This window comes from Haloarchaeobius iranensis (assembly GCF_900103505.1).
In the GTDB taxonomy this organism is placed as follows: Archaea; Halobacteriota; Halobacteria; order Halobacteriales; family Natrialbaceae; genus Haloarchaeobius; species Haloarchaeobius iranensis.
Genome location: NZ_FNIA01000014.1, coordinates 1 through 92,687, shown reverse-complemented (window position 1 = coordinate 92,687; position 92,687 = coordinate 1). Strand labels below are relative to the sequence as shown.

Genomic DNA, 92,687 nt, shown 5'->3' with positions numbered 1-92,687 from the left:
GACGGGCGTGTCCCGCCGCCCATCCCACCGGGTGACCCGGACGCCTGGTACGCACCCGACGTGCGGGACCACTACACCGTCCACGGCGACGTGGTCGCGACCGTCGCCGAGACGGGCGAGGGGTTCACGTACGACGTGCGCGAGCCGTCATTGACGCCCGACGAGGAGGCGACACTCGAGGAGATCCGCGAGCACTTCTCGGCGGCGAACCTGCGCCGGCCGCGGACCCGCGAGGGAACCGTCTCGCGGATGGAGACGGGGCTACGGCCGAAGTATCGCGCGGCTCTCGACCAGCTCCTCGAGGGGAGTCCGGAGTCGCGACGGCGACTCCGGTACTACGCGCGGCGGGACGTTGGCTGTCTCGGCGCGGTGACGCCGCTCGCACTCGACGAGCGCGTCGAGGTCGCCGACCCAGCCGAGGACCGGCTCTCTGTCCACACCACGGACTTCGCGCCGGCTGAGACCGAGTTCCCGGCGGACGTGCGCTTCCTGGACCGCGTGGCGAGCGAGCGACTGACGACGTACCGGGTGCCGTTCCGCGGCTTCTCGATTCCGGTCGTACTCTACCGGGAACGACTGCTCGGTCACGACGCGTTCGCGACGAAGTACGCGGTTCGGGAGCCCGGGCTGCTGCCGGGGGACGAGGAGTTGCTCGCGGAGGCGAAAGAGCGCATCTGGGAGACGAACGTCGAGCAGGTCGTCGAGGACAGCACCGAGTTCGTCCGCGAGCGGGCGGAGCAGCTGCTCGCCCGCAGACTCACCGCCCGGAACGCGAGCGCGTGGTTCGACGCGACCCGCCACCGCGTGCGCAGCGTGCTCGCGGACACCGGGCTCGGCGTACCGCCGGTCGACGGCCGCTACGAGGACGGCCGGCTCGCCGACCTCGTCTACTACGTCCTCCGGGACTACGTGGGCGAGGGCCAGCTCACCGTCCCCATCCGCGACCCGAACCTGGAGGACATCGAGGCGAACCGCGTCGGCGAGCGCGTGAAGGTCGTCCCCCGGACCGACGTGGGCCACGACGGGCGCATCCCGACGAACCTCACCTTCGAGCGGGAGTCGGCGTTCGTCAACGTCGTCACCCAGCTCGCGGCGGCCGACGGCGCGGAGCTCAACGCCTCGAACCCCTCGGCGAAGGTCAACCTCAGCCCGGGCGAGGTCGACGACGGCGTGACCATCCGGTGTGCGGTCGCGCTCCCGGTCATCTCCGAGGACGGCCCGCACATCTCCATCCGGAAGCAGGCACCCGATGCCCTCACGCCCGTGGACCTCGTGGACGGCGGCAGCCTCACGGCGGACCTCGTCACGGTGCTGTGGATGCTGTACGAGCACCACGGCGTCGTGCTGTTCTCCGGGCCCACCGGCGTCGGGAAGACGACGCTGATGAACGCGCACATGCCGTTCGTCCCGTTCGACGACCGCCCCATCTCCATTGACGAGGGTAGCCGGGAGGTCAGGCTCCCCCACGAGACAGGCATCTCGCTGACGACCCGCGACCACGAGGACGAGTTCAAGGCGGTGACGATGGCCGACCTGATGACGGAAGCGAACTACCTCAACCCCGACGTGGAGGTCATCGCGGAGATCAACACGCCCGCGTCGTTCTCTACGTTCGCCGAGAGCCTCAACACTGGACATGGGTTGTTGGGTACAACCCACGCCGAGAACGTCGAGAAGCTCGTCAACCGCGTCGTCGAGCAGGGGCTCCCGCCGTACCTGCTCCGCGAGCTCGACCTCGTCGTCTTCCCGAAGCGCGTCGACGGGGAGCGCTACGTCGGCAGCGCAGTGGAGTTCGTCGACGAGGAGCGCTACCGTGCCTGCAGCGGGCGCTGTGGCGTCGTCGAGAAGCACGGCACGACGGTGTACTGGAACGCCATCTTCGAGCGCACCGTCGAGGGCGAGTTCAGGTTCGACTACGCACACCCGGCGGTCCACGACGTGGAGAACCGTCGCTGCGGCGTCGACCTGTTCGAACGCCTCGCCGACCGGACGGACCGGCCCACCGAGGCGGTCGAGCGGGAGTTCCACCGCAAACACCGCTACGTGGAGTACCTGGTCCGCGAGGGGGTCGACGACTTCGAGGAGCTGTTCTCGTTCCTCTCTGACCTGCGGACCGACGAGCAGGCGACCGTCGAGCGAATCGGTGCGGGGAGGGGAGCGTGAGCCTCTCCGACGACGACCGCCCGACGCTCGGCGCGAACCGCGACGCGCTCCTCGACCGGGTCTGCTACGCGCTGTTCTCGCGACACGCCGACCGGTCGCGCCACGACGGCGACCGGGACCGCTACCGGGCGACGGACCTGCACGTACCGTTCGACCTGTACGTCTCTCGTCTCTACGCGCTGTCGTGGCTCGCGGCGGCGCTCGGGTTCCTCGTCGGGGCCGCGCTGACCCTGTCGCTGCGGGCGACGACGCTTCGCGGGATCGCGGACTTCGTCCAGACCGGGCTTCCCCTGCTCGCCCCCGGGACGGTCCCGGTGGTCTCCGAGACGGCGGTCGCGGCCGCCGTCGGCCTGCTCGTCGCCGCGGCGGCGAAACTCGGCAGCCGGCTGCTCGGTGGGCGGTACCTCGCGTGGCTCGCTGCGGCCCGACGGTCAGCCATCGAGGCGACCCTGCCCGGGGCAGTCCGGTACCTCCGTGCACTCTCGACGGGGAGCGACGACCAACGCGAGATGCTCCGGAAGGTCGCGGCCAACCGCGAGGCGTACGGCGAGACGGCCGTCGCCTGCCGCACGGTGCTGAACAAGGCCGAACTGACCGGCAGCCTCGACGACGGGCTCAGAATCGTCGCCCGCGACACGCCGTCGCGGGACGCGCTCGCCCCGTTCCTCCTGAAGTTCCGCGAGCACGCCGACCAGGGCTCGGCCGAACTGACGAGCTACCTGCGCATGGAGGCGCGGATGCTCGGCCACCGCCAGTCCCGCGACCGGAACCGCGCCGAGGGGTTCCTCGAACTGCTCGCCGAGCTGTTCATCGTCCTGCTGGTGCTCCCGGCGCTGCTCGTCATCGTCCTCACGGTGATGAGCGTGCTCACGCCGGGGCTGAACCAGCCGGCGAGCACGCCGCTCGGGCCGGTCACGCCGCGCGCGCTGCTCGTCTACGGCTCCGGCGGCTTCGTCCTGGCCGTCGGGGCCTGTGCGGCCGCACTCGTCGCGAGCCTGCGACCGCCGACCGGGCGTCCCTCCTACCGGCGGCCGGCAGGCCTCCTCGACGTGCTGGGGACCGCCACGACGAACCCGTCGAGCGCCGCGGTCGTCTGGGCACTTCCGGCCGTGCTGTTCGCGCTCATCGTGTTCACGGCGGGCGAGCGCGTCGTCGCCGCGGTGCTGCTCGGCTACGTCGCCTACGCCGTGCCCGTCGGGCTGGTCGCCACACGGCGTGCCCGTCTCGACGACGCGAAGGACCGCGAGATTAAGGACTTCGTCCACGCCGTCTCGGGGCACGTCGCGCTCGGCCGACCGTTCGCGGCGGCCGTCGACCTGGTCGCTCGCGACGTGGACCTCGGGCCGCTCGACGAGGACGTCGCGGACCTCGCGTTCAACGCGACACTGACGACCCGCGACGGCGACCTTCGGGCGGCCGCACTCCAGCGGTTCGTCGACCGTGTCGGGACGCCGCTGGCCGAGCAGACGATGGGCCTGGTGACGGGCGCGCTCGACGCCGGCAGCGACGTGGAGACGGTGTTCGACACGCTCCAGACCGAGGTCGGGCGGCTCTACCACGAGAAGAAGTCGCTCCGGAACGCGATGCTCGTCTACGTCGCCGTCGGCTGGACCGTCGCGCTGCTCGTCGTCGGCATCATGGTCGCGGTCAACGGCTACGTGCTCGACAGCTTCGCCCAGCTGTCGGCCGTCTCGACGCCCGGCACCGGCTTCGTCCTCGACTCGGACGCGGTCGACGTTGGACGGGAGCACTACCGCTTCTACGTCGTCACCCAGTGTACGATGCTGGCCAGCGGCTGGTTCGCCGGGGTCGCCAACCGTGACCGGTACGACGCGCTGCTGCAGTCCGGGCTGCTGGTGCTCGTGGCACACGTCGTGTTCAGGGGGGCGGGCATGATATGACGGGTCAGCCGCCGTCGCACGCTGGCTCCGGCCGCGCCCAGTCGAACGTCGTCGGCGTCGCGCTCCTGCTCGGCATCACGGTCGTCTCTCTCGGTGTCCTCACCGCGAGCATCGGGCTCGCGGTCGACGCCGGGACGGGTGCGGCCGACGCCGCCAGGGTCGGGGACGACGTCGACGACGCACTCCGCCCCGTCGAGGTGACGGGCGAACACGTCGGGACGGTACGGGCGACCGACGGCCAGCTCCGGACCGTCGCCCGGGACCTGCGAGTGCTCAACGAGTCCGGCACCGTCGCCCGCCTCGAGGCGGACGCGCTGGTCTACGAGACCGACGGGCACCGGGTGGCGTTCCTCGCGGGCGGCGTCGTCAGGGGCGAGGGGAGTGGTGCACGGCTCGTCACCGAGCCGCCGGTCGTCGCGAGCCCGGACGGCGAGGTGCTCGTCGTGGGCGTCGCGACGCTCGGCGCGGACCGGCGAACCGTCAGCTTCGCCGGCGAGCCCGTCCGGCTCCGAACGAACGTCACGCACGACCGCCGGACGCTCGGGGCCGGTACGTATCGGGTGGCCATCGAGACCGAGACCCCCGCGGCGTGGCGCTCGTACTTCCGCGACCTCGGGGCGACCGTCACCGACCGCGATCTCGACGGCGACGGCGTCGACAGCGTGGTCGCGACGTTCCCGAACGAGCGCACGGCGTATCTGGTGGTCCACGCGCTCCACCTGGAGGTGGGCAATGGGTAACGTGCACCCGGACCGGCGCGGCGTCTCGCCCGTCGTCGGGAAGGCCCTCGAGATCAGCGTCGTCGTCCTCTACATCGGACTGCTGTCGACGACGCTGTACGGGGGTGTCGTCCCCGACTTCAGGTCGGCTGCGGGCGACGAGCTGGCGGACCGCACCCTCGCCGGTGCGACACAGGAGGTCGAGGACGCGGTACCGCCGGGAACGGCGACGGCGGTCGACGTGCGCCGACGGGTCGAGCTGCCCCGGACCATCCGCGGCGAGCCCTACCACGTCCGGACGGACGGCCGGACCCTCGTGCTCGACCACCCGGATCCGAACGTCGCGGGCGAGACGACGCTCGCGGTCCCCGCCGCTGTCGCTCAGGTCGAGGGGTCGTGGTCGAGCACGGCCGAGGCGTTCGTCGTCGTCGAGGGGACGGACGCGGGGCTGGTGGTCCGACTGGAGCGGGGTGACGCGTCGTGACCGGGTCCGCCACCCCGTCGACCGACCGCGGGCAGGCGAACCTCGTCGCCCTCGCCGTGGCGCTGCTCGCACTGACGGCCGTCCTCGGCGTCGCGCTCGTCGTCGCAGACGGTGCGTTCGCCGGCGCGGACCGCGACCCGGGCGAACGTCGGCTCGCGAGTTCGCTGTCGGACCGGCTGGTCGCCAGCCATGGACCGTTGACCACCCGCGCCAACGTGCTGAACGAGAGCGCGGTGGACGACCTCGACGGCACCGCGCTCGCCGCCTCGTTCCCGGTGGTCGAGGGACGGGACGTGCGCGTCAGGCTCGACGGCGAGACGGTCGCACGGACCGGCGACGTGACCGGCGGGAGCACGGTCCGTCGTCTCGTCCTCGTCGAACGCGAGGAGTCGGCGACGACCACGCCGAACCTCGACCGGGACTCGGTCACGCTCCCGCGACGGACCGACCGCGTCACCCTGGCCATCGACCCGCCGACGGGAACGCGGCTCACGACGGTTCGAGCGAACGGTCGCGTCGTCGCCTACGACCCCGCTGGCCTGACGGGGAACGTCACGGTCTCGGTCTCGCGCTTCGAGACGACCACGCTCGCGTTCGACGCGAACGGCACGCTCCCCACCGGCAGCGTGGCGCTCACCTACTACCCGACGCGGACGATCAAGGCGCTGCTCGTGGTGACCGTCGATGACTGACCGCGCGCAGCTGTCGCTGCCGGCCGTGGAGGCGGGGGTGGGCGTGCTCCTGGTGCTCGCGGTGGTCGCCACGTTCGCCCTGCCGGTCGCCGACGGCGACACGACGGAGGCACAGCTCGACACCTACGCGAGCGACGCGGCGACGGTGCTCGCCGGAGAGCCGCCGCGCCACGGGGGCGCGACCCGGCTCTCCGAGGTCGCTCGGTCGGAGGCCTCCTTCGAACGGGAACGGGCCGCGCTGGAGCGCCGCGTCGAACGCATCCTCCCGGACAACCTGCTCTACCGCGTCGAGACGCCCCACGGCTCCGTCGGCTACCGCGTCCCAGCCGGAGTCTCGGTGGGTGTCGCGACGGTGCCCACGGGCCACGGCGAGGTGACGATACGGGTGTGGTACGTGTGATCCGGTGCTCGCGACGCGCACAGCTCGTGCTCGCCGCGGCGGGTGTCGTCGCCGTCGCGCTGCTGCCGCTGACGTTCGCGTACCTCCAGCTGGGGTCCCATCCGGACGTCGATGCGAGCGAGGACTCGGCGAGCCCGGTCCGCGACGGCGTCCGCGTGCTCGAACGCGCCGTCCACGAGGCCGGCAGCGACGCGACCGGCCGGCCGTGGCGCGAGCGCGGGGCGGTCGCCGACGGCGTTCGGGAGACGCTCGACCCACGCTTCCGGACGTTGGACGGCTCGCGGGTCGCCGAGGGCATCGCCTACGAGGTGCGGGTGAACGACTCGGCGGCGGCCACGTGGGCGGCCGAGCGCTGTCCGTCGGGACCGGACCGGCAGTTCGGCGACTGCGAGGCCATCGACGGCACCGTCGTCCAGGAGCGCGCCGGGGAGACGACGGTGCTCGCGGTCGCTGTCGACCTGACGGTGACGACGCGGGAGGGCGTGTCGGCGGTGACGGTAGTCGTACCAGTCGTGGGGTGACGGCCGGGTCTACTCCGCGAACCGGAACTCGAAGCGTGCGCCGCCGTCGTCCCCCTCGGTCACGGCGACGGTCCAGCCGTGGGCTCCGGCGATATCCTCGACGATGGCGAGGCCGAACCCGGTCCCCCCCTCGTTGGTGGTGACCCCGTGTTCGAACACGGTGTCGCGCCGCTCGGGCGGGATGCCCTCGCCGTCGTCGGTGACGGCGAAGCCGTCGGCGTCCGCGAGCGGCGTGACGGTGATGGCGACGTCCTCGCCGCCGTGCTCGACGGCGTTCCGGAAGAGGTTCTCGAACAGCTGCGTCAGCCGGCCGGCGTCGCCGGTCACGACGGGGACGTCGGCGGCGATACCGACGGTCGCCTCGTCGGTGTCGACGTAGCCCCAGGCCTCGGTCGCCACCGCCGCGATGTCGACCTGTTCGCTCGCCTCGACCGTCGTCTCGCCGCGGGCCAGCGTGAGGAGGTCCTCGATGAGACGCTCCATCCGGTCGTGGGCGAGTTCTATCTCCTCGAAGTGCTCCGGGTCGCCGGTCTCGGCGGCGACGTCGAGGTAGCCCATCGCGACGGTCAGGGGGTTCCGGAGGTCGTGGGCGACGACGCTGGCGAACTGGTCGAGGCGCTCGTTCTGTCGCTGGAGCGTCGCCTCGCGCGTGGCCCGGTCAAGGGCCGTCTCGACGGTCGCACCGAGGATGCGGAACAGGTCCGCGTCCGTGTCCGAGAACGCGGCCGGTTCGGTGACACCCGTGACGAGGACGCCGTGCTCGCCGAGGGGGACCAGCATCTCGCTCTGGATGTCGGTGTCCGGGTTGTACACCGCGGATTCGCCGCTGACGTCCTCGTAGCGATGCAGTTCGTCGGCCTCGAACGCCTGCCAGGTCAGCCCCTCGCCCCGGGCGAGTCGCGGGAGGGTCGTGAACGCCTGCTCCGCGGCGTCGCTCACGGCCAGCGGGACGAGGACGTCGTCCCCCTCGTCGTGCCGCCAGATGCCCGTGTTATGGAAGCCGAGCACCTCGACGGCTGCCTCGACGGCGATCTCCCCGATGGACTCGACCGACTGGGCGCTGCTGAGACGCTGGCCGGTCTCCTGCAGCGCCCTGAGGCTGTGCTCCAGCCGTTTCTGTTCGGTGATATCCTCGAGCACGGCCAGCACGCTCGTGACCTCGCCGTCGGCGTCCGTGATCGGCGTGACCGACAGCAGCAGGTCCAGCACGTCGCCGTCTTTCGTCTCGCGGCGGACCTCCTTGCCCCGGATGGCGTTTCCGTCGAACGCGCGGTGGCGGTGGTCGGTGTACTCGGCCTGCTTGCCCTCGGGGATCATCGGGTTGGGTTCGCCCAGCACCTCCTCGCTCGTCCAGCCGAACATCTCCTCGGCGCCGTCGTTCCAGAGGACGACCTCGCCGTCCTCGTCGAGCTCCATGATGGTGAGGGGGGTGGCCTCGATGAGCGATTCGAGCCGCTCGTTCGTCGCCTCGAGTTCGCGCTCGCGCTCGACCTGCTCGGTGACGTTCCGCGCGATACCGACGAGGCGGACCACCTCGTCGTCGACGACGACCGGTGCGAGGGTCGTCTCCCAGAACCGGGCGTCGGGCGCGAGCGACAGCTCCTCGCGGTAGGAGACGGGTTCGCGCTGCTCGACGCAACGGCGGTAGTTCGACTCGAGCTCGGGCCCCTGCTCGGGCCCGAAGGCCTTGCGCGGGGTCTGGCCACGGACGTCCGCGGTCGTGATACCTGTCTGTGACTCGTAGCCGTCGCTGAGTCGCCTGAACCGGAACGTCGGGTCCGTCTCCGACTGGTCGACGTCGAGGAGGAAGATGGCGTCGCCGGAGGTGTCGAGCAGCGCCTCGTACTCCTCCGCGAGTGCCCGGTGCTCCTGCTCCCGTCGCTCGCGGTCGGTGATGTCCTGGAACACGCCCCGGAGGATGGGCCGGTCGTGCTGGGGCGTCTCGACGGGCTCCCCCCACGCTCGGACGGTCCGTTCCTCGCCGTCGGCCTGGACGATGCGGAGGTCGAGGTCGTACGACTCGCCGGCCTCGATGGCCCGGTCGACCGCCGCCGAGATACGCTCGCGCTCGTCGGGGTGGTAGAAGCCGATGGCGTCCTCGAGCGTGGGCTCGAAGCCGTCGTCGACGCCGTGGATGCGCCTGACACCGGCCGACCAGTTGAGGTCCTCGGTCGCGGGGTCGTACTCCCAGATGCCGATGTCGGCGATCTGCTGGACCCGTTCGAAGAGGAACTGCTGGCGTTCGAGGTCCTGGCGGTCGCGTTCGCGAGCGAGCGCGGCGCTCACGAGCTCGGCGAGCAGCTCGACGAACGCGTGTTCGAACTGTCCGAAGGGGCTGTCCCGGGGCGCGGCGGCCGAGAAGTTGAGCGTCCCGTACCGCTCGCCGTCGACGACGAGCGGGGACCCGATGTAGGACTCGAGTTCGAACTCGCGGTAGGCAGGGTGTGACGCCCGCCCGACGCGTTCCGCGTCGGCGAAGGAGACGACGTCCTCGGCCGCGACGACCGCCTCGCAGTAGGTGGACGCGAGCGGGAACGTCGCCCCGGACTCGATCTCGTCGTCCGGGGCGCGGACGGCACGGACGGTGTAGCTCTCGTCCTCGATACGGGAGACGATCCCGAAGTCGAGCCCGAGCCGCTGTCGGCCGATGTCCAGCAGCGCCCGGAGCTGTTCGTCGACCGAGCCCGTGCCGTCGGCGACGACCCGCTGGAGCGCCTGCAGGGCGTCGCGTTCCCGCTCCAGCTGCCGTCTGGCCGCGCTGCGGTCGGTGACGTCCCGCGCCACGATGAGCACCTGTCGGCCCGCCGTCCCTTCGAACGGCGTGAACCGCACGTCGTAGGTTCGCGTGCCGGTGCTGTTCTCGATGTCGATCTGGAGGTCCGTCTCGGAGAGTCTCGACCCGTCCCTGTCGGCCTCCTCGCCCCGGAGGACCTCGTCGATGGCGTCGGTGAACCGGTCCGCTTCGGCCGCGTCGACCCGGTCCTCGACGACCTGCCTGACCGGCGTCCCCTCGAGCTGTTCCGCCAGAGACGTTTCCACGTCCCGCCTGACCGCGGCGTTCGCGTACTGCACAACCCCGTCGGCGTCGACGACGAGGACGGCATCGTTGATGTTCTCGAGGACGGTCGCGTTTCGCTCCAGCTCCCGTTCGCGTTCGCGTTCCTCGGTCACCTCCCGGGAGAACACCGTGAGACCGTCCTCGTCCGGGAACACGCGCACCTCGACCCAGTAGTCGTACGGCTCGGGGACGTGCTGCTCGAACGACGCCGACTCTCCGGTCTCCATTGCGGTGCGGTAGCGCTCCGCGAGTTCCGTCCCGGCGACGGTGGGGAACTCCGCCCAGAACTCCTTGCCGACCACCGTTTCCGGGTCCCGGTCGATCCGGTCGGCCATCCGCTCGTTCATGTACTCGATGCGCCACTCCGTATCGACCGCGTAGACAGCGTCGGTCGTCCGTTCGAGTGCCCGCTCGAAGCGTCCCTGGGCGCGTTCTGCGGCCGCGCGCTCCCGTGCGGCTTCGACGAGGGTCCGGACGCGGCGGGCGAGCAGGTCGAAGTCGTCCCGGTCTGCGCGGAGGGGGATGTAGTCGGAGACGCCCGCCCGTGTCGACTCGCTCGCGAGCGTCTCGTCGCCCGAGCCGGTGAACAGGACCACGGGGCAGTCGTCGCCCGCCTCGCGGATGGACCTGGTGAGCTCGATGCCGTCCCCGTCGTCGAGCGTGTAGGCGGTCACGACACAGTCGACGTCGTCCGCGCGCAGCCGCTCGGTCGTCGCCTCGATACTGGACTCGGTGAGACAGTCGATGTCGGGGTCGGCCCGCGAGAGCTTCGTCTCCACCAATCCCCTGAATCCATCGTCGGCGCTGGCGTACAGCACCCGGATGCCTTTCACTTCGTTCGATGACCGCGCTGTCACGATTACCACTCGCTACGGGCGGGCGGGGCTAATGGATTCCGGCCACCCGGTGAGGTCCTCCGGGGTCGAGCCGGTCAGTCCTCGCCGTCGTCGACGGCAGCGAGCAACGCCCGCGCCTCGTCGACCTTCCTGTCGATGCGGTAGGCGTGGGTCTTGACCGTCCCGACGTCGAGACCGAGCGCGTCGGCGATGGCCCGCTGGGAGCGCCCCTCGTTCCGGAGCACCTGCACCTGTGCCTGGCGGAGCGAGAGGCCGGCGCGGACGAGCGAGGCGACCCGACTGCTCGGCAGGACCAGTGGCTCGCTGCCGGGGACGGACTCGTCCATCACGTCCCGTGCGAACGCGGCGTGGACGGCCATCGCGGCGTCGCGCAGCTCGGCGGGCAGGTCGAGCCGCTCCCCCAGCTGGGTCCACACGTCCGTGCCGATGAAGAGCACCGTGGCCAGTCCGTCCTCGGTGGCGTGCCAGGGCTGGTCGTACTCGTCGTCGTAGTGTCGCTTGACGGCATCGCCGCCCTCGGCGAGGTCGGCGTGGATGGTCGCGAGCGCGTCGGCGAGGCGGTCGGAGTCGACGCCACGGTCGCACGCCACGTCAGCGACGCGCGAGGCAGAGAACGGGGTGGTCGCGGGCATGGACCGGGCTACGGCGTCGTGGGGCTTCAGGTTTACTCATACTGTAAACTACCGGCCGCTCGCGGTGGGTCACGACCGCTGGTCGTCGGTCCCGGCCGTCCTCGCCCGCTGTGAGCGGAAGACCGTGTACCCGGCACCGAGCGAGACGGCACCGACGAGCGCGAGCACGACGGGGTGGGACAGCGACCGGCGGTCGCGGCGCGCTGTGGTCGCGGCCGAACCACCGGGCGGTCCACACAGTGCTTGCCGTCGCGTTCGGCGTGTTCCGGGGGCCGCGTACGGAGCGACGGTCAGGTCGGATGTGCGAAGCGCTCTGACGCGGCGGGGCTCCCCGTCATGCCCGTCAGTCCTGGAGCGCGTCGACGAGCGCCTCGTAGTCCGGCTCCGTCGTCGGGTCCTCCGCGACCCAGGCGTACCGGACAGTGCCCGCGTCGTCGAGCACGAAAACGGCACGGTTCGCGACACCGTACAGCCCGAGGTCGGGGATTTCCATCGCCAGACCGTACGCATCGATGGCCTCGCCTGCCATGTCGCTCACGAGGTCGAACTCGATGCCGTGCTCTTCGCGGAACGCGCCCTGCGAGAACGGCGAGTCGGCGCTGATGCCGAACACCGTTGCGCCGGCCGCAGCGAACTCGTCGTGGTGCTCCTGCAGCGCGACCATCTCGTTCGTACACGGGGGCGTGAACGCGCCGGGGAAGAACGCGAGTACGACCGGGCCGTCGCCGAGCTGGTCGGCGAGGTCGAACGGCTCGTGGTCGCTCGTCCCGTATGTCGCGGTGAACGTCGGTACGGTGTCGCCTGTAGCTACCATGCCGACGGCTACGGGCGCCGGCGACAAGGCTGGCCGCCCAGACATGTTCGGTACCGGCGGCCGAACTGGGGCTCCGGTCGACGCGGACCGGGGCCGACCTCACGACACCGGCGTTTCGGCCGCGCGACCGACACCGGTGAAGACGAACCGGGTCCCGTCGTCCGTGGGCTGCACCGCACCACGCCAGCCGTGTCCGGAGACGACTCGTTCGATTATGAGAAGACCGAGCCCTCGTCGGTCCCGCTTCGAAACGACGGCCGAATCGTGAGCGGGTCCTGGAGCACGGGCCACCATCTGTCGGACGCTGGTCCCACGGCGGTCAGCGCGTCGCGAACGCACCAGCGAGTAGATACGCGTAGCCGAGACCCCCGACGAGCGCGAGCACGACGCCACTCGCCTCGGCTGCCGGCGCGTCGAGCCCGAGCCCGGCCGCCTGCACCGCGACACCGACCGCGAGGAGCGCCATCGACGCGAGCGCGGTCCGGTCGTCACAGCCCGGCCAGCGTCCGACGTTCGGCGGGTAGAACTGCAGGGAGACGCCGACCACGGTGAGCCGACGGTGGGCCGGAATCAGCGCGCCGTCGAGGCCGACGAACGCGAACCACGCGCCGAGCGCGACGGCGGCGACGCCCCCGACCGCGCCGAGGAGCACGCCGTAGAGCGCGGTCCGGCGGTTGTCCGAGCGGACGAACAGCGTGCCGACGACGCCGGCGTAGCCGACGACGGCGACCGTCTCGACGACTGCGGCGAGGTGGAACCAGGGACCCGCGGGCAGGGTCGCCGCGAGCAGCGCCGGACCGACCGCGCCCGCGGGGAGGACGACCCACACCAGGGCGTTCGGCGGGTCGGCGACGAGGAACCGCGGGAGGAGCCGCACGCCGAGGCCGAAGACGAGCAGGGTCGCCGTCCCGGTCCCGAGCAGGTGGGTGGTCCGCGGCGGGTAGCCGTCGAAGACGGGCGGGACGACCCCCGCGAGTCCGAGCGTCGCGTAGCTCCCGACGAGCAGGTACGCGAGCGCGACGGGGACGACGGCGTTCGCGGCGCGGTCGACGCGCTCGCGGTGGACGTTCGGGCCGCCGGTGCCGGTCTCCGCCCCGGTGAGGTTGTCCCGCACCGTCCACGCGAGCGCGCCGACGAAGCCGACGACCCCGGCGGCCCACAGCGCGGCGCCGACCGGTTCGAGGACGTCGGGCGTCCCGGCCAGCGGTGCGAGCGCGAGGCAGACCACCCCGACGGCGGTGAGTGGCAGCTGGACGGCCGCGGCGCGGGGCTCGACGAGCTCGCGGTCGAAGTACGACGGCACCAGCGAGTACGCCTTCCCGAAGACGACGTGGAGCACGAAGCCGTACAGCCCCAGCGCGACCTCGGTCCCGCGAGGGACGCCGACGAGCAGGCCGACCTGCCACGCGAGCAGGGAGCCGACGGCGACACCGACGTACCGGCGCGCCCAGCGGGAGACGGTTGCGGCCATGGACGGAGGGTTCGACCGGCCTCGGCAAAGTCGTGGTGCCGGGCCGGTTCGCCAGCCAGCGGATTAGGCCTCCCTAAAATTCGAAAGCGATTTAAATTGTTAGGCTAGCCTAAACCACATGAGCCACGATTCGCACGACGGTTCGACGCGGCGGCGCTTCCTGGGCACCGGTGCTGGACTCGCAGCGACGATGGGGCTGGCCGGCTGTCTCGACGGCGCCGGGACCGACGGCGGCACACCGACCGAGGAGCCCACGTCGACCGCACCCCCGGAGACGACGGCAGGCACGACCGAGGAGCCGTCTGGGACGACCGGCTCTTACAGCGTCACCATGGAGCCGGTCGGGTCGGTCGAGTTCGAGAGTCCCCCCGAGACGTGGGTCGCGAACAACGGGAGCTGGGCCGACATGGGCGTCGCCCTCGGCCTGGAGCCGCCGAAGGCAGTCTGGCTGACCGGTCGCTACCACACCCAGTACTACGACCGCATCGACGGCGTCTCCGTCGACAAGAGCGACATGGTGTCCCTCTACCAGGACGGCGTCAGCAAGGAGCTGCTCTACAGCCTGGACGCCGACGTGCACGTCATGGACCCCAACTTCCTCATGAACCGCTACAGCGGCTGGGACGAGAGCGACGTGGCTGAGATCGAATCGCAGATCGCCCCCCTGTTCGGCAACTGCATCTACGCCCAGCACTACCCGTGGCACTCGGACTACCGGTACTACAGTCTCTACGAGGCGTTCGAGAAGCTCGCGCAGGTGTTCCAGCGCACCGACCGCTACGAGGCGTTCGAGGCCGTCCACGACGAGTTCCGGTCGAACCTCGCACCACACGTGCCGACACAGGGCGAGCGGCCCGAGGTCGCCGTGCTGTGGGGTGTGGGCGAGGCACCCGAGGAGTTCTACCCGTACATCATCGGCGAGGGGTCCGGCTTCAAGCACCTTCGCGACCTGCGAGTCCGGGACGCCCTCGCGAGCACCGGCATCCGGGACTTCCACGGGAGCCGGGCCGGCATCGACATCGAGACGCTGTTCCAGGTCGACCCCGAGGTGCTCATGCTCCGTGGCTACGAGGCGAAGACAGAGAGCGAGTTCCGGAGTAGCGTCGTCGCCAGCCTCCAGGACCACCCGACGGCGAGCCAGCTCACCGCGGTCCAGAACGGCGACGTCTACCGCGCCGGCGGGCTCTATCAGGGGCCCATCACGAACATGGTGCTGACCGAGCGGACCGCGCGCCAGCTCTACGGCGTCGAGGAAGCGCTGTTCGACCGGGAGCGCGTCGCCGAGATCGTCGCGGGGGAGCTCTGAGGATGGCCGACCGGGCCGAGGCTGGTACGGTAGCCGCCGACCACCCCGAATCCGACGAGACACCCGAGCGGACGCTCCGCCACGAGCGCGACAACGTCGACCGCCTCGCCAGCGAGGGCGGCGCGTTCGCGGTCGCCTGTCGCGAGACCGGGACCAGCCCGGAGCCCGTCGACGGTGCGACGTTCGAGACGTTCGAGCAGGCCGAGCGCGCCCGCGACGCCGCGCGGCGCTACCGGGCGGTCCTCCGGCGGCTCGACCCCGGCCTCGAACGCTACGAGCTCGCGGTCTGCAGCGTCGACGCACCGGGCGGGAGCCTGACCCGCGTCCGCCAGCGCACCGCCCGTCGGCGCGAGAACGGCCTCCCCGAGTCGCGCCAGACCGTGACGCTCACCGGCGAGGGCTGCGACGAGTGGCTCCGGGTGGAGAACGGGCCGGTCGTCCACCTCGCCGGCCCCGAGGCCCTGCTCGACGACGAACTGGTGACGCGACAGCTCGAATCGGGGCTCGACCCACGATGACGGGGGACGAATCGAACGACGGCGGCGAACCCCTCCCGCGACACGACGTCGTGGTCGTCGGCGGCGGGCCCGCCGGCGCGTCCGCAGCCGTCTTCACCGCCCGGTACGGGCTCGACACGGTCGTCTTCGACCGGGGTGCCGCGGCGCTCGACCGCTGTGCGTTCCTCTCGAACTACCCCGGCTTCCCCGCCGGTATCGACGTGGGGACGTTCCAGGCGCTGCTCGCCGACCACGTCGAGACCGCGGGTGCGCGCCGGGTCGAGGACTCGGTGGTGGCGGTCGACCGACCGGCCGACGGCGAACGCGACGCCGCCGCGGTCGCTGCGGCCGCCGACGAGGCCCGCTTCGTCGTCGAGACGGCCGACGACCGGCGCGTCCTGACCGACTACGTCCTCGCCGCGGCCTGGTACGACGGCTCCTACCTCGAACCGCTGGACGACGGGAAGATGTTCGAACTGCACGAGCACCACGGCGAGGAACGGGAGCGGTTCGACCCCGACTACCCCGACCACGACGGCCGGACGCCGGTCGACGGGCTGTACGTCGCCTCGCCCGCCGACGCGCGCAGCGCACAGGCCGTCGTCGCCGCCGGCAACGGCGCCCACGTCGCCCGGGCGCTGCTCGCGGACCACCGCAGTGCGGCGGGCTATCCGGAGGGCGTCACCGCGCGCTACGACTGGCTCCGGCAGGCGAGCGAGTTCACCGGCGAGTGGGCAGACCGGGACCGCTGGCGCGAGTGGTTCGAGACCGAGGCCGGCGACCACGACCTCGACGACGAGCGGTTCGCCGACCTCCGCGAGTCCTACCTCGACCGTGCCTTCGGGACGAAGACCGACGAGGACGAGGTCGAGCGCCGGACCGAAGCGGCCCAGCACCGGCTCCTGGAGCACCTCGACGACGAGCACATCCGGTCGTACCTCGCGGCACAGGACGCGAGCGCAGCCGACGACTGACCGGCTCTCACCGACGGCCCGCGACGCCGTCGGCAGTCAGGGCTCGGCGGCGGAGTCGGTCCGAGGGAGGCCGTTCGTTCGGGTTCCGCACGGGCCGTTCGTCTCCGGATGGGTTTCGACGACGGCAGTGCCACGGGTTGACCGCGCGACAGGAGTGAGGCGTTTTTTGTACGTCACCGAACTACTCACGGCCGAACACGGGATATGGACGGGACCGGACCGACGGTGGACGACGTCGCCGCCAGCCTCGAAGCGGGGGACGTGGACGCCGCGACCGCCAGAGTCGAGCGGGCACTGTACGCACCGACCGAGCGACGGCAGGCGTTCTGTCGGTCGCTGAAGGGGGTCGCGGACGACCGCCCCGCGCTGGTGGCACCGGTCGCTCCACCCCTCGCGGCCGCCCTCACCGACGAGGACCGAGCGGTCCGGCTGACGACCGCGAAGCTGTTCGTCGCCGTCGCACGGGCGGCACCCGACGCGGTGGTCCCGGTGGTCGACCCGCTCGCGGCACGCCTCGCGGACGAGGCGGAGTTCTACTACGTCAGGGCACGGTCGGCGGAGGCGCTCGGGCTCGTCGCGCTGGCGCACCCCGACGCGGTCGGCTCCCCCGCGGTCCTCGCCGACCTCCGCGTCGGCCTCGCGTTCGACGAACCCGCGGTGCGGGAGAAGCTGGCGAAGGCGCTGGAGTGCGTCGCGCGGGGGAACCCCGACCGGCTCCGCCACCAGGCGTCGTCGCTCGCCGAGCATCTCGACGACGACCGCGAACTCGTGCGCTACCACCTCGCGACGGCACTCCTGGCGGTCGGCTGTGCCTCCCCCGAACGGCTCGCCGCCGTCAGGGACGCACTCGTCGCGCGGCTCGACGACGAGTGTCCGCAGGTCCGCGGCCGCGCGGCCGAGGCGCTCGGCGTACTCGCCCGGGGGCACGACCGGGACGCGCTGCCGACGGCGACGCTCGACGACCTCGCCGACGACGGGGAGCCGTTCGTCGCCGACCGGGCGCGGTTCGCGCTCGATGCGGACTCGGGGACGGCGGCGGACCCGTCGGCCCGGGTAGGGACGCTCGACGGCGTCCGCGAGACGACCACCGACGCGGTCGACGCCATCACGAGCCCGGCCGGCGAGGACGAGTGCCCGCACTGCGGCCTCGTGCTCCCCGACGCCGGGCCGCCGATGTGTCCGGGCTGTGGCGCACCGCGGTGAGCGGCGACCGACCGGGGGCGGGGACGGTCTTCCACGGCCGATTCCCCGACCCCGACGAGCAGCTCGCGACGTTCGAGGTCGGGTCGCGCCGTCTCCCTCGTGTCGTGGCCGGACAGCAGCACACTACGGGCTCGACCGGATGGCTGCGTTGACGAGCCCGTTCGGTCGTTCGTCCTGGTCCAGTACGACCCTGAGCCACCAGCCGTCGCCGCCGTCGGTCACGTCGAGCGAGGCGGGCACTCGCTCGGGGTCGCGTCGCGCGAGCTCGACGACGACGGGCAGTACCGGGAGGCGGCCGTCGCGCGCCCGAAGCGCGTACTCCGAGAGGCGGACGACGACGGAGCGCGTCTCGGTGCCGGGAACGGCCGCAGGCGGGCTCCACGTACGGCCGCCGAGCAGGTCGCGCCGTTCGAGCGACGCCAGCGTCGTCGGCACGGGATGCCCGGTCGACGCCGGGGTCGGGAGCCGCTCCGCGGCGGCGGTGACGACCGCGGCCTGCTCGGCGGGCGAGAGCCGGCGCTCGACCTCGCTCGCCATGCTCTCGAGGAGGCAGAGGCAGAGCTCGTCCGGGTCCGTGACCGTCTCCGCGAGGTCGAGGTACGCGTCCATCACCGCGGTCTCGACCGGGTCGTGGCCGGCCTCCGACAGCGTCTCGAACACGGCCGCCGCGATGCGGTGGCAGAAGTCGACGCGCGCCGAACTGCCCCGTCCCGACGACCCGAAGACAGCGTCGGACCGCGGCGTCGGTCCACCCTCGTCGACCCGGGCGACGGCGGCGTCCGCCGCCGGAGCGGCATCGGTGTCGGTCGGGTCGCGCCGGACGATGATGTCGTAGTAGGGGAGCCGTGGGTCGTACCGCCGGAGCGCGGCCCGGTACTGCTCGGTGGCGCGGGCGGCGGTCCGTGCGACGGCACGGCTCTCGAACCGGAGGCCGGCCGCGGGCACCGGTCGGTCGCCGTACCGGGCACAGGCGAGGTAGTACGCGCCGTCGTCGCTCGCGAGGGCCTCGATCTGCGAGCGGATGTCCCCGAGCGTGGTCCCGATCACGGACGTGTCACCTCCGGCCGCGGCGTCGTCGGCCCGGTCGGCGGTCGGCCGTCGGATTCGTGGCCATCGGTGGTCAGTCCTCCCGGAGACTCGGGTGCGTCACCTGGTCGTCGGGGTGTGCGTCGTCGAAGCGCTCCCGCATCGTCTCGAGCGACGCCCGCTCGCGCTCCCGGCGCTCCGGTTCGTCGACCTCCTCGCAGCCCGGCGGCAGGTCCCGGCCGCGGTCGGTGAAGTAGCCCTCGGTGGCCACCCAGTCGTGGTAGAACGGCCGGTCGTCGTCCTCGAGGAGCGTCACCGCGACCTCGGCCCCGTGGCCGGCACAGACGACCGCCTGGTGGGGCTTCTCGGCGAGCCGCCCGGCCGCGTACAGCCCGTCGACGCCGGTCCGGCCGCGGTCGTCGGTGTCGACGAACGTCTTGCCGCGGTCGACGACGCCGACGCCGTCGACGCCGTCGAGGTAGCCGACCTCGTTCTTCGTCGCGGCGACGACGTAGGTGGTGTGGAACCGGTCGTCGTCGTCGGTCTCGACGTGGAAGCCGTCCTCGGTGGTCTCGACGGCGGTGACGGTCGCCGTGAGGCGCTCGGCACCCGCGCCGTCGGCCTGCTCGCCCAGCAGGTCGAGCAGCTGTCGCGGGTTGATGCCCGCGGGGAAGCCCGGGAAGTTCTCGAGGTGGGCGTTCCGCCGGAGGATTGACTCGCCGCTGTCGACGACGAGCGTGTCGAGCCCGTGCCGTGCGGTGAACGTCGCCGCGGTGAGGCCCGCGACGCCGCCCCCGACGACGACCACGTCGGATGGAACGGTGCTGCTCATGGCTCCCCCGCGATGACGTCGGCGACCCGCTGGCGGTCGAACAGCTGCTCCTCGGCGGGGATCTCCGGGTAGGGCTCGCCGTCGACGTAGCCGGGCCACTCGCCGAACTGCTCGGGGTAGAGCTGCTTGGCGGCCATCTCCGTCTGGAACAGGTTGAGGATGGGGCCCTGCCGCCGGGCACCCTGCGTGTACACCCTTCCCTCCTGGACGGCGGTGAGCTGGGAGGCGACCGCGTGGCTCTCCAGCCGGCTCCGTATCTCCGCGATGTCGTGGTAGGCGGACATCGGGCCGAGCACGAGCAGCACGTCGGGGTCGGCCTCCAGCAGCAGTTCGTAGTCGAGCGTGATGTTGCGACCGTCGTCGCCGTAGCCCTCGCCGACGGCGTCGGCCAGGGCATCCTCGGCACCGAGGGGCCGGGTGTGGGCGGCGTAGTAGCCCGGGTGGTTCAGCTTGTACCCCCACATGCCGTCGTCGGAGGTCGAGAAGAGCACCTGCGCCGCGCTCGGGCGCTCGCTCTCCGGCGGGCGGTTCGACTCGACGGTCGCCAGCATCGACTGCCGGACCGCGGCGAGTGCCTCGTACCGTTCGGTCTCCTGGAACACCTCGGCGACCCGGGCGAAGATCTCCCAGAGGTCGTAGTACTCGTATTCGTCGGCCCAGTCCCCGGGCGGTTCCTGGTGGCTCCCGCTGAGGGTGTTGCCGAACCACGGACCGACGTTCTCGGCGACCTCCGCGATGTCGTCGGCGTCCCAGCCCTCGGCGGTCGCGACCTTGGCGGGGTCGGCGAGGTGGACATCGCTGTCCAGCTCGTACAGCCGTTCCTTCGTGGGCGGCCACGAGGAGTAGAGCCCCGTCCAGTCGATGGAGACGCCGTCGAGCCGGGCCAGGAACTTGCTGTACAGCGACTCGATGTAGCCCGGCGCGTGCATCGCGTTGACCGCGTCACCGCGGCCCAGCGCGAGGACCATGTCGGTGTGGTGGTTCAGTATCGTGAACACGTCCTCGGGCACGGCGTCGAACTCGACCCCGCCCGCAGGGGCCATGCGGGCCGTGTAAGAGTCGTCCTCGGCTGTGGTACCCGTGGTCGTCGCGAGGGCCGTCCCCGTCGTCCCGGACGCGGGTGCGTCACCGTCCTCGAGGCAGCCGGCGAGGAGCCCCCCGCCGAGCACCGCGCTGCCGTACTTGACACAGTCGCGTCGCGTCGGGCCGTCGTGACTGCAGTCGCTCGTCATACTGTTTAGGCCAACCTAAAAAGTTATAACGCCTTCGGTTTTTGGCATGCCTAAACCGGGCGGCTCCCCGTCCGTCCACTCACGGTCGAGTCGAGGACCACCCCAGCACGAAGGACGAGTACGGGAACCACTCCGTCGTCGTGGTCGGCTACGGCTGGGCCGGCGGCGGTGGCGGCTGGTGGCCGCCGTGGTGACGACGGGGGACACCGACGACCGTCGGCGAGTTCGTGACCCCCCGGGCTCCGAAGCGTCGCGTCGTTCGAGTGAACTTTCGGCCCGCCTAAAATCCGAAAGCCATTTATTTTTTTAGGTAGGCCTAATCCCTATGGTCAACGACCCGGCGGACTCGCGTGTGCACGCTGCGCGGCGATGGGACCGTAGATGGGACGCACGACGCAGCGGAGGTCACCGTGAACAGGAGGGATGGACGACACGATGAGCAACGAGCAACGGAGCGTCGGACCAGACAGGACTGCGACTCCGGGTGGGACTCGCCTCGGCTGGCTGTTCGACCGGAACCTCGTCAGTCTCGCGGTTCTGAGCACGCTCCTCGTCGTCGTCAGTGGTATCGTGCAGGTAAGTCACGGGCCGTTCCGGATGAGCTACGCCGAAGTGGGGCGATCGCTGACCGACCAGAGGGTCCTCTTCGACGTCGAGGTGTGGAAGGCGTTCCTGCTCGGGCACGAACTCCCCGAGATGAGCAACAGCAACCTCGTCGTCTGGTACATGCGTCTGCCCCGCGTGCTCGTCGGCGTCTTCGTGGGTGCGAACCTCGCCGTCTCGGGCGCTATCTTCCAGGCGGTGACGCGGAACGAGCTCGCCAGCCCGTTCATCCTCGGCGTCTCCTCGGGGGCCGGGGCTGCCATCCTGCTGACGTTCGTCTTCCTCGGGGGGCTGGTGCTCTACCTGCCACTCATCGCAGCGGCCGGCGGGGCGCTCGCATTCCTCGTCGTCTACACCATCGCGTGGAAGAACGGCACCTCTCCGGTCAGACTCGTCCTCGCGGGCGTCATCGTCGGGACCATCTTCACCTCCCTCCAGCAGGGGATGTTCTTCTTCCTGCAGGACATCTCGGTCGCGAAGTCCGCCCGTGCGTGGACCGTCGGCTCGCTCATCGGCACCGACTGGGAACAGATACGGATGGTGCTCCCGTGGTCCGTCCTCGCGGTCGTGCTCGCCCTCGCGGGGGCGCGGCAGCTGAACGTCCTCCTGCTCGGCAAGAACACCGCGAAGTCCCTCGGCATGAACGTCGAGCGGGTCCGGTTCGGGCTCTCGAGCGTGGGCGTGCTGGCGGCCGCCGCGACCATCGCCGTCGCGGGTATCGTCAGCTTCGTCGGCCTCATCGTCCCGCACATGGTCCGGAACATCGTCGGCAGCGACTACAAGAAGCTCGTCGTCGGCTGCCTCTTCGCCGGGCCGGCGCTCGTCGTCTCGGCCGACGTGGGTGCCCGGCTGTTCTTCCAGATGCTCGGCAGCCGCGGTCAGATCCCTGTTGGTATCGTCACCGGCCTGGTCGGCGGCCCGTACTTCCTCTACCTGATGCGTAAACAGGAGGCGCTGGGGAACATATGAAGCGGAACACCGGTACCGACGACGAGACCGTGCGGGCCGACGGCGCGACCGCAACCGACTGGACCGACGAGGCGAGAGCCCCGGACACCAGCGAACTCGCCGGCGAGGGCCTGGTGCTCGGCTACCCGGCGACCGACGAGCCCGTCCTCGACGGCGAGACGGTGACGGCCACCCCGGGCGCGGTGACCGCACTGGTCGGCCCGAACGGCTCCGGCAAGAGCACGCTGCTGAAGGGGCTGGCCAACCAGCTGGAGCCGACCGACGGCTCGGTGCTGCTCGACGGGCAGGACATCCGGTCGTTCGGCACGAAGGAGATGGCGAAGAAGCTGGGGCTGCTCTCACAGGAGAGCACCTCGCCGGGCAGCATCAGCGTCGAGGACCTCGTCTTCCACGGGCGCTACCCGCACCGTGGCTTCTTCGAGACGGTCACGGCCGAGGACGAGCGCGCGGTCGACCGCGCCATCGAGCTCGCGGGCGTCGACCACCTCCGCGAGCGCGAGGTCGCGAGCCTCAGCGGCGGCCAGAAGCAGCTGGTCTGGATCGCGATGGTCCTGGCACAGGAGACCGACGTGCTCCTGCTGGACGAGCCGACGACGTTCCTCGACCTCCACCACCAGCTCGAGGTGATGGAGATCATCGAGACGCTCCGCGACGAGAGCGACATCACCGTCGTGGTCGTGCTCCACGACATCGAGCAGGCGGCCCGCCTCGCCGACCGGATGGTCGCGCTAAAGGACGGCGAGATTCACGCCCGGGGCACCCCCGAGGAGGTCGTGACCGAGGGGCTGCTCGCCGAGGTGTTCGAGATCGACGCCGCGGTCGAACGGACCGAACGCGGGCCGCGAATCGAGCCGATTCGCGCCCGGCACGACGACGACGAGCCGGACGCGGTGCACGAGCGTCCGCCACGGATGGAGGCCGACGAGTGACCGGCGAGGTGGTCGAACGCGTCAGCCACGAGGAGTTCCTGTCCCGGTCCGTCGCGGACCGTGATTTAGGTCTACCTAAAACCGGAACGGTTTTGTGTTTTTAGGCGGGCCTAAAAGACATGGTGGACGCTCCCGACAGGCGCGGTGAATCGACGCGGAGAGAGTACCTGACCTACGGCGGCACGGCAATCGGCGGCGCGCTGCTGGCCGGCTGTCTGGGTGACGGCGACGACGGTGAACGGTCGGGCGATTCGACCACGGCCACGCCCGACCCGGGCGAGACGACCGACCCGGCAGTGACCGAGACGGAGGGGGACGACGTGGAGTCCGGCCCGTACACGGTCTCCCTGTCGCCGACGGGTGCGGTGACGTTCGACTCGCCGCCCGAGTCGGTTTTCACGCGCTTGACCCATCACGCCGGGATGGCGTTCGCACTCGGGCGGGGTGACGACGTGAACGCGATGCACGCCCCGGACTACTACCACGCGCTCTGGAACCAGTTCACCCCACGGCTCCCCGGTGTCTCGGTCGACTGGCAGGGCCTGTACTCCTCCTGGCAGCCGGACAAGGAGACGCTGTTCGAACTCGACAGCGACGTCCACCTCGCGGACCCGGCGTGGCTCGTACAGCTGGGGAACTGGGGCCGGGACGACCTCGACGAGATCGCCGAGAACGTCGGCCCCTGGTTCGGCAACTCCCTCAGCGACCGCCACCAGTCGCCGCCGGCGGGCTGGGAGTACGAGTACTACTCGCTGTGGGAGCAGTTCGGAATCGTGGCGGACGCGTTCCGGGAACGGGAACGGTACGAGGCGCTCGCCACGGTCCACGACGAGTTGCTCGCACGGATCGAACGTGGAGTCCAGTCCGTCGACGAGCAGCCGACAGCGGCGATGGCGCTCCCGCAGGACGTCGACCAGATATACGTCTACAAGGTCAACGACCCCGGCTTTCTCACCGCACACACGCGACCGTTCGAGGTGGGTGACGCGTTCGGTGACGAGTTCGCATCCGGTGACGCCGTCGACATCGAGGGACTCCTCGCGGCCGACCCGGACGTCCTCTTCGGCGTAGGTGGGATGCATCCGGACACGGACATGGCGGCAGTTCGGGAGAACCTGCTGGACCACCCCGTCGGACGGGAGCTCACCGCCGTGCAGGACGACCGTGTCCACGCACAGGGCGCACGGTACCAGGGGCCGGTGCTCAACCTGTTCCAGCTGGAGATGACCGCCAAGCAGCTCTACCCCGACGAGTTCGGGGAGTGGCCGCGCTACGCGTCCGGCCCCTACCCGGAACTTCCCGCCGAAGCGCAGCTGTTCGACCGCGAGCGCGTCGCGAGCATCGTCCGGGGTGAGTTCGAGGGATGACCGACGACACGGACGCCCGGACGCGACGGGAGTACCTGACCTACGGCGGTACCGTGGCTGGCGGCGCGCTGCTCGCGGGCTGTCTCGGTGGCGACGGCGGTGGTGACCCGACCGAGACGCCGCCGGACGACCCGACGGTCACCGACGCGGCGACCACAACGGCAGCCGACGAGGGCACGACGACGAGCGACGACGCCGAGCCGTACGCGGTCTCGATGGCACCCGTCGGCGAGGTCGAGTTCGAGTCCGTCCCCGAGAGGTGGGTCGCCTACGACGGCGGCTACGCCGACATGGCCGTCGCGCTCGGGCACGCGGACGGGCTGGCCGGCATCGGGAACGCTGGCCGGTACTACACGTACGTCTACGACGAACTACCCGGCGTCGAGGTCCCGCGCGACGCCCTCGAGGCGGACCCGGAGGTCCAGACGAAGGAGCAGTTCTACGGCATCGACGCCGACGTCCACCTCTACGACCCGCAGATGCTCGTCAACTGGTTCGAGTGGGACCAGGCCGATGTCGAGGAGGTCCGGTCGAACGTCGGCCCCTTCCTCGCGAACCTCATCTTCCGGCGCTCGGACGACTGGCACGACTACCGCTACTACACGCTGTACGAGGCGTTCGAGAAGATGGCGGGGCTGTTCCAGGAGCGCGAGCGCTACGCGGCGTTCGCCGAGCTCCACGACGAGTTCGTCGCGGGGCTGCAGACGCGACTCCCGCCCGCCGAGGAGCGCCCGAGCGTCTTCCTCACCTACGAAGGGACGACCGAGCCGGAGACGTTCTCGCCGTACCGGCTCGTCGACAACGGCACGAGCAAGAAGCAGTGGCGGGACCTCGGCGTGACCGACGCCCTCGCCGGCACCGACATCGAGAACCTCAGCACCTCGAACCGCAACGAGCTCGACTACGAGAACCTGCTGGAGATAGACCCCGACGTCATGCTCGTCCGGGGACACGAGCGCAAGTCGCCGTCGGAGTTCCGTGACACCGTCCTCGCGTATATGGAGGACCACCCGGTCGGCCGGGAGCTCACGGCCGTCCAGAACGGCCGCGTCTACCGCGGCGGCTACCTCTACCAGGGACCGATCCACAACCTGTTCCTCACCGAACGGGCCGCGAAGCAGATGTACCCCGACGAGTTCGGCGAGGTGACCGGCGATGCGGAGCTGTTCGACCGCCAGCGCGTCGCGGACATCGTCAACGGGGAGTTCTGAGACGGCACGACGACACGGACGCGACTGACGCACCGACGCGGAGAGCGTACCCCCGGTCCGGCGGCGCGGTCCGCGGCGGCGCGACCCTCGGCGGCTGTCCGGGCATCGGCGGCGAGGGTGGCGGGACGACCAGCCGACGGCGAGCCGTAGCGGCACTTCCGTCGCGTGGCACCCGGCCCGATTTCCGCTTCCCCGAGTTTGTTGAGTCGGGCGCGACCCCTTCGGGGTATGTCAACAGACGACGCGAGCGACCCGCCAGCCGCCTACGACGACCTCCTCGACCGCTACCGACGCGTCTCGAACCTCCGCCAGGCGTCGATGTTCCTCAACTGGGACCAGCAGGTGACGATGCCGGAGGGCGGCGCGCCCGGCCGCGCCAGGCAGCTCTCGTCCATCTCGGCGACCAGCCACGAGCTCCTCGTCGACGACGAGGTGGGCGGGTGGCTCGCCGACTGCGAGGACGCGGCGCTCGACGACGAGCAGGCGGCTTCAGTCCGAGAGATCCGCCGGGAGTACGAGCGCAACCGCTCGGTGCCGGACGAGCTCGTCGAGCAGCTGGCCGAGGTCGGCTCCGAGAACCAGCAGATCTGGCAGGACGCGAAGGCCGAGGACGACTTCGAGTCGTTCGCGCCGCGCCTGGAGAAACTGCGTGACCTGAGCGTCGAGCGCGCCGGCCACATCGACCCCGAGAAGCCCGCCTACGAGGTGCTGTACGAGGACGGCCAGCCGACCCTCCCCATCGAGCGCATGGAGGAGCTGTTCGAGACGCTCCGCGCCGAGATTCCGCCGCTGGTCGACGAGATCCGCGAGTCGGGCACCGACCTCGCAGCCCCCTTCGAGGGCGAGTACCCCGAGGCCGACCAGCGGGCGCTCTGTGCGGCCGCGCTCGACTTCCTCGGCTACGACCGCGACCGGGGACGCCTCGACAGCGCGCCGCACCCGTTCATGGCCGGCAACCAGTTCGACGCCCGCGTCACCACGCGGTACAAGCCCGACGACCCGATGGACGCGCTCACCGCGACCGTCCACGAGTTCGGGCACGCGAGCTACCAGCTCGGCCTGCGGCAGGACCGCTACGCCGAGCCGATGGGCCAGCCCCGCTACAGCATCCACGAGTCCCAGTCCCGCTTCTGGGAGAACCACGTCGGCCGCACGAAGCCGTTCTGGGAGGCGTTCCTGCCCACGCTGCAGGAGCACCTCGACGGCCACGACGACCTCACCCCACAGGAAGCCTACGAGGCGGCGAACCGCATCTACCCGGAGAACCTCATTCGAGTGGAGGCTGACGAGCTCACCTACCACATGCACGTCATCCTCCGATGCGAGATCGACCGCGCGTTCGTGCAGGGCGAGATAGGCGTCGACGAGATTCCCCGACTCTGGAACGAGAAGATGGACGACTACCTCGGCGTCGTCCCCGACACCGACAGCGAGGGCTGCCTGCAGGACATCCACTGGGCCTCCGGCTTCGCGGGGTTCCAGGGCTACACCCTCGGAAGCGTCGTCGCCGCCCAGCTCGACGCGGCCATCCGCGAGGACCTGGACGTCGACGGCCTCGTCCGCGAGGGCGAGTTCGAACCCATCCACGAGTGGATGACGGAGCACGTCCACCGGCACGGCCGGCGCTACGAGACCGAGGAGCTGGTCGAGGTCGCGACGGGCGAGCCGCTGACCGCGGCGTACTTCGTCGAGTACGCGCGGGAGAAGTTCGAGGAACTGTACGGGCTGTAGTCGCCGGCCGCTACTTCTCCAGCCGAACCACCACGTGCTCGTCGCCGGTCGCAAGCCGCTCGACCGACGAAAACCGCCCGAAGTGCCGCGAGAGGTCCAGGCTCCGGTGGTGGACGACGGTCGCGCGGCCAGCGGATGCCACCACGCTCGCCATCCCGGAGAACAGGGCCGACAGCACGCCGTCGCCGGCGTGGGTGGGCGGGTTCGAGAGGATGTGGTCGAAGCGCCGGTCCGCGACTCCGGACACGGCGTCGGCGGTGACGACCGTCCCGTCGACGCCCGATGCAGCGAGCGTCCGTTCCGCACAGGCCGTCGCCACGGCGTCGTCGTCGGTGAGCCACAGGTCGCAGTCGGCGGCGGACCCGGCGTACGCGCCGACCGGGCCGTACCCGCAACAGAGGTCGAGGACGCGCTCGCCGTCCTCGACGGTGGCGGTCTCCAGCAGCAGCCTGGTACCGTGGTCGAGGTGCCCGGCGGAGAACGTGCCGGGCATGGAGACGAGCGAGAGGGCGACGCCGTCGACCGTCGCGGAGAACTCGCGTGGCTCGACGAACGCGGGCGGGTCGACGGTTCCTGGTCGGGTCGCGGTGACGACCCGTGCATCGCCGTCGTGGACCGTCTCGACGCGGCCCGCGAGGTCGGCGAGGCAGTCCTCGTAACGACCGAGGCCGGTGTCCGTCGTGCCGGCGACGAACAGCGTGCCGCCGGGGGCGAGCGTCGCCAGCGCGTTCGCGACGCGCTGCTTGCCGACTGCAATCGGGGTGTACGGCTTCGGGGCGTAGGCGACGGTGTCGAACTCCTCGTCGCGGTCGGCGGGCTGGGCGCAGGTCGACACCGTCGCGTCGACGCCGTTCGCCGCGACGTTGCGCTCGCAGCAGGCGGCGGCGCGGGCGCTCGTCTCGGTCATCGCGACCGCGTCGGCGACGCCGGCGAGGACGCAGCCGACGACACCGTAGTTCGCCGCCGGGACCAACAGGCGGCCGATTCGCTCGTCCCAGCACGCCCCCAGCAGGGCGAGGGTCGCGGGGCGGAACCCGTCGGGAGAACAGCAGCCGTCGGCGGTGTGGAACTCGTAGCGCGACGGGCCGCGGTCGACGCGGGAGCCGAGAGCGAGGGCCGGCTCGTGGCGGCTCAGCGGCATCGGCCACCTCCGGCCCGTGCCTCGGGGCCAGCGGCGAGCGCGACGGCTGTCGTGAGAAGCTGCGGGCGGTGCGACTGGCGGAACTGCGGACGAATCGTGGGTGTAGCGTGCATCGACGTGGATGGTGACCGGCGGTGGTCGGCGGGCGGAACGTCCCACGCGCTCCGCTAGCGAGTTCGAGACCGGGAGAACAGTCCACGCAACGCTGGCGGGGCGCGCGAACCTGAGTGCCGATCAGCGTGACCCCGTGCGGGACGGCGACCCTTCCGGTCGGCCCGTCACGGTGCCCACAGCCGGCGAGCCGGCCGACCCTCGCGTCAGACCGCGACGCGAGCCCGAGTCGACCGCGAGCACGTGTTCAATGCGGCCCGTAATCGAGCCGCCGACGGCAAAAGCGTTACTCCCGTCTGTCGACCAGATACGCCTCGACGCGGTCGGCCATCGCGCTCCCGACCGCGGACTCGTCGGTGTCGGCGGAGCCGTCGCGGAACGCCCGGACCTGTTCGCGAGCCAGCGCCTCGACGGCCCGCTCGAACAGCAGGTCGAAGCCGAGTTCGTCGTCCGCCACGCCGAGGCCGCCGACCACGCCGTCGAGCCAGCGGTCGGTGGCGTGGCGCTCGACCAGCGCCGCCGGGGTCGCGGCCTCCGTTCCGGGTCCGTCCCCACCACCGACGGCCGTGTTCCGAAGGACGGCGCGGTGGCCCGTCTTGTCCGCGAGCAGGACGCCGGCGACCGGTCCGTCGCGCCAGTCCGATTCGGGGAAGGCGTACCCGTCCGCGTCGAAGTCGACCGCGCGAACCTCCTTCTCGAGCGCGTTCGCCGCTGCCAGCCCGAGCCCGTCGTAGATCGCCTGGACCGAGTCCGGCGGCAGGGCGGCCCCGTGGTCGCCGTCGTACACCTCGGTGCCGAGGAACGACGGGGTTCGCGACCAGTCGTAGGCGACGCCGCTGCCGTCGACCGCGACGCCGACGAAGGTCACCGACGCCACGTCGTCGACCGAGCCCCGGAACGCTGCGCGGTCGAAGTGCTCGCGGACGTGCCGGACCGCGTGGGCGTACGGGAGTGGCACGTCGTCGGCGTCGAACTCGCGCTCGCCGTCGCCGAAGGCGAGTACGCCCGACGGCTGGAGCTGGAACCGGAACGGGCTCCCGGTGACGTGCTCGCGGAGCCAGAGGTGGCCGCCATCGAGCAGGGCGGCGGCTGCGTCGGACAGCGCCGGCGTCGGTGGGGGGTCGTGCATCGAGTGCTGGTCCGTCGTTGCGCCGGCGGGGACAAAACGGTACCCCACGACCCGGGACCCTGATTAACAATTCTAACAGAGGAAAACACAATTCTTATTAAATACTACTTTGTTCTTAGCAATATGCGGGAACTCACCCGACGGCGAGTGCTGGCAGGAACCGGTCTGGCGGGGCTCAGCACCGTCGCTGGCTGTCTCGACGGACTGAACACCGGCGGCGACACCGAGAACCAGGGTGTCCAGTCGTCCTTCTTCGTCTTCGGCGCGGTCGCGGCCGCCGTCGCCGGCGACGCGACGGACGCCGACGTGCTCGTGCCGGTCGGCCAGCACGGCCACGGCTGGGAGCCCGGGCCGCGCGTCCGGGAGTCCATCCGCGACGCGTCGCTGCTGGTCCACGGCATGCGGGGGTTCCAGCCCTGGGTCGACGACATCAGGACCGACCTGCGCGCCGACGGCGCCACGGTGGCGACCGTCGACGCGAGCGCGGACGTCGACCTGCTCCCGCTCGGCGAGGGTCACGACCACGGTGACGGGGAGGAGCACACGGAGACCGAACACCACGACGACGAGGAACACCACGACGGCCACGGCGGCGAGTTCGACCCGCACTTCTGGCTCGACCCGCTCCGGGTCCGGACGGCCGTCGACACGGTCCGCGAGGCGCTGGTCGAGGTCGACCCGGGGAACACCGACACCTACGACGCGAACGCGACGGCGTATCGGGAGCGGCTCGACGAACTCCACGCCGACCTCGAGGCGACTGTCGCCGACAGCTCGAAGGGGATGCTCCTCGTCGCCGGCCACGACGCGTTCCAGTATCTCGGCGACCGGTACGGCCTCCAGATCGAGGCGCTCACCGGCATCTCCCCCGACTCCCGGCCGACGGCACGGGACATCCAGCGGGCACAGGAGGTCATCGAGACGCACGACCTGCGGTACATCTGTGCGGACCCGCTCGAGTCCCAGCGCGCCGCCGAACAGCTCGTCCAGGAGACCGACGCGACCGAGGTCCTGCCGCTGACCGCGCTCCCCGGCCTCCACGACGACTGGGCCGACCGGGACTGGAGCTACCTCGACGTCGTCGAGAACGTGAACCGCCCGACGCTCGAACGGGCGTTGGAGGGCTGATGGCGGTCGTCGAGGCCGACGGCGTGACGTTCGCCTACGGCGACACGCCCGTCGTCGAGGACGTCTCGCTCGCCGTCGAACCCGGGGCGTTCCTCGGGCTGGTCGGCCCCAACGGCTCCGGGAAGACGACGCTGCTGGAGCTGCTGGTCGGGCTGCACCGCCCCGACGCCGGCAGCGTCTCCCTGTTCGGGGAGCCGGCGCACGCGTTCGCCGACGGCGAGCGCGTCGGCTACGTCGCACAGGACGCGACCCACGCGGGCGGACGGATGCCGGTGACGGTGCGAGAAGCCGTCCGCATGGGTCGGTACCCGCACCGCCCGTTCGGCCGGTTCTCCGCGGACGACCGGCGGGCCGTCGAGTCGGCGCTCGACCGCGTCGGGGTCCGCGACCTGGCCGACCGTCGCGTCGACCGGCTCTCCGGAGGGCAGCAACAGCGGGTCGCCATCGCGCGAACGCTCGCGGCCGAAGCCGACCTCCTCGCGCTCGACGAGCCGACGGTCGGCGTCGACGCCGAGTCCCGGGAGGCGTTCTACGAGCTGCTGGCCGAGCTGAACGCGTCCGGGCTCACTGTCATCCTCGTCGAGCACGACATCGGCGTCGTGACGACCCACGCCACCGAGATCGCCTGCCTGAACCGCCGGCTGTTCTTCCACGGCGACCCCGACACGTTCGTCGAGACCGACGCGCTCGCCGACGCCTACGGCGGCGACCAGCACGTGCTCGCGCACGACCACCCATGACTGGGGTGCCGATGCTCGCGGCCATGCCGCCGCTCCTGCTGAGCGGACTGCTCGACTGGGTCCTCGACGACGTGTGGGGGACCGCCCTCGACGTGCTCGCGGCCCTCACCGGCGTCGAGATGCTCGGCTACCCGTTCATGCAGCGCGCGTACCTCGCGGCGGTCTGTCTCGCCGTCATCGCCCCGCTCGTCGGGAGCTTCCTGGTCCACCGGGAGATGGCGATGATCGGCGACACGCTCGCGCACTCGGCGTTCGCCGGCGTCGCCGTCGGCCTGTTCGTCAACGCGACGTACGCGCTGTCGGTGCCGCCGCTGCTGACCGCGCTGCTCGTCGCCGCCGTCGCGGCGGTGCTCGTCCAGCTGCTCGTCGACCGCATCGGCACGTACTCGGACACCTCGATGGCGGTCGTGCTGACCGGCTCGTTCGCGGTCGGGAGCGTGCTGGTGACGGCGACCGACGGCGGCATCGCCGTCGGCATCAACAGCTACCTGTTCGGTTCGCTGGCGACGGTCACCCGCCGCAGCCTCGGTGTCCTGCTGGCGATGACGTTACTGGTGACGGTGGTCGTGACGGTCGCCTACCGACCGCTGCTCTACGCGACGTTCGACGAGGTCGGGGCCCGGGCGGCGGGGCTGAACGTCGGCCGGTACAACCTGCTGCTCGTCGTCCTGACGGCGGTCGTCGTCGTCGCTGCGATGCAGATACTGGGCGTGATACTCGTCGCCGGTATGCTCGTGATTCCGGTCGCGACGGCCGGCTGGATGCGGGGGTTCCGGCGGGCCGTCGTCGCGGCCGTCGCCGCCGGACTGGTCGCCACCGTCACCGGGGCGACGCTCTCGTACGTCTACGACGTGGCGGCCGGAGGTGCCATCATCCTCGTCGCCATCGCCGTCTACGCGGCGGTGGGCACCGCGCGGACGCTCCGGTCGACGGTCACCGTGCTGCCGACGCGGACGGGCGGCGACCGGCCGGTCGAGGCCGACGGCGGCGACGGGCGGGACTGACCCCCGGCTCGCCAGACGGCCGTTCGAAAAGCGAAGCGACGACTGTGAGCTACTGCTCCGGCCCGACTTCCTCGTAGGGCTGGACGATGACCCAGCCGCCGGGCTGGGTGAAGTCGAGCTGGAACGTCTCGCCGGAGGACTTCCCGATGAACGACTTGAGGTTCACGTCGCGGTGCGAGCCGGGCGAGACGTTGCCGCTCCAGGCGACCGTCGCAGCCGGATCGGTCCGGACGGGCGTCTCCAGCAGGAGCGGGTCGCCGTGGGTCGTGATCGCCACGAAGCCCGGGCCCTCGAGGAAGAGGTTGAACATCCCGCCGGCGCTCGCGCCGCTGATGCTGCTGATGGTCTTGATGTCCCAGCCGACGCGCTCCTCGAACGCGAGCACGTCGTTGCCGTTGACGCTGATCTCCTCGCCGGGGTCGAGTTCGATTATCTGGACGTTCTTGCCGTCGTCCGCGAGGTAGAGCTGGCCGTTGCCGCTGGCCTTCATCATCGTCGAGCCCTCGCCCGTCGCCTTCTTCTTTATCATGCCGGTCAGGCCGCCGCTGGACTTCTGCTCGAAGGAGATGTCGCCCTCGTAGGCGACCATCGCCCCCGCCTTCGCCATGACGGTGCCGTCGACGTTCACGTCGAGCAGCTTCGAGTTCTCCAGCTGGAAGACGTCCCCGCCCTCTTTCGGTGCGTTCCGTGTCTTGAATTCGTCGAGGTCCATTGAGAGTCACCGAGACGCGACCGACGCATCTCTCGAGTACATACATCGTTCATGTTATATGAGTCTCCTGTTTGTGTGATTCAGACCGGTCTCGGTTGGTGTGTACGGCCTGAAACCCGAGAGCGAATCTCGGGAGAAAAATCAGGAAAGTTATCTTTCGGGACTATCGCCGGCTACGGCGTCGGGAACGAGATGTCGTACAGCGTCCCCTCGTACTCGATGTAGAAGCGGTGGCTGTCGATGGATTCGAGCTCGACCGGTTTCGGCAACGCGAGGGCCCGGTCGGAGGCGTTCAGCACGCGCCGGAACTCGCGCTGCTGTTCGGCCGAGAGGGTCTCGAACTGGAGGACGCTGCGGTTCTCGGGCGACTCCACCTCGTTGACCAGGACGTGCTGTACGCCCGGGTCGTCGGCCGGCGACGGGCCGGGGTCGACCGTCGCGAAGACGAACAGTCCGCCGACGAGCGCGGCGGCCGAGAGGAGGACCACTGCGAGCACCGTCAGGACGGCGTCTATGTCGACCATGACGAATCTGTATCTGATATCTGATACAGTCGCCAGGCAAGTACTTTCTCCTCGGCTATCGCTCGACGGCAGTGATTTATACGGGTCAGCGACGATACACGAGGTATGACGGGCTCCGAAGCTGGAACGAGTGGAGGACGCCGCCATCGAGTTCGGGTCGCCCTCCAGTTCGGGCTGGGAGTCGGGTTGCTCGTTCTCGGGGTCGGCAACCTGACGGACACCATCGCGTGGACGCTGCCGCCGCTGGTCTACCTGGGTGGCGGCGTCGCCCTGCTCGCGTACGCCCTCGTCCTGGTCCGCCGGAACTGACCGCGAGTCCCCACTACTCGTACGTCAGCGTCATCCCGCCGTCGAACAGCAGGTCACCGCCGTTGAGGTGGTGGGCGTGCTTCGAGAAGCCGAACGCGAACAGGTTGCCGACGTCGACGGGTTCCATCATCTCCTTCGTCCGCGACTGGCCGAGCATCACGTCCTCGACGACCTCCTGCACTGAGATGCCGCGCTGCTCCGCCGTATCCGGAATCTGGTCGGTGACGAGCGGCGTCTTCACGTAGCCGGTGCTGACCGAGAACGACCGGACCGTCCCCGCGCCCTCGGCGGCGATGGACTGCGTGAGCCCCCGGAGCCCGAACTTGGCGACGTTGTAGGCGACCTTGTCGGCGGTGACGTAGTGCCCGTGGACCGACGCCATGTTGCCGACGCAGCCGCCGCTCTCGCGGAGGTGTGGGAGGACGAGTTTCGAGAGGTAGACGGGCGCGCGGAGCATCACCTCGTGCATGGTGTCGTACACGTCCATCGGGAACTCGTCCAGCGGCGAGATGTGCTGCATCCCGGCGATGTTCGCGAGATACGCGAGGTCGCCGTAGCCGGCGGCCGCTTCGACGACGCCCTCGAGGTGGTCGTCGTCGGTGATGTCGGCGGGCTCGGGGTGTATCTCGCCCGGGAAGCCGAGTTCGGTGCCGCGCTCGCGGGTGCCCACGAGGCCCTCCTCGTCGACGTCCGTCGCGACCACCGTCAGTCCGTTCGCAGCCAGCACCAGCGACGTGGCGCGGCCGATGCCCGATGCCGCCCCAGTCACGAGTGCGACGCGGTCGGCGTCGAAGTCGGCGTCGTCGATTCGCAGGACGTCGTCGCCTGTCAGCGTCGGCGGTTCGACGCTCCCGTCGGTTGCCGTCATGGGAGCGACTGCACGGCGAACCACGGTATAGCCGGCGGTTGATATGTTAACGTGTCTTCTTGTACGGCCGGCGTTATTTTCGAGACCGCACGTATCACAAACCCTATCACTTGGGCGTGGTATACGGTTTAGACGATAGATGGTGGGTGTGGCTGCGGCGTTCCACGTCTCGTTGCTCGGACTCTCCGCGCTCCTGACGACGTGGCTCGCGGTCGTGGGCTGGCGAAACCGTGGCCGCCCCGGTGCGACACCGTTCACCGGGATGATGGCCGTCGCGAGCGTCTGGAGCGCCGGCTACGCCGCCGCGTTGTTGACACCCGCCGACCAGTACGGTCTTCGACTGTTCTTCGAGCAGCTCCAGTGGTTCGGTATCGTCCTCGCACCCGTGTTCGTCCTGCTCTTCTTCGCCGAGTACACCGGGTTCGAGGAGCTCCAGCGCCCCGCCGTCGTCGCGGGCTTGTGCATCGTCCCGGTGGTGACGCTGGTGCTCGTCTGGACGAGCCAGTACCATCCCCTCATCTGGCGGGACTGGAGCTTCCGCGTCGTCGACGGCGTGAACGTCGCCACCCAGCAGCAGGGGCCGTGGTACCGCATCAACCTGCTCTACACCTACCTGCTGCTCGGCGGCAGCGTCTCCCTGTTGCTGTACACCGTCCGTCGCTCCGAGCAGTCGTTCTCCGCGGCGAGTGCGGTGCTCATCGTCGGTATCGGGACGCCCACCGTCGCGAACCTGCTCTCGGTACTCGGCTACGCGATCTACGAGGGGCTGGACATGACGCCCTACGCGTTCAGCATCACCGGGCTCGCGTTCGCCATCGCCGTCTTCGAGCACGACCTGTTCGAGCGGCCACCCTCCATCCTCCAGCTCGGCCGCACCTCCGCGCTGGGGACGCTCAACGACCCCGTCCTCATCACCGACAGGGACGGGACCATCGTCACCGACAACCAGGTCGCCCGCGACGTGCTCTCGGTGCCCTCGACGCCCGAGACGGACCGCGGGAGCGGCCTCGTCGGGGTCACCATCGAGGCGCTGCTGCCGGAACGCCCCCAACCGGGTGGCGAGCCCGCGCTCATCACCGTCGACGACCGCCAGTTCGAGGTCTCGGCCTCGCCCGTCGAGGACGGTCGCGGCCGCTCCGTCGGCACCGCGTACCTGCTCCACGACGTGACCGAGCGCGAACGACGGCTCGCCGAACTGGAGCGCAGGCAGGACGAACTCGAGCGCCAGCGCACCGAGCTCCGCGAGCTGGACGCCATCAACCAGTCCATCCGGAGCGTGCTCACGAGCATCGTCCGCGCGCAGTCCCGACCCGAACTCCTCGACGGGGTCACGAACCGGCTCGCGACCACGCCGTGGTACGTGCATCCGACCATCCGTGACGAGAGCGTGCCGGAGACGACCGTCGAGGCGACGGACGGCGGCCGGATGCGCGCGACGGTCCCCATCGACTTCGCGTCCGTCGGTTACGGTGCGCTCGTCGTCGAGAGCGACCGCGAGGAGGCGTTCGACGACCACGAGCTGACAGTCCTCGAGGAGCTCTGTGCCAGCGTCGGCATGGCGCTGCACGCCATCGAGACACGCGAGACACTGCTGTCTGACAGCCTCGTCGCACTCACCTACCAGGTGCCGGCCGAGGGGTCACCCCTCGCCCGGGTCAGCGACGCCCACGACTGTACGCTCACCGTCGAAGGGACCGTGCCGGTCGAGGACTCCGGACTGCTGTGTTACGTCGACGTCGAGGACTGCGACGACCTCGAGGCGGTCGCCGACACGTTCGCCGACGCCGACGAGGTCGAGCGGGTTCGACAGGTTCCCAACCGCGGCACCGTCGAAGTGCGCCTCCGTGGGCCGTCCGCACTCGGTGTCGTGACCGCCCGGGGCGCACGCCTCGGTGAGGCCACCGCACACGACGGGCGGCTCACGTTCGTCGCCGAGACCGCGACCGGGAACGCCGTTCGGGAGCTGACGGAGGCGCTCGATGACGTCGTCGGGCCGGTGAGCCTGCAGTCGAAACGCGAGCGTCCACCGGCGGCGGAGGACGAGGGACGGACCGCCCCGATCGAGGAGTTGACCGACCGGCAGCGGGAGGCCGTCGTCGCCGCGCACAACGCCGGCTACTTCGACTGGCCGCGCGAGAGCACGGCCGAGGAGATCGCCGACGCCATGGAGATCGCCTCCTCGACGTTCCACAGTCACCTCCGGAAGTCGCTCTCGAAGGTCGTCTCGGCACACGTGAACCGCAACGGCGACGCCCCCGACGACTGAGTCACGCGCCGACGAGGAGCCCGTACAGCACCGCGGCGATGAGCAACAGCCACAGCAGTATCACCACGATTCGTTTGTCGATCTGGAGCAACAACCCGAGCAGTACGACGGGGACGCTCCCCCGCTGCGTCTCGTCCTCGTCGTTGGGTGGGGGGTCAGACCGTCGGGACGGTGGGTTCATCCCCGTCCTCCCACCGTGAGTGGCCGGGCCGCGGGTGCGACGTAGCGACCGCCGTCGGTGCCGCCGTTGCCGCCGGTGCCGCCGCAGTCCGTGAGGCCGCCGCCGTCCTGCGCGTTCGCGGCACCGCCGTCGTTCGTGTTCCCGCCCGCGTCCTGCTCGGCTGTGCAGTCGTCCTCGCCGCCGGTCGACTGCTCGTTCGCCACGGCGTCGACGACCGTCAACGAGCCGTCGAAGTTCTCCGCGCTCGCGACGTTGCCGCTGACGGTCGCCGAGTCGGTGAACGTCGCGACGGTCCCGAAGCCGGCGAGGTACGCGGCCGAGATCAGCAGCGCGGTGCAGGCGAGTGCGAAGAGAACGTTTCGGTCCATTCAGTCCACCTCCTCCGTACTGCCGGCCGTGTCGTCGAACACGTCGGCACCCGTCGACCCGCTCTCGGGCGTCGGGTCGTCGAAGAACCCGTCGTCACCGGGCGCGTCACCCTCGCCGGCGTCGTCCGCGGTCACGCCGGCAGTCGGTCCGCTCCCGTCGGTGGGCGCGCCGACCGCGTCGGCTGTCGCCTCGGTACCGTCACCGAACGCACCGTCGAACTCCTCGGCGAAGCCGTCACCGCCCGTGTCGTCGAACGTGAAGGTCCCGTCGGACTCATCGAGCGCCCAGTCGTCGTCGAACGCGTCGGCGCTGTCCTCCAGGACGTCGCCGTCTTCCCAGCCGTCGTCGTCGTCCGGCGCGCCGCTCGACTGGTCCGCGTCGCCGCCCCGCGCGGTGAGCCAGAGCCCGGCGACGCCGACGAACGAGAAGATGGCGGCGAAGGCGGCGGTGAACGTCACGGGGTTCCGGAGCTGGAGGGCGACCCACACGGTGTACGGTGCCACCAGCAGGAGGATACCCGTCGCGAGCGTGAGGTCCGTCGCCGTGAGCGTGATTTCGCCGTCGTCGTCCGTGCTGGTATCGGCCACCGTCGGGTCGCTGGTGGCGGTCGCTGCCGTCGCGACGGTCCCGTCACCCGCGCCGTCAGCTCCTCCGTCGCCGCGCTGCTTCCGGACGATGGTCCAGACCTCCGAGAGCCCGAGGAGCCCGAGCGGGAGGAGCACGAGGGCGACGAAGCCGACCGGCCGCTGGGCGAACTGGATGACGTGTCCGATGTACGGGATGGTGACGCTCACTTCGCCGATGACGTTCCCGGCGGGCACCGGTTGGCTGTCGACGTCCTCGTTGGCGTCGCCCTTGGTCGTGAACACCGTGGTGTCACCGCGCTCCTCGACCCCGACGACCCGGTGGGTCACCGGCTTGTCACCCTCGCTGCGGACGAACGTGATGATGTCGCCCTCCTCGATGGCCTCGGTCGACCCTTCGTCGACGATGACGACGTCGCCGGGGGCGATATCGGGCTCCATGCTGCCCGAGAGCACGACGAAGCTGTGGTCCGCGCCGACCGCCGACGGGAACGCGTAGACGACGAACGGAACGACGACCACGACCAGCGCGAGTAGCCCGATGGCGTGTGCGATGCGGCGTTTGTCCACCATCAGTCGCTCACCCCGACGCGCTGCTCACTCGTTTCGTCCTGGCGAGGTGACCCACCCGGACTGTCTGGTGGCCCGAAACAGTCGCCGGTGTCGTTCTCAGAACAAACTGACACGACGATGTTGCTGATCGCCGAAAGGCCGCCGGCTTCGGTTCCCTCGTCCAGTTTCCCCGTGCAGACGTCTCCTCGGGTGCGGGTCGACGCCGGGTCGACATCGTAAGTTTCGGTTGTCTGGCTGCCCTTGACCGCGACCGAACAGATCGGTGGTGCGTTTGCCTCCTCGAGCGCGTCCTCGTCCTCCCCGGCCAGCAGCCGGACTCTGGCACAGACCGTCTCCTGGCTGCCGTCGTCGTCCTCCTTGTTGGTCGCTTCGAGGACTTCCAGCTTGTAAGCCGTCCCGTCGTCGGCGAACTGCGGACAGAGCTCGGTGAAGTCGTAGACACCCGGGGGGAGCAGGTCGTCCTCGCCGACCTCGAGTTTGCCGAGTTCGACGCAGTAGGGGCAGTCCAGTTCCCGGCAGTCGGAGGGCGGAAACGGCGGCGACGTGACGCTGTCTTCGGGGACGTGGCGGCACTGCTCCGCGGCGACCTCGAACGTCAGCTCGGTCGAGAGGTCATTGGCCCACGTCGCGTCCTCGGGCAGCCTGTACTCGAGGTCCAAGCAGAGCGTGCCGTCGAGACACGGCTCGCCGCCGAGATTGTCGAGTCGCAGTCCGCCACGGAGGTCAGACCGGAACTCGTTCAGTGTTCTCCACGAGCCGTCCTCGGACGGATACATCTGTGTGGTCCCGCTTCCATCGCAGTCGGGGTCTCGGGACAGCCGTACCTCGACGGCATCGCCGAGCGGATCGACCGGGTCCGGACAGTTCGTCCGGAGCCACACCCGAACCGGGTTCGCGTCGGCAGTCACGGTGAACGTCTCGGCACTTTCGTCGATTCTCTCATCGCCGGGTTCGAGCCCGTCGAGGCCGAACGATACGCTATCGCCCTCGGTCGGACAGCTGTCGCAGCCGATGCTCACGCCGACCTCGCCGGCATCCACCGAAGCGGCGAACGTCTCGCCGTCCTCGAAGAGTGCCCACGTCCCGACGCCAGCGACACCGCTCAGCGCACCGACAGTGCCGACGCTCCCGAGGAGCCGCCGCCGGCTCAACGAGGCTCGGTCGCGGCTCACGGCGTCTCACCCTCCGCGAGGTGTGCTGTCCAGCGCGTGCGACTTTCGTCGTCTGATATACCTGGATTCACAGGTGTCCCCCCTGCCCGTTCGGTCCCCACCGGACGGGCTCATTCGTGTTATCAGGTACCAGATGTAGGGGGATATGAATGAGCGACGTACCGGGGAGCAACGAGCGCATACGAATCCAGTACCAGGCTCCTGTGTCGCGCTAACCGGACGTTTCTCGTCTCGCTCCGTGTTCGTTGCCATGCGACACGACGCCGTCACGCTCAGGGTCGGGTGTCCCCGTCGACGGGCGGGTACGCTTCACCAAACCACCCCGGACTACTCGCTGGCCCGGACCCGTCGACCGTCGTCGTCGCGCCTCGACTGGTCTGATTGCGGGGCGAGAAAACGCACGACGCGAAACCGTGGTAATCCGGCCCAAGAGCATCTAACGACGGATTATATCGTGACGGACCGATTGGGAAGCTAAAATTAAGTATTTTAATCATACGGCCATATCTCGGCCGACGGATGGCGACCCCCCACGAGCGAGCGGACGACGGAGTAGAACCGAACGAGGTCCGGACGAACGCACGACGGCTGGCGAGGCAGCTCTGTCTCGGCTTCAAGCACCACGACGACCGCGAACGCGAGCAAGCGGTCGAGGCCTTCGCCGCGGTCGACACGGTACAGTTCCAGCACGTCTCGGAGGAGACCGCGCGACGGGCGGCCGTCGCGTACGTCGATGCGCTCTGGGCCAAGGACGAGGTGGAGCGTGCCTGTATGGTGGACGGCGAGATCGACGACGCGACCCTCGCCAGGGCCGACTGGAGCGACGTGCGGGCGGCGTTCGCCCGTCGGGCGTCGCTGGTCGACATGGACGCCCGGTACGCCGAGCAGAGCACCGTCGCGTGGCGGCGGCACAAGGTAGGCGGCGATTACTGGACGCCGATGAAGCGCGCACAGCTCCACGAGTACCGTGCCGCGCTCCAGGAACCGGACTACCCCGACAAGCCTCGCTACGGGCAGTCCGGCTACGGGCCCGAGCCCGCACGGTACCTGCTCGGCGTCGAGCTGCACGACACCAGGGAGTGGGAGCAGGCCCAGCAGGTCATGACGCCGTACTTCGAGCGCATTCTGCAGGAGCACCGGACCGCGACGACCGTCGCGTCCGACTGAGGAGAAGGGGGTAGTCGTCGGGGGAGGACGGCTACGCGGTCGGTCCGGACGACGGGTCGAAGTCGACGTTCTCGGTCACAGCACTCTCGGTCACGGTCCCGAGGTCGACGTTCCCGGCACCGCTGGTGGGGACGTCGCCGTCGTCGTCGTTGTTCACGATGACCAGCGGGCCGCCCGCGTCGCCCCAGTAGTTGTTCCCGGCAGTGACGGTCGGGTTGCCACCGTTGGCGTTGTTGAGCCCGATAGCCGACAGCAGATCGTTCCCGGCGACGGTGATGCCGTCGACCGCGGCGCCGGGCTCCAGCTTGATGGCCTCGCCGAAGAAACCGTCCTCGCTGACGACGTCCTCGACGAAGTTGCCGACGAACCGCATGCCAGTGATGGCGGTCGAGTCGACGCTGAGGCCCTGTGCGAACGTGGTGTAGCTGCCGGGGCCGAGCGAGTTGTCGGCGGTCAGCCCGGAGATGACGTTGTCCGCGATGTCCATCGACGCCACGTCGTGCTGGACGACGATACCAAGTGGCGCGGTCGTGCTCTCGAGGTCCTGGAGCACGTTGCGCTCGACCCGGACGTCGGTAATTGTGCCCGGGCTGCTGTTGTCCGCGTCGAACAGTATCCCGTTCAGGGTCGCGAAGCTCCCGTCGTCGTCCTGGAACAGGTCCTCGACGGTGTTCCCGACGATGCTGACGTTCCGGTGGTCGCCCTGGCCGACGATGATGCCCGTCACGCCGAGGCTGCCCGTCGGCCCGACGTCCCTGATGAGGTTGTTGCAGACCGTCGCGTCGTCGATTCCATCGCCGACCTTCACGCCGAGCAGCCCGCCGGGGTTGGTCACCTCGAACCCGTCGACGGTGACGCCGTCGGCCGTGACGGTGACGGTCGCCGACGAACCCGTGCCCGGTCCCTCGATGGTGGGCATCGCGCCCCGTGCCGACGTCAGGGTGAGGCCCTCGGTGCCGACGGTGACCGATTCGCTGTAGCTCCCATCCGCGACGCCGACGACGTCGCCGGCGCTCGCAGCGTCTACGGCGGCCTGGATGGTTCCGTAGTCGAAGCCGTCGCCGACCATGATGTCGACGAACGGGTTCGCCGGCTCGCCGTTGTGTCTGGCCTGGACCGCCGCGAAGGTGAAATCGAACGCGACCGCATCGGTCTGTATCTCGTTTCCGACGTCCGTCGGGACGGTCCACTCGACGCAGAGACAGGGCCCGGTCTGGGTGTCGCCGTCAGGCGAGCCCGGGTAGGGGTCCGCCGTCGAGCCGGTGCCGTCGCCGTCCAGCAGGACCCCGCTTTCCATGTCCTTCGCCAGGTCGGCGAGGCTGTAGCCGTCCGGGTTGTCGAACTCGCGGACGACGGTGCCGATCTGGACCGCGTCACCGTCGATGCTGACGTCCGCGCAGTACGCGAGGTCGACCTCGACCACGTCGCTCAGCTCGCCGGCGCCGGCACCATCGTTCGGGTCGCCAGCGCTCCCACCGCCCGACGGGTCCACGTCGGCCTCGGGCTCGGTCCGGCCGTTCTCGTAGTCGACGACGCCGTCACTGCCGACCCAGAGCCAGCCGTCGTTGTCGACGAGCTTCGGGCAGAAGACCAGCGTCCCGCTGTCGCCCGGTTTGACGTCCTCGGCGGCGTACGTGTACTCGGCTTCGCCGTCGCCGTTCACCTCGCCCTGGCCGGCTCCCGCGTCGAACGAGCCCTGGTCGTGGTCGGTGAAGTAGTCGACCACGAGGTCCAGCTGTCCGGCGAGGAGCTCGTTCCCCACGAACCCCTCGTTGTCCGAGAACAGTGCGCTCGTCCCGATACCAGCGCCGGCACCCGCCACCCCGACAGTGGCGGCACCGACCAGTATCGTCCGCCGCGATAGTTCGATACCGTTTTTCTTCATCTGAGACACCTCTCTCGAGGAACGCCCACCGTCGGAGTCGAACCGACGAACCCCCGACTGGGGGTCCTGACCGACGTGGGTGAGGAGGAAAGTCGGCGCTCAGGCCGTCTCGCCGTCGTTGTGGCGGCACTGTTCGCTGTAGAACGCGATGTCGAACGCCGCGGAGTCGGTCTGGACGTGGTTCCCGACATCCGGCGGGAGCCACCACGAGAAGCCGAAGCAGTGCGTGTTCGACGGCTGGAAGCACTGCCGTCCCTCCGCGTCGCGGTCCGCGTCGAGCGCGACGCCGTCGCCAGCAGTGAGCACGCTTTCGGCCTCTCTGAGGGTGCCCTGGAAGATGAGCTGGTCGCCGGTGCCCTCGCCGCCGACGAGCTGGGCGCCGACGTCCTCGGCGACGGCCTCCAGGTCGTCGTAGTTCTCCACGTCGAAGAACTGGTTCGGTTCGGCGGTACCCGGGCTGGGTTCGAGTCCGACGACCCGGTTCATCAAGAAGGTGTCACCGGCGATGTTCCCACTGCCCTCGTCACAGTCGGTGTCGCCGAGCGCGATACCGACGCCGAGGATGTCGATACCCTCTCCCTTGATGTCGTTCGCGACGTCGCCGGTCTCGTCGAGCTCGGTACAGGTGGTGCTGCCGTTGATACTGCCGTCGTACTCGTCCGCCGTGTAGGTCGCACCGGTGTCAGGGTCCTCGACGACGTAGGGGAGTATCGAGTCCCCGGTACCGACGTAGTCCGGCAGTCCGTCGGTGACGAGCAGGATTACCTGGCGGGCGTCGCTCCGGCCCTGGTCCTGGAGGACCTTCCGGGCGAGGTCGAGCGCGTAGGGAACCGGCGTGCCTCCCTGCCCCGCCTCGGGGAGAAAGTCCCCGATGTCCGCGTTCCCGTCCCCGTCGGTGTCGAACTGCGATAGCGAACCGATACCGGCCCGGAGCGCGGGCTGGTCCCTGACACCCTCGCCGCCCGAGTCGCCGGGACCGTTCATCGTCATGAGGCCGGCTCTGACCCGGTCCTCGCCGCCGACCTGGTCCTCCGGCAGGAAGTCCACGAAGACGTTCGCCGCGTCACGGAGCGTGTCGAGTTCGGAGCCCTCCTCGGAGAGGCTGCCCTCGATGCTGTCCGACGTGTCGGCGACCGCCATGATGTCGAGCTTCTCGTCTCTCGTGACGAGGTTGTCGCAGTTGTTGTCGTACCAGATGGCGGTCTGGACTTCGTCCGGGAGCTCGACGGTTCCGTCCTCCTCCTCGTCGCTCTCGCTCTCGGGGTCCGTCACGCCGCCCTCGTCGAGGGTCAGCCCGCCGGGCATCTGCATCCAGAGGTAGCCCGGGTTGTCACAGAGGTGGGTGCTGAAGGTGACCTCGCCGAAGTCGCCGGGCTTCACGTCCTCCATGTTGATGAGCGGTGCCGGGCTCTCGTCGTCGAGCCGGGTGTCGTCGTTGTCGGTCCGGCCGAGCACCTCGCCGCCCTCGGCTGTCGTGTACTTCCCGAGGTCGCCGCCCTCCTCGCCGCCGACATCGGCGAGCACCTCGCACGGGCTGAGATCGGGCAGCATCGCGTCGATCGGGAACTCCCCGGTCCCGTCGTTGTCGTCGTCCGGGAACGCCTCGATGGCCGTGTTGTCCATGTAGAGGTCCACGTCAGTCGACTCGGCGTCGTTGCCGTCGTAGACGTAGATTAGTGGTTCGGGCGTGTCGTCCGCGTCGCTCGTCCCCGGCGGGAACGGCTTCCACGCGGACTCGTCGGTCCCCTCCGGGATGTCCGCGAGGTCCGTCACCGGCTCGTACTCGAGGCCGGTCGTCGGGTCGTCGAAGCCGAGGAGCTGCGGGTAGTTGTAGTGCTCCTCCCAGTCGACCTTGAGGTCGAGCTCCCCCGCCGCGATGGTGTTCGCGCCGAACGATTCCGTGTCGCTGAAGTACGCGCTGGTGCCGAGCCCGGCCCCGACGCTGGCGACCCCCGCCGCGCCGATACCGGCCAGTATCTTCCGCCGCGTTAGTTCGATATCCTGGTTCATTGTGCTCCCCCTCCGGGGAAGACCCACCGACGGAGTCGAACCGTCGGAAAGCGGCCGATTCGGGGCCGCAAACCTGTGTGGGCCGTCGCTGAGTGCTCGTTGCTCTACGAGCTGTTGGTCGTCGTGTCGTTGAACGGGTTCGACGGGTCGGGGTTGTGCCGCTGCTGCATCGCCTCGAAGCTGAAGGCGAACTCGACGGAGTCGGTCTGAATCACGTTACCGACGTCCGTCGGCACCTCCCACTCGATACAGAGGCAGGGCCCCTCCTGCGTTTCGGCATCTTCCGACGCCGGATACGGGTCGATCTCGGGCGTGCTCCGGTCGGCGTCGATGAGCCAGCCCATCTCGAGCTCGCTCATCAGGTCCGCGAGCGTGTAGTCGTCAGGATTGTCGAGCTCTTCCTTGTCCTCGCAGACGATATTGTCCGGCTCGCCGTCCTCGTCTTCGTCCTCCGTGCTGTACCCGGAGGCGTACGAGACGGTGACCTGGATGTTCTCGGAGAGTTCACCGTTGCCTGCTCCGGGGTCGCCGCCGGAGCCGTCGACATCGCTCTCGGGCTCCGTAAGCCCGTTCTCGTAATCGGTCGCACCGTCAGCACTGCCGACCCAGAGCCAGGCCGGGTTGTCGACGACCTTCGGGCAGAGGACGATGGTGCCGCTGTCACCGGGCTTGACGTCGCTGATTTCGTAAGAGTAGTCCGTCTCGCCGTCCCCGCCGCCGTCGACTTCACCCTCCGCGAAGCTGTACCCGTAGCTCCCCTGGTGGGCCTCGGTCGCCCAGTCGACGATGAGGTTCAGCTCGCCGGCTTCGAGGATGTTGTTCACGAACGATTCCGAGTCGCTGAAGTAGGCGCTGGTGCCGAGCCCGGCACCGGCGGACGCGACGCCGATTGCGCCGAGTCCACCGAGTACGCGCCGCCGCGACAGTCCGAGTGTATTCTTGTCTGACATACTGAGTCCCCCCGAACCCCCGCGTCATACGGGGCGTCCGGTTGTCGAGTACATCCCGGGGTAGCCCCGTAGTTATCCGTCGCCACGTCACGCTTCAACGCCGGAATTGAGGGTCCGATGCGATGTCGAACATCTGGATACTGATGCGAAAGCGGTGGTTGTTCCGACGATACCAACTGCCTACGGAATTGTGAGAGTGGCCACCGTGACGCACCGAGAACCGGGAGGGGTGTCGGTGGCTCCCCGATTAGGGAACGGTGAACGTCGCCGTCTTGTACAGCGTGCCTTCCTCCGGGTCCACGACCTCGAAGAGGATCGTCCGGTCGCTCGGGTCAGAGTCGTCGTCGCAGCTAGTGTAGCTCACGGAGTAGGTCGTCGCGAGCTGGCCACTGATCTCGTCGGTCAGGATGGTAGATATCTCGTCGCTGTTGATGTCGATGTGGGTGCCGCCGACGTTGGTCGCCAGCACCTGCTTGTCCCCGTCGCTCGTGTCGAACCCGAAGATACCATCAAGGTCGCCGGGCGACACAGCGATGTAGGTGTACCCCGAGAGCAAGTCTCCGACGTCCGATATATCGTAGTCGGTCCTGGTCGGGTCATTAAACTCTGCGGTTTCGTCGTCAGTCTGTGCCGGTGCGTCGGTGATGTCGATGATAACCTTCTGTGCTCCTGACCGGTAACTGGAGAGTGAGCCCCCGGAGTCAGCGGCGATGTCCCGGGTTGCAACGCCGATGCCGTCGAAGTCGTCTTCCCGAGAATCGTTCCCACCGCTGGCCGAAAGTCCGTTGACCGCGTTCTGGATAGTTGTCTGGTCAGACGTCCAGTCCTGGTCGAGCTCGACGGTGTCTTTGAACGAGATAAGCGCGAAACGGGCGTCGATTCCGGCGTCAGTGACGAGGTTGTCGATGAAGTCGCCGAGCGCGCTCTGGACGCCGCTAATCTCGCCGCCCATGCTCCCGGTGTCGTCGAAGACGAACACGATGTCGGCCTCCGAGTCCTCGGTGAAGTTGACCGTCTCGTCCTGTGCCAGCCCGTTCTCACAGACAGTGATGTCGTCGACCAGCTCGCCGTTGTTCCCCGCCGTCGTATCGACGTTGAGGAACGCCGAGACGTCCGGGAAGGCCGAGGCGTCGACGCTGTTGACGCTGATGAGGTCGGACCCGGACGGGTCGGTCGGCAGGTCGCAGGGTTCGCACTCCACGTCGCCCGCGCACGGGTTCGTGGTCCCGTCGGTGTGCCGGCACTGCTGGGCGTGGAACGTGAGGTCGAACTCGACGGAGTCGGTCTGGATCTCGTTGCCGACCTCGGTCGGCACCTCCCAGTCGATGCAGAGACAGGGGTTCGTCTCCTCCGAGCCGGTGCCGGCGTAGCAGTTCTGGTCGCCGGGCGCGAAGAAGCCACCTTCGGCCGGCTCTTCGCCTTCGCCGTCGAGCGGGACGCCCCCGCCGATAGTCGTGAGGAAGTCGGCCAGCGTGCCGGTCCAGACCTCGGTCGAACTCTCGATGTCGCTCGGCTCGAAGCCGTCGTTGCTCGGGTCGTCGTCGTCGGCGTCCTCGATATCGTCGTCGAGCTGGCAGTAGCTGACTGTCAGCTCGATGGCCTCGGCGAGTTCACCGTCGTTGGGCGTGCTGTCGACCTCGCCCTCCGGTTCGGTGATGGTGTTCTCGTCGTCCGCGACGAGGTCGCCACACAGCCAGAGGTATGCCGGGTTGTCGTCGCTCTGCGGACAGAACGCGAGCAACCCGTTGTCGCCGGGCTTCACGTCGGTCAGCTCCGCGCTGACCGACGGGCCGTCCGCGGTGCCGGTCACCTGTCCCGACCCCGCTATCCCCTGGTCCCACCAGGAGTAGTAGTCGACGAGCAGGTTGAGCTGTCCCGCCGTGAGGACGCTGTTCTCGAACGATTCCGTGTCGCTGAAGTACGCGCTCGTGCCGAGTCCGGCCCCGACCGACGCGGCCCCGATGGCACCGAGGCCACCGAGGATGCGTCGCCGGGACAGACCCGTGAAGTCGTCGTCTGTCATGGTTTTCCTCCCGAACGCCGTCAGTGGACGGGTCGCTCGGACGGAAAGTATGTCTCTCGTGCACGTGGGTAGTTATCCGTCGCCACGTCACCGTTCAATCCGGGAATTGAGCCTCGAACGTGGCCTCGAACGGCTCGATACGGCTGGTCGAGAGCTCGGTCGACGAGCATCGCCCCCCTGGGACTCGTGACGACCGCCTGTCACTGGGTCGACTCGTCGGAGAGTATATGCCCAATATCGACCGACTGCACCTGTGTGTCCTATCCTCCCGAAGCAGGTGGTAACGAGTCACAAGTAGTGCCGTTCGCAGAACCTCCAGCAGTACAGGTGTCGCATACCGGTCCCGTATGCTCCTCATGGTGACGGTCCTCCCCACCCTTTCTGCGAATAGCAGACCCTGGGGAGGGGGGAGAGATGTTCAACACAGATACACTATCGGAGGAGACGATATACGAGATTCTGGCGAACAGTAGGCGACGGGAGACCATCAGACACCTCACGGTCGAGTCGACCGGCGAGGCGATGACACTGCACGAGCTCTCGCAGGAGATCGCGGCACGGGAGACGGGGGAGTCGCCGCCGCCCCGTCCCGCCCGCGAGAGCGTCTACAACTCGCTGCACCAGACGCACCTGCCGAAGTTGGAGGAACTGGGCGTCGTGGACTACGACCGCGATGCGCGGGAGGTCAACCCGAGCGACCACGCTCGGGACGTGGACAAGTACATGGAGGTCGTGACGAGCCACGGGGTCACCTGGAGCGAGGTGTACCGGAGCCTCGGCGTCGCATCGCTGACCCTGGTGCTCTGGTCGCTCGTCGACTTCCCGGTCGTCTCCGCGGTCGACCCGATGCTGTGGACCAGCGGGTCGCTCGCAGTTTTCGCCCTGCTCGTCACCTACCAGCTCTGGTCGAACCGCTGGTACATCCGTCAGAGCCTGCAGGGGTGAGCCAGCCGGCCGCGCCGCCGCCCGTCGTGCCGTCGGTCCAGAACACCAGTATATACTCCCCCACGAACTATTTCGTGTTCTCGTATCTACACTTCCGGTCGAGCCGGTAGTGAGTGACTGACGGGTCCCGCGTCGATACGGCGTTTCCGGCGGCTGAACGTTTCTATTTTCGTCGCGGCCCGCCCGCCCTCCCCGGATGTCAACACGAGTTAACACGCTGTTAGGTCGGCCCTCTCGCGGCCGTGAACAGTCGGACCGAGTGAACGGTTGGCCCCCTTTATTGTACCGTACGTCGGGGAGAGGTTTGGGGGGGAACTAGCTTGCAACTCAATCAGCCCGAACTATCTACCACGACCGGAACCGAACCGGCGAACCGAGACGCGACACTGTCGCAGGACTGCGTCTTCACCGTTCTGTCGAACGCGCGTCGACGGTTCGCGATCAAGTACCTGAACCAGCAGGCGACCGACGACTGTGTCGAGCTCCGCGACCTCGCGGAGCAGATCGCGGCCTGGGAGAACGACATCCCGATCGAGGAGGTAACGTACAAGCAGCGAAAGCGGGTGTACACCTCGCTGTACCAGTCACACCTACCGAAGCTACACGAGCTCGACGTGGTAGAGTACGACTGTAACCGCGGGACCATCGAGCGGACCGAGGCGGTGGGCGAGCTCGACGTCTACCTGGAGGTGCTCGAGGGGAACGAGATACCGTGGAGCGACTTCACGGTGGGCGTCGCCGCTGTCAACGTGGCGTTCGTGTTCGCGGCGGCGATGGGTGTCGTGCCCTTCTTCACCGGCAACGGCTTCGCCACGGCCGCGGTCGCTGCCGGGCTGTTCCTCGTCGTCGCGCTCGCACACACCGTGTACACGCGCCGCCGGCGGCTCTGACGTCGCCGGCTCAGAACCACTCAGTTTTCGTCGCCGTCGACGAGCGCGTCCGTGAGGTCCCACTCCCGCGCCTTCCGGCGGGCCTCCTCGCGCGCCCGGTCGCGGATGGCGTCCAGGCGCTCCTCGTCGGCGAGGAACGCCTCCACCGGGTCGGCGGGCGACGCTGGTTCCGCGGTCCACTCGTCGGGGGCGGCCACCCGCGTCCGTTCCGCGAGCGCCGAATCGGCGGCGAGCCGTTCCGCCGGCGCGCCGGGCGAGACGGTCAGCTCGTCGGTGTCCGTGACGTCCGCGAGTGCACTTCGGTCGACCGCGTAGCAGTCGACGCTGTACGGTCCAGCGCCCGCCACGTCGGCGAGCGCGGGTGCACCACCGCGCTCGGTGCCGGTGTGGTACGCGAGTCGGGGGACGCCGTCGGCGATGGTGAGCACGCATGCGTCGTCGCCGTCGCCGAGCACCGCGTCGGCCGGTTCGAGCACGAGGTAGCCCGTGTGGTCGGCGTCGAGCGCCCACGCGAGCGCGTCGCCGGGGGCCGTCGCGGTGCGCGAGCGCACGAGGTCGCCGCGCGGGAGCCTCATGGCTGCTCGGGGACGACCGCGCTCCGGAAGCGCGCGGCCACGTCCTCGGCGGGCTCGTCGCGGATCTCGATGCCGGCGGCGGCCTCGCGGAACGCCTCGGCGGCGGCGGACGCCGGGGCGTACGCGAGCAGCGGCTCGCCGGCGTCCCGGGCCTCGCGGGCGGCGTCTGCGTCGGGGACGCTCGCGAGCACCGGTCCGTCGAAGTAGCGTTCGGTCCGGTCGGCGATGCGTTCGACGCTGTCCCCGTCGTGGACCTTGTTGAAGAGGACGCCAGCGCCGTCGGTGCCGTAGGACCGGGCGTACTCCTGGACCTTCAGGCCGTCCGAGAGCGCGGGCACCGTCGGCTGGAGGACGACGACGACCCGGTCGGCGAGGACGACCGGCAGGACTGCGCTGACGCTGCCGAGCGCGGCCGGGGAGTCGAGCAGCAGGACGTCGGTGTCGCGCGCGAGCTCGGCGACCACGTCGCGCAGTCGGGTCGGGTCGGCCTCGCGGAAGGCGTCCAGGGAGGTTCCACAGGGCACGACGTCCATCCCGAACCGGTGATAGACGGCGTCGTCGACGGCGACGTCGGCGTCGTCGAGCAGCAGGTCGTGGAGGGTGACGGGGGCGTCGGCGAGGCCGGCGTGGAACAGCAGGTTCGCCATGCCGGTGTCGGCGTCGACGACGGTCACGTCGTAGCGCTCCGCGAGCGCCATCCCGAGAGCGAGCGTCGCCGTCGTCTTGCCGGTGCCTCCTTTCCCACTGGCGACGGCGACGGCTTCGACCATGCCGGAACTGCCGCCCGACCGTACAAAGGTGTTTCGCGTCTCTGTCCGGTGAAAGAAAGCGATGGGGGAATCGGTGGGGGGAGAAATCGCCATCCACGTCGAGCGTGTGACTGGCCAGGGGTGCCCCAACCATCTGGTACGAGAGGACCCCCGCTAGTAACTGTTGTGGCCGACGTGTTAGAAATTAACACGCTGTCCAGCGGCTGCCAACAGCGCGTCGACGTCGACCGCCTCGCCGAGGAGCGCCGCCGCGCGGTCGTACGACGACGCGTGTGATTCCCGGTCCGCGGCCGTCGCCGCCACCCGGTCACCGTCGGCGGCCGCGGCCAGCAGTCCGCGTCGGGCGACCGAGTTCCCGAACAGGCCGTGGAGGTAGGTGCCACAGACGGTCCCCGCGACCGCGCCGACCGCCGCGCTCGCCTCGCCGTCGGCCGCGAACGGCGTCTCCAGCGGGCCGACGGCCCGCGTCTCACCCATGTGTATCTCGTAGCCCGAGACGGTCCCGGTCGCCCCCCCGAGCGGGCCGACGCCGTCGAGCTCGTACGTCGCCTGCCGGACGGCCTTCTCGTGGTCGAAGCGCGTGACGACCGGGAGCAGGCCGAAGCCCGGAACCCCGTCGTCAGCGCCCGTGCCCACCGACTCGCCCCGTCCCTCGACGCTCGCGTTCTCGATCCGCTCGCCGAGGAGCTGGTAGCCGCCGCAGAGGCCGACGACGGGGCCGTCGAAGGCGGCGAGTGCGTCGCCGAGGCCGGCCTCGCGACACGCCCGCAGGTCGTCGACGGTGTTCTTCGTCCCCGGAAGGACGACGGCGTCGAACTCCCCGAGGGCAGCGGACGGCGGGACGTACACCACCCGGACGCCCGGCTCGCCGGCGAGCGGCTCGACGTCGGTGACGTTCGAGGCGCGGGGGAGCCGGACGACCCCGATGCGGACCGGGTCGTCGTGGCCGTCCCGGCCCACGACGCGGCGCTCGCCGACGGCCGGCAGTGCGACGCTGTCCTCCTCGGGGAGCCCGGGGTCGTCGTGGGGGACGACGCCGAGTACCGGCACCCCGGTCCGGTCCTCGAACTCCCGGAGCCCCGGTTCGAGGATGGTCGCGTCGCCCCGGAACTTCGTCACCACCGCCCCGACGACCCGCTCGCGAACGTCGTCCGGCACCAGTTCGAGCGTCCCGACGAGCGACGCGAACACGCCGCCCCGCTCGATGTCCGCGACGAGCACGACGCTCGCGTCGGCGAAGCGCGCGGTCTCGACGTTCGCCAAGTCGCGGTCGTGGAGGTTGATCTCGGCGATGCTGCCAGCACCCTCGGCGACGACCACATCGTGCTCGGCGGCGAGTCGCTCGTGTGCGCGCTCGGCCGCCGTACGGGCTGTCTCCCAGTGCTCGTCGTAGTACGAGCCAGCCTCGTAGGTCCCCACGGCGCGGCCGTCGACGACGAGCTGGGAGGCCCCGTCGCCGCTCGGCTTCAGGAGCACCGGGTTGTGGTCCGTCGTCGGCTGGACTCCGGCAGCCCGGGCCTGTACGTACTGCGAGACGCCGATCTCGCCCCACGGCTCGTTGGCGTGCGGTGCCGGGACCGCCCGTGCGTTGTTCGACATGTTCTGGGCCTTGAACGGGGCCACGCTCGCGCCGCGGTCGGCGAGCAGCCGACAGAGCCCCGCCGCGACGGTGGACTTGCCGACGTGGCTGGCGGTGCCGGCGACCAGTATCGTCGAGGACACGGGTTGGCTGTCGGGCGGGGTCGTCAAAGCGGTTGCCCTCGCGCCCTTCGGTCGCCTCGGTCGGGGGAACCGAGATAAAGGGCTTTCAGGGAGTGGACACGAGACTCACCCATGACCGAGATACATCCCGGCCAGCGCGTCGCCATGCTCGTGGACGCGCAGAACCTCTACCACACGGCACAGAGCATCTACACGCGCAACATCGACTACTCCGCCCTGCTGGAGAAGGGGGTGCAGGACCGCGAACTCACCCGGGCTATCGCCTACGTCATCCGTGCGGATTCGCCCGAGGAGGAGAGCTTCTTCGAGGCACTGGAGGACATCGGCTTCGAGCCGAAGATAAAGGACATCAAGACGTTCTCCGACGGTTCGAAGAAGGCCGACTGGGACGTGGGGCTGAGCCTCGACGCCGTCACGCTCGCGAAGAAGGTCGACACGATGATCCTCTGTACCGGCGACGGCGACTTCTCGCGGCTCTGCTCGCACCTGCGTCACGAGGGGGTCCGCGTCGAGGTGATGGGCTTCGAGAGCTCGACGGCCGACGAGCTCGTCGAGGCGACCGACCGGTTTATCGACCTCTCCGAGCGGCCGGAGACGTTTCTACTCTGAGTCCGCGGACCGGAGAAGTGCCGCCCGTTCAGACGGGCCGGCCGCCCTCGGACGTGCCGACGAGCAGCGCGCCGGCCGCCATCGCGAGCGAGGCAGCACCGCCAGCGAGCACCGGGATGGATGTTCCGGGTGTCCCCATCATGAGCAGGATGGCCGAGCTCAGGAACAGCAGCACCGCCCCGAGCGCGATCTTGGTCGTGTTCATTTCGTGTTGTGACTGGGAGAGCGACTGCATATATGTTTCTCTCCGTCTCAGCTTCGGAGAACGGTACCAGTGCCCATGGTTCGAGGTGCCATATCGCTCCGGGGTAGTGGCTCCCGCGGCCCGTCGCGTCCCCGGTCCGACACGCGTTTATCCACGGCCGCGAAACGCCGGGGTATGAGCGACGAGGACCACGACGTCCCCGACCTACGGACGCTCGCGGACTACCAGTTCGGGGCCGGTGCCGGCGCGGCGCTGTTCCCCGCCAGCGACGACCTGGAGGTCCGCCGGACCAGCTCCGGCCGGCCCGAGCAGGTCATCGCCGACGAGGGTCGGCTGGTCAGCCACGGCGTCGACGGCCGGTTCACGCTCGGGCTCGCCGGCGGCCACCGGCTGCACGACGCGCTCGATTACCCCACCGCACGGGTCGTCGTCGGTGACGACAGCGAGCCGTTCGTCCGCGAGGGCAAGAACGTGTTCGCGAAGTTCGTCCGCGATGTCGACCCCGCGGTCCGGCCCGGCGACGAGGTGTGCGTCGTCCACCACGACGGCCACCTGCTCGCGGTCGGGCGCGCCGAACTCGACGCCGGCTCGATGCGGGACTTCGACAGCGGCATGGCCGTCTTCGTCCGCACCGGCGCGAGCGACTGACCGGCCGGAACGGTACCAGCCGACGGCGACGGCACCCCCCGCGCTTCCCTGCAGTTCGTCATGTTTTTGCCGATACGGGCAGTCGTTCCGGGTATGTTCGGAGGAGGCGGCGGGCTTAACCCCCGCAAGATGAAGCAGATGATGAAGCAGATGGGGATCGACGTGACCGAGATCGAGGCCGAGGAGGTCATCATCCGTACCGAGGACCACGACCTCGTCTTCGACGACGCCGAGGTTACGAAGATGGACGCCCGTGGACAGGAGACCTACCAGATCGTCGGCGAGCCCACGGAGCAGGCCCACGGCGAGCTGGCGTCCGCTGACGCCGGCGCTGACGCCGACGACGCGGACGACACCGACGAGGGCATCCCGCAGGACGACATCGACCTCGTCGTCGCCCGCACCGGTGCCAGCGAGGACGACGCCCGCGCCGCACTGGAGGCCAACGACGGCGACCTCGCCGCGGCCGTCAGCCAGCTAGAGTGAGCGTCGTCCTCGTCCACGACGACCGGGAGTACCTCGTTGCCCCCGGCGACGAACTCCAGACCGACCTCGGCGTGCTGGAGGTCCCCGAGGACCCCGAGCCCGGCACCGTCCTCGAGACGCATCTCGGCGAGCCGTTCACCGTCCGCGCGCTCCGCGGCCCCGACCTGTTCAGCCACTTCGAGCGCACCGGTGCCCCGATGATGCCCCGCGACATCGGCCTCGTCATGGGTGAGACCGGCGTCGGCCAGGGCGACCGCGTCCTCGACGCCGGCACCGGTACCGGCGTCCTCTCCGCGTACCTCGCTCGCGCCGGCGCGACCGTCACCACGTTCGAACAGGACCCCGAGTTCGCCGACGTCGCCCGCGAGAACATGCGCCTCGCCGGCGTCGACGACCGCGTCGACGTCCGCAGCGGCGACGTCCGCCCCCACCTCGACGACCTCGGCAACTTCGACGTCATCACGCTCGACACCGGCGACGCCGCCGACGTGGTGGCCCGTGCCCCCGGGCTGCTGGAGAGCGGGGGCTTCGTCGCCGTCTACTCCCCGTTCGTCGAACAGACCCGGGCCGCCGCCGAGGCCGCCCGCGAGGCGGGCCTCTCCGGTGTGACCACCTACGAGACCATTCAGCGGCAGATGCAGTTCGACGACCGCGGCTCCCGGCCGTCGACGCGCGGCGTCGGCCACACCGGGTACCTGACGTTCGCGCGGCACGAGTAGCTGTTTGCAGTTCGGAGTTCTCTGGGCGACTGTTCGCCAGCACTCGTGCAACTCACTGCCCCTGCGAACAGCCAGATAACCCCGTGGACTGTGTGAATAGACTCCACCGCGAAGAACCAGAAAGCCCCGAGCGTTTCGACTCCCGGGCCTGGCGAGACTCCTCTGTCGTCTCGCTGCCCGCCGCTCGCACGCTCGCGGAGACCTCGCTGCGTCCCCGGAAATCTCCGATTTCCGGTGTCTCGGAAACCGGAGGTTTCCGACGAGTCCGCAGAAGCTTCGCTTCTGCGAGATGCTCACGAGACGCGAGCGTCTCGTGACCGCTCCTCACTCCGTTCCGGTGCCTGAGCGTACGCGCTCAGACTAGCGAGAGCTCCGCTCTCGCGTCGCTTGCTTCGGCCGGGTTCGTCGAAAAGCTCGCCCCTTTCATTCCCGCCCGACAGCAAACCGCACCGCACCTCACGCCTCCCCAGCCTCTTCGCTCGGTCGCAGGCTCCCTCGCTCATCCCTCGCACGCTGGCGACTCGCGGCCTCGCGGGGGCTCACGGGTCGCAAGCTCCCCGTTCGCAGTCGCGGTTCTCGCCCGCTAGCGCTCACTCCGAACCGCGCACCGCTCGGCACGCTCGTCAGCGCGCGCCGGTGGTGGAAAGTTTACAATATATGTAAACTCCGAGGGGTTCGAGCGCGCTACCGCGGACTGCTCGGACAGCGAAAACAGCCGAAAAATCGGCGCTCAGGACTGCAGCCGCTCGATGCGCTTCTCGACCGGCGGGTGGGTCGCGAGAACCCGCCGGAGGAAGCTCCTGTCGCTGTCGAAGATGCAGAGCGCGGCGGTGCTGCTGTCGATGCGCGTCTCGCCGGCGCTCTCGCTGGTGACCTGGATCTTCTGGAGCGCGCGGGCGAGGGGGTCGCCGCTGCCGACGTACTGGCGGGCGTCGGCGTCGGCGACGTACTCGCGGTACCGGGAGATAGCGAGCACGAACACCATGACGAGCATCTGGGCGACCATGCCGGCGATCCAACCGAGGACCCAGTCGACGATGGCGTTGTCGCCGGCAAGGATGACGACCCACTGGACGGCGATGCCGATCATGGCGGCGATGGACTGCCCGACGACCATCGTCACCACGTCGCGGTTCTTGATGTGCGCGAGCTCGTGGGCGAGCACTGCCTCGACCTCGTCGGGTTCGAGCACCTGCAGGAGCTCGGTGGAGACGACGACGACGCCCGCACCCTTGCGCCCGGTGGCGAAGGCGTTGGGGACGCCCATACGGGCGAGCTTGAGCTCGGGCTTCTCGATCTCCATCTCCTCGGAGAGGTCCTCGACCATGCGGTGTATCTCGCGGAACTCGTCCTCGGGCATGTCCTGTGCGCCGACGCTGCGGAGCGCGGCCCACTTGCCGATCTTGTACTGGACGCCGACGAACAGCAGCGTCCCGACGGCGACGAACGGCCAGACGCCGGTGCCGAACACGCTGAGCGCGACGAGCGCCAGCCCGGAGTAGAAGCCGAACAGGATGGTGCCGACGAACGCCATCCTGAGCTTGAGACCCGTGTGTTGCATATGTAGACGGCCGTTGCGGCGCGTGCAACTTAAACGCCGTCCAAAGGTGCAACGGGTTCGCACCGGCGTGGGGGTGCGACCACGTCACTGCAACCCATGTCACTCACCTCGACCCGCGACAGCTTCTGCCGGTCAGCACAAGCGTTATACCGGTCGCGCTCCGTGAACCATGTGATGATAGACGCCGCTCCCAGCCGGGTTCGACCCGAGCAGAGCGGCGCGTTCGGTTTCGGCTTTACAGGGAAATTCTACACACGGTAAGTGCTCGGTGCGGGCGTGGCGACCCCGTTCCGGGTGCACTCGACTTCTGAACCGTGTGACGACCGACGACTCCCGACGAAACCCGAACGAAATGACGACAATCGAACTCAGTGGCGTCTACCCCGCCATCACGACACCGTTTCACGACGACGGCAGCATCGACTACGACACACTCCGCGCGAACGTCGAGCGCCTGGAGACTGCAGGCGTCGACGGCATCGTCCCCGTCGGCTCGACCGGCGAGTCCGCGACCCTCAGCCACGACGAACACGTCGACGTGGTCGCGGCCGTCGCCGACGCTGTCGACGACGTGCCAGTCATCGCCGGCTCCGGCAGCAACAACACCGCCGAGGCGCTGTCGCTCTCGCGCCGGTCCGTCGCGGCCGGTGCCGACGCGCTCCTGCTCATCTCGCCGTACTACAACAAGCCCGAGCAGGACGGTCTGGTCGAGCACTACCGTACCATCGCCGACGAGGTCGATGTCCCACAGATCGTCTACGACGTGCCCTCGCGTACGGGCCAGGGACTCTCGCCCGACACCGTCGTCGAACTCGCGGCCCACGAGAACGTCGCGGGCTTCAAGGCCGCCAACGGCGACCTCGGGGCCATCAGCGAGGTCTGCGAGCGCACCCGTGACGAGGCGTTCGCGGTGCTCTCCGGCGACGACGGCCTCACGCTCCCCGTCTGCTCGGTCGGCGGCGTCGGCACCATCTCGGTGGTCGCCAACGTCGAGCCCGAGCGGACCTGCGCACTCGTCCAGGCTGCCCTCGACGACGACTACGAGCGTGCACGCGAGCTTCACCACGAGCTCGCGCCGCTCACCCGCGAACTGTTCGTCGAGACCAATCCCATCCCGGTGAAGGAGGCGCTGCACATCCGGGGCCACGCGCCGCCGCACCTGCGGCTGCCCCTCACGCGCCTCTCCGAGGAGCACGTCGAGCCGCTGGCCGACCTGCTGGCGGACCTCGAAGACAGCGGGACCGACGACCACCTCGCGGAGGTGAGCAACTGATGCGACTGGCCGTCACGGGCGCGTCCGGACGGATGGGTGGCGAGGTACTCGCCGCCGCGGCCGACCGCGCGGAGCGCGTGGTGCTGGCCGTCTCGTCCGAGCCCGACGCTGTCGGCCCGACTGCCGTCGACGCGGACACCGAAATCGTCCCCGATGCCGACCTCGCCGACGCGCTCGCGGCACACGAGGTCGACGTCCTCGTCGACTTCACCGCGCCGAGCGCACTCGTGGACTACGCCGCCGCCTGCGCCGACGCGGGCGTCGCGCTCGTGACGGGCACCACCGGACTGACCGACGACCACCGGGGCGCACTGGCCGACGCGGCCGACGCCGTCCCGGTGCTCCACGCGCCGAACTTCTCGAAGGGTGTCGCCGTCCTCACCCGGCTCGTGGGTGAGGCCGCCGGCGCGCTCGCGGACTACGACGTCGAGCTCGTCGAGGCCCACCACGACGGCAAGACCGACGCGCCCTCCGGCACGGCGCTGTCGCTGCTCGACGCGGTCGACGACGTCCGCGGCGAGTCGCCGCGGGTCCACGGTCGCGAGGGCGAGGCACCGCGCGCCGAGGATGAGGTCGGCGTCCACGCCGTCCGCGCGGGCGACGTGACCGGCGTGCACGAGGTCTGGCTCGCCGGCGGCCGCGAGGAACTCCGGCTCACCCACCGCGCCGAGTCGCGCCGGGTGTTCGCCGAGGGGGCGCTCGACGCGGCCGCGTGGCTGGCCGGGCGCGACGCCGGACAGTACGAGTTCGAAGCGGTGCTGGAGGTGGACGCATGAGCCTCGAAGCCGACGTCCGGGACCTCTGGGCGCGCCACGAGGCGGGCGAACTCGACACCGACGCCCCCGAGACCCACGACGTGCTCCACGCGTTGCTCGGGGCCCTCGAAGCCGGCGAGGCCCGCGCCGCCGAGAAGCGTGACGGGTCCTGGGAAGCGAACGAGTGGGTGAAGCAGGGCGTGCTGCTGAACTTCGTCTGCCACGACATCTCGACGTACGATTACGGCGGCGTCACGTACAACGACGTGCTCCCGCTGCAGGACACGAGCGACCTCGGCGCGCGTGGCAGCCGGAACACGCCCGACGGCACCGTCGTCCGGGCTGGCGCACACGTCGGCACGGACTGCATCCTGATGAGCCCGAGCTTCGTCAACATCGGCGCGCACGTCGGCGACGGTACGCTCGTCGATTCCTGTGACACCGTCGGCTCCTGCGCCCAGATCGGTGCTGAGGTGAAGCTCGGTGCGAACACGCTCGTCGGCGGCGTCCTCGAACCCGTCGAGGGCGCACCGGTCGTCGTCGAGGACGGCGTCTCGCTCGGCGCTGGCTGTCGGGTCACCTCGGGCTTCGTCGTCGGCGAAGGCTCCGTCGTCGGCGAGAACACGCTGCTCACGCCCAGAATCCCCGTCTACGACCTCGTCGAGGAGGCGGTCCTGTACGGCGAGCTGCCGCCCGAGCGCCGGGCGTTCCAGCGGTTCGTCGAGTCCTCGCTCGGCGAGCACGACCTCATCGACGGCGGCGCGTACAAGCCCGCCGTCGTCGCCACCGGACTGGAGGCTGAGACCTTGGAAGCAACCCAGCGCGAGGAGGTGCTGCGCGAATGAACGGCGAGGTCGCGCGGAACGACCGGGAAGCCGGTGACGACCCGTCCACCGGCGCGCCGTTCGACGACGGCCCCGCCGCCGACGGTGGCCCGGACATCCGTCGGCTCGACGACTGGGACGCCGACGTTCTGTGCGACCTCGTCACCGACTTCGGTGGCCCGCTGTACGTCCTCGACCTCGACCGCGTCCGGGAGAACTACCGCAGGCTCGCGGCGGCGTTCCCCGACGCGGACGTCTACTACGCCGCGAAGGCCAACGCGCTCCCCCGGGCGCTCGCCGCGCTCGCCGACGAGGGAGCAGGCGTCGAGTGCGCGAGCGCCGGCGAGGTGCTCCGGGCGCTCGACGCCGGCGTTCCCGCCGAGAGCATCCAGTACACGGCGGTCAACCCGCCGGCACGCGACCTCGACCTCGTCGTCGACCGCTGGCGCGAGCACCCCGAGCTGACGGTTACGGTCGGCGCGCTCGACACGCTCGACCGACTCGCAGACCGCGGCTACGACGGCCGGTGCTGCCTGCGGGTCACGCCCGGCGTCGGGGCGGGCCACCACGAGAAGGTCCGCACCGGCGGCGACGCAACCTTCGGCGTACCCTACGACCGGGCACTCGATGCACTCGACGCCGCCGACGGGTACGACTTCGACGTGGTCGGCGTCCACGCACACGCAGGCTCGGGCATCAGCGACGCCGAGGACCTCGCGGCCCACCGCGAGCTCGTCGGTCGGATGGGCGACCTCGCTCGCGAGGCTCCGTTCGACCTGGAGTTCGTCGACGTGGGCGGGGGTTTCGGCGTCCCCTACCACCAGGACGACGACCCCCTCGACCTCGACGCCGTCGCCGCGGCCACCCGCGACGCCCTCGGCGACGTGGACGCGACGCTCCGGGTCGAGCCCGGCCGCTACATGGTGGCCGACGCGGGCGTGCTCCTGACCACGGTCAACACGGTCAAGGAGGCGCCCGACACCGTCGTCACCGGCGTCGACGCCGGCATGACGACGCTCGCGCGCCCCGCGATGTACGGCGCGTACCACGCGATTCGGAACTGCTCCGCGGACGGCCGCGAGACGGTCGCCCAGACCGTCGCCGGCCCCATATGCGAGAGTTCGGACACGTTCTGTACGGACCGCCCGCTCCCTGCCCCGGAGCGCGGCGATACGCTCGCCGTCGGCAACGCCGGCGCGTACGGCTACGAGATGGCGAGCCACTACAACTCCCGCCCGCGACCAGCCACGGTCTCTATCGCGGCAGGGAGGGCGACGCTCTCGCGACGGCGCGAGACGCTCGCCGACGTCACGAGACCGGAGGTACCAGAATGAGCATCTCACAACGACACGTACGATACGGCAAGTACCACGGCACCGGCAACGACTTCATCGTCGTCGACGCGGACGAGTACGTCCCAAACCGGGGTGCGTTCGCGGCACACCACTGCGACCGTACCGACGGCATCGACGGCGACGAGCGACGCGGCGCGGACGGCGTGCTCTTCCTCGCGCTCGAGGAGAAGTACAGCCCACCCCGCGTCGTCATGACGCTCGTCCAGCCCGACGGCTCGACCGCCGAGATGTGCGGCAACGGCGCCCGCGTCGCGGCCGAGTGGGCGATGGCCCGCACCGGCGCGAGCGAGGTCATGATCGACACCCAGGCGGGCACCCGGCACGCACGCCGGGTCCCCGTCGCCGACGGCGACGACCTCGTCGCCATCGAGATGGGCGAGCCCTCCTTCGCACCGGAGGTCGTTCCGCTGGACCGCGACGAGCCGCTCGTCGAGGGCCAGCTCGAGGGCTACGCCGTCACCGGTATCAACACGGGCGTGCCGCACGCGGTCGTCTTCGTCGACGACGTCGACGCGGTCGACCTCGAGTCCGACGCGCCGCCGATCCGCCACCACGACGTCTTTCCCGAGGGTGCGAACGTCACGTTTGCCGCGCCACGCGACGACGGCGGCTACGACCAGCGCACGTTCGAGCGTGGCGTCGAGGGTGAGACGCTCTCCTGTGGCACCGGTGCGGTGGCTATCGCCGCCGTCGCAGCCCACCTCGGACGCTGCGAGGACGACGTCGTCACCGTCTCGCCCCCGGGCGGGGACCTCCGCGTGGAGGTGCCGGACGACGGCCCGGCCGTCCTCTACGGTCCCGTCGCGCACGAGTTCGACGGCGAGGTGCCTGTGACGCCGCCGGCGGCCGACTGATGGGCGAGGCGTTCGACCCCGTCGAGTTCCTGCACCGGGCGGTACCGGTCGCCTCACACGAGGACGTCTCCGAGATGCGGACGCTCCTCGCGGACGAGATCGAGACGCACGGTGTCGACGCGACGGTCGACGACGCGGGCAACGTGCTCGCGACACGCGGCTCGGGGCAGCCGCACGTCGTTCTGAACACGCACATCGACACCGTCCAGCCGCACATTCCCTACGAGTACGACGCCGAGGCTCGCGTGATTCGGGGGCGCGGCTCCTGCGACGCGAAGGGGCCGCTTGCGGCGCTGCTCGCGGCCTTTCTGGCAACGGAGCCCGGCGACGGGCGGGTGACGCTGGCGGTGACTCCCGACGAGGAGGTACTGTCGACCGGCGCGCACCACCTCGTCACGGGGGACGACGGTGGGCCAGTCCCCGCAATCGCCGACGCGGACGCCGTCGTCGTCGGCGAGCCGACCGCCCTCGACGTCTGTACCGCTGCCAAGGGCCGGTTCCAGGGGACGGTGACGCTCTCGGGCGAGAACGCCCACGCTGCAGAGCCTGCCGCTGGCGTGAACGCCGTGGGCGCACTCGCACCGGTGCTCGACGCGCTGGCGACGTTCGACGAGCGCGAGAAGGCGCCTGGTCAGCACCCACAGCTCGGCGAGGCGACGCTCACGCCGACGACCGTCGAGGGCGGAACGGCGACGAATCAGGTGCCAGCTGGGGCACGACTGGTGGTGGACCGCCGGTCGGTCCCACCCGAGACCGCCGACGGCTTCCAGGCGGCGCTGCTGGCGCACCTCCGCGCGGCGGTGCCCGACGATGTCGGTGTCGACTTCGCCTTCACCGACCGTGAGACGCCGTTCCTCGGACCGTGGGCGACCGACGAGGACGCTGCCGTCGTGCGGGCGATGCGGGAGGCCGGCGCTGGCGAGGTCCGACCGTTCACCGCGGCGACGGAGGCATCTTACTTCGCCGAGCACGCGCCGACGGTCGTCTTCGGCCCGGGGGTGCTGGCCGACGAGGGGGGTGCGGTCGCACACGCCCCGCGGGAGTACGTCACCGTCGAGGCCGTCGAGCAGGCGGCGGCGGTGGTGACGGCTGCGGTCGACGCGCTCGTCGGTTGAACGGCGGCGCCGTCGCTCGCCGTTTCGAGTGGCGAACAGGCGGCACGAGCGTCTCCGTCCCGGGTGTGCCACGCTCCCGCCCAGGCCACGGAACGGTGGTGTTCAGACCACGCCGCGTCTGGTCGCCTGCTGGCATTTGAACCCTCGTCCACCCAACGCTTGCCGAGTGGTGGGGTATACTTATTCTGCCAGATAATCTTCGACGAAGAAGCACTCTAAATACGCCCCAGGAACACATTGAGAGCTTCAAAAATATCTGAACAGAATATTTATCAGTTCACCTATCGAAGTCCCGAGTAATGAGCGCGATAACGGTGAACGGGCTGACGAAGGAGTACGGGGACGTGCTCGCCAACGACGCGGTGTCGTTCGAGGTCGAGGTGGGCGAGACGTTCGGCTACCTGGGTCCGAACGGGGCCGGTAAGACGACGACCATCCGGACCATCATGGGTTTCCAGTCGCCGACATCCGGGACGGCGACGGTCCTCGGTGCGGACGTGCGCGACGAGGCCGCACTCGTCGAGGCGAAAGAGCGGGTCGGCTACCTGCCGTCAAACCCCGGCTTCGACGAGACGGCGACCGGGACCGAGATACTCGACCTGCACGCGTCGGTGAAGGGGGACTCGCGCCGCGCGGAACTGCTCGACCTGTTCGACGTCCCCGTCGGGCGGAAAATTCGTGGCTACTCGACCGGCCAGAAGCAGAAGCTCGGGCTCGTCCAGGCGTTCATGCACGACCCCGACCTCGTCGTGATGGACGAACCGACGGCCGGGCTGGACCCGCTCGTCCAGCAGCGGTTCAACGAGTTCATCCGCGAGGAGACGAGGCAGGGAGTGACCGTGTTCCTCTCCTCGCACGTCCTCAGCGAGGTACGACGGGTCTGCGACAGGGTGGGGATCATCCGCGATGGGCGCATCGTCACCGTCGAACGCGTCGGGGCGCTGCTCGACCGGAGCGGGAAGTTCGTCCGGCTCCGCGTCGCGAACCACGTGGACGCGGGCGAGGTCTCACTGGACGGGGCCCACGACGTCTCTGTCAAGCCGGTCGATGCCGTCGCGGCGGGCGCGGCGGCCGGTGGGAGTGGTGCCGTCGCGTCGACCGCGACCGAACTCACGTTCACCTTCACCGGTGACCTCAACACGCTGGTCGACTTCGTGGACGACTTCGACGTGCTCGAACTGGACATCGAGGAGGCACCGCTGGAGGAGATATTCATGCGCTTCTACGACGACGAGGGGGTGGCGGTCTGATGTTCGAGTTCGCGTGGTACCACGGCCGCCGTCGCATCAAGGGTGCGGGCGCGCTGACCGTCGGACTCGGGCTCCTGACCGCGCTCTACGTCTGGATGTTCCCGACCATCACGGCCGAGGTGAACCTCGACGAGTACGTCGAGGCGTGGCCGCCCGCGCTCCGGCAGGCGTTCGGCGTGGAGTCGCTGAGCACCATCGAGGGGTTCCTCGCGAGCGAGCTCTACGCATTCGGGTGGGTCCTCCTGCTCGGGCTGTACGTCGCGTACAGCGCAGCATCGCTCGTCGCCGACGACGTCGAGCACGACAGGATGGACATGACGCTCTCGCTGCCGGTCACTCGTTCGCGGGTGCTGGTCGAGAAGTTCGCGTCGATGCTCGTGCCGATCCTGCTCGTGAACCTGCTCATGCCCGTGGTCGTCTACGCGGGTGTGCTCGCCATCGGCGAGTCCATCGCGGTCGGTGACCTCGTGATGGTGCACCTGCTGTCCGTCCCGTACCTGCTCGCGTCGGCGGCGGTCGGGCTCCTCGCGTCGGTCGCGGTCGACCGGGCGAGCATCGCCCAGCGCGCCGCGGTGGGCGTCGTCTTCGGGCTGTTCCTCGTCGACTCGGTCACCTCGGGGACCGAGTTCTCGTGGCTCGGGGCGGTCTCGCCGACGCGATACTACGACCCGACGGCCATCCTGGTCCGCGGCCAGTGGGACCTCCAGGGGGCCGCGGTCCTGCTCGGTACGACGCTCGTGCTCGTGCTGGCCAGTCGCGAACTGTTCCGCCGGAAGGACATCGCATGAGCGGCGGGTTCAGCGACGCCGAACGTGAGCGCATCCGCGAGCAGCTCGTCGTCGAGGGGCGCGAGCTGTTCAGCCGCTACGGTCTGTCGAAGACGACCCTCGCCGACCTCACAGAGCCGGTCGGCATCGCCACGAGCACGTTCTACCAGTTCTTCGACTCCAAGGAGGAGCTCTACCTGGAGATTCTGGACCGCGAGGGCGAGCGACTGCTGCCGGAGCTGCTCGGACCGTTCGAGGAGTACGACGACCCCGAGACCGCCATCGTCGGCTTCCTCACGGGCCTGATGGACGAGATCGAGACGAACCCGCTGTTGCACCAGCTGGTGATGGACGCCGACGAGCTGGACCGCCTCCGCGACCAGCACACCGAGGCGGAACTGCGCGAGGAGCGTGAGGAGAGCCTCGCGTACTTCCTGCCGTACGTCGAGGCGTGGTACGAGGCGGGGGAGGTCGACGGTCCGAGCCCGGAGGTCGTCGCCAACGCCATCCGTTCGGTGTCGTTCCTGACGCTGCACCGGGACGACATCGGCCGGGACCGGTACCGGGAGACCCGGGACCTGGTCATCCGGGCGGTCGCGAGGGGGCTGACGGCGTAGCTGGCTACTCCAGCTCGTCGACCAGCTCGCTGCCGACGCCGACGTAGCCGGCCGGCGTGAGCGCCTTGAGTTCCGCGCGGACCTCCTCGTCCACGTCGAGGTCGTCGAACAGGTCGTGGAAGTCCTCGATGGTGACGCGCTTCCCCCGGGTGAGCTCCTTGACGCGCTCGTAGGCCGCGGTGTCGCCCTCGCGCCGCAGGATGGTCTGGACGGCCTCGCCGATGACCTCGGGCGTGGATTCGAGGTCGTCGCGGGCGACCTGTGCGTTGGGGACGACCTTCGCGAGCCCGCTCTGGGTCTTGCTGTAGGCGACGAGGCAGTGGGCGAACGCCGCGCCGATGTTGCGCTTGACCGTCGAGTCCGAGAGGTCGCGCTGGAGCCGGGAGGTCGTGACGTAGTCCGCCAGGAACGTCAGGTCGGAGTTGGCCTTCGAGAGGTTGCCCTCGCTGTTCTCGAAGTCGATGGGGTTGACCTTGTGGGGCATCGTCGACGAGCCGGTCTCACCCGCCGCGGCCTCCTGGCCGAGATACCGCTTGGAGACGTAGAGCCAGGCGTCGCGGTCGAGGTCGAGCAGGACGTTGTTCGCTCCCCGCACGGCGTCGAAGACGGCGGCGAGGTCGTCGCAGGGGTTGACCTGCGTCGTCAGGGGCTCGTGCTCGAAGCCGAGGTCCGTGACGAACTCGCGGCTGAACGCGCGCCAGTCCACGTCGGGGTAGGCGGCGACGTGAGCCGCGAGCGTGCCGGAGGCCCCGCCGAGCTTGCCGGTGATCTCTTCGGCGGCGGCCCGGAGGCGGGCCTCGGCGCGACCCAGCCGGGCGGCGTAGACGGCGAACTCCTTCCCGAAGGTGGTCGGGGTGGCGGGCTGGCCGTGCGTGTGCGCGAGTATCGGCACATCGCGGTACTCCCGGGCCATCCCGGTCAGCGTCTCGCGGACGGACTCGAGTTCGGGGAGGAGCACGTCTTCGACGGCGTCGCGGACGAGCAGCCGGTGCGCGAGGTTGTTCACGTCCTCGCTTGTCAGGCCGAAGTGGATCCACTGCGCGGCGTCGAGGCCGTCGGGCAGGTTGAGCCGGACGAAGTACTCGACGGCCTTCACGTCGTGGTTCGTCGCGGAGAGGTCCTCGTACCCCTCCGTCTCGATGGTCTTGACGAGCTGGGCGTCCTCGCCGTCCCAGTCCTCGTAGAGCGAGCGGAGCGCGGCGCGCTGGTCGTCGTCGATTGACAGCGGCGTGGCGTCGAGGTCGGCGAGCGCGAGCAGGTACTCGACTTCGACGTGGACGCGAGCGCGCAGGAGCGCGGACTCGCTGGCGTACGGCGCGAGCGGACGGGTGCGACCGGCGTAGCGACCGTCGAGCGGCGAGACGGCGTCGAGGGGGTCGGGCATACGCGTCACTGCTCTCCGACCCGGAAAAAGCGTGTCGGATGTGTTCCCCGTCGAGCCGCCGTTTTATGCAAGAATGTGTATATTGTCGTCCCCTCGGGCCACCGAGTATGTCGGTAGATGCATAGAATCTCGGTTCGGACCGCAACTACTTTGCCCCGCGACGGACCCACTTCGAGTATGACACGCATCGCTGGCCTCGCCGGTAACCGCGGCCGGAACCTCCTGCACATCGACGACCTCGAACCGGGCGGCGCCGAGCTCGCCGTCGTGCTCGTGACCGACCCCGACGCCCCGGTGCTCGACGCCGCAGCGGAGCGCGACATCCCAACCGAGGTCGTCCCGCTCGCGAACGACGAGTCCCGTCGCGACCACGAGCGACGGGTGCTAGACGCGCTCGACGGCCACGAGTTCGACCTCGTCTGCCTCGACGGCTACATGCGCATTCTCTCGGACACGTTCCTCGACGAGGTGCCGACGACGCTGAACGTCCATCCGAGCCTCCTCCCCTCGTTCCCCGGCATGGATGCCTGGGGCGACGCGCTCGACGCCGGCGTGAAGACCGTCGGCTGCACCGTCCACGTCGTCACCGACGCCACCGACGACGACGGCGAGGTCGTCGAGAGCGAGGTCGACGGCGGCCCCATCGTCACGCAGGAGCCCGTCCCGGTCTACGAGGGCGACGACCGCGACAGCCTGAAGGAGCGCGTGCTGTACGAGGGCGAGTTCAAAGCCTATCCGCGCGCCGTGAAGTGGTTCGCCGAGGGTCGCGCCACGGTCGACGTCGAGTCGAACGACGTCGCCCTCGACGGCGACGATGGCGGCCCGCTCCCGGTCCGTCGGGTCGTCGGCGAGGACCGCCACGCGGACCTGCGCTACGGCGAGAACCCCCACCAGGACGCCGCGCTCTACGCCGACTACACCGCCGAGGAGCCCAGCGTCGTCCACGCCGACCAGCTGAACGAGGGCGCGAAGGCGCTGTCGTACAACAACTACAACGACGCCGACGGCGCGCTGAACCTCATCAAGGAGTTCGACCAGCCCGCCGCGGCGGTCATCAAGCACACCAACCCCGCCGGCTGTGCCACCGCCGACGCGCTCGCCGACGCCTACGCCGACGCGCTCGCGACCGACGCGAAGTCCGCCTTCGGCGGCATCGTCGCGCTCAACCGCGAGTGCGACGCCGAGACCGCCGAACTCGTCATCGACTCGTTCAAGGAGGTCGTCGTCGCCCCCGGATACACCGACGACGCGCTCGCGACCCTCACCGAGAAGAAGAACCTCCGCGTGCTCGACCTCGGCTGCGAACCGGCCGACCTCCGTGACCGTTCGGAGCCGATGACCAGCAAGGACCTCGTCGGCGGCACGCTCGTCCAGGAGCGCGACCTCGAACCCGTGACCCGTCGGGACCTCGAGGTCGTCACCGAGCGCGAGCCCACCGAGGAGGAGCTGGAGTCGATGCTGTTCGCGTGGAAGGTCCAGAAGCACGTGAAGTCCAACGGCATCGTGTTCGCGAAGGATACCGAAACGGTCGGCCTCGGCGTCGGCCAGGTCTCCCGGGTCGACGCCGTCGAGATCGCCGCCATGAAGGCCGAACGCGACGCCGAGGGCAAGTCCGCCGACGGTGCCGTGATGGGCTCCGACGCGTTCTTCCCGTTCCCGGACGCCGTCGAGAAGGCCGCCGAGGCGGGCGTCGAGGCGGTCATCCAGCCCGGTGGCTCGAAGAACGACGACAAGGTCATCGAGGCCGCCGACGAGCTCGGGATGACGATGGTCATGACCGGCCAGCGGTGCTTTAGACACGATTGAGCTCCAGCGAGTGGGTGTCTGAAACTCGAGACAGCTCTGCTGGCACGATGCTTTAGGCATGACTGAGCGCTAGCGAAGGACTGCCGGAACGCAGTGAGACGAGCAGAACGAGTCTCACGCGCTTTCCGGCACGACCGAGGGTCTGTCCTCAGCTCTCCCGCTCGATTGGGACCGTTCGCTCTATATTGCCGAAACCCCAGGAAGCGTCGATGGTCACCTCTTGAGCCTCCCTGACCGGGACCCACACGGTCAGTGACGGACGCCGTTGCTCACCCGGCGGCACTGTCCGCTGTGCGGACCACCCGCCGTCTACAATTCTGTCGTGGTCGACCCGATAGTCGAGTGTCCACGACCGGTCACCGTCGTTCGTCATGAGGAACTCGATATCGACCTCGGCCGAGTCGTCCGCGGTCGCGATGGTCTCTGGGATAGAGGCCGTGACAGAGAGGTCCGGCGTCTGTGCCATCGCGGTCCGGACGTGCTCGGGGATCGGGAGTCGGTACCGCCGGTCCGAGCCGTAGAACAGGAGCGCGGCAGTCTCGGGCACCTCGCCGACCGGCAGGGGGGCACCCAGTCGGGCACCACGTCCGTCGAGGTGCTCGCTGAAATCCACTCCGAGTTCGGCGTACTCGAGCGGTATCGGGTCACCGTTCACGGTCACCTCGCACTGGCTGCCAGCGATGATGTTCCTGCTGTCGTAGTCCGACAGGTCCGCGTCGAAGACGGCGTATATCCGGTTGTCACCGCCCAGGACACGTCCACCGTATCGACGCCACGTGCCGAAGTTCGCCTGGGGGCCGACGAACTCTCCGAGCGTGATGGGTCCCTGATTCAGTTCCATCCCGTCTCCAGGCTCGACGACCACGGTCTCGGTCGGTTCGTCCGTCGTCTCCGTCGGCGGTTCGGGCTGTTCGGTCCGTGTCCTCGTCGGGGTGTCGCTGGCGGTCGTCTGGACCGTCGTCCCGTGAGTCGTCGTCACTCGGTTCGTCGTCGACTCGGCGGGCTCGTCCCGGCCGGAACAGCCGGCGAGGCCGACCGCCAGGGCGACGAGGAGGGCGCGACGTCGCATACCGGAAGCCCGATGTCCAAGGGTAAGTGCTTTGCCCGTCCCACGAGTCAGGGCGAACACCATGCCGAACGGTAAACCGGGCGACAGCCCCTACACCGACATCGTGACCCACGGGCGAGACGTCTACAGCACCGAGGTCGACGACCTCATTCGAGACCTCGACTCGCTCGGCGCGGCAATCGACGTCCACGACGTGCTGAACGAGTACGCACTGGACCCTGCGGAGGACGAGCTCGACGCACTGGCGGCCGACCTCCGCGAGCTGAAACGCGAGTACGAGGGCGACGACTGACCACGCCGGCACCGTCCCGTTGAAGTGTCACGACGGCATACGCCTCTCCAATGGGACGCTTCGGCGGCACCAAGGTCAAGGCGCTCACCGTGGGCCTGGTGCTGAGCCTGTTCGCGCTCGTCGGGACGACGGTCTGGGGGCTGCTCCAGGGGCTCCTGGCGTTGCTCGCACCCGGGAGCCAGCCGGTGCTGGCGGCGATGCTCGGAGCCGTCGCGCCGTGGCTGCTCGCCTCCGTCCTCCTCATCCTCGTCTCCGGCGGACTCCTCCTCTGGCTCGTCATCGCGCTGGCGAGTCGCATCTCCATCCCGTCGCCGCGGCTGGAGAGCGAGCGCCTCTCCCGGCTCGCCGCGGGGGTCGAGTACTACGTGCCGGCGGCGCGGGCGGTCGAGCTGTCGGACTGGCTCGCGCCGCCGGCGCCGACGGCCGAGGAGAAGCTGGCGCAGGTCAAGGAGGACTACGTCGAGGGGAAGATATCCGGCGAGACGTTCGAACGCAAGATCGAGCAGCTCCACCGGGAGGAGGCGGCGCTCGACCGGTCGAGCATGCCCTCGCGGCTCGACGAGCTGCTCGACGATGCCGACGCGCGGGAGCGCGACGCTGCCGGCGGAACCCGGGGCGACGAGCTGTCCGAGACCGCCGTCGCCGACGCGATGGACGTGACCGTCGTCGAGGAGCGCGACGACGACGAGCCGGCGACGGAGCAGGCCTGACTACAGTTCGAAGGTGTCCGCGCGGGCGTCGGTGCTGACGCCGTAGCGCGCGTCGTCGACGCCCGTCGGCGGTTCGTCGTCGCCGTATCTCGCGTCGAGCGCCGCCGATACCGACTCTCGCACGGACGCTCGGGCGGCCGCGCCGACGCGCGTCGCGCTCCCGGAGAACGTCGCCGGCTCGCCGTCGGGGTCGCTGGCGACGACGACCGCGTCGCTCGTCGTCCCCGGGACGCCGACCGCGTCGAGGAGTGTCGCGGCCTTCGCCTCGGCGGCGACCGCGACGAGGTTCGCGAGCGCGCCGCCTTCCAGTGCACGGGTCGTCCCGACGACGACGTTGACCGTGCCGGGCACGAGTTCGCCGTCCGGCAGCTCGCCGCCCGGCGGGTCCATCGGCAGCTCGGCGGGGTTCGAGACGCCGGCCGTGGCGACGGCGACCACGGGGCCGAGACGCGCACCGCGGGCGTGGCGTGCAGCGACCCCGGTCAGGAGGACGGGTGCACCGCCGTGGAACTCGGCGGCGTCGAAGCCCGCCGCGCCGATCCGGTCCGCGACGAACGCCGCCACGTCGTCGCAGCGCCAGTCCTCCGGCACGGTGACGCTGTAGGCCGCGTCGGCGACCCGGCGGCCGCCCCGCCAGCCCGTCGAGAGCCACGTCGTGTCGGGTGCGCCGAGGCGGACCACGCCATCACGCGTCGTCGGCTCGAACATCCAACACCTCCAGCGTACGGTCGGTCGCGTGGGCGTCCTTCACCGCAATCCTGACGTGCGAGTCGAGGCCCCGGAACGTCCGGGCGTCACGGAGGACGACACCCTGTTCGCGCGCCGCCGTCAGCAACCCGTCCACGTCCCGGCCCCCGCAGTCGAGCAGGAGGAACGGTGCCGCGGAGGGGTGAACCTCGAACGCGGGTTCGAGCCCGGTCCGAAGCCGGCGGCGCTCCCGGCGGACGGCCTCGCGGGTGTCGCGGACGAAGCCGCGCTGGCGAAGGCAGTGTGTCCCGACGGCGGCGGCGGGCGCGCCGAGGGTCCACGCACGGCGGGCCGTCGCGAGGTCGTCCCGCGCCGGGCCCGTGGCGACGGCGTAGCCCGCTCGGAGACCGGGCAGTCCGTACAGCTTCGTCAGCGACCGGGCGACGACGACGGCCCGGTGACCGGCGAGGGACGCCTGCTCGGTGTAGCCCAGGAACGCCTCGTCGGCGAGCAGGCGCGTGCCGGCGTCGGCACACCGGTCCGCGAGCGCGACGAGGTCGGGGCGGTCGGGGAGCGAGCCGGTCGGGTTGTTCGGCGTACAGACGACGACGACGGCGAACTCGGCGGGGTCGACGTCCAGTACCTCGTCGACCGGGACGAACGCGGGCTCGCCGCCCTGTAGGCGTACCTCGCGGGCGTACTCACCGAAGCTCGGGGTGGGTACCGCGACGCGGTCGCCCGGGTCGACGGCGGTCGCGAGCGCGAGCCGGATGGCCGCGAGGCCGCCGGGCGTCGGGACGACCTGCGCCGGGTCCACGTCGACGACAGCCGCTGCGGCCTCGCGGAACTCGGGGTAGTCGTCGTCCGGGTAGCGCCGGGACCCGCCGAGGGCGGCGTCGTAGGCGGCCGTCGTCCCGGGCGGCGACCGCGGGTTCGTGTTCGCGCTCAGGTCGAGCACGTCCCGGTCGGTCGTCCCCCCGTGGGGCACTCGCTCGGCGTCCCGGACGGACTCACGGTCCATCGGTTCCCACCTCCCCGACGAGCCGCGCTGCGACGGCTGCGTCGGCGGCCGTGTTCGCGTTCACAGCCAGTCTGGCGTCGAAGCTCACGTGTGTCTCGCTCTCGGTTTCGGGGCCGACCACGTTGACTCCCGTGGGTGCGACCCCGTCCATCGCGGTGTCGACGCTGACGCCGAGTTGCTCCTTCAGCGCGACGGGGACGACGACGCTCAGGCTGCGTACCGTGCCGTCGGCCGACACCGCCGCGTCGAGCGCGCGGTCCACCGGTCCTGCCGCGAGCAGCGGCAGGTCCGCGGCGACTGTCAGCACTGGCTCGCCGCCGGTCGCCTCGATAGCGCTGCCGAGGTCCGCGACGTAGCCCTCTCCGGGCGTCTCGACGGTCGTCACGCCGGACCGGTCCACGAGGTGGTCTCGCGTGCAGGGTGCGTTCGGAGAGACGGCGGCGTGCAGGTCCTCGACCTGGCTCGCCGCGAGCGCGTCGCACACGCGGTCGACCATCGGGACGCCGCCGACCCGGAACAGGGGCTTCTCCACGTCGCCGTCGAACCGCGTGCCCTCGCCGCCGCACATCACGAGAGCGTCCACGCGATCACCCCCACGTGGAGCCCGACGAGGCGGGCGAGCTCGTTCGTCGCGCCGAACACGTCGCCGGAGACGCCGCCGAGCCGGCTCCGCGCCCACGACACCGCGACGGCGGCGACGAGGACCCCCGTGACGACGGGCGTGCCGGCAGCGAGGAGTCCGATGACGCCGTCGCGGGCCACCCAGCCGAGGCCCACGACCGGCAGCGCGACGACGAGTGCGAACACGGCGCCGCCGACGCCCGAGCCGTCGGCCAGCGCGCTCCCGAGGCCGTCGTGGGGCGGGTCCGCGACCGCCGCGAGCGACGCCATCGCCGCCTTCGCGCCGACCTCGCTGGCGACGACGACGGCGACGGCTTCCCCGACGGCGAGCCCGGCCACCGCGACGGCAGCCAGCGCGAGGCCGGCGACGACGAGCGAGACGGCCGCGACCGCGCCGACGCCCGTCGTGGTGTCCTTCAGCACCTCGCGGCGGCGCTCGGCGTCGCCGTGGACGACGGCTGCGTCGCCGCAGTCCGCGACGCCGTCGAGGTGGGTGATGCCGGTGAGGCCGTAGGTCGCGACCAGATACGCGACGGCGACGACGGTCGCCGGCAGGGCCACGGGTGCGCTCGCGGCGGCGACGAACGGCAGTGCGAGGCACGCGCCGACGAGATAGCCGACTGGGACCGCCGCGACGGGCGACGCGCTGAACGCGGTCCACGCACGCTCGTCGTGCCCGACCGGGAGCCGCGTGAGGAAGCCGACCGCGCCCCGGAGCGCGCTCAGAGCCACGCGACCACCCCCGCGAGGATCGTCGCGACGACCCCCGACGAGGCGACCTGCAGGACGCCCCGCTGGGCCGTCCGCGGCGACGGGTGCGACGCGCCGGCGTTGAGCACGTACACCCCCGGCTTCTCGAGTCTGACCTCCAGAGCAGCGGCGAGTGTCCCCATCGGCCAGCCCGAGTTCGGCGACGGGACCTCCGGGAGCCACTGCCGCGCACGCCACAGCGCGCGCGGCCGGCCGGCGACCTGCGCGAGCAACAGTGCGCTGAGCCGTGCCGGGAGCCACATCACGAGGTCGTCCAGGCGCGCGCTCGCCCAGCCGACCGGTTTCGAGTGATAGCCGAGCATCGAGTCCAGCGTGTTCACCGCCTTGACCCAGGCCGCCCCCGCTGCCGCCAGTGTCAGCGAGAACGGCGCGAGAACGGCGAACGCGGCGAGCGGCGCGACGAAGCCGTCGGCGAGGTTCTCCGCGGCGCTCTCGACCGCGGCGCTCCGGAGCAGTCCCGGCGAGAGTTCGCCGGCGTCCCGTCCCGCGAGCGAGCGCAGCGCCTCCCGCGCGGCCGCGATGTCCTCGGTCGAGAGTCGGACCACACGCAGCGCCTCGGCGACGAGCATCCGGAGGCTCGTCGTGGCCGCCAGTGCGAGTCCGGCGACGACCGCGCCCGCCCAGGGGTCGACCCGCGACGCGAGCCGGACGACGGCGGCGACGGTCCCCGCGGCGAGCAACGGGAGCGCGAGCGCCGCGAGGACGCCGGCGAGCCGAGGACGGTTCCAGGCCCTGTCGACGGGCGCGACCAGCCGCCCGAACCACGCGACCGGGTGGAGCCGGTTCGGCGGTTCGCCGACGAGGAGGTCAAGGCCGACCGCGAGGGCGACCGCCGCGGCTGCCGTCATCGGCACGTCGACCACCCCGGCGGCGTCCGTCGGCACCCCGTCATCGTCATCCGGTCCACCCCAGTTCGTCGGGGAGTTCGGGCAGGGGCACGTCGTCGACGTCGACGAACCGCCCGCCCAGCGCTTCGATACCGCCGTCGGTCCGCGGGTCGTCCCCGACGTGGACCAGGGCGGCGGGGTCGACGCCGAGTCGGGTCGCCGTCGTCTCGAACATCTCGGCGGCGGGCTTGCGCCACCCGCAGCCGACGCTGCTCACGACGGCGTCGAAGTCGTCCCGCGAGAGTTCGGAGCGGACGAGCGTCCGGCCGACGAGCTCCGGCACCGAACAGTTCGAACAGAGTGCGACCGGACCGACCTCGCGGGCGGCCGCGACCGCCTCGACCGCGCCGTCGCGGGTCCGTACCTCGGGGTCGAACGCGGCGACGACCGCCCGGCGAGCCGCGTTGTTCGGCGTCTCGACGCCGCGGCTCGACAACGCCGCGGAGGCGTGCGCCGGGAGCGGAACCTCCGCGCCCTCCGGCGGGTCGATGTGTCTCTCGCGATAGGCGTCGGCCCAGTCGTCCGGGACGGCAACGTCGCGGGCCGCCAGCTCGGCCGCGACGCGCGCCGCCGGGTCGTCGCCCCCGGAATCGACGCGCTCGACGAGCGTCCCGAACAGGTCGAACGAGACTGCCACTACCCTGAGACTAGCCCAAGTCTACTTGAACGACGCGGTCCCGCCGGTCCTCCCGAGGGGCGTCTTACAGCCCGATGTGGGAGGTCGAACTCGGCATGCCGTCGTCATCGTCGTCGTCGTCCGCGCCACCCTCGTGGCCGAACTCGTAGGTCGAGTCGTCGAGGTACACCGTCCCGTCCTCGACGGTCACGTCCACCGCGACGAGCGTCGTCTCCGCCGCCTCGCCGTTGTCGCAGTAGCCCGAGCAGCTGTCGAACATCGACCCGTGCTTCGGGCAGATGATCTGCCCGTCCCGCATCGCCGCGCCCATCCCGCGGTCGAGCTTCTGTGCCTCGTGTGTACATCGGTTCACCCACGCCTCCACCCCCTCCTCGCAGGGGACCAGGATGACCTCCTCCGGCTCGCCGTAGGGGTCCCGCGCGGTGAACAGCCACGACCGCTCCTCGTGGACCGTCTCGACGTCCGTGAGTTCCGTCGTCATACCACCGCCGTGGATTGCCACCCGCGTAACTCCTGTGGGCGCGAGGCGCCTGTTTTTGTCCTCGCGACCCCTACACGTGCCCATGGAAGAGTCGCTCGGCATCGAGGTCGGCTGGAACGTTCCCACACTGACGCTTGCGTTCCATCTCGCCGTCGCACTGGTGTTCGCGACCGCCGCGACACTCTCGCTGATCGGTGGTGCCCCCCCCGCTCGGCGTCGCACTCCAGACGTCGATGGCGGCACTCGTCGCCGGCCTCGGCGTCGCGGTCGCGCGGCTCGTCTAGACGGGCCACGGGCTCTCGGACTCGCTACCCCCTCCGTTTACGTCTGCCAACGTGGGGCTACGGAGCCACGACTCTCGAGGGTGGGTCGACTGCGAAGGAAGTCCGCCCTCCCCGCGCACAGTAACAAACGTGTGGACGGGAAATAGACCGCGAGAGCGTCATTCTAACCCCTCCAGGTGTTGCCGCCGAGATTCCATCTTGTCGCGGTGGGTCCGCATATCGTAGTGTCGCTCAATCGTGTCCTCGGTGGCGTTCACACGCTCGGAGACGACTTCTGCCGGGACACCACAGTTCCGTTGGTGGGTGATGCTCCCCGTCCGAACCGCGTGGGGTGCCTTCGTCGACGGGCACTGACTGGCCGCCTTCTGCTTCGTCGCCTCGCACGTCTCTGGGTCACGGTCATGGGGACAGCCACCGAGTTCACACGGTCGAGTCCACCGGTAGACCGACACCTGCAACGCGCCCCGGCTCAGTCGGCCGTACTGCGTCGTGAATAGCGGTTCCCGACCGTAGTCGTCGGTCGAGTCGATACGCCGATTGTCGATGTAATCCTGAAGGACTCGCGCGACCTCCGTCGAGATGTTCACGTCGCGCTCCCCCGCTTCGCCGTTCTTGAGCGGGGTATCCTGGTCGGGCCGGTGGCGAATCGAGATACCCGGCGCGTCGTCGTCCAGGTGGCAATCGGACAGGTCGATGGCTCGCGCGCCGCCGGTTCGCATCCCGACGTGCCAGATGAGCAGCAGCAGCGCGTGGTCCCGGCTCGCGTAGTGGAACTGCGAGAGGTAATCCAGAATCGTCTCCGCCCGGTCGGCGTCCAGCTCCTCCTCGCTAATCGTGTCCGGCTTCGAGACCGTCGGCACGAGCACCTTCTCTTTCAGGCCCGGCTCTACCGCGTCGAACACTTCCAGCACCTCGACGAACAGCGAGAGCGTGTCGAAATCGCCGTGAACCGTCGACGGTGCAAGGTCGCGCTCGTCGCGACGGTGGACCTTGTAGCGGTGGAACGTGCGCCCGGTCAGGTCGTTCAGGTTGTCGATACCCTCCTCTTGTTCCAACCACTCCCGGAACTGCTTGAGCCGGTAGTAGTGCGTCTGTAGCGTTCGCTCGGAGAGTTCGCCTCGACGGTGGTCGAGATACATCTGAACGCCCTCGCCCGGCGACAGCGGTTCGAGGCCGTCGCTCATCGGGTCACCTCGTCAATCGAGAGTCCGTCGTCAACGGTCTCGATTACCTGGTACGTGTCGACCGTCGACGAACCGAGTGGGTCGTCGTCGAACCCGTGGCTGTGGCCGAGAAACGCGCTCGTAGCGGCGCGAAGGAGGCCGAGGGTACACTTCGGCGGGGTCCGGTAGGTCTCGATACTGACCCGAGTCGCGGGCTCGCCGTCGTGGAGTTCCCCGAACGCCTCGCCCGAACTGTCGAGCAACGTCGATGGGTAGGGCTGAACCGAGAACTCGGCGTGACGGTACGTCAGCTGGTGGAGTTCCGCCGTGAACTTCGAGAGGGACCGAGTGGGTTCCTCCGGCAGTCGGAACGGGTACTCGTGTGGTTCGACGGTCCCCTTCCAGGGGTGCGAGAGGTGCGACGTCCCACCGAACTCGAATTCGGTGGTCCGTTCGTCGTCGACCTCCGAAGCGAACTGCTCCCATCCGTCGTAACCGGGGAAAATCAACGTCGCACCGACCCGGTAGGGCATCGGGTCCCGGCTCATGCTCGGACCCCCGTGACGGCCGCGATAGTCGGGGTTGCGGTGCTATCTGACGGGGATTTAAGCCCCGCGCCAACGTTTGCGTACATGGGTTTCGTGCTAGGTTTACGGAAGCCCACGCGGACCGGTGCCCTTACACCGGGTCCGCATTTCTGCGATGGACCCAACGCCGAGCGAAGGGTCCGCGAAGAGCTTCCGTTAGCCACTCGTTCTAACTCAGGGGACATAGTTCTAATGGACGAACTAACTCTCCCAAAAGAGCTAGCTACGGAGCTAAACCTTAACAACCAATGATACTTTGCCCCTCCGGGCGGAGAACGACGATAATGGCCGGAGGTAGGAAGGAAACAGTCTCCGACGACGAAATTCTTAGTCTCTTCGTGGAGACGGACGACCCTGTTCTCACCACGTCGGAAGTGGCGGATGTGTTGGACTTCTCTCTCAACGGTACCCGCAAGCGTCTCGACAGTCTCGAAGCAAATGGGCTTCTTGCCGTGAAGAGAGCGGGCCGTGGAAAGATATGGTGGCTCACCGACGAAGGGCGTGAATTTATCAAGAACGCTAGTGAAAACGGCGAGTGACCGTGGCCTACCAATGCGCCCTGTGCGGGTCCGACGATGCACAGCCCGAAAGCCTCCCCGTCGACTGGGAAGAGTACCTCCGAGACGAGCGTGACCTTTCACCGCCGGGTATCCAGTGGCAGGTGCCGCTGTGTGGCGAGCACGCCGCCGAATACGACCATCTACGGAAATCGTATCTCGACCGGGGCATGATGGACGACGAGACCGCACAGAAGGTCGAAGGCGACGCGGACGACCTCCTCGACCGTCTTGACCTTGACCGGCTCGTCGACGAGCAGTAATCCCCCTCACGGGCGACCCTCCTCGCCGTACACGTCGGTGTACGCCCCTGCGTCGGTTTTCAGAACAATCTCGTCACGCTCGAAGGTCTCACCGCGTCGCTTGTCGTGCAGCTCATCGAAACTCCCCTCTTCCTCAGGAGCACGCGCGCAGCAGGCACACCAGAAGTGGTGATTCGTCGGTTCCCACGTCCGGTGTCCATTCGGACACGTCCAGCGCCAACGATGCATCTTATCATCGACATTGACCTCGACTTTCATCTCGTTTGCAACCGATGGGGTGTATGGTAAAAGTCCGAATCCTTGAGCGGGGTGAAAGTGAAAGTAATCCACTAATCGGCTCTACTGCCTGATTTCTAGACCCATACTGTATCTAGTCCGATTTGATAACTCCCGTGTGTGAGTGAAACTGATGGTACTGGTTCTCATCTAGTTCTGGCTGACAGTTAAGTCTAGATTCTCGAACACTCGGGTGTAGTATGGCAACTACGACGAAGGGGCCGAACTGGCTCCACAACCCGAGTGGAATCGACTTCATCGACAGCTTTCTCGCGCCGTTTTTCGTGGCGGCGACGTTCGCCATGGCGGGCATCGCCACGGTCGGTGTCGACGCTCCGGTGACGGTGTACATGGGAGACGTGCTGTACACGGTCTCGAACGGGCCGACCATCACGGTTGGTGCGGTCGTCACGCTGCTGGCGATTGGTATCGCGTGGGCGACGAACCAGCCGGACATTCTGGAACCGGAGAGCCCGCTGGAGTGGGTTGGGCCGGTGTTCATCGTCGCCAACCTGTTCTACGTGCTCGTTCCGGCGTTCGCGGACCTTATCGCCTCGTTCTGGGGCTTCGGTCTGCTGATGGTCGGTGTGAACGGAGCCGGCTTCTACCTGCTCGCGTACGAGTAACCCCGCTTTCCCCATCCCATTCATGAGTACCCACCAATCCGCAGAACCCGGGAGAATCGTGCTCCGAGGCTTCGACCCGGAAACCACCGAACGGCTTCGGAGAATCATCGCCAAGGCGGGCATCCGCCAGCGCGTCATCGACCGGGGTGAGAATCGTGAGTGATCCGACCGCGCGGCTCGTCGGCTTCGCGTTCCTCCTGGTCGTGCTCGTCGGCTCGCTCGTCTGGTTCGGGGTGAGCCTCGCATGAAGGCCAGACAGTTCGCGGTCATGGTCATGGCCGCGTTGCTCGTCTCGACCACCCTCGTCGCTCCCGCTGCTGCCGCAGCTCCAGACGACGATGACGACGGCGACGGCTTCGCGGGCGACCCGTGCGGGCGGGACGCTATCGGCATCGCCATCGACGTGCTCCAGCTGAACCTCGACAAGTCGACCGAGTGCCGCATCGAGGAGATTCGCCAGGGGAACAAGCAGCAGGAGATGCAGGACATCCACAGCCGGGCGGAGACGCTTGCTGTGTACTCCGATAGCTTCCTCGACGGGCACGCCAACAGCCTCGAACACGCCCGCACCGTCGCCTGGACGAAAGCAGAGGTGGCCGCGCTGAACGCGCTGGAAAACAACAGCACGCAGGCCGAAACGAGGCAGGCCGCTATCGCCGCTGTTGAGGAGTACTACAGCGTGCTGCTGACGAACTTGGCGGCGGACCGGAACGCGAAGTGGGAGGACTTCATGTACCTCGCGCGGACCGTCGAGATGGAGGAGCTGAATCAGTCCACCTTCGAGATCGATTACGCCACCTACGACGACCGGCTGAACCACGGGCTCGGTGAGTACAACCTGACCGACGTGATGAACTACACGCTCCCGAACGGGAGCACCGTCCAGTTCCAGGCGATGCACGGCTACGCATCGGGCTCGCACGTCGGTGGGGGCGGCATCGGCAGTCACTCCGGCCCGCTCGTGCAGGGTGCGACGTGGCCGAACTCGGACGACTACGGCCCCGAGGACGTCGAGTACATTCACGTGCTCTCTACGTTCGAGAACGACACGGTGATGGTGTACAACAGCACGCGCTGGTGGACCACCATCGACCGCATTGAGAGCCAAAACCAGCAGATGCTGGACAACCTCAACAGTACCGTGAACGGGCTGTACGGCTCGTACGTCCGCGGTGAGCTCGACATTGACGAGTACCAGAGCACGCAGGCGGCAGCGATGGACTCCAGTCAGGACCTCCGCGGAGCGGGGTGGATGTTCTACTCCGCGCACGCTCTTGCCTCGGCGGGCGCGACTGTCCCGAACCTTTCCGAGACCGGGTCTATCACCATCGAGACTGCCGAGTTCACCCCCAACAATTCTACGGAGGAGCTGACCGGGCTGTTCGTCGGGGACCCGCCGGGATACGAGAACTGGACCGTCGGGACGACGTACTACCCGGAGTTTGGGAACCAGAGTCTGCAGTTCCTCGTGTCCGGCGAGAACCGCTCGGTGGAGCTGACCGAGAAGTTCACCGTCGTCGGTGCCGAGAACCACGAGGGTCAGGAAATCTCCGTCGTTGAACCCCAGACGTACAACTACCGGACGAACAACTACAGCGAACTCGGGGAGAAGCTGGACCGGCTCATCGAGCTGCGTCGCATCGAGCAGCAGCGTATCGAGGAAGCCGCGAACAACAGCGGTGGGACTGGAAACATCGGGTGGCCGGACCTCGGAACCGGAGCCGGGTTCGCCCTCGGTGGCGGTGTCGTCATGTTGGTGTTCGCGGCCGTGCTGGTCGGTGTAGGCGTTAAACTCTACATCGAGGTGATGACGCCGTGAGACGGGCCGCGGTCATGGTCATCGCGCTGGTGCTGGTCTCGGCGGGTGTCGTCCCTGGGGTAACCTCTGCACAAGACGGGGACAACACGACCGAGGCGACCACCACGATGCCCGACGACGGGAACGCCTCAACCATCCAGGCCGACCTCGGTTCCGGCGTCACGCTCGTCGACATGGAGTACTCGCCGGGCCGTATCGTGCTCATCGTCGAGGCCGACTTGTCTGGGACCCTGTTGATGTGGCAGGACAGCATGGGTGCGATGAAGGAAGCCAATCGTCGTTCGTCCAACAGCGGGCTCTCCGCCGTCGACATGGCGGGGTACCAGCACGAGGTGTGGCTGGACCAGGGGACGAATCGCGTCGTGCTCGACGTCGAGACCTGGCGGGGCACGTCGACGGTCTCCGTATGGACCACCGAGAAGGAGTTCGTCATCTCGAAGGAACTTCCATCGAGCAACCCGCTGGAAGCCTTCGGCGGCACGCAAGGCGTGTTCGCTGGCGTCGGGACCTCGGTGCTCGCGGCCCTCACCGCCACCGGTTTGATTCTCCGGAAGGAGCGCGGGGAGGTGATTGAGGCATGACCATGACCGGCAAGACCAGCGCCACGTTCGACGGGTGGGCCGACCGCCTGACGTACATCCTGAGTAACGCGCAGGCACTCGTGGCGGGCCTGCTCGTCTCTCTCGGCGTGCTCCTGTGGCTGTGGCGACCCGCGCTCCCGTCGCTCCCGCCGTGGACCGGCGGTGTGTTCGCCACCGTGCTGCTGTTCGGCCCGCCGCTGACGGGGCTGTTCGTCACCATCATCAAGCTGTTCTGGAAGCTGACCCACGAAGAGGTGTACCACATCAACGCCGCCGAGGACGTGCGCCGGAAGCTGTACGTGAAGCCGGAGGTGTGGGAAGAGAAGACCGTCGAGGGTCCCGCGCCGTACCAGGTGAACGATAACACCGCGTGGGAGGTGCGGGAGTTCGAGTACCACGAGGACACCGGGGAAGTCGTCGTGACGGGCTGCTACATGAGCCAGATGCAGGATTCGGCGCTGGTGACGTTCAAGTCGCTGGTGTACGACCTCCACGACCGATTCGTGTATGCCTGGCTCGAACGCAACGAGCTGCGCGGGACCGAGACGCGCCGCGCGCTGGAGAACCAACAGGAAGTCATCAACCGGAACGCCGAGGCGACAGAGCGCGGGCTGATGCTCGCGCCCGACACGGTGCGCGAGCAGTGGGACGACACCATCGACCGCGTTCACGACTCGGACGACCGGCTCGAAATCGACGAAATCGAGGACTACAGCACCGGCTACGACCCCAAACGCAACCCGAACGCCGAGCGTATCGGGCCGAAACGACCGCCCGAGATGCAGGAGGGCGATGACCCATGACCGACCAGCAAGAGCTGTTCACCGCAGGTGGGGCAATCGAGTGGCGCGACGGCAACACTCGCCGCCAGAACGACCGGGTACATCACCACGCGCCCCACGTCCAGGACGACCGGATTGCCCGTGCGCTCTCGATTCGCACCGAGATGTACGAGCCCGAAGAGTGGAATCGTCCGGACCTCGCGCCGGGGCAGGCGAAAGACCTCGACGAACATCGGCAGCTGCTCCGAGTCGCTGGGACCGAACGGTTCACCGAGGCGTTCGAGCACGGGGACATGAGCACGCTCAAAAGCTTCCCTGGCGACCCGAGCCAGAAAGCGGACGTCTCGGGTATCAAGGAGATGGACCGGCTTCGCGGGCTGATGCGCGGTCCCGCACCCATCATCTACATCTTCGCCCCGCCGGGGGCCGGAAAGACGAACTTCGCGCTACTGCTCGCCCAGCTGTGGCAGGAGCGACAGCCCGACGACTCGCTGCTGGCGTCGAACATCAAGACACTCGAAGAGACGGACGAGTGGGTCGATGACAAGGGCCGGGTTCGGGACGGCTGGCTCGGAAGCTACGGTGAGCTGACCGAGTGGCTGAAGCAGGATGGTGACGTGCTCGCGGGGAACCCACGCCCGAAGCTGTTCGTCTGGGACGAGGTATCTTCGGCTGGCTCCGGCGTCGGTGAGCAGGGTTACACGATGCGGACGAAGATGGGACCGCTGCTGTTCAAAATCCGGAAGTACGGCGGCTCGATTATCGTCATCGGACACGACCCGAACAGCGTCGCGCCCCTGGTTCGGGAGCTGGGGACCATCGTGAAGAAAATCGACGTGAAGGAAGCGCAGGTATTCGACTCCATCAAGAACGGCTCCGCGCGTAACCCACTCGGAGACCCGATTCAAGGGATTCCACCGACGGACCTCACGTACAACGACAAGGAACCGACGAAGTGGTCCTGGGAGGATTCGAGGGCCGACGACATCGACTCGTCGGCAGACTTCGAGGACACGATGGAGGCGGTCGCGATGTACAACATCGTCACCGCCCGGGAGGAGCCTGAGAAGTGGGACAGCGAGGAGCCTGTTGCATGGCGAAAACTGGCGGGAGCGACCCCGTGGGACCACTCTACCTGTAAACGCCGGTACGACCGCTACACGGACGACGGGAAGTACCGCGACGAGGTGCAACAGGTCGCGGAGGTAATCGCATGACTGCACGGGCGCGCGAGCGTGTTGCAGTTGCAACACCCCGTCCCGTACTCGTAGGTCATACGCCGGTCGCCCCGGTCTTCGACCGGCGCGACCTCGCCCATGACCGCGCCGCGCTCAGACGAGAGGAGTCGATATATATCAGCGCGCGAGGCGCGTAGCCATGCCCTCGAAGAAAGCCAACCAGTACGGCACGGCAGCAGAACACTACGTCATCGAGCAGCGGAATCTCGAACCCGCGCGCTGCTACTGGCACGATGCGAAATTCCAGAACGGGACGCCCGTCGAAATCAAGGCCTGCGACGTGGACTCGACCGGCTACTTCCAGATTTACGAGGAAGCCCACCGGAAGCTCCGGCGAGCTGGTGGCTGGTATGCCTTCGCTCCGTACCGACGCTCCGGGTCAAGCGCACGAATCGTGACGGTGAGGATGCGTCGGTCGTCGAAGATGCCGCTGATGAAGTGGTCGGGGACAGGTGGTCACAGAGGGTCCCGGAAAACGAAAGTTAGGGTTGAGGCAGTGCTAGAGTGAATTCCAACTATCATACATCTAGTCAATAGATTAATACTGATAGAATGGATGGGATTTGCTGATGGCGAACAGGGTTGCGAGTGTACTGGAATCGTACGACTTTTTTGGGAAGTCAATTCCCGGTATCGTTGCTCTAATCGGGACCAGTGCTCTACTTCCTGGGCTCCCAATTGAATCGCTTGCAGGGCCAAACGGGACGGTGAATCTAGCGGTGTTGACCGCTGTCTCTTTGACACTAGTATTTTCGGGACTGGTCTTGGGCCAAGCAGTCCACACACTCGCTGATAATACGGAGAAAGCACTCTATCGCCTTGGAAGATGGGTAGCAGACAAATACTATGTTCGTGCTCCTCTTCTAAATGAGAAGCACTGGGAAAATCGAGAAAGCGTTAAGAACTGGTTGAAACGTCGATATTGGGGTATTCATGATATATTCAAGAGTCATCGGAGGCTCTTTGAGAACCAGCTGGGTTGGTATTTTGATCTCTCGAAGGAGAGAAGAGGGTTAGGTGGTTCTAATCTTATTTACGACCGATTCCGAGATTGTTGTGAATCAGAGTTCGGCATTGACATCGGGAAATTTGAGCAGGAATCGAGCGAGGGAATTGAATTGAATGGATATCCTGAATTCCGCCAACTGTACCCCATGGTCACAGCAAAACTATCTCAAACAGATGCTGGACGTGCTGAAGGTTTTCAAGCTCGTTACTCTTTTTGCCGCGGGATGTGGGTAACGCTACTCTTACTGCTATCACTTTATCTGGCTGTGTTGTTTGTCCCTCTCACACCGCATGCCTTGGATTATCGCCCAGTTCTTCTTCAGATTCTCACAAAGTACGAACTGGGATTATTGATGTGGGCAATGTTATTCGTCGCACTTGTATTCATGGATGCCTCTGGAGATTATAAACGACACTATATCGAATACCTAATCAGCGACTTTTGCGTTGTGGCCGGTGCTACCCCAGAAAATATGAACCAGGACAAATAACGTGTAAACTACTTCGATTGAGATTGGTCAAAGAGAGACTGATTGTGCCAGATACAACTACGAATCATACTAAGGGATACTAAGGGACCAGAAAGATGCTGAAACAGACGGGGCTCAGCGAAGAAGAGTTAGACAGAGTAAAGTTAGTTATTAAGGAATTTCTGGTCCAGTCCCAGCGTGATGAGCTGTTCGAGACCCGGATACAGAAATTAATATTCTACGGCGAGGTCTATTGCGTTGTTCACTATTCGCGTAGGATGACCAAAGCAGAGTATCGGCCATACATGTATGGGGCATTCTCCCGAGACGTCCGCTACGCACTCAACGTGATGGACGATATAACAGAGAAAAATAGAATTGTAAATAATAACCGGACGACAGCTTACAGTCTGGATTCAAAGGACAATTTTGTCTCTGATGGTCTCCAGAGAATTATTTCCGCAATCTGTGATAAAGTGAATAGGGAGTCGACGGAAGAACTGGCTCAATTTAGTAAAGACAGCTGGCTGTTTGAGGAGACGGAATATGACCAACCGATGGATTTTGAGGAGTTTGATAGGGCTATCACCCAAAATGATGGCATAAAAAATAAGCTGGAAAGACAGCTTCCTGAAAAAATAGATGGGGTCGAGAGCGAGCTCTATACAATTTCATAAGTTCTGAGTGCAGAGTAATTATCTCTTTGGCAGTAAGTTGAGTCAATTGTTCTAAGTATATTAAAATAATTTTGAACAACCTTCATTATATTCTAATGGTGTCTTGGGTGCCACTGGTTTGCAGGCAGTACCCATTCAATACTCGTTTAAACGCCTGCTATATCAATTCGGTAACAACAGTGCCGCCATGGTCCAAGGCGGTCTATTCATCACACTCTACGACGAGGAGACTCTTCGACTGTACCTCGACCGAGGCATCTACGGCCAGCACATGTCTCCCGAGGAGAGTGAGCCGTCGTCGTATAGCAATCACTATCCGACGCTCGCGGACTATGCTTGTGGCCGTGAAGGGAATCACGTGTTCTTCTTCCGTGACCGAGAAATCTACTACGGGGGGCAACTCGTCGGGTCCGACGAACACGGCGCGTTCTTCATCAACGGTCAGCGGAGTCCACTCGGGAGAGACGCCGATGCTCCGCTCGTCTGGGACGAGTCCGACCGTGACCGGTATGACAGGGTAGAGCCGGGTCTGTTCACGGTAAACGATGAAGACGAGGAAGACGACGCGGTGTGTCAGCCCTTCCTGCTACGCTTCGAGGATGACCGTGACCTCGCCGGGACGTACATCCAGTCCGACCAGCTGTACTTCGAGCTCGGTGAGTACCCGTATCCGCTTCCCTCGAACACGATTTCCGGGATGGGATTCTGTACGCTAACTCCAGGTGAGACGCAGACGATGCTCGAACTGATGGAGAACGAACCAGAGGGCCACATCGAACCCGAGAGCGACGAAGACATTGAGCTTCAGGGAGAGCCCGTTCCGTATTCGCCCGAGTACGGTGTTGACGATTCCGAAGATGCAAATCCTGAATCCCATCTCGAAGCAGGTGTGACGGCGAATCCGTCGCTTCTTCCCGAGTTCCTACGTCCCGACGACGCAGCTATCTGTCGACAGGTCCCGATTTCACCGTTCAAGCCCCGTGATATGGACGAGGCTGACGTGTGCTATTTCACTGAGGACCGTATTCAGGACGGTACGATTCCGAACACGGTTATCGAGCTCAAGAACAAGCGGGCTGGGAAAGGTGCAGCGACTCAGGTCGTCCGGTACCTGAAATGGCTCCACAAGCGTCTCGGTCCCGAAGCAGAACAGATTGAGGTGTACTTGTACGCGCCATCGTTCACCGGTACGTTCAACGGCTATATCCCGGAAGAATTCACGGACCAGATTCAGAAAGTGGATTTCAGCGGTGACCGACAGACGACGCTCGGAGAGTAACTATCCGAGATGGAATTTAATTGGTTCCATGTTAAACTGTCGAGTGTATAGATGGTTGATATAATTCACACAACCAGCGAGCTGGGAATTAATTCATTCCCTGACCCAGTTAGCGAGTTCCTTAATCGAGAGAAACTCGCTTCGTCAGACCTTGATGAACAGATTGAGTCCCGCTTCACATCTTCTGGGCTCGATAAGATAGAGAAAGAAGTATTGAGGAAATTAATACATACAGCTAGAACAGACTGCGAAACTGAAACACAAACGGAGCCAGCAAGCCCTGATGAACGTACTGCAGCCCAAATTGTAGGAACTGTTAGTACGTTTATCCAGCAACGGGAGAAAGTTGGTCTCCCACCAAAGTCCCAGCTAAGAGAAAATGGCAGAAAAATACGGTTCAATGTCGCGAATCTTCCGAACGGGAAAACCTTGTATCTACACTATCCCGGTGACAAGGCATTCTGGGATAGTTACTTCGACCATCCCTTTGACTTCCAGGTTTTTCTAGAAGGATACGACGGGATTGGAGATAAGAAAACAATGCCTGTTCATAATGACTTGTTCAGCGATTTGTGGTGGAAGATGAAAGAGATATATTCATCTGACAATCCATCGAGATTACTTAACGAGTGGAGACAGGCGATGGCTGAATTGTATTGCGGGGAGAGCCCAGATAAAATATTAAATAATAGACAGGATTTAGATGATCTATCTGTCGGGAGAACTCCGGCGGCCCTGCTATATTCGACCTACTGGATTTTCCTGCAAGAGGATTTCAACTACCCGCGACCCGAATACGATGGACGGGAGTATACGTATAATCCTGTAGAGAAAATATTGGAGTCGTCTTCATCCAATTTCGGGAGAGATACGGACTACTATGGGGGTCCCAATGACTCAAACGAGTATAACCGATACCATAGAATAATGAGTGACGTAAAAAATCACGAAGGGAAATTAGTGCCCAACCCAGAGCTTCAATCCGATATACACTCGATATAGCTACTGTGAATAAGCCGGCTACTTAACCTCAAACAGTAATGCGAGTGGAGGTACCTCGGTTTAGGAAATTATAGAAAAATATGGGTTGGGTCAATAATTCTGGAGCTTTAGCTGCCCTATGTCCCCACGTTCCTCCGGAGCGACGTTTGTCGCGATAATCTCGTCTACCTCGTCGCGGTTGTCGGCGTCGCTATTGATAGCCCGTGTCGCACCCTCTGTTTCGACGTGGAACCCTGCCTCGTCGTACATCTCGAACATTACTCCGCTGTTGCTCAGGATGACGTGTACACCGTTCTCATCGAGTTCCTGAGCCAGCTCTAACAGACGCTCCTGGTCTTCCTTCCCGAACCCTTCTGCGCTGTAGTCAGTGAAGTACGCTGTCGGACTCATCGGCTCATACGGTGGGTCAAAGTACACCAAATCTCCCTCCTCAGCGACTTCACGTACGTACTCGAAGTCCCGATTGTGAATCTCGGTCTTTTCGAGTACTTCGCTCACAGCTCTGATTTCTTCTGACCGTACCCAGTCTGGGTTCGAATACCGGCCGATTGGGACGTTGAAACCACCGCTTTGATTCTCTCGATAGAGGCCGTTGTAGCAGGTCCGATTGAGGTAGAGGAGTAACGCCGCTTCTTCCAGCTCGTCAAACGGCTCGTCGTGTGGACGCCGATTGAACAGCTCCCGCTGCTGGTAGTAGTAGTTCTTGATTTCCTTCCCTTTACGGTTCGTATCGTGGTACTCCCGGTCTTCGTTCGGCTCGTTTTCTGGGTCCTCGAACGACTTGAGCCGGTCTATCAGTTCCTCGGGCCGGTCACGAACCTGCTTGTAGAAGTTGACGAGGCGCGGGTTCGTGTCGTTGATACTCCCGTCCGCCGGCTCCAGGTCAAAGAACAGTGCGCCACCGCCGAACATCGGTTCGTGATAGTGATTGAACTCCGTAGGGAAGCGTGCATACAGCTCGTCGAGTAGTTGCCGCTTGCCGCCGGCCCACTTTAGAACTGGGTTGACCATTCGTGATACTGCTTTGTTGCGGCTTCGTTTTTAAAGATTACCGTTCAATGTATCTTGAAGGGTCTTACTACCGTTCAACACTAATAGAGTGGAGTCTGGACCGTTGGATAGTGCCGAACGAGCGCGACCACGAATCAGGGCAGTTCCGTGAGCAATATCCGACAGAGGAATTCGTGACTGCCGTCGGAGAACTCAGCATGGCGACGACCTCGAAGGTTGCCGATAAGGTCGGTTGCTCGTACGATTTAGCGTATCGTCGTCTGAACTCGTTGGCTGAAGACGGGAAAATTGAGAAGGCTGATGTAGGTGGTTCGTTCGTCTGGACGATGAACGAGGAATAGTCACTCTGCATTGGTACTGAGGTTTAAAACCCATCGACCCAACCGGGTTCACATGCAGTGTGAACATTGTTCCGCTGACGTTGAGTTCTGGGTCTACGAGCAGTATCTTTCAGACGATGGCGTTGGTGCTGTAGAAAGGAGTGAAGCGGTTTGCTCTGAGTGTGTGAAAGAGGTAGAGCCCGAGGCACTCGACCAGGCGCACGCGAACTACGAGTATCGAATAGAACCAGACCCGGAGGCTTTCGGTATGAGTCGCATTGGGGAGTAAGTTTCAACACGGCTTTTCGGTACTGGGGGCTGTCCTCTCGACAGCCTTACCTCGACAATTCCACCGTCTTACTCACGAGTCGCGTCGACGATTTCGGTTACTTCGAACGTTACAGCTCTCGTTGAGAGTGTAGCGGCTATCTCTCGCTTCTGCTGCATGGTCAGGTCATCGCGTTCGAGTACGGCCTCGGCCGCGCGGACGAGCTGGGGCACGTCCTCGCAGGCAGAGACGACGGCCGTCGTCTTGTTGCAGTCGTAGAACCGGCTGGCTTTCTCGATGGCGTCTCGTCGATATGCTTTGTCGCCGTCGGTTCGGATTCGCATGGTCGTCTCGTACACACGACCCCCAGAATCCTAGTTTTTTCGAGTGACTGGGACCCCCATTTCGGGGTGAATCGCCCGACTTCTGTCGAGCTGGCGAACGAAAGGGCGGGTTGAGACGACGATGGGCGGGCCTATGTACACACGGCAATCTCTACTTCGTGTGCATATTCGGGGAACCGGATTTCTCGACGTGTGACCCCAGGGGGGAGAGTTTGGGGAGCTGTGGGTGCCGGGAAATTGAGGGCGGTGAAATTGCCAAAAACACTATACTGTGGTAGCGGCCATAGGTGTTCATGGCGCAATTCTTCGGTAGGGAATTTAATCACATTGGGCAAGCGCACAAACAAGACCTACGAGGCCTTGAAAATAAGGGTTGTATCTATACGCAATTCTGGCGTGAAGACCGTGAGAAATTCGCATTTTGCAGGATTCAATTTGAACCGGGGGAGATTGTGAAGTACGTCGATTCTATCCATGGATATGACGAATTCTTAGGGTATGTAAGAGATGGAAAGTCAAATCAAGAAGCCTTACAGATGATCTCGAACGAGAAGGTCAAGCGGGAGGCCCAGGAATATGCTGAGTGGGCTAAAGACCAAGATAACGCGAACCCTTATTGTCTGGCTGCCTTCTTACTTGACCATCTTGAGGCTCTTGTGAGCGGGCATATGACCGATAGATATGAGTTCCTCCAGGAAACCTATACAGGAGACCGTAGGTTCTTATTGACAGAAATATTTGAAGGGTTCTCAAATTCATTTTCTATATTACAAGATAGAGACGAAGACCGTCCTGATTTCGAAATCGAGTGTGAAACAGACTTTCAGGACCTGCTATATGCGATAATGAAACCAATTTTCCCAGATGCAAGGCCAGAAGAATATACACCCAAGCACGCAACTAAGTCTAAGCGCATTGATTTCGTAATTCCTGGGATTTCGACGGTGATTGAGGCTAAGTATGTTCGTGATAGTGGTCACGCAAAAGAAATTCCAGATGAGTTAAAGGTAGATATCGAGAGCTACCACGCTCATAGTGATTGTAAGCAAATGTACTGCGTCGTATGGGATGGCGATTCAGAGATTGAAGATGTGCCGAACTTCGAAAGGGAACTCACAGGACCACGAACAATAGATGGAGACGAATTCCAAGTTGAAGTACTCGTGCTGCCATAGGAAATCCGGTTGATTAGAGAGGTCCTTGGAAAGAAAGTGGCTATTTTGAAGGATACCCCAATTGCGCGCACCACAGGGGTGCGTTTCCCGTGGGCTTTCGCCACGGGTGGCTGTGTATTTTCAACAGGTGCGCCTTAGCCACACATCCTAATGACAAACCGGAAGCCCCCCTTCCGGTTCGTCGACGACGACTCGCGCTCGTCGAGGCGACGA

General features: G+C 67.7%; 94 protein-coding genes. 55 read left to right on the top strand and 39 right to left on the bottom strand.

The genetic code is table 11. The features are described 5' to 3' along the window. The 7 genes from BLT27_RS12885 to BLT27_RS12855 all read left to right on the top strand — a co-directional run. Window positions 1–2,163: type II/IV secretion system ATPase subunit (locus tag BLT27_RS12885; protein ID WP_245707748.1), on the top strand; the 2,163-nt coding region annotated here is incomplete at its 5' end. Next, window positions 2,160–4,064: a type II secretion system F family protein gene (locus BLT27_RS12880; RefSeq protein ID WP_089734522.1), complete on the top strand. Its 1,905-nt coding sequence runs from the start codon at window positions 2,160–2,162 to the stop codon at window positions 4,062–4,064. The genes BLT27_RS12885 and BLT27_RS12880, both read left to right, overlap by 4 nt. Next, window positions 4,061–4,804, top strand: coding sequence for a DUF7289 family protein (locus tag BLT27_RS12875; protein WP_089734520.1), 744 nt, complete (start codon window positions 4,061–4,063; stop codon window positions 4,802–4,804). The genes BLT27_RS12880 and BLT27_RS12875 overlap by 4 nt, the downstream gene beginning before the upstream one ends. Beyond that, entirely contained in the window at window positions 4,797–5,267 is a 471-nt protein-coding gene (locus BLT27_RS12870) for a DUF7266 family protein (RefSeq protein ID WP_089734518.1), read from the top strand. Before BLT27_RS12875 ends, BLT27_RS12870 begins: the two co-directional genes overlap by 8 nt. Beyond that, on the top strand, window positions 5,264–5,959 hold the full coding sequence (locus BLT27_RS12865) for a DUF7263 family protein (RefSeq protein ID WP_089734516.1): 696 nt from the start codon (window positions 5,264–5,266) through the stop codon (window positions 5,957–5,959). Before BLT27_RS12870 ends, BLT27_RS12865 begins: the two co-directional genes overlap by 4 nt. After that, the gene (locus BLT27_RS12860; protein ID WP_089734514.1) at window positions 5,952–6,359 is read left to right on the top strand and encodes a DUF7262 family protein; all 408 of its coding nucleotides are present in this window, start codon (window positions 5,952–5,954) and stop codon (window positions 6,357–6,359) included. The genes BLT27_RS12865 and BLT27_RS12860 overlap by 8 nt, the downstream gene beginning before the upstream one ends. Beyond that, window positions 6,347–6,880 carry a DUF7261 family protein gene (locus tag BLT27_RS12855; RefSeq protein ID WP_245707746.1) on the top strand — a complete coding sequence of 178 codons (534 nt, stop codon included), beginning with the start codon at window positions 6,347–6,349 and terminating at the stop codon, window positions 6,878–6,880. Before BLT27_RS12860 ends, BLT27_RS12855 begins: the two co-directional genes overlap by 13 nt. A gap of 9 nt (window positions 6,881–6,889) precedes the next feature. On the opposite strand, the gene BLT27_RS12850 is transcribed toward BLT27_RS12855, so the two are convergent. The 4 genes from BLT27_RS12850 to BLT27_RS12830 all read right to left on the bottom strand — a co-directional run bounded on the left by BLT27_RS12850 (window position 6,890) and on the right by BLT27_RS12830 (window position 13,712). Next, window positions 6,890–10,795 (bottom strand): PAS domain-containing protein, encoded by a 3,906-nt coding sequence (locus BLT27_RS12850; protein WP_175526454.1) that lies wholly within the window; start codon window positions 10,793–10,795, stop codon window positions 6,890–6,892. A 74-nt stretch (window positions 10,796–10,869) separates the two neighbouring features. Next, the gene (locus BLT27_RS12845) at window positions 10,870–11,427 is read right to left on the bottom strand and encodes a helix-turn-helix transcriptional regulator (protein ID WP_089734509.1); all 558 of its coding nucleotides are present in this window, start codon (window positions 11,425–11,427) and stop codon (window positions 10,870–10,872) included. 343 nt (window positions 11,428–11,770) lie between these two features. Then, window positions 11,771–12,241 carry a redoxin domain-containing protein gene (locus BLT27_RS12840; protein WP_089734507.1) on the bottom strand — a complete coding sequence of 157 codons (471 nt, stop codon included), beginning with the start codon at window positions 12,239–12,241 and terminating at the stop codon, window positions 11,771–11,773. Window positions 12,242–12,560: 319 nt separating this feature from the next. Further along, on the bottom strand, window positions 12,561–13,712 hold the full coding sequence (locus tag BLT27_RS12830; RefSeq protein ID WP_089734503.1) for a hypothetical protein: 1,152 nt from the start codon (window positions 13,710–13,712) through the stop codon (window positions 12,561–12,563). Between the two features lie 118 nt (window positions 13,713–13,830). Between BLT27_RS12830 and BLT27_RS12825 the strand changes: the two genes are divergently transcribed. The 4 genes from BLT27_RS12825 (at window position 13,831) to BLT27_RS12810 (ending at window position 17,692) form a co-directional block, all read left to right on the top strand. Then, a complete protein-coding gene (locus BLT27_RS12825) occupies window positions 13,831–15,018 on the top strand; it encodes an ABC transporter substrate-binding protein (RefSeq protein ID WP_089734501.1) in 1,188 nt (395 codons plus the stop codon). Between the two features lie 2 nt (window positions 15,019–15,020). After that, window positions 15,021–15,536 (top strand): DUF7552 domain-containing protein, encoded by a 516-nt coding sequence (locus BLT27_RS12820; protein ID WP_089734498.1) that lies wholly within the window; start codon window positions 15,021–15,023, stop codon window positions 15,534–15,536. Continuing rightward, complete coding sequence (locus BLT27_RS12815) at window positions 15,533–16,489, top strand: FAD-dependent oxidoreductase (RefSeq protein WP_089734496.1); 957 nt, start codon at window positions 15,533–15,535, stop codon at window positions 16,487–16,489. Before BLT27_RS12820 ends, BLT27_RS12815 begins: the two co-directional genes overlap by 4 nt. 204 nt (window positions 16,490–16,693) lie before the next feature. Beyond that, window positions 16,694–17,692, top strand: coding sequence for a HEAT repeat domain-containing protein (locus BLT27_RS12810; protein WP_089734494.1), 999 nt, complete (start codon window positions 16,694–16,696; stop codon window positions 17,690–17,692). Window positions 17,693–17,815: 123 nt separating this feature from the next. Here the strand turns inward: BLT27_RS12810 and BLT27_RS12805 are convergent, their stop codons facing one another. From BLT27_RS12805 to BLT27_RS12795, 3 genes are all read right to left on the bottom strand, one after another. Beyond that, window positions 17,816–18,739, bottom strand: a complete 924-nt coding sequence (locus BLT27_RS12805; RefSeq protein WP_089734493.1) for a DUF7551 domain-containing protein — start codon at window positions 18,737–18,739, stop codon at window positions 17,816–17,818. A gap of 73 nt (window positions 18,740–18,812) precedes the next feature. Beyond that, window positions 18,813–19,550: an FAD-dependent oxidoreductase gene (locus tag BLT27_RS12800; RefSeq protein ID WP_089734491.1), complete on the bottom strand. Its 738-nt coding sequence runs from the start codon at window positions 19,548–19,550 to the stop codon at window positions 18,813–18,815. Then, window positions 19,547–20,782, bottom strand: a complete 1,236-nt coding sequence (locus tag BLT27_RS12795; RefSeq protein WP_089734490.1) for an ABC transporter substrate-binding protein — start codon at window positions 20,780–20,782, stop codon at window positions 19,547–19,549. The genes BLT27_RS12800 and BLT27_RS12795 overlap by 4 nt, the downstream gene beginning before the upstream one ends. 435 nt (window positions 20,783–21,217) lie before the next feature. On the opposite strand from BLT27_RS12795, the gene BLT27_RS12790 reads away from it, so the two are divergent. The 5 genes from BLT27_RS12790 (at window position 21,218) to BLT27_RS12770 (ending at window position 27,592) form a co-directional block, all read left to right on the top strand. Beyond that, entirely contained in the window at window positions 21,218–22,354 is a 1,137-nt protein-coding gene (locus tag BLT27_RS12790) for a FecCD family ABC transporter permease (RefSeq protein WP_089734533.1), read from the top strand. Next, window positions 22,351–23,283, top strand: a complete 933-nt coding sequence (locus tag BLT27_RS12785; RefSeq protein WP_089734489.1) for an ABC transporter ATP-binding protein — start codon at window positions 22,351–22,353, stop codon at window positions 23,281–23,283. Before BLT27_RS12790 ends, BLT27_RS12785 begins: the two co-directional genes overlap by 4 nt. Before the next feature lie 119 nt (window positions 23,284–23,402). Next, window positions 23,403–24,650 carry an ABC transporter substrate-binding protein gene (locus tag BLT27_RS12780; RefSeq protein WP_089734488.1) on the top strand — a complete coding sequence of 416 codons (1,248 nt, stop codon included), beginning with the start codon at window positions 23,403–23,405 and terminating at the stop codon, window positions 24,648–24,650. Beyond that, the gene (locus BLT27_RS12775; protein ID WP_089734486.1) at window positions 24,647–25,861 is read left to right on the top strand and encodes an ABC transporter substrate-binding protein; all 1,215 of its coding nucleotides are present in this window, start codon (window positions 24,647–24,649) and stop codon (window positions 25,859–25,861) included. The genes BLT27_RS12780 and BLT27_RS12775 overlap by 4 nt, the downstream gene beginning before the upstream one ends. A 228-nt stretch (window positions 25,862–26,089) precedes the next feature. Continuing rightward, window positions 26,090–27,592: a carboxypeptidase M32 gene (locus BLT27_RS12770; protein ID WP_089734484.1), complete on the top strand. Its 1,503-nt coding sequence runs from the start codon at window positions 26,090–26,092 to the stop codon at window positions 27,590–27,592. Between the two features lie 10 nt (window positions 27,593–27,602). Here the strand turns inward: BLT27_RS12770 and BLT27_RS12765 are convergent, their stop codons facing one another. Beyond that, complete coding sequence (locus BLT27_RS12765) at window positions 27,603–28,733, bottom strand: methyltransferase (protein WP_089734481.1); 1,131 nt, start codon at window positions 28,731–28,733, stop codon at window positions 27,603–27,605. A gap of 397 nt (window positions 28,734–29,130) precedes the next feature. After that, complete coding sequence (locus BLT27_RS12760) at window positions 29,131–29,973, bottom strand: hypothetical protein (RefSeq protein WP_089734480.1); 843 nt, start codon at window positions 29,971–29,973, stop codon at window positions 29,131–29,133. A gap of 123 nt (window positions 29,974–30,096) precedes the next feature. Between BLT27_RS12760 and BLT27_RS12755 the strand changes: the two genes are divergently transcribed. From BLT27_RS12755 to BLT27_RS12745, 3 genes are read left to right on the top strand one after another with little or no spacing between them, the layout of a single operon-like run. Then, window positions 30,097–31,101, top strand: a complete 1,005-nt coding sequence (locus BLT27_RS12755; protein ID WP_089734477.1) for a metal ABC transporter substrate-binding protein — start codon at window positions 30,097–30,099, stop codon at window positions 31,099–31,101. After that, window positions 31,101–31,841: a metal ABC transporter ATP-binding protein gene (locus tag BLT27_RS12750; protein ID WP_089734476.1), complete on the top strand. Its 741-nt coding sequence runs from the start codon at window positions 31,101–31,103 to the stop codon at window positions 31,839–31,841. Before BLT27_RS12755 ends, BLT27_RS12750 begins: the two co-directional genes overlap by 1 nt. Further along, entirely contained in the window at window positions 31,838–32,845 is a 1,008-nt protein-coding gene (locus BLT27_RS12745; protein ID WP_089734474.1) for a metal ABC transporter permease, read from the top strand. Before BLT27_RS12750 ends, BLT27_RS12745 begins: the two co-directional genes overlap by 4 nt. Window positions 32,846–32,894: 49 nt before the next feature. On the opposite strand, the gene BLT27_RS12740 is transcribed toward BLT27_RS12745, so the two are convergent. Next, entirely contained in the window at window positions 32,895–33,557 is a 663-nt protein-coding gene (locus BLT27_RS12740; protein ID WP_089734472.1) for an AIM24 family protein, read from the bottom strand. Window positions 33,558–33,730: 173 nt separating this feature from the next. Continuing rightward, a complete protein-coding gene (locus BLT27_RS12735; protein WP_089734470.1) occupies window positions 33,731–34,081 on the bottom strand; it encodes a DUF7979 domain-containing protein in 351 nt (116 codons plus the stop codon). A gap of 105 nt (window positions 34,082–34,186) precedes the next feature. Here BLT27_RS12735 and BLT27_RS12730 point away from each other — a divergent pair, with 105 nt between their 5' ends. Then, window positions 34,187–34,390 (top strand): hypothetical protein, encoded by a 204-nt coding sequence (locus BLT27_RS12730; RefSeq protein WP_089734469.1) that lies wholly within the window; start codon window positions 34,187–34,189, stop codon window positions 34,388–34,390. A 13-nt stretch (window positions 34,391–34,403) separates the two neighbouring features. Here BLT27_RS12730 and BLT27_RS12725 read toward each other — a convergent pair whose 3' ends face one another. After that, on the bottom strand, window positions 34,404–35,258 hold the full coding sequence (locus BLT27_RS12725) for an SDR family oxidoreductase (RefSeq protein WP_089734467.1): 855 nt from the start codon (window positions 35,256–35,258) through the stop codon (window positions 34,404–34,406). Between the two features lie 139 nt (window positions 35,259–35,397). Between BLT27_RS12725 and BLT27_RS12720 the strand changes: the two genes are divergently transcribed. Then, a complete protein-coding gene (locus tag BLT27_RS12720; RefSeq protein ID WP_089734465.1) occupies window positions 35,398–37,524 on the top strand; it encodes a histidine kinase N-terminal 7TM domain-containing protein in 2,127 nt (708 codons plus the stop codon). Window position 37,525: 1 nt separating this feature from the next. Here BLT27_RS12720 and BLT27_RS12715 read toward each other — a convergent pair whose 3' ends face one another. Genes BLT27_RS12715 through BLT27_RS12700 form a run of 4 tightly spaced genes read right to left on the bottom strand, consistent with a single transcriptional unit; the run spans window position 37,526 to window position 40,403 of the window. After that, the gene (locus tag BLT27_RS12715; protein ID WP_089734463.1) at window positions 37,526–37,705 is read right to left on the bottom strand and encodes a hypothetical protein; all 180 of its coding nucleotides are present in this window, start codon (window positions 37,703–37,705) and stop codon (window positions 37,526–37,528) included. Continuing rightward, complete coding sequence (locus tag BLT27_RS12710) at window positions 37,702–38,073, bottom strand: hypothetical protein (protein WP_089734461.1); 372 nt, start codon at window positions 38,071–38,073, stop codon at window positions 37,702–37,704. The genes BLT27_RS12715 and BLT27_RS12710 overlap by 4 nt, the downstream gene beginning before the upstream one ends. Next, window positions 38,074–39,231 (bottom strand): signal peptidase I, encoded by a 1,158-nt coding sequence (locus BLT27_RS12705; RefSeq protein WP_089734459.1) that lies wholly within the window; start codon window positions 39,229–39,231, stop codon window positions 38,074–38,076. Then, window positions 39,231–40,403: a hypothetical protein gene (locus BLT27_RS12700; protein ID WP_089734457.1), complete on the bottom strand. Its 1,173-nt coding sequence runs from the start codon at window positions 40,401–40,403 to the stop codon at window positions 39,231–39,233. The genes BLT27_RS12705 and BLT27_RS12700 overlap by 1 nt, the downstream gene beginning before the upstream one ends. A 519-nt stretch (window positions 40,404–40,922) precedes the next feature. Between BLT27_RS12700 and BLT27_RS12695 the strand changes: the two genes are divergently transcribed. Continuing rightward, window positions 40,923–41,570 carry a hypothetical protein gene (locus tag BLT27_RS12695; protein WP_089734455.1) on the top strand — a complete coding sequence of 216 codons (648 nt, stop codon included), beginning with the start codon at window positions 40,923–40,925 and terminating at the stop codon, window positions 41,568–41,570. 31 nt (window positions 41,571–41,601) lie between these two features. Here BLT27_RS12695 and BLT27_RS12690 read toward each other — a convergent pair whose 3' ends face one another. The 4 genes from BLT27_RS12690 to BLT27_RS12675 form a co-directional block, all read right to left on the bottom strand. Next, complete coding sequence (locus tag BLT27_RS12690; protein WP_089734453.1) at window positions 41,602–43,455, bottom strand: right-handed parallel beta-helix repeat-containing protein; 1,854 nt, start codon at window positions 43,453–43,455, stop codon at window positions 41,602–41,604. Window positions 43,456–43,554: 99 nt separating this feature from the next. Continuing rightward, window positions 43,555–45,465: a vWA domain-containing protein gene (locus tag BLT27_RS19820; RefSeq protein WP_175526453.1), complete on the bottom strand. Its 1,911-nt coding sequence runs from the start codon at window positions 45,463–45,465 to the stop codon at window positions 43,555–43,557. A 104-nt stretch (window positions 45,466–45,569) separates the two neighbouring features. Next, on the bottom strand, window positions 45,570–46,415 hold the full coding sequence (locus tag BLT27_RS12680) for a SipW-dependent-type signal peptide-containing protein (RefSeq protein ID WP_089734451.1): 846 nt from the start codon (window positions 46,413–46,415) through the stop codon (window positions 45,570–45,572). A 247-nt stretch (window positions 46,416–46,662) separates the two neighbouring features. Next, on the bottom strand, window positions 46,663–48,438 hold the full coding sequence (locus tag BLT27_RS12675) for a VWA domain-containing protein (protein ID WP_089734449.1): 1,776 nt from the start codon (window positions 48,436–48,438) through the stop codon (window positions 46,663–46,665). Between the two features lie 414 nt (window positions 48,439–48,852). Between BLT27_RS12675 and BLT27_RS12670 the strand changes: the two genes are divergently transcribed. Both BLT27_RS12670 and BLT27_RS12665 read left to right on the top strand, forming a co-directional pair. Beyond that, entirely contained in the window at window positions 48,853–49,383 is a 531-nt protein-coding gene (locus BLT27_RS12670; RefSeq protein WP_089734448.1) for a DUF7344 domain-containing protein, read from the top strand. A 320-nt stretch (window positions 49,384–49,703) separates the two neighbouring features. Then, entirely contained in the window at window positions 49,704–50,273 is a 570-nt protein-coding gene (locus tag BLT27_RS12665) for a DUF7344 domain-containing protein (protein WP_217639150.1), read from the top strand. Between the two features lie 20 nt (window positions 50,274–50,293). Here BLT27_RS12665 and BLT27_RS12660 read toward each other — a convergent pair whose 3' ends face one another. From BLT27_RS12660 to BLT27_RS12650, 3 genes are all read right to left on the bottom strand, one after another. Then, window positions 50,294–50,848, bottom strand: coding sequence for a DUF8054 family protein (locus BLT27_RS12660; RefSeq protein WP_089734446.1), 555 nt, complete (start codon window positions 50,846–50,848; stop codon window positions 50,294–50,296). After that, window positions 50,845–51,618: a nucleotide-binding protein gene (locus BLT27_RS12655; RefSeq protein ID WP_089734444.1), complete on the bottom strand. Its 774-nt coding sequence runs from the start codon at window positions 51,616–51,618 to the stop codon at window positions 50,845–50,847. Before BLT27_RS12655 ends, BLT27_RS12660 begins: the two co-directional genes overlap by 4 nt. A 177-nt stretch (window positions 51,619–51,795) precedes the next feature. Continuing rightward, entirely contained in the window at window positions 51,796–53,340 is a 1,545-nt protein-coding gene (locus BLT27_RS12650; protein WP_089734442.1) for a cobyric acid synthase, read from the bottom strand. Between the two features lie 111 nt (window positions 53,341–53,451). Between BLT27_RS12650 and BLT27_RS12645 the strand changes: the two genes are divergently transcribed. Then, window positions 53,452–53,949: a LabA-like NYN domain-containing protein gene (locus BLT27_RS12645; RefSeq protein WP_089734440.1), complete on the top strand. Its 498-nt coding sequence runs from the start codon at window positions 53,452–53,454 to the stop codon at window positions 53,947–53,949. A 28-nt stretch (window positions 53,950–53,977) separates the two neighbouring features. Here BLT27_RS12645 and BLT27_RS19815 read toward each other — a convergent pair whose 3' ends face one another. Then, window positions 53,978–54,154, bottom strand: a complete 177-nt coding sequence (locus BLT27_RS19815; RefSeq protein WP_175526452.1) for a hypothetical protein — start codon at window positions 54,152–54,154, stop codon at window positions 53,978–53,980. A 174-nt stretch (window positions 54,155–54,328) separates the two neighbouring features. Here BLT27_RS19815 and BLT27_RS12640 point away from each other — a divergent pair, with 174 nt between their 5' ends. The 3 genes from BLT27_RS12640 (at window position 54,329) to BLT27_RS12630 (ending at window position 56,007) form a co-directional block, all read left to right on the top strand. Further along, a complete protein-coding gene (locus BLT27_RS12640; RefSeq protein WP_089734438.1) occupies window positions 54,329–54,802 on the top strand; it encodes a PUA domain-containing protein in 474 nt (157 codons plus the stop codon). Window positions 54,803–54,895: 93 nt separating this feature from the next. Next, on the top strand, window positions 54,896–55,288 hold the full coding sequence (locus BLT27_RS12635; RefSeq protein WP_089734436.1) for a nascent polypeptide-associated complex protein: 393 nt from the start codon (window positions 54,896–54,898) through the stop codon (window positions 55,286–55,288). Beyond that, window positions 55,285–56,007 carry a methyltransferase domain-containing protein gene (locus BLT27_RS12630; protein WP_089734434.1) on the top strand — a complete coding sequence of 241 codons (723 nt, stop codon included), beginning with the start codon at window positions 55,285–55,287 and terminating at the stop codon, window positions 56,005–56,007. Before BLT27_RS12635 ends, BLT27_RS12630 begins: the two co-directional genes overlap by 4 nt. Window positions 56,008–56,737: 730 nt before the next feature. Here the strand turns inward: BLT27_RS12630 and BLT27_RS12625 are convergent. Next, complete coding sequence (locus BLT27_RS12625; protein WP_089734432.1) at window positions 56,738–57,568, bottom strand: M48 family metallopeptidase; 831 nt, start codon at window positions 57,566–57,568, stop codon at window positions 56,738–56,740. Between the two features lie 352 nt (window positions 57,569–57,920). Between BLT27_RS12625 and dapA the strand changes: the two genes are divergently transcribed. The 9 genes from dapA (at window position 57,921) to BLT27_RS12580 (ending at window position 66,378) form a co-directional block, all read left to right on the top strand. Then, the gene (gene dapA / locus BLT27_RS12620) at window positions 57,921–58,841 is read left to right on the top strand and encodes a 4-hydroxy-tetrahydrodipicolinate synthase (RefSeq protein WP_089734530.1); all 921 of its coding nucleotides are present in this window, start codon (window positions 57,921–57,923) and stop codon (window positions 58,839–58,841) included. Continuing rightward, on the top strand, window positions 58,841–59,617 hold the full coding sequence (gene dapB / locus BLT27_RS12615) for a 4-hydroxy-tetrahydrodipicolinate reductase (protein WP_089734430.1): 777 nt from the start codon (window positions 58,841–58,843) through the stop codon (window positions 59,615–59,617). The genes dapA and dapB overlap by 1 nt, the downstream gene beginning before the upstream one ends. Beyond that, window positions 59,614–60,441: a 2,3,4,5-tetrahydropyridine-2,6-dicarboxylate N-succinyltransferase gene (locus BLT27_RS12610; RefSeq protein ID WP_089734428.1), complete on the top strand. Its 828-nt coding sequence runs from the start codon at window positions 59,614–59,616 to the stop codon at window positions 60,439–60,441. Before dapB ends, BLT27_RS12610 begins: the two co-directional genes overlap by 4 nt. Beyond that, a complete protein-coding gene (lysA, locus tag BLT27_RS12605; RefSeq protein WP_089734426.1) occupies window positions 60,438–61,754 on the top strand; it encodes a diaminopimelate decarboxylase in 1,317 nt (438 codons plus the stop codon). Before BLT27_RS12610 ends, lysA begins: the two co-directional genes overlap by 4 nt. After that, on the top strand, window positions 61,751–62,629 hold the full coding sequence (dapF, locus tag BLT27_RS12600) for a diaminopimelate epimerase (RefSeq protein WP_089734424.1): 879 nt from the start codon (window positions 61,751–61,753) through the stop codon (window positions 62,627–62,629). Before lysA ends, dapF begins: the two co-directional genes overlap by 4 nt. Beyond that, window positions 62,629–63,744, top strand: a complete 1,116-nt coding sequence (locus BLT27_RS12595) for a M20/M25/M40 family metallo-hydrolase (RefSeq protein ID WP_089734422.1) — start codon at window positions 62,629–62,631, stop codon at window positions 63,742–63,744. Before dapF ends, BLT27_RS12595 begins: the two co-directional genes overlap by 1 nt. 299 nt (window positions 63,745–64,043) lie before the next feature. Next, a complete protein-coding gene (locus BLT27_RS12590) occupies window positions 64,044–64,994 on the top strand; it encodes an ABC transporter ATP-binding protein (RefSeq protein WP_089734420.1) in 951 nt (316 codons plus the stop codon). Further along, window positions 64,994–65,782, top strand: a complete 789-nt coding sequence (locus tag BLT27_RS12585; RefSeq protein WP_089734418.1) for an ABC transporter permease — start codon at window positions 64,994–64,996, stop codon at window positions 65,780–65,782. The genes BLT27_RS12590 and BLT27_RS12585 overlap by 1 nt, the downstream gene beginning before the upstream one ends. Continuing rightward, the gene (locus tag BLT27_RS12580; RefSeq protein ID WP_089734416.1) at window positions 65,779–66,378 is read left to right on the top strand and encodes a TetR/AcrR family transcriptional regulator; all 600 of its coding nucleotides are present in this window, start codon (window positions 65,779–65,781) and stop codon (window positions 66,376–66,378) included. Before BLT27_RS12585 ends, BLT27_RS12580 begins: the two co-directional genes overlap by 4 nt. Window positions 66,379–66,382: 4 nt before the next feature. Here BLT27_RS12580 and purB read toward each other — a convergent pair whose 3' ends face one another. Further along, window positions 66,383–67,762: an adenylosuccinate lyase gene (gene purB, locus BLT27_RS12575; RefSeq protein WP_089734414.1), complete on the bottom strand. Its 1,380-nt coding sequence runs from the start codon at window positions 67,760–67,762 to the stop codon at window positions 66,383–66,385. Between the two features lie 177 nt (window positions 67,763–67,939). Here purB and purH point away from each other — a divergent pair, with 177 nt between their 5' ends. Beyond that, a complete protein-coding gene (gene purH / locus BLT27_RS12570; protein ID WP_089734412.1) occupies window positions 67,940–69,568 on the top strand; it encodes a bifunctional phosphoribosylaminoimidazolecarboxamide formyltransferase/IMP cyclohydrolase in 1,629 nt (542 codons plus the stop codon). A gap of 148 nt (window positions 69,569–69,716) precedes the next feature. On the opposite strand, the gene BLT27_RS12565 is transcribed toward purH, so the two are convergent. Continuing rightward, complete coding sequence (locus BLT27_RS12565; RefSeq protein ID WP_089734411.1) at window positions 69,717–70,637, bottom strand: hypothetical protein; 921 nt, start codon at window positions 70,635–70,637, stop codon at window positions 69,717–69,719. A 61-nt stretch (window positions 70,638–70,698) separates the two neighbouring features. Here BLT27_RS12565 and BLT27_RS12560 point away from each other — a divergent pair, with 61 nt between their 5' ends. Both BLT27_RS12560 and BLT27_RS12555 read left to right on the top strand, forming a co-directional pair. Beyond that, window positions 70,699–70,929, top strand: coding sequence for a hypothetical protein (locus BLT27_RS12560; protein ID WP_089734409.1), 231 nt, complete (start codon window positions 70,699–70,701; stop codon window positions 70,927–70,929). Between the two features lie 50 nt (window positions 70,930–70,979). Further along, window positions 70,980–71,639, top strand: a complete 660-nt coding sequence (locus tag BLT27_RS12555; protein WP_089734407.1) for a hypothetical protein — start codon at window positions 70,980–70,982, stop codon at window positions 71,637–71,639. Here BLT27_RS12555 and BLT27_RS12550 read toward each other — a convergent pair whose 3' ends face one another. The 9 genes from BLT27_RS12550 to BLT27_RS12510 all read right to left on the bottom strand — a co-directional run bounded on the left by BLT27_RS12550 (window position 71,640) and on the right by BLT27_RS12510 (window position 78,739). Beyond that, a complete protein-coding gene (locus BLT27_RS12550) occupies window positions 71,640–72,347 on the bottom strand; it encodes an adenosylcobinamide amidohydrolase (protein ID WP_089734405.1) in 708 nt (235 codons plus the stop codon). It lies immediately after the preceding gene. Continuing rightward, window positions 72,325–73,347, bottom strand: a complete 1,023-nt coding sequence (locus tag BLT27_RS12545; protein ID WP_089734404.1) for an aminotransferase class I/II-fold pyridoxal phosphate-dependent enzyme — start codon at window positions 73,345–73,347, stop codon at window positions 72,325–72,327. The genes BLT27_RS12550 and BLT27_RS12545 overlap by 23 nt, the downstream gene beginning before the upstream one ends. Further along, window positions 73,337–73,915 carry an NTP transferase domain-containing protein gene (locus BLT27_RS12540; protein WP_089734402.1) on the bottom strand — a complete coding sequence of 193 codons (579 nt, stop codon included), beginning with the start codon at window positions 73,913–73,915 and terminating at the stop codon, window positions 73,337–73,339. Before BLT27_RS12540 ends, BLT27_RS12545 begins: the two co-directional genes overlap by 11 nt. Next, on the bottom strand, window positions 73,915–74,700 hold the full coding sequence (gene cobS, locus BLT27_RS12535) for an adenosylcobinamide-GDP ribazoletransferase (RefSeq protein ID WP_089734400.1): 786 nt from the start codon (window positions 74,698–74,700) through the stop codon (window positions 73,915–73,917). Before cobS ends, BLT27_RS12540 begins: the two co-directional genes overlap by 1 nt. Continuing rightward, window positions 74,691–75,587 (bottom strand): adenosylcobinamide-phosphate synthase CbiB, encoded by an 897-nt coding sequence (gene cbiB / locus BLT27_RS12530; RefSeq protein WP_089734528.1) that lies wholly within the window; start codon window positions 75,585–75,587, stop codon window positions 74,691–74,693. The genes cobS and cbiB overlap by 10 nt, the downstream gene beginning before the upstream one ends. A gap of 46 nt (window positions 75,588–75,633) precedes the next feature. Beyond that, the gene (locus BLT27_RS12525) at window positions 75,634–76,263 is read right to left on the bottom strand and encodes an HAD family hydrolase (protein WP_089734398.1); all 630 of its coding nucleotides are present in this window, start codon (window positions 76,261–76,263) and stop codon (window positions 75,634–75,636) included. Between the two features lie 64 nt (window positions 76,264–76,327). Next, window positions 76,328–76,744 carry a Rieske (2Fe-2S) protein gene (locus BLT27_RS12520; RefSeq protein WP_089734396.1) on the bottom strand — a complete coding sequence of 139 codons (417 nt, stop codon included), beginning with the start codon at window positions 76,742–76,744 and terminating at the stop codon, window positions 76,328–76,330. Window positions 76,745–77,186: 442 nt separating this feature from the next. Continuing rightward, on the bottom strand, window positions 77,187–78,212 hold the full coding sequence (locus tag BLT27_RS12515; protein ID WP_089734395.1) for a tyrosine-type recombinase/integrase: 1,026 nt from the start codon (window positions 78,210–78,212) through the stop codon (window positions 77,187–77,189). Next, on the bottom strand, window positions 78,209–78,739 hold the full coding sequence (locus BLT27_RS12510) for a hypothetical protein (protein WP_089734393.1): 531 nt from the start codon (window positions 78,737–78,739) through the stop codon (window positions 78,209–78,211). Before BLT27_RS12510 ends, BLT27_RS12515 begins: the two co-directional genes overlap by 4 nt. 323 nt (window positions 78,740–79,062) lie before the next feature. Here BLT27_RS12510 and BLT27_RS12505 point away from each other — a divergent pair, with 323 nt between their 5' ends. Both BLT27_RS12505 and BLT27_RS12500 read left to right on the top strand, forming a co-directional pair. Continuing rightward, window positions 79,063–79,317: a helix-turn-helix domain-containing protein gene (locus tag BLT27_RS12505; RefSeq protein WP_089734391.1), complete on the top strand. Its 255-nt coding sequence runs from the start codon at window positions 79,063–79,065 to the stop codon at window positions 79,315–79,317. Then, window positions 79,314–79,598, top strand: a complete 285-nt coding sequence (locus tag BLT27_RS12500; RefSeq protein ID WP_089734388.1) for a hypothetical protein — start codon at window positions 79,314–79,316, stop codon at window positions 79,596–79,598. The genes BLT27_RS12505 and BLT27_RS12500 overlap by 4 nt, the downstream gene beginning before the upstream one ends. Window positions 79,599–79,604: 6 nt before the next feature. Here the strand turns inward: BLT27_RS12500 and BLT27_RS12495 are convergent, their stop codons facing one another. Continuing rightward, window positions 79,605–79,856: a hypothetical protein gene (locus BLT27_RS12495; RefSeq protein WP_089734387.1), complete on the bottom strand. Its 252-nt coding sequence runs from the start codon at window positions 79,854–79,856 to the stop codon at window positions 79,605–79,607. A gap of 218 nt (window positions 79,857–80,074) precedes the next feature. On the opposite strand from BLT27_RS12495, the gene BLT27_RS12490 reads away from it, so the two are divergent. From BLT27_RS12490 to BLT27_RS19225, 10 genes are all read left to right on the top strand, one after another. After that, the gene (locus tag BLT27_RS12490; RefSeq protein WP_089734385.1) at window positions 80,075–80,500 is read left to right on the top strand and encodes a DUF8023 family protein; all 426 of its coding nucleotides are present in this window, start codon (window positions 80,075–80,077) and stop codon (window positions 80,498–80,500) included. Window positions 80,501–80,744: 244 nt separating this feature from the next. Further along, on the top strand, window positions 80,745–82,319 hold the full coding sequence (locus BLT27_RS12485) for an Env/VP5 family phage fusion protein (RefSeq protein WP_089734383.1): 1,575 nt from the start codon (window positions 80,745–80,747) through the stop codon (window positions 82,317–82,319). Further along, the gene (locus BLT27_RS12480) at window positions 82,316–82,900 is read left to right on the top strand and encodes a DUF8063 family protein (protein WP_089734382.1); all 585 of its coding nucleotides are present in this window, start codon (window positions 82,316–82,318) and stop codon (window positions 82,898–82,900) included. Before BLT27_RS12485 ends, BLT27_RS12480 begins: the two co-directional genes overlap by 4 nt. Then, window positions 82,897–83,703: a hypothetical protein gene (locus BLT27_RS12475; RefSeq protein WP_089734380.1), complete on the top strand. Its 807-nt coding sequence runs from the start codon at window positions 82,897–82,899 to the stop codon at window positions 83,701–83,703. Before BLT27_RS12480 ends, BLT27_RS12475 begins: the two co-directional genes overlap by 4 nt. Next, a complete protein-coding gene (locus tag BLT27_RS12470) occupies window positions 83,700–84,899 on the top strand; it encodes an ATP-binding protein (protein ID WP_089734378.1) in 1,200 nt (399 codons plus the stop codon). Before BLT27_RS12475 ends, BLT27_RS12470 begins: the two co-directional genes overlap by 4 nt. A gap of 160 nt (window positions 84,900–85,059) precedes the next feature. Continuing rightward, window positions 85,060–85,428 (top strand): PD-(D/E)XK family putative nuclease, encoded by a 369-nt coding sequence (locus BLT27_RS12465; RefSeq protein ID WP_089734376.1) that lies wholly within the window; start codon window positions 85,060–85,062, stop codon window positions 85,426–85,428. A 61-nt stretch (window positions 85,429–85,489) separates the two neighbouring features. Beyond that, window positions 85,490–86,419, top strand: a complete 930-nt coding sequence (locus BLT27_RS19230; RefSeq protein ID WP_139172336.1) for a hypothetical protein — start codon at window positions 85,490–85,492, stop codon at window positions 86,417–86,419. A 95-nt stretch (window positions 86,420–86,514) separates the two neighbouring features. Next, complete coding sequence (locus BLT27_RS12455; protein ID WP_089734373.1) at window positions 86,515–87,075, top strand: type II toxin-antitoxin system antitoxin SocA domain-containing protein; 561 nt, start codon at window positions 86,515–86,517, stop codon at window positions 87,073–87,075. Between the two features lie 187 nt (window positions 87,076–87,262). After that, window positions 87,263–88,354: a PDDEXK family nuclease gene (locus tag BLT27_RS12450; protein ID WP_089734371.1), complete on the top strand. Its 1,092-nt coding sequence runs from the start codon at window positions 87,263–87,265 to the stop codon at window positions 88,352–88,354. Window positions 88,355–88,405: 51 nt separating this feature from the next. After that, a complete protein-coding gene (locus BLT27_RS19225) occupies window positions 88,406–89,356 on the top strand; it encodes a hypothetical protein (protein ID WP_139172335.1) in 951 nt (316 codons plus the stop codon). Window positions 89,357–89,446: 90 nt separating this feature from the next. On the opposite strand, the gene BLT27_RS12445 is transcribed toward BLT27_RS19225, so the two are convergent. Further along, window positions 89,447–90,367, bottom strand: coding sequence for a DNA adenine methylase (locus BLT27_RS12445; protein WP_089734369.1), 921 nt, complete (start codon window positions 90,365–90,367; stop codon window positions 89,447–89,449). Between the two features lie 110 nt (window positions 90,368–90,477). On the opposite strand from BLT27_RS12445, the gene BLT27_RS12440 reads away from it, so the two are divergent. Together BLT27_RS12440 and BLT27_RS19810 are read left to right on the top strand one after the other, a co-directional pair. After that, window positions 90,478–90,708, top strand: coding sequence for a transcriptional regulator (locus BLT27_RS12440; RefSeq protein WP_089734526.1), 231 nt, complete (start codon window positions 90,478–90,480; stop codon window positions 90,706–90,708). Window positions 90,709–90,760: 52 nt separating this feature from the next. Beyond that, window positions 90,761–90,976, top strand: a complete 216-nt coding sequence (locus BLT27_RS19810; protein WP_089734367.1) for a hypothetical protein — start codon at window positions 90,761–90,763, stop codon at window positions 90,974–90,976. A gap of 68 nt (window positions 90,977–91,044) precedes the next feature. Here the strand turns inward: BLT27_RS19810 and BLT27_RS12430 are convergent, their stop codons facing one another. Beyond that, entirely contained in the window at window positions 91,045–91,299 is a 255-nt protein-coding gene (locus BLT27_RS12430) for a DUF7692 domain-containing protein (protein ID WP_089734524.1), read from the bottom strand. A gap of 293 nt (window positions 91,300–91,592) precedes the next feature. Between BLT27_RS12430 and BLT27_RS19220 the strand changes: the two genes are divergently transcribed. After that, window positions 91,593–92,474: a PD-(D/E)XK nuclease domain-containing protein gene (locus BLT27_RS19220; protein ID WP_139172334.1), complete on the top strand. Its 882-nt coding sequence runs from the start codon at window positions 91,593–91,595 to the stop codon at window positions 92,472–92,474. The last annotated feature ends 213 nt before the right edge of the window (window positions 92,475–92,687 follow it).

Coding starts and splice junctions, on each gene's coding strand:
- BLT27_RS12875 (WP_089734520.1), top strand. CDS start 4,061: ATGACGGGTCAGCCGCCGTCGCACGCTGGCTCCGGCCGCGCCCAGTCG.
- BLT27_RS12870 (WP_089734518.1), top strand. CDS start 4,797: ATGGGTAACGTGCACCCGGACCGGCGCGGCGTCTCGCCCGTCGTCGGG.
- BLT27_RS12860 (WP_089734514.1), top strand. CDS start 5,952: ATGACTGACCGCGCGCAGCTGTCGCTGCCGGCCGTGGAGGCGGGGGTG.
- BLT27_RS12845 (WP_089734509.1), bottom strand. CDS start 11,427: ATGCCCGCGACCACCCCGTTCTCTGCCTCGCGCGTCGCTGACGTGGCG.
- BLT27_RS12840 (WP_089734507.1), bottom strand. CDS start 12,241: ATGGTAGCTACAGGCGACACCGTACCGACGTTCACCGCGACATACGGG.
- BLT27_RS12830 (WP_089734503.1), bottom strand. CDS start 13,712: ATGGCCGCAACCGTCTCCCGCTGGGCGCGCCGGTACGTCGGTGTCGCC.
- BLT27_RS12825 (WP_089734501.1), top strand. CDS start 13,831: ATGAGCCACGATTCGCACGACGGTTCGACGCGGCGGCGCTTCCTGGGC.
- BLT27_RS12820 (WP_089734498.1), top strand. CDS start 15,021: ATGGCCGACCGGGCCGAGGCTGGTACGGTAGCCGCCGACCACCCCGAA.
- BLT27_RS12815 (WP_089734496.1), top strand. CDS start 15,533: ATGACGGGGGACGAATCGAACGACGGCGGCGAACCCCTCCCGCGACAC.
- BLT27_RS12810 (WP_089734494.1), top strand. CDS start 16,694: ATGGACGGGACCGGACCGACGGTGGACGACGTCGCCGCCAGCCTCGAA.
- BLT27_RS12800 (WP_089734491.1), bottom strand. CDS start 19,550: ATGAGCAGCACCGTTCCATCCGACGTGGTCGTCGTCGGGGGCGGCGTC.
- BLT27_RS12795 (WP_089734490.1), bottom strand. CDS start 20,782: ATGACGAGCGACTGCAGTCACGACGGCCCGACGCGACGCGACTGTGTC.
- BLT27_RS12790 (WP_089734533.1), top strand. CDS start 21,218: ATGAGCAACGAGCAACGGAGCGTCGGACCAGACAGGACTGCGACTCCG.
- BLT27_RS12785 (WP_089734489.1), top strand. CDS start 22,351: ATGAAGCGGAACACCGGTACCGACGACGAGACCGTGCGGGCCGACGGC.
- BLT27_RS12780 (WP_089734488.1), top strand. CDS start 23,403: ATGGTGGACGCTCCCGACAGGCGCGGTGAATCGACGCGGAGAGAGTAC.
- BLT27_RS12775 (WP_089734486.1), top strand. CDS start 24,647: ATGACCGACGACACGGACGCCCGGACGCGACGGGAGTACCTGACCTAC.
- BLT27_RS12770 (WP_089734484.1), top strand. CDS start 26,090: ATGTCAACAGACGACGCGAGCGACCCGCCAGCCGCCTACGACGACCTC.
- BLT27_RS12765 (WP_089734481.1), bottom strand. CDS start 28,733: ATGCCGCTGAGCCGCCACGAGCCGGCCCTCGCTCTCGGCTCCCGCGTC.
- BLT27_RS12760 (WP_089734480.1), bottom strand. CDS start 29,973: ATGCACGACCCCCCACCGACGCCGGCGCTGTCCGACGCAGCCGCCGCC.
- BLT27_RS12755 (WP_089734477.1), top strand. CDS start 30,097: ATGCGGGAACTCACCCGACGGCGAGTGCTGGCAGGAACCGGTCTGGCG.
- BLT27_RS12750 (WP_089734476.1), top strand. CDS start 31,101: ATGGCGGTCGTCGAGGCCGACGGCGTGACGTTCGCCTACGGCGACACG.
- BLT27_RS12745 (WP_089734474.1), top strand. CDS start 31,838: ATGACTGGGGTGCCGATGCTCGCGGCCATGCCGCCGCTCCTGCTGAGC.
- BLT27_RS12740 (WP_089734472.1), bottom strand. CDS start 33,557: ATGGACCTCGACGAATTCAAGACACGGAACGCACCGAAAGAGGGCGGG.
- BLT27_RS12735 (WP_089734470.1), bottom strand. CDS start 34,081: ATGGTCGACATAGACGCCGTCCTGACGGTGCTCGCAGTGGTCCTCCTC.
- BLT27_RS12730 (WP_089734469.1), top strand. CDS start 34,187: ATGACGGGCTCCGAAGCTGGAACGAGTGGAGGACGCCGCCATCGAGTT.
- BLT27_RS12725 (WP_089734467.1), bottom strand. CDS start 35,258: ATGACGGCAACCGACGGGAGCGTCGAACCGCCGACGCTGACAGGCGAC.
- BLT27_RS12720 (WP_089734465.1), top strand. CDS start 35,398: ATGGTGGGTGTGGCTGCGGCGTTCCACGTCTCGTTGCTCGGACTCTCC.
- BLT27_RS12715 (WP_089734463.1), bottom strand. CDS start 37,705: ATGAACCCACCGTCCCGACGGTCTGACCCCCCACCCAACGACGAGGAC.
- BLT27_RS12710 (WP_089734461.1), bottom strand. CDS start 38,073: ATGGACCGAAACGTTCTCTTCGCACTCGCCTGCACCGCGCTGCTGATC.
- BLT27_RS12705 (WP_089734459.1), bottom strand. CDS start 39,231: ATGGTGGACAAACGCCGCATCGCACACGCCATCGGGCTACTCGCGCTG.
- BLT27_RS12695 (WP_089734455.1), top strand. CDS start 40,923: ATGGCGACCCCCCACGAGCGAGCGGACGACGGAGTAGAACCGAACGAG.
- BLT27_RS12690 (WP_089734453.1), bottom strand. CDS start 43,455: ATGAAGAAAAACGGTATCGAACTATCGCGGCGGACGATACTGGTCGGT.
- BLT27_RS19820 (WP_175526453.1), bottom strand. CDS start 45,465: ATGAACCAGGATATCGAACTAACGCGGCGGAAGATACTGGCCGGTATC.
- BLT27_RS12680 (WP_089734451.1), bottom strand. CDS start 46,415: ATGTCAGACAAGAATACACTCGGACTGTCGCGGCGGCGCGTACTCGGT.
- BLT27_RS12675 (WP_089734449.1), bottom strand. CDS start 48,438: ATGACAGACGACGACTTCACGGGTCTGTCCCGGCGACGCATCCTCGGT.
- BLT27_RS12670 (WP_089734448.1), top strand. CDS start 48,853: ATGTTCAACACAGATACACTATCGGAGGAGACGATATACGAGATTCTG.
- BLT27_RS12660 (WP_089734446.1), bottom strand. CDS start 50,848: ATGAGGCTCCCGCGCGGCGACCTCGTGCGCTCGCGCACCGCGACGGCC.
- BLT27_RS12655 (WP_089734444.1), bottom strand. CDS start 51,618: ATGGTCGAAGCCGTCGCCGTCGCCAGTGGGAAAGGAGGCACCGGCAAG.
- BLT27_RS12645 (WP_089734440.1), top strand. CDS start 53,452: ATGACCGAGATACATCCCGGCCAGCGCGTCGCCATGCTCGTGGACGCG.
- BLT27_RS19815 (WP_175526452.1), bottom strand. CDS start 54,154: ATGAACACGACCAAGATCGCGCTCGGGGCGGTGCTGCTGTTCCTGAGC.
- BLT27_RS12640 (WP_089734438.1), top strand. CDS start 54,329: ATGAGCGACGAGGACCACGACGTCCCCGACCTACGGACGCTCGCGGAC.
- BLT27_RS12635 (WP_089734436.1), top strand. CDS start 54,896: ATGTTCGGAGGAGGCGGCGGGCTTAACCCCCGCAAGATGAAGCAGATG.
- BLT27_RS12625 (WP_089734432.1), bottom strand. CDS start 57,568: ATGCAACACACGGGTCTCAAGCTCAGGATGGCGTTCGTCGGCACCATC.
- dapA (WP_089734530.1), top strand. CDS start 57,921: ATGACGACAATCGAACTCAGTGGCGTCTACCCCGCCATCACGACACCG.
- dapB (WP_089734430.1), top strand. CDS start 58,841: ATGCGACTGGCCGTCACGGGCGCGTCCGGACGGATGGGTGGCGAGGTA.
- BLT27_RS12610 (WP_089734428.1), top strand. CDS start 59,614: ATGAGCCTCGAAGCCGACGTCCGGGACCTCTGGGCGCGCCACGAGGCG.
- lysA (WP_089734426.1), top strand. CDS start 60,438: ATGAACGGCGAGGTCGCGCGGAACGACCGGGAAGCCGGTGACGACCCG.
- dapF (WP_089734424.1), top strand. CDS start 61,751: ATGAGCATCTCACAACGACACGTACGATACGGCAAGTACCACGGCACC.
- BLT27_RS12595 (WP_089734422.1), top strand. CDS start 62,629: ATGGGCGAGGCGTTCGACCCCGTCGAGTTCCTGCACCGGGCGGTACCG.
- BLT27_RS12590 (WP_089734420.1), top strand. CDS start 64,044: ATGAGCGCGATAACGGTGAACGGGCTGACGAAGGAGTACGGGGACGTG.
- BLT27_RS12585 (WP_089734418.1), top strand. CDS start 64,994: ATGTTCGAGTTCGCGTGGTACCACGGCCGCCGTCGCATCAAGGGTGCG.
- BLT27_RS12580 (WP_089734416.1), top strand. CDS start 65,779: ATGAGCGGCGGGTTCAGCGACGCCGAACGTGAGCGCATCCGCGAGCAG.
- purB (WP_089734414.1), bottom strand. CDS start 67,762: ATGCCCGACCCCCTCGACGCCGTCTCGCCGCTCGACGGTCGCTACGCC.
- purH (WP_089734412.1), top strand. CDS start 67,940: ATGACACGCATCGCTGGCCTCGCCGGTAACCGCGGCCGGAACCTCCTG.
- BLT27_RS12565 (WP_089734411.1), bottom strand. CDS start 70,637: ATGCGACGTCGCGCCCTCCTCGTCGCCCTGGCGGTCGGCCTCGCCGGC.
- BLT27_RS12560 (WP_089734409.1), top strand. CDS start 70,699: ATGCCGAACGGTAAACCGGGCGACAGCCCCTACACCGACATCGTGACC.
- BLT27_RS12555 (WP_089734407.1), top strand. CDS start 70,980: ATGGGACGCTTCGGCGGCACCAAGGTCAAGGCGCTCACCGTGGGCCTG.
- BLT27_RS12550 (WP_089734405.1), bottom strand. CDS start 72,347: ATGTTCGAGCCGACGACGCGTGATGGCGTGGTCCGCCTCGGCGCACCC.
- BLT27_RS12545 (WP_089734404.1), bottom strand. CDS start 73,347: ATGGACCGTGAGTCCGTCCGGGACGCCGAGCGAGTGCCCCACGGGGGG.
- BLT27_RS12540 (WP_089734402.1), bottom strand. CDS start 73,915: ATGTGCGGCGGCGAGGGCACGCGGTTCGACGGCGACGTGGAGAAGCCC.
- cbiB (WP_089734528.1), bottom strand. CDS start 75,587: ATGACGGCAGCCGCGGCGGTCGCCCTCGCGGTCGGCCTTGACCTCCTC.
- BLT27_RS12520 (WP_089734396.1), bottom strand. CDS start 76,744: ATGACGACGGAACTCACGGACGTCGAGACGGTCCACGAGGAGCGGTCG.
- BLT27_RS12515 (WP_089734395.1), bottom strand. CDS start 78,212: ATGAGCGACGGCCTCGAACCGCTGTCGCCGGGCGAGGGCGTTCAGATG.
- BLT27_RS12510 (WP_089734393.1), bottom strand. CDS start 78,739: ATGAGCCGGGACCCGATGCCCTACCGGGTCGGTGCGACGTTGATTTTC.
- BLT27_RS12505 (WP_089734391.1), top strand. CDS start 79,063: ATGGCCGGAGGTAGGAAGGAAACAGTCTCCGACGACGAAATTCTTAGT.
- BLT27_RS12495 (WP_089734387.1), bottom strand. CDS start 79,856: ATGAAAGTCGAGGTCAATGTCGATGATAAGATGCATCGTTGGCGCTGG.
- BLT27_RS12490 (WP_089734385.1), top strand. CDS start 80,075: ATGGCAACTACGACGAAGGGGCCGAACTGGCTCCACAACCCGAGTGGA.
- BLT27_RS12485 (WP_089734383.1), top strand. CDS start 80,745: ATGAAGGCCAGACAGTTCGCGGTCATGGTCATGGCCGCGTTGCTCGTC.
- BLT27_RS12475 (WP_089734380.1), top strand. CDS start 82,897: ATGACCATGACCGGCAAGACCAGCGCCACGTTCGACGGGTGGGCCGAC.
- BLT27_RS12470 (WP_089734378.1), top strand. CDS start 83,700: ATGACCGACCAGCAAGAGCTGTTCACCGCAGGTGGGGCAATCGAGTGG.
- BLT27_RS12465 (WP_089734376.1), top strand. CDS start 85,060: ATGCCCTCGAAGAAAGCCAACCAGTACGGCACGGCAGCAGAACACTAC.
- BLT27_RS19230 (WP_139172336.1), top strand. CDS start 85,490: ATGGCGAACAGGGTTGCGAGTGTACTGGAATCGTACGACTTTTTTGGG.
- BLT27_RS12455 (WP_089734373.1), top strand. CDS start 86,515: ATGCTGAAACAGACGGGGCTCAGCGAAGAAGAGTTAGACAGAGTAAAG.
- BLT27_RS12450 (WP_089734371.1), top strand. CDS start 87,263: ATGGTCCAAGGCGGTCTATTCATCACACTCTACGACGAGGAGACTCTT.
- BLT27_RS19225 (WP_139172335.1), top strand. CDS start 88,406: ATGGTTGATATAATTCACACAACCAGCGAGCTGGGAATTAATTCATTC.
- BLT27_RS12445 (WP_089734369.1), bottom strand. CDS start 90,367: ATGGTCAACCCAGTTCTAAAGTGGGCCGGCGGCAAGCGGCAACTACTC.
- BLT27_RS19810 (WP_089734367.1), top strand. CDS start 90,761: ATGCAGTGTGAACATTGTTCCGCTGACGTTGAGTTCTGGGTCTACGAG.
- BLT27_RS12430 (WP_089734524.1), bottom strand. CDS start 91,299: ATGCGAATCCGAACCGACGGCGACAAAGCATATCGACGAGACGCCATC.
- BLT27_RS19220 (WP_139172334.1), top strand. CDS start 91,593: ATGGCGCAATTCTTCGGTAGGGAATTTAATCACATTGGGCAAGCGCAC.